The organism is Pseudomonas sp. 32_A, from assembly GCF_017490905.1.
Classification (GTDB): domain Bacteria; phylum Pseudomonadota; class Gammaproteobacteria; order Pseudomonadales; family Pseudomonadaceae; genus Aquipseudomonas; species Aquipseudomonas inefficax.
This window is the reverse complement of record NZ_JAFGYI010000005.1, coordinates 57,672-171,320: the sequence shown is the minus strand read 5'-3', so window position 1 is coordinate 171,320 and position 113,649 is coordinate 57,672. Positions and strand designations below refer to the sequence as shown.

Genomic DNA, 113,649 nt, shown 5'->3' with positions numbered 1-113,649 from the left:
TGTTCGACCTGACCCGTGCCAAGAGCGTGGAGCGTGCCTTCGACAGTACCCGTGAAGTGACCTCCGCCGCCCTCAACTTCGTCTTCGCCGAACCCGAGCACATCGGCTGGCAAGTCAGTGGCCGCTACCCCAACCGCCGCGAAGGCCAGGGCCTGCTGCCCTCGCCGGGCTGGGACGGGCGCTACGACTGGGACGGCTATGCCGACCCGATGCTGCACCCTTACGACCAGGACCCACCCGCCGGCTGGATCGGCCACGCCAACCAGCGCAGCCTGCCGCGTGGCTATGGCATGCAGCTGTCCAGCACCTGGTACTACCCCGAACGCGCCGAGCGCCTGGCCCAGCTCGCTGGCAATGGCCGCCACGACAGCCGCAGCCTGATGGCCCTGCAGAACGACCAGACCACCCTGCTGGCCGAAAAGCTCAAGCAGATGTTCGACGCCCCAGGCATGGCCCAGCCACTCAAGCAGGCGATCGATGCCCTGCCCGCCGCACAGCGCGACAAGGCCCGCGACGCGCTGGCCCGGCTCAAGGCCTTCGATGGCCGCCTGAGCCCGGTGTCGAGCGATGCCGCACTGTACGAACTGTTCCTCCAGGAAGTGGCCCGGCAAACCTTCCTCGACGACCTGGGCCCTGAATCCGGCGCGGCCTGGCAGGCTTTCGTCAGCAATGCGCGGTTGTCGTTCTCGGCGCAGGCCGACCACCTGCTGGGCCGCGACGACAGCCCGTTCTGGGATGACCGCAGCACCCCGCAGAAGGAAGACAAGCCGGCCATCCTGGCCCGCAGCCTGGCGGGCGCGGTGGATGCCGGCACTGCGCAACTGGGTGCCGACCGCCGCGCCTGGCAGTGGGGCAAGCTGCACCAGTACCGCTGGCCTGCACCGGCCTACCATGGCTTGGGCGATACCCTTGAACGCTCACCGCAGGCTGCCGGTGGTGACTTCACCACCCTGGCCCTGACGCCATACGCCTGGGGCAGCGACTTCAACACCCGCCTGCCGGCCTCGGCGCGGATGATCGTCGACTTCGGCCAGGCCGAGCCGTTGCAGGTGCTGACCAGCAGCGGGCAGTCCGGCAACCCGGCCAGCACGCATTACAGCGACGGGCTGGATGCCTGGTTCAAAGGGCGTTTCATGAGCCTGCCGCTGCAGCAGCAGAACTTCGGGCGGGCGTATGGCAACCAGCGTTTGACCCTGGTGCCCGGCAAGTAAACCTCTCAATCAAGCCGCCACCTGTGGCGGCTTGGGCTATGCACTACACAGCTACGACTGAAAGCTCGATCCGTTGTCCCAACACGTGCAGCGCATGCTCGACCTGCTCGATCTTGGAACGGTGCAGCAGATCGACCAGACGATCGATCTGGGGACGATTCACTCCAAGTCGGCGCGCCATCTCGGTCTTGCTGATTTTTTGTGCAACCATCGTATTCCACAACGCTGCCTTCGCGGCGGTCAGGGCTGGCAGACGTACGACGGGTTGACCTTCAGTTGGTGTTGCAGGCAGCGGAATAGCTTTTTTTTGATCCACATAGAACGAGAGCGCGGACTCCAAGGCATCCACGGCATCGAACAGAGCTTCCTCCGAAGTGTCACCCGCGCAGGCCATCTCAGGCACATCGGGACAACTCACCCAGACACTGCCGTCTTCCAGATGAACGACTACCGGATACTCGAATACCATCACGTGCTCCCCTAAACCGTTCATGATTTCAACCCTAGGTCCTTCAGGATCTTCCGTCTCAGGCCTTCGCTTATTTCCTTCGCCCCGTGATCTGGGAAAATCGTCTGGCGATTACCTAAATAGACCTTGAAATGACTACCCTTGGCAGCGACAAACGTAGCGCCTTGGCCGCGCAGCCATCGGCGAAATTCACTGTATTTCATATCAGCCTTTGTCGAACCAATGTGCATCACGCGCCGACAGACCGCAACATTTTTGTTGCAGCCCTTCGACCTGAGGACACAGTTAACCGCAAAAGGCGGTTCGGCATTTCTGAATGGCAAGTAGTCCACTTCGCTTGTTAAAACGTTCGAACTCTCGTGACAGTTCCGCGCTCCTAACAAGAACCTCGGCCACCAGCGCCCACGCCATGGACCTCGTCATCGCCCGCCCCGAAGGGCTCTATTGCCCCCCCGGTGATTTCTATATCGACCCGTGGCGGCCCGTAGACCGGGCCGTCATAACCCATGGCCATGGCGACCATGCTCGTATCGGCAACCGCCATTACCTCACCGCCGCCCCAGGCGCCGGCATCCTGCGCAGCCGTCTGGGCCAGGACATCGACCTGCAAACCCTGCCGTATGGCGAACGCCTGCTGCATCATGGCGTGACCCTGAGCCTGCACCCGGCCGGGCATGTTCTGGGCTCGGCGCAGGTACGCCTGGAGTACCAAGGCGAGGTGTGGGTCGCCTCCGGGGACTACAAAGTGGAGCCCGACGGCACCTGCACGCCGTTCGAACCGGTGCGCTGCCACACGTTCATCACCGAATCGACGTTCGGTCTGCCGATCTACCGATGGCCCAGCCAAAGCGAAATATTTGCCGGCATCAACGCCTGGTGGCGCGCCAATAGCGAACAGGGCAAAGCCAGCGTGCTGTTCTGCTATGCCTTCGGCAAGGCCCAGCGAATCCTCCACGGGTTGGACGCCAACCTTGGTCCTGTCCTCGTGCATGGCGCTGTAGAACCGCTCAACCGAGTGTACCGGGACGCTGGCGTCTACCTTCCGCAAACCCGTTATGTCGGCGATATCCCACGCAACGACCCGCTGCTGCGCCAGGCACTGGTCCTGGCACCGCCTTCGGCTGGTGGCAGCAGCTGGATGCGCCGTTTCGGCGACTACAGCGATGCCTTTGCCAGTGGCTGGATGCTATTGCGCGGCACCCGCCGCCGGCGTGGGGTAGACCGCGGTTTCGTGCTCTCGGACCATGCCGATTGGCCGGGGTTGCTCTGGGCCATCGGCCAGACAGGCGCAGAACGCGTGATGGTCACCCATGGCTCGGTCAATGTGCTGGTGCGCTACCTCATCGAACAAGGCCTCGACGCACGCGCCTTCGTGACCGAGTACGGCGAGGAAGATGACGTTGCAGCCACGGAGGCAGACGCATGAAAGCATTCGCCGAGCTGTACCTGAGGCTGGATGCGACCACCTCCAGCACTGCAAAGCTCGAGGCGCTACGCGACTACTTCAGCACCGCCCCGGCTGTGGATGCCGCCTGGGCGGTGTATTTCCTGGCGGGTGGCCGCCCTCGCCAACTGGTGCCTACACGCGTGCTGCGGGAGCTGGCCGGCAGCTTGGCCGGGCTGCCTGACTGGCTGTTCGAGGAATGCTACCAGGCCGTTGGCGACCTTGCCGAAACCATTTCACTGCTGGTACCGGAAAGCCGCAACCCTGGCGACGACGGCCTCGCCCGCTGGGTCGAAGCCCATCTGCTGCCATTGCGGAGCCTGCCGGTCGAGGAAATCCAGCAACGCCTGCCGCCTCTTTGGGCCCAGCTGGACCGCCCCAGCCTGATGCTCTGCCTGAAACTCATCACTGGCAGCTTTCGCGTGGGTGTATCGAAGCTGTTGGTCACTCGCGCCCTCGCACAAATGGCCGGGCTGGATGCCAAACGCGTGGCCCAGCGCCTGGTTGGCTACACCGACATCAGTCACCGCCCGACGGCAGCCAGCTTTCAACGGCTGATAGCCCCGGAATCAGACGATGAGCATAGCCAGCGTGGTGGCCAGCCCTATCCGTTCTTTCTGGCCCACCCTCTGCAGGTGCCAACCGAACAGCTCGACGCACTGCTCGGGCCGCCGAGCGAATGGCAAATCGAGTGGAAATGGGACGGCATTCGCGCCCAGGTGGTCAAGCGCGAAGGCCAGCTGTGGGTCTGGTCGCGCGGTGAGGAACTGGTCACCGAGCGCTTCCCCGAACTGCACAGCCTGGCGCAGACCCTACCCGACCGTATCGTGCTCGATGGCGAGATCCTGGTTTGGAAACCTGGTGGCTCAGCGGCTGAACTGGCTGTACAGCCGTTTGCCATGTTGCAGCAGCGCCTGGGTCGCAAGACCTTGGGCAAAAAGCTGCTGAGCGACGCGCCAGTGGTGCTGCAGGCCTACGACCTGCTGGAATGGCGAGGCGAGGACTGGCGCAGCCGGCCGCAGCATGCACGCCGCCAGCAGCTGGAACACGTGCTTGAGGAGCACCCATTGGCCCCGGTGTTGCTCTCGCCTCTACTGGTAGGCCAGAACTGGGCCGACCTTGCCCGCCAGCGCGAACAGTCCCGCAGCCTGGGGGTGGAAGGGCTGATGCTGAAACAGCGCGAGGCCTTGTATGGCGTGGGGCGTACCAAGGACATGGGCACCTGGTGGAAGTGGAAGATCGACCCGTTCAGCGTAGATGCCGTGCTGATCTATGCCCAGCGCGGCCACGGCCGGCGGGCCAGCTTGTACAGCGACTACACCTTCGCCGTGTGGGACGCGCCACCCGGTACGCCGGGGCGGGCACTGGTCCCCTTCGCCAAGGCCTATTCAGGCCTTAGTGACGAAGAGATGCGCAAGGTCGACGCCATCATCCGCAAGACCACTGTTGAAACATTCGGGCCGGTACGCAGCGTGACACCCACGCTGGTGTTCGAGCTTGGCTTCGAGGGCATCGCCCTGTCCAGGAGGCACAAGAGCGGCATTGCCGTGCGCTTTCCGCGGATGCTGCGCTGGCGGCTGGACAAGCCGGTGGAAGAAGCGGATGACCTGGCTACATTGCAGGCACTGCTGGTCTGAAACAATTTCTGGACCGCGCTGGCTTCTTCGCGGGTAAACCCGCTCCCACAGGTCATGCACGAAAGCTGGATTTTTTACGACCCCTGTGGGAGCGGGTTTACCCGCGAAGTAGCCAGCGCGGTGGTCAGGAGGGCACCGATGCAGGCGCAAGGCCAAAATTTGTGCTTCTATCTGTGTTCCGCCTCGTGTCGCAGACCGTTTTCGCCACGCACCCAGGACCACCATGCACCACTCGACTCATGACCTGCTCTCTCCCGTTCCGGGCATCACCCGCCAGTTGCACAGCTTCCACTTCGGACCTCGCGGTGGCGGCAAAGTCTATATCCAGGCCTCGCTGCATGCCGACGAGCTGCCCGGCATGCTGGTGGCCTGGCACCTCAAGCGCCGCCTGGGTGAACTGGAACAGCAAGGCCGCCTGCAGCGCGAGATAATTCTGGTACCGGTGGCCAACCCGGTCGGCCTGGAACAGGTGCTGCTGGACGCGCCGCTGGGGCGTTTCGAACTGCAAAGCGGCGAGAACTTCAACCGTAACTTCGTCGACCTCTCCGACAGCATCGGCGACCAGATCGAAGAACACCTGACCGAAGACCCGGCACACAATCTCGCGCTGATCCGCGAATACCTGCGCCGGGGGCTGGACGCACACCCAGCGCGCACACCGCTGCAGGCCCAACGCCTGATCCTGCAACGCCTGGCCTGCGATGCCGACATGGTGCTGGACCTGCACTGCGACTTCGAAGCGGTCGAGCACCTGTACACCACGCCAGACGCCTGGCCGCAGATCGAACCGCTGGCGCGCTACCTGGGCGCCCAGGCCAGCCTGCTGGCCACCGATTCGGGCGGGCAGTCATTCGATGAATGCTTCAGCCTGGTCTGGTGGCAGTTGCAGCAACGCTTCGGCAAACGTTTCCCGATTCCGCTGGGCTGCTGTTCGGTCACCGTCGAGCTGCGCGGCCAGGCAGATGTCAGCCACGACCTGGCCAGCAAGGACTGCCAGGCAATCCTTGACTTCCTGACCCATGCGGGGGTCATCGAAGGAGCCGCAGCCGCCCTGCCCGCCTTGCGCTGCCCGGCCACGCCGCTGGCCGCCGTCGAACCGGTGATAACGCCACTGGGCGGGCTGCTGGTGTACCACGCCCGGCCAGGCCAGCACCTGGAGGCGGGCCAGTTGATCGCTGAAGTCATCGACCCGCTCAGCGACCGGGTGACTGCCATCCACAACAGCCAGCCCGGCCTGCTGTATGCACGTAACGTACGGCGCATGGCTACCGCTGGCATGGTCATCGCCCACATCGCAGGCGAGCAGGTGTGCCGCAGCGGCTATCTGCTGGCCAACTGATCCGGTAAAACCATTGCACCTGGGTGGTGGTCTCTAGACACACAACCTCCAAAGGACCTCATGCCTCATGCCCGCTGCCCCCGACCTCGCCAAGGCCTGGTTCGCCAAGCGTGGCTGGAAGCCGTTCGCGTTCCAGCGCCGTGTCTGGGCCGCCGTGGCACGTGGCGAGTCCGGCCTGTTGCATGCCAGTACCGGCGCCGGCAAGACCTATGCGGTATGGCTCGCCGCACTGCGCGCGTTCAAGGCACAATGCCAGGAGCGCCAGGAGCGCCAGGGGCGCCAGGCTGCGCCGTTGCAGGTGCTGTGGGTCACGCCTATGCGGGCCTTGGCCACCGACACTGCCCGCGCCCTGCAGGCGCCACTGGACGAGCTTGGCCTGCCGTGGAACGTGGGCGTACGCAGCGGCGATACCGGCAGTGCCGAACGCGCCCGGCAGGCACGGCGCCTGCCCAGCGTACTGGTGACGACGCCGGAAAGCCTGACGCTGTTGCTGACCCGGGCACAGGCCAGCGAAGACTTCGCCACGCTGCGCCTGGTGGTGGTGGACGAATGGCACGAACTGTTGGGCAACAAGCGCGGGGTGCAACTGCAACTGGCCCTGGCGCGCCTGCGCCGCTGGCACCCGGGCCTGCCCACCTGGGGCCTGTCCGCCACCCTCGGCAACCTCGAGCATGCGCGGGATGTACTGCTGCCACAGGGCGGCTTGCTGGTGCAGGGCCGGCAAGACAAGCCGCTGCTGGTCGATACGCTGCTGCCAGCGGCCATCGAGCGCTTCCCCTGGGCCGGGCACATGGGCTTGAAGATGCTCGACCAGGTCAGCCGGGAGATCGATGCCAGCACCAGTTGCCTGGTATTCACCAACACTCGGGCGCAGGCCGAACTCTGGTACCAGGCCCTGCTCGAAGCACGCCCCGACTGGGCCGGGCTGATTGCCTTGCACCATGCCTCATTGGCCCGGGAGGCCCGCGACTGGGTCGAGCGCGCCCTCAAGCAGGGCAGCCTGAAAGCGGTGATCTGTACCTCCAGCCTGGACCTGGGCGTGGACTTTCTGCCCGTGGAGCGCGTGCTGCAGATCGGTTCTGCCAAAGGCATCGCCCGCCTCATGCAGCGCGCCGGGCGCTCGGGCCACGCGCCGGGGCGGCGCTCCCGGGTCACCCTGGTTCCCACCCACAGCCTGGAACTGGTGGAAGCCGCCGCTGCCAGGCAGGCCCTGGCCGCCGGGCACATCGAGGCCCGGCAGTCGCCACGCCTGTGCATGGATGTGCTGGTGCAGCACCTGGTCAGCATGGCCTTGGGCAGTGGCTTTTGCGCCGAATCGTTGCTCGAAGAAGTACGCAGCACCTGGGCCTTCCGTGAGTTGCGCGACAGCCAGTGGCAATGGGCGCTGGATTTCGTCTGCCATGGCGGCAGCTCGCTCAGCGCCTACCCGGACTACCAGCGGGTCGAGCGCCATGCCGACGGCGTTTACCGGGTTGCCAGCGAACGCCTGGCGCGCCGCCACCGCATGAGCATCGGCACCATCGTCAGCGACGCCAGCCTGCAACTCAAGTACTGGAGCAAGGGCGGTGGCGGCAAAGCGCTGGGCAGCGTCGAGGAGGCGTTCATCGCCCGCTTGCGCCCGGGCGATACCTTGGTCTTCGCCGGCCGAGTGCTGGAGCTGGTGCGCGTGGAAAACATGACCGCCTATGTGCGCCGCAGCACCGCACGCAAGGCAGCGGTGGCACGCTGGAACGGTGGCCGCATGCCGCTCTCCAGCGAACTGGCCGACGCCCTGATCGAGCAGCTTGGCGCAGCAGCTCAAGGGCGTTTCGACGGCCCGGAGATGCGCGCAGTACAACCTCTGCTGGCCTTGCAGGCGCAATGGTCGGCGCTGCCTGGCCCTGGCACGCTGCTGGCCGAAACGCTCAAATCGCGCCAGGGCTGGCACCTGTTCCTCTATCCGTTCGCCGGGCGCATGGCCAACCTTGGTCTGGCCAACCTGATTGCCTGGCGGGTGAGCCGGGTACAGCCGCTGTCGGTCTCGATTGCCGTAAACGACTATGGGTTCGAACTGCTCAGCCCCGGCAACGTCGACTGGGCGACGCACCTGCCACAGGCGCTCGCCACCGAACATCTGCTGGACGATGTGCTGGCCAGCCTTAACGCGGGGGAAATGGCGTTGCGGCGCTTTCGCGAGATCGCCCAGATTGCCGGCCTGGTGTTTGGCGGATATCCGGCGGCGCAAAAAAGCCTGCGGCAGATCCAGGCCTCCAGCGGGTTGTTCTACGAGGTATTCCGCAAGCATGACGCCGACAACCTGCTGCTGGGCCAGGCGCGGGACGAGGTGTTGAACGAGGAGCTGGAAATCGAGCGACTGCATCGGCAACTGCTGAAAATGGCGCAATTACGCCTGGATCTGCGACAGCTGAAGCGGACCGGGCCGTTGGCGTTCGCCCTGCTGGTGGAAGGCATGCGAGAAACCTTGAGCACCGAGAAACTGGCGGACCGGATTGCGCGAATGGTCGCGGAACTGGAAAGCGCGGCGGAGGGTTGCGCATGACCGCGTCTTTATCCATCGAGCACTGTGGCCAGGTGCTCTGGCTGCTTGCGGACAAGGCCCTCTATTGGCCCTCACGTCGGGCCCTGCTGGTCGCCGATGTGCACATCGGCAAGGCGGCAAGCTACCGTGCCCTGCACCAACCAGTACCACGCGGCACCACCGAAGCGACGCTCGCCCGGCTGGATGCCTTGTTGGCGGCGCATGATTGCGAGCAATTGATCGTTCTGGGCGACTTTCTGCATGCGCGCACAGCACGGGCGCCGGCAACGCTGGCCAGGCTGCAAGCGTGGCGGGAACGACACGAAAATCTGAGGATCGTGCTGATACGCGGCAATCACGATCGCAACGCCGGCGATCCGCCGGCATCGCTCGGCATTGAGGTAATGGACGAACCTTGGCTGCTGGAACCCTTCGCCCTACAGCACGAACCCGCCCCCCATCCAACTCATCCGGTGCTGGCGGGCCATGTACACCCGGTGTTCGTGCTGCGCGGCAAGGCGCGGCAACGCCTGCGACTGCCCTGCTTCCTGATCGATGTCCAGGTCAGCCTGCTGCCGGCGTTTGGTGAGTTTACCGGGGGTTGGGAAATCGCCCCCAACGGCAGCCGGGTGTACCTGGCCGGAGCAGACCGCGTCTGGCCTGTGTAGCGACGCTCAGGCGACAGGCGCAGGAGGCGGCTCGTCAGGCAGGGTTGGCTCGCCTGGTTCCATGGGGGGCGTTTCGCCCGGTTCCGGCGGTTGCGGGGTGTCCGGGTCAGGCTGGTGGGGCACGCCCCCCGCCTGCATCGGCAGCGGGTGCGCCAGCAGTGACCATGGTAGCAACCCGACGTGGTTAGGCTGCAGAACTGCCAGCTTGGCACTGATTGTGGGGTGGAGTTTCATTGGCTGCTCCTGGCAAGGCCGCCACGCATCATGCGTACCGGCGTTATCCAGTTGGAGTGCCAAAGGCGCGGGGAATTCCCCGCGCTTGTCGGCTCAGGTACGCGGCAGGGTGACGCCGCGCTGGCCCTGATACTTGCCGCCACGGTCCTTGTACGACACTTCGCATTCTTCGTCGGACTGCAGGAACAGCATTTGGGCCACGCCTTCGTTGGCGTAGATCTTTGCTGGCAGCGTGGTGGTGTTGGAGAACTCCAGCGTCACGTGGCCTTCCCACTCGGGCTCGAGCGGGGTGACGTTGACGATGATACCGCAACGGGCATAGGTGCTCTTGCCCAGGCAGATGGTCAGCACGTCACGCGGAATGCGGAAGTACTCGACGGTGCGCGCCAAGGCGAAGGAGTTCGGCGGGATGATGCACACGTCGCTCTTGATGTCGACAAAACTGCCGGCATCGAAGTTCTTCGGGTCGACGGTGGCCGAGTTGATGTTGGTGAACACCTTGAATTCGTCGGCGCAGCGCACGTCGTAGCCGTAGCTGGAAACGCCGAAGGAGATCACCCGGCTGTCCTGTTCGCCGCGCACCTGGCGCTCGACGAACGGTTCGATCATGCCGTGTTCCTGCGCCATGCGGCGAATCCACTTGTCCGATTTGATGCTCATGGCGGGTTGTCCTGAAGAGTTGCGAGGTGAAAATTCGAGACGCGCATCTTACCGGTCCCGGCGCCCAGGTTAAAGTTCCATGCCTCATCCCGCGCCGGGCGGGGGCTGCAGCCGCCGTCGATCCGAATTTGCATAAAGCGGCTTCTGACCATTGGCAGGTTGCGGAAAGTGGGGTAAGGTGTTGCCACTGTGCTGCACGTGACACCGAGAATATCTAGTTTGATGCACGATCCTGATCGGCCCATCGCTGAATTTTCTGCTCTCTTTGCGCTCAGTCCCGGCCAGGGTTTTTCCTGACCGTTATCAAATTGTCCAAGGAGACAGAAAAATGTCCAATCGTCAACAAGGCGTTGTTAAGTGGTTCAACGATGAGAAAGGCTACGGCTTCATCACCCCTCAGTCGGGCGACGACCTGTTCGTGCACTTCAAAGCCATCCAAGCTGACGGCTTCAAAACCCTGAAAGAAGGCCAGGCTGTTACTTTCGTCGCTACCCGCGGCCAGAAAGGCATGCAGGCTGAAGAAGTTCAGATCGCCTAAGTCGATCGAAGCTTCCTAGCTTTCAAAAAAACCCGCCTTCCGGCGGGTTTTTTTATGCCTGGTCGAAAGATCGAGTCAACCTCTTCGCGGGTAAACCCGCTCCCACAGGGTCCGCGCGGTATTTGAAGGCTGCGCGATACCTGTGGGAGCGGGTTCACCCGCGAAGCAGGCGACTCGGTCTGACAGATCAATCTTCGCTGATGGTGATGCTCGGCATCGCCGGCGCCGCCGCTTCCTGCAGCACGATGCGCGCCCCTACCTGACGGGCCAGTTCCTGATAGACCATGGCAATCTGGCTTTCCGGTTCGGCGATGGCGGTCGGCTTGCCATTGTCGGCCTGCTGGCGAATCACCATCGACAGCGGCAGCGACGCCAGCAGGTCGACGCCATACTGGCTCGCCAGCTTCTCGCCACCGCCTTCGCCGAACAAGTGTTCGGCATGGCCGCAGTTCGAGCAAATGTGCACGGCCATGTTCTCCACCACGCCCAGCACCGGGATGTTGACTTTGCGGAACATCTCCACGCCCTTCCTGGCATCCAGCAGGGCCAGGTCCTGTGGAGTGGTGACGATTACCGAACCGGCCACCGGCACCTTCTGCGCCAGGGTCAGCTGGATATCACCGGTGCCCGGCGGCATGTCGATCACCAGGTAATCCAGGTCGTCCCAGGCGGTCTGGGTCACCAACTGCAGCAGCGCGCCGGAAACCATCGGGCCACGCCAGACCATCGGGGTGTTGTCGTCGGTAAGGAACGCCATGGACATGACTTCCACGCCATGGGCCTTGATCGGCACGAACCACTTCTGCTCGCGAATCTGCGGGCGGGTGCCTTCGGCGATGCCGAACATCACGCCTTGGCTGGGGCCATAGATATCCGCATCGAGAATACCCACCCGCGCACCCTCGCGGGCCAGCGCCAGGGCCAGGTTGGCCGCCGTGGTCGACTTGCCCACACCACCCTTGCCCGAGGCCACGGCGACGATGTTCTTGACGTTGGCCATGGCCGGCACCTGGGCCTGAGCCTTGTGCGCGGCAACCACGCAGTCGATCGACACCTGGGCACTGCTGACGCCCTCGAGGTTGCCGATGGCGGTCTGCAGCACCTGGGCCCAGCCGTTCTTGAACAGCCCTGCGGCATAACCCAGCTGCAACTGCACGCTGACCTGCCCGCCCTGGATATCGATGGCACGCACGCAGCCGGCGCTGACCGGGTCCTGGTTCAGGTAGGGGTCGGTGTACTGGCGAAGCACGCCTTCGACGGCGGCACGGGTGACGGCACTCATGGAGACTCCCAATGGCAAACTGAATGTAAAACAGGCGCCTATCCTAACCCGTCAATCGTCAGCAGATGCGCATGCGGGGTGAAATATCTTCGCCAGCCCTTTATAGTGGCCGATCAACCTCATTTTTACCCCGTCGCCAGATAAGTAGCCAAGCCACCATGTCCGAGCCACGTCAGATTCTCGTCACCAGCGCCTTGCCCTATGCCAACGGATCGATCCACCTTGGCCATATGCTCGAGTACATCCAGACAGACATGTGGGTCCGCTTCCAGAAGCTGCGCGGCAACCAGTGCATCTACGTCTGCGCCGACGATGCCCACGGCTCGGCCATCATGCTGCGCGCCGAAAAGGAAGGCATCACCCCGGAACAGCTGATCGCCAACGTCCAGGCCGAACACAGCAGCGACTTCGCCGACTTCCTGGTGGACTTCGACAACTTCCATTCGACCCACAGCGAAGAGAACCGCGAGCTGTCGGGCCTGATCTACGCACGCCTGCGTGACGCCGGGCACATCGCCACCCGTTCGGTGACCCAGTACTTCGATCCGGAAAAGGGCATGTTCCTCGCCGACCGCTTCATCAAGGGCACCTGCCCCAAGTGCGCGGCCGAAGACCAGTACGGCGACAACTGCGAAAAATGCGGCGCCACCTATGCGCCTACCGAGCTGAAGAACCCCAAGTCGGCCATCTCTGGTGCCACCCCGGTACTGCGTGATTCCCAGCACTTCTTCTTCAAGTTGCCGGACTTCCAGGCCATGCTGCAGCAGTGGACCCGCAGCGGCACGCTGCAGGACGCGGTGGCCAACAAGCTGGCCGAATGGCTGGACTCGGGCCTGCAGGAATGGGACATTTCCCGCGACGCGCCGTACTTCGGCTTCGAGATCCCGGGCGAGCCAGGCAAGTACTTCTACGTGTGGCTGGATGCACCGATCGGCTACATGGCCAGCTTCAAGAACCTCTGCGCACGCCGCCCGGAGCTGGACTTTGACGCGTTCTGGAACGAAGGCTCCAAGGCCGAGCTGTACCACTTCATCGGCAAGGACATCGTCAACTTCCACGCCCTGTTCTGGCCAGCCATGCTCGAAGGCGCAGGCTTCCGCAAGCCAAGCGCGGTCAACGTCCACGGCTACCTGACCGTGAACGGCGCCAAGATGTCCAAGTCGCGCGGTACCTTCATCAAGGCCCGCACCTACCTCGACCACCTGCAGCCGGAATACCTGCGTTACTACTACGCGGCCAAGCTGGGTCGTGGCGTCGATGACCTGGACCTGAACCTTGAAGACTTCGTGCAGAAGGTGAACTCCGACCTGGTCGGCAAGGTGGTCAACATCGCCAGCCGCTGCGCCGGCTTCATCCACAAGGGCAACGAAGGCGTGATGGTGGCTGGCGATGCCGCACCGGAGCTGACCGAAGCCTTCCTGGCGGCAGCCCCGTCGATCGCCGACGCCTATGAAGGCCGCGACTTCGGCCGTGCCATGCGCGAAATCATGGCGCTGGCTGACCGCGCCAACGCTTGGATCGCCGACAAGGCCCCGTGGTCGCTGGCCAAACAGGAAGGCAAGCAGGATGAAGTGCAAGCCATCTGCGCCCAGGGCATCAACCTGTTCCGCCAGCTGGTGATCTTCCTCAAGCCGGTGCTGCCGGTGCTGGCCGCCGACGCCGAGGCTTTCCTCAACGTGGCACCGCTGACCTGGAACGACCACCTGTCGCGCCTGGAAAACCACCAGCTGAACCCGTTCAAGGCACTGATGAGCCGCATCGAACCGGCCAAGGTCGAAGCCATGGTCGCCGCCAGCAAGGAAGACCTGCTGGCCGCCGAAGCCAAGGCCCCGGCCGGCAACGGCGAGCTGGCCAAGGACCCGCTGTCAGCGGAAATCGAGTTCGACACCTTCGCTGCCGTCGACCTGCGCGTGGCGCTGATCGTCAAGGCCGAGGCCGTAGCGGGTGCCGACAAGCTGCTGCAACTGACCCTGGACATCGGTGACGAGCGCCGCAACGTGTTCTCCGGCATCAAGTCGGCCTACCCCGACCCGTCCCAGCTGGAAGGCCGCCTGACCATGATGGTGGCCAACCTCAAGCCACGGAAGATGCGTTTTGGCGTGTCCGAAGGCATGGTAATGGCGGCCGGGCCTGGCGGTGAAGAGATCTACCTGTTGAGCCCGGACAGCGGTGCCAAGCCGGGCCAGCGCATCAAGTAACTGACCTTGCCGGGGGCTGCTCTGCAGCCCTTTCGCGACACAAGGCCGCTCCTACAGGGGATCGCATTTCCCTATAGGAGCGGCCTTGTGTCGCGAAAGGGCCGCAAAGCGGCCCCAATGCCTCACACCAATCCCGGACAATCGCCCCGATTCCCGGCTATCGTCATCTCATGAGCGATTATCTTCTGGTGCTGATCAGCGCCGCGCTGGTCAATCACCTGTGCCTGCAACAACAGCCAATCCCCAGGCTGCACCTGCATGTGCACGGCCTTGCCTGCGCACTGTGCATTGCCTTGGGCGTGATTGGCGCACAACTTCTGGTGCGCGGGGTGCTTGCCCCGCTGCAGGCCCAGGACCTTGCCCTGTTCCTGTTGTTGCCCTGGCTGGCCATGCTTGCCTGGGGCGTGCCATGGCTGCTGACAAGGTGGCGCCCGACCTGGCCGACAACGCAATTGCCCACGCTGCTTTTGAGCAACGCGGTAGTACTGGGGTTGACCCTGCAACAGGCAAGTGATGACAGCACATGGCTCGCTACCCTGCTGCGAGGCCTGCTGTCCGGCAGCGGCTTCTGGCTGGCGCTAGTGTTGTTCGCCGACCTGCGCCAGCGCAGCGCTCATGCCGACGTCCCCGGGGCAATGCGCGGCCTGCCCATCGAACTGCTCGGTGCCGGGGTGATGGCCATGGCGTTTTCAGGCTTCAATGGGCTGTTCGCCCAATGACTGCCAAGCCCGACCCGCGGCTCCGTACCAGCATGGGCCTGGTGTTGCTGGCTTGTGTACCTGGCCTGCTGGCGCTGTTCTGGCTGCATGGCTGGAGTTTGCTGCTGAACCTGTTGCTTTGCGCCAGTGCCGCGCTGCTGTGCGAGGGGTTGGTACTCACATTGCGAGCACAACCGTGGAACACGGCGCTGAATGATGGCAGCGCGCTGGTCACTGCCGTGCTGCTGGCCGCCGCCCTCCCCCCCCTGACGCCATGGTGGTTGCCGGTGATCGCTACCAGCGTTGCCATCGGCATCGGCAAGCAGGCCTTTGGCGGAGTCGGGCGCAACCTGTTCAACCCGGCCATGGTCGGCTATGCCTTCGTGCTGCTGAGCTTCCCGTTGCAGATGAACCATTGGCCAGGGCCAGCACCTGGCATGCTCGACAGCCTGCAACAGGTATTCATCGGCAGCGATCAGATCGATGCCTGGGCCCGGCCGACACTGCTCGACGGCCTGCGTCACAACCGCAGCCTGACCATCGACGAGCTGTTCGCCAGCCACCCGGGCTTCGGTAGCATCGGGGGGCGAGGCAGCGAATGGGTCAACCTGGCATTCCTGTTGGGCGGCCTGTTCCTGCTGCAACGCAAGGTGATCAGCTGGCATGCGCCGGCAGGCCTGCTGGCAGGGTTGTTCCTGTTCAGCCTGCTGGGCTGGAATGGCTCGGGTTCGGACTCCAACGGCTCCCCCCTGCTGCACCTGTTCTCCGGCTCGACCATGATGGCGGCGTTCTTCATTGCCACCGAACCGGTGACCGCGCCCCGGCAGGAGTGGGCGAAGCTTGGGTTCGGCCTGGGGGCAGGCCTGCTGATCTACCTGATCCGCACTTGGGGTAGCTACCCGGACGGCACGGCGTTCGCCATCCTGCTGATGAACCTCACGGCGCCGAGCCTGGAACGCCTGGCCTTGCAGCGCCAGCGGGTTGCCCGATGAAGCGCCTGATACGTGATATGGGCGTGCTGCTACTGACTGGGGCACTGGCGCTGTCGGCCACCCTCGCTTGGCGGCACTGGACCAGCGCGGCCGTCGCCGACGCAGAGAAACAACTCAACAGCAGGCAGCGGCTGGCGGTACTGCCAGAGGGCAGTTACGACAACCAACCCCTGGACAGCCCCCTGCCCAGGCCCGCCGCACAGCGGCCAAACAGCCGGATCCTGGCCGCTTATCGGGCGACACTGGCGGGCAAACCGGTCGCCATCATCCTGGTCACCCAGGCACAAGGCTATGCTGGGCCGATCATGCTGAGCGTGGCCATCGCCGCGGACGGCCGGTTGATCGGCAGCCAGGTGGTAGAGCAACAGGAAAGCCCCGGGCTGGGTGCACGCCTGGGTGATCCGCAACTGAACTGGCTGAGGCAATTTGCCAACCGCCAGCTGGGCGATCGCTGGGCGCTGAAGCGCGACCAGGGCGACTTTGACCAGTTGGCCGGCGCAACCGTGACCTCACGGGCAGTGATCGGCGCGCTGCAGGAAGCGCTGAGTTACTTCGATGAACAGCGCAGCGTATTGCTCGAGGGCGCCACGCATGACTAGGTTCTACCTGCTCGGCGCAAGCCTGGTGCCGCTACTGGGTGCCACCCGAACATTGAGCGAAGGCGCCACCATAGGCGTGTGTGCGGTGCTGATGAGCAGCCTTCACCAGCTGTTGCTGGCACCCCTGCGCCAGCGGCTCGCTACATGGACCTATGTACTGGCCAGCCTGCTGGTATTGGCGGCCCTGGCCAGTTGCCTGCAACTGGCACTGCGTGCCTGGCTGCTGCCACTGGCACTCGCCCTCGGCCACTACCCCGCACTGCTGTGCCTGCAATGCCTGGCCATTGACCACCTGTTGCCCGGTCAAGGCCGCTGGCGCGTGCTCGCTGGCCACCATTGCGCGCTGCTCGCCACATGCCTGCTGCTCGGCGCCAGCCGCCAATGGCTGGCCGATGGTACCGGCCTGCACCTGGCTACCCTGGCCCCGGGTGGTTTGCTACTGCTTGGATTGTTGCTGGCCTTGTACAATCGCCTGCGTCCGGGTCCCGCCCAATCACACCGTCAAGGAAAGCTCTGATTTCATGAATGCCGCCAAACGCCTGGAGATCTTTCGCAGGCTGCACGAAGACAACCCCGACCCGAAGACCGAACTGGCCTACACCACCCCGTTCGAACTTCTGGTCGCCGTGACGCTGTCCGCGCAGTCCACCGATGTCGGCGTCAACAAGGCCACTGCACGCCTGTTCCCGGTCGCCAACACCCCCGAGACCATCTATGCGCTGGGCGTCGAAGGCCTGAGTGAGTACATCAAGACCATTGGCTTGTACAACAGCAAGGCCAAGAACGTCATCGAAGCCTGCCGGCTGCTGATCGAACGCCATGACAGCCAGGTACCACAAACCCGCGAAGCCCTGGAGGCGCTACCCGGCGTGGGTCGCAAGACCGCCAACGTAGTGCTCAACACAGCGTTCCGCCAGCCGACCATGGCCGTGGATACCCATATCTTCCGGGTCAGTAACCGCACAGGCATCGCGCCAGGCAAGACAGTGCTGGAGGTGGAGAAGAAGCTGATCAAGTTCGTACCAAAGGATTATCTGCTCGACGCTCACCACTGGCTGATCCTGCACGGGCGCTATGTATGCCAGGCGCGCAAGCCACGCTGTGGCAGCTGTCGGATCGAAGATTTGTGCGAGTACAAGCACAAGACCTCTGACGATTGAGCCGACAGCTGAAAACCACTTGCGGCGATTGAAAAAATCTTTTTTACCAGCGTCTGCTTTCTGGTTATAAGGACGGCCAATGGCCCCTTGGCTTGGAGCGACTCATGAGTAGCGATAAAGACGACCTGCCGATCGAAGATGATTTTGTTGCCGTGGATGACGAAGCGGAACCCCAGCTGGAAACCGCAAAGACCAACCTGAGCAAACGCCGCACCATCGACAATATGCTTGAAGAAAGGCGCCTGCAGAAGCAGCTGGCCGACTTCGACTACGATCTGTAACCCGGGCAAAGCCTCCTGGCTGGAGGCTTCACGGCCTTGGCGGTCAGTTCAACCCTTGCCGTTGCGCCAGCTCGATCAGGTCGACCAGCGACCGCGCATTGAGCTTGAGCAACAGGCGTGACTTGTAGGTACTGACCGTCTTGTTGCTGAGGAACATGCTGTCGGCAATCTCCTTGTTGGAACGCCCTCGCGCCAGCTGTTGCAGCACTGTCATCTCGCGCGCCGAAAGGCGGTTGACCATATCCGTCTCGCTTCCGCCCCTTCCTCGTGACACATGCAGGGCCTGGTTGGGGAAATAGCTGTACCCCGACAAAACGGCCTTGATGGCGCTCAGCAGTTCTGTGAGTTCCTGCTGCTTGCACACATACCCTGCCGCCCCCGCCTGCATGCAGCGCATCGAAAAGTTGCCGGGGGCCTGTGATGTCAGCACCAGCACCTTGCTGCCCGGGCTGAAGGCCGTCATGCGGCCGATCACCTCCAGGCCATCCAGCTTGGGGATACCGATATCGAGCACCACGATATCCGGCAGGTGTTGCCGTGTCAGTTGCAACGCAGCCACTCCGTTGTCCGTTTCCGCCACGACGTCATACCCATGCCGCTCCATCAGCATGCGTACGGCCAGGCGTATGACCGGATGATCATCCACGATAAGCACTTTATTCATGCGATATCCATTCATTGCTTTTGCTTTGGCACGCCAAGATAACCTACAGAGCGCTTGCTGGCGCGGCGATTTAGCGGCGAAACAAATGAACAGATGGAACCTACAACACTTACAGAAATTTCCTACACTCAATTGATGTACTTGTAACAATCAAATTCCTTGTTACCAAATGAACAGTATCACCGACCTGAAAGTGCACTCACTTGAAAACCGGCCAATACCTGATGAAATAACCACTCAAATACGCTGAATAGACATTTCGTCTGCAATTCGAGCGATTACTCTCACCCGGGAAACAATCCAGTCTTTAGTTGAGCATCGTCAAAAGGTAAAGATGTGCAAAATCGCTGGAGACGACCCATATGCACCAAGTACAACCTGTCGCCCCGCTGACGATCATTGCCATCTTCGCAGGGATTATCGAAGCCTCGGCCCTTGCCACATTGCCGTTTCTCAGCGAGTCCAGCCAAAAGCTCTACACCTGGTTCCTGGTAGGCTTCCCATTCTTCCTGACGGCACTGTTCTTCCTCACGCTCAACTTCAATTACAAGTCGTTCTACGACCCGTCGCCAAACACAAAGGCAAACGGCAAGGCGTCGACACAGAGCGATGTCGCCAAACATGCGATGCCCGGTGATACCAGCGAAGCGCTGCAGGGCGAGCCTGTCACATTCATGTTTTCCGGCCCTGATGCCTGTCGCTTGATGGAACAGCAACTACTATCCGCCCTTGCCCAACCGCCTCAACCAACGCGCACCTGGCGCTTTTGCAACCTGGACAGACGCCAGTGCGCGCAACTATCGATCAGCGCGCTTGATGGACAGGTGGCGAACGACGGCCATTGAATGCCCCAGGCTTTCCACAGGGCAAAAAAAACCCCGGCCTGCGCCGGGGTTCTTGCTGCACATGCCAGCGATCAGAGCAGCGAGCGGCCCTTGTTGGCAGCAATGCGCATACGCAGGGCGTTGAGCTTGATGAAGCCCGCAGCGTCCGCCTGGTTGTAGGCGCCGCCATCTTCTTCGAAGGTAGCGATGGTGGCGTCGAACAGCGAGTCGTCCGACTTGCGGCCGACAACGGTGACGTTACCCTTGTACAGCTTCAGGCGTACCACGCCGTTCACGTTGACCTGCGACGCGTCGATCATCTGCTGCAGCATCAGACGCTCCGGGCTCCACCAGTAGCCGGTGTAGATCAGGCTGGCGTACTTCGGCATCAGCTCATCCTTCAGGTGAGCGACTTCGCGGTCCAGGGTGATCGACTCGATGGCACGGTGGGCCTTGAGCATGATGGTGCCACCTGGGGTCTCGTAGCACCCACGCGACTTCATGCCGACGTAACGGTTCTCGACGATGTCCAGACGGCCGATGCCATTGGCACCACCGATACGGTTCAGGTCGGCCAGGACGGTGGCCGGGGTCTTCTCGACGCCGTCGATGGCTACGATGTCACCGTTGCGGTAGGTCAGCTCGATGTAGGTAGCCTGGTCCGGGGCGTTCTCGGGCGAGACGCTCCAGCGCCACATGTCTTCTTCGTGCTCGGTCCAGGTATCTTCCAGAACACCGCCTTCGTAGGAGATGTGCAGCAGGTTGGCGTCCATCGAGTACGGCGACTTCTTCTTGCCGTGGCGCTCGATCGGGATGCCGTGCTTCTCGGCGTAGTCCATCAGCTTCTCGCGGGACAGCAGGTCCCACTCACGCCATGGGGCGATGACCTTGACGCCTGGCTTCAGGGCGTACGCACCCAGTTCGAAACGCACCTGGTCGTTGCCTTTGCCGGTGGCGCCGTGGGAAATGGCGTCGGCGCCGGTTTCGTTGGCGATTTCGATCAGGCGCTTGGCGATCAGCGGACGGGCGATGGAAGTACCCAGCAGGTACTCGCCCTCGTAGACGGTGTTGGCGCGGAACATCGGGAACACAAAATCACGCACGAATTCTTCGCGCAGGTCGTCGATGTAAATCTCTTTAACGCCCATTGCCTGGGCCTTGGCACGAGCCGGCTCGACCTCTTCGCCCTGCCCCAGGTCAGCGGTGAAGGTCACCACTTCGCAGTTGTAGGTATCCTGCAGCCACTTGAGAATCACCGAAGTATCAAGGCCGCCGGAATACGCCAGTACGACCTTTTTTACGTCCGCCATGCCATCACTCCACGGGGTTGTACGGAAAGGGATCGATTCTAACGACGTTACGGATAAATTTACAGTGGGGCGACAGCTTCTGACGACAAAGCGACAGGAACTTTCGGAAGGGCGACTTACCGTCGGAAAGTATGAAGTGCCGTGTAGGAGCGGCCTTGTGTCGCGATGGGCTGCGCAGCAGCCCCGGCAATTTTCGCTGCTTGGCTGAGATCCGGGGGCTGCTGCGCAGCCCATCGCGACACAAGGCCGCTCCTACAGAAAGCCCTGCAGACTTCATGACTTGGCAGGCGTTGGCTCAGGAGCCTTTTCGACAGGTTTTTCACCCGGCTTCTCGATCACCGTCACCCGATCCAGTTCGATATTCACCCGCCGGTTACGCGCCCGGTTGGCTGCACTGTTGTTCTTGGCCAACGGGTAACGTTCGCCATGGAAACGCACGGTAATCTGCTCCTCCGGAACGCCATGGGCCTTGAGGTAGTCGGCCACCGCCAGTGCCCGGCGGCGCGACATGTCGCGATTGGTCAGGCGGTTGCCACTGTTGTCGGAGTGGCCGTTGAGCTCGACATGGTTCACCGTCGGGTCAGCCTTCATGTAGTCGAGAATCACATCCAGCCGCGCCTTGGCCGAGGCATCCAGCTCGAAGCCTCCCCCCGGGAAGCCCACCTGGGTCTGACGCACCTGATCGTAGTTCATCGGCAGCAGCTTGCCGGCACAGGCCTGATAGTCGTTGTAGGCCTTGGCAAAGCTGACCGGCAGTACCCGCACTTCCATCGGCCTGCCCGCCTCGCCGGCGTAATTGCGTATCACCGTGCTGCGCCCATCGAGCAAGCCATTGATCAGGCGACTGGCCTGGCCCTGGGAGGAACTGAACAACAGCCCGGTGCGGGCCATGCGCACGCTGCCCAGGTTGATGTCGCTGCGCCCGGGTTGCCACGGTGCAGCAGCTGCCAGCAATGTGGCCGTGCCCGCACCCAGTACGTTGCTGTCCGAGCGCAGCTGGAACACCGGCTGCTCGCCCGCGCGGCGCACGAACTCGCCACTGCCGAAACCGTCGATAGGCTGGATCAGCCGGCATTCGAACTGGTCACCCTCGACCTTCCAGGCAATGTTCTCCATGCGCGTCTGGAAGGTCAGTGCACCGGCCGGCAGGCTGGCGAACAGGGTCAACAGGGCTAGGTAACGCTGGCGCACGGGCGGCTCCACAAATTCTGACGGCTTACCTGCAGGCTATCGGACGCCTGGCTGAAAACTTGATAGCCGTGCTCCACCCAGGGTTTTCCGGTAGCATTGGCGCTTGAGTTCGACCCGCCTGGAATCCCCAATGTCCGATCGCCTGACCCTCCTGCGTCCCGACGACTGGCACATCCATCTGCGCGATGGTGCCGTCCTGCCCCACACCGTTGGCGACGTGGCGCGTACTTTCGCCCGTGCCATCATCATGCCCAACCTGGTTCCGCCGGTACGCAATGCCTCCGAGGCCGGCGCCTACCGTGAGCGCATCCTGGCCGCCCGCCCGGCTGGCAGCCGCTTCGAGCCGCTGATGGTGCTGTACCTCACCGACCGCACCAGCCCCGAGGACATCCGCGCGGCCAAGGCCAGCGGTTTCGTGTACGCCGCCAAGCTGTACCCGGCCGGCGCCACCACCAATTCCGACTCGGGCGTGACCAGCATCGACAACATCTTCCCGGCCATCGAAGCGTTGGCGGAAGTTGGCATGCCGCTACTGGTGCATGGCGAAGTGACCCGCAGCGAGATCGACGTGTTCGACCGCGAGAAGCGCTTCATCGACGAGCACATGCGCCGTGTGGTCGAGCGCTTCCCGACGCTGAAGGTGGTGTTCGAGCACATCACCACCAGCGATGCCGCGCAGTTCGTCACCGAGGCCCCGGCCAACGTCGGCGCGACCATCACCGCGCAGCACCTGCTGTACAACCGCAACCACATGCTGGTTGGCGGCATTCGCCCGCACTTCTATTGCCTGCCGATCCTCAAGCGCAACACCCATCAGGTGGCGCTGCTTGACGCAGCCACCAGCGGCAACCCGAAGTTCTTCCTGGGTACCGACTCTGCCCCGCACGCCCGTCACGCCAAGGAAGCCGCCTGCGGTTGCGCCGGTTGCTACACCGCCTACGCAGCCATCGAGATGTACGCCGAAGCATTCGAGCAGCGTAACGCGCTGGACAAACTGGAAGGCTTCGCCAGCCTGCACGGTCCGGCGTTCTACGGCCTGCCGGCCAACACCGACACCATTACCCTGGTTCGCGAAGAATGGACCGCCCCGGACAGCCTGCCTTTTGGCGAGCAGACCGTGGTCCCGCTGCGCGCCGGCGAAAAACTGCGCTGGCGCCTGCTGGAGGAAAACGCGTGAGCGAAGACCTCTACGAAGACGACCTGGACACCCAAGGCAGCAGCGGCTCGCGCCACCCGATGGCCGAGCGCTTCCGCGGCTATCTGCCGGTAGTGGTGGATGTTGAAACCGGCGGCTTCAACAGCGCTACCGATGCCCTGCTGGAAATTGCCGCAGTCACCATCGGCATGGACGAAAAGGGCTTCCTGTTCCCCGAGCACACCTACTTCCACCGGGTGGAGCCATTCGAGGGCGCCAACATCGAGGCGGCTGCGCTGGAGTTCACCGGGATCAAACTGGACCACCCGCTGCGCATGGCGGTCAGCGAGGAAAGCGCGCTGACCGACATCTTCCGTGGCGTACGCAAGGCGCTCAAGGCCAATGGCTGCAAGCGGGCAATCCTGGTCGGCCACAACAGCAGCTTCGACCTGGGCTTCCTCAATGCGGCGGTGACACGCAATGACCTGAAGCGCAACCCGTTCCACCCGTTCTCCAGCTTCGACACCGCTACGCTGGCCGGCCTGGCTTATGGCCAGACCGTACTGGCGCGGGCCTGCCAGAGCGCCGACATTGACTTCGACGGACGTGAGGCGCACTCGGCGCGTTATGACACCGAGAAGACGGCCGAGCTGTTCTGCGGCATCGTCAACCGCTGGAAAGAGATGGGCGGCTGGCGCGACTTCAACGACTGAGTTGGGATCGCATTCGCGGGTAAACCCGCTCCCACAAGGATCCACATTGGCTCAGACCTGTGGCTCTCCTGTGGGAGCGGGTTTACCCGCGAAGAGGCCGGCACAGGAAGGCACAAAAAAACCGGCCACCAGGGCCGGTTTTTTCATGCTCGCGGCAATTACAGCTTGCCAGCGTTCTCGCTCAGGTAGGCAGCAACGCCTTCCGGCGAAGCGTTCATGCCTTTGTCGCCTTTTTTCCAGTTGGCAGGGCAGACTTCGCCGTGCTCTTCGTGGAACTGCAGGGCGTCGACCAAGCGCAGCAGCTCGTCCATGTTGCGGCCCAGAGGCAGGTCGTTGACGATCTGCGAACGGACAACACCGTTGGTGTCGATCAGGAAGGCGCCACGGAAGGCCACGCCGCCTTCGGACTCGACGTCGTAGGCCTTGCAGATTTCGTGGGTCATGTCGGCAGCCAGGGTGTATTTGACCTGGCCGATACCGCCGTTGTTGACCGGGGTGTTACGCCAGGCGTTGTGGGTGAAGTGCGAGTCGATCGACACGCCGATCACTTCCACGTTGCGTGCCTGGAAGTCAGGGATGCGGTTGTCCAGGGCGATCAGCTCGGACGGGCAGACGAAGGTGAAGTCCAGCGGGTAGAAGAACACCAGGCCGTACTTGCCCTTGATGGCCGAAGCCAGGTTGAAGCTGTCGACGATCTCGCCATTGCCCAGCACGGCCGGCACGGTGAAATCGGGGGCTTTCTTACCAACGAGTACGCTCATTGTAATCTCCTGATGAGGGTGAAAAACCGTTTGCCGGGCCAGACGGGCTTGCCCGACATCCAACAAAGGCTGACCATCATACACGGCTTCTGGTGACAGGCCGACTCCAACGACGAAGCAACCGCCGGTCGCTCAAGCACGGCCATTTCAGAAACCACTTTGACAAGCATTCTCATTAACATTAAGCTCCACTCCATCGAGCCCACCAACGATGGTCAGCCTTTATGTATGTGTGTCTTTGTGTCGGCGTTACCGACGGACAGATCCGCGATGCGATCTATGAAGGATGCTGCAGCTACAAGGAAGTGCGAGCCGCGACCAACGTCGCCAGCCAGTGTGGCAAATGTGCCTGCGTGGCCAAGCAGGTGGTCCGCGAAACGTTGACCGAGCTTCAGGTCAGCCAGGCAGCCCTGCCCTACCCCGTGGAATTTACCGCGGCCTGAAAACCCAGAATTCGAAGAACCGGACCTTGCGTCCGGTTTTTTTATGTCTGCAATTCAATAAGTTAGCGCTTCAACGCGGTTCACAAACATTCTTATTTCCATTAATTTTCATTTATTATTCAAGAACTTAGGTTTGACACACCCAAGTATCGGGCTCAAACTTCCCTGTATTGGCACATCTCTACAGGGCAGGAACCCGACATGAAAGGCGACGTAAGCGTCATCCAGCATCTCAACAAGATCCTCGGAAACGAGCTGGTCGCGATCAACCAGTACTTCCTGCACGCACGCATGTACGAAGATTGGGGCCTGAACAAACTCGGCAAGCACGAGTACAAGGAATCCATCGACGAGATGAAGCACGCTGACAAACTGATCAAGCGTATTCTCTTCCTCGAAGGCATCCCCAACGTCCAGGACCTGGGCAAGCTGCTGATTGGCGAGCACACCAAGGAAATGCTCGAGTGCGACCTGAAGATCGAACAGAAAGGCCTGGTCGACCTCAAAGCAGCCATCGCCCATTGCGAAACCGCTGGCGACTTCGGCTCGCGTGACATGCTCGAAGACATCCTCGAATCCGAGGAAGAACACATCGACTGGCTGGAAACCCAGCTGGGGCTGATCGACAAGATCGGTATCGAGAACTACCTGCAGTCGCAGATGGGCGAAGAATAGAATTTCGCCCCATAAAAAAACCCGCCATGTGCGGGTTTTTTTATGTCTGCCGGAAATCAGGCCTCGGAAGCCTTGGCCTTGGCAGCCGCTTCCTTGATCAGGGTCTGCAGCTCACCCTTCTCGAACATTTCCAGCATGATGTCGCTGCCGCCGACCAGTTCACCAGCTACCCACAGCTGCGGGAAGGTCGGCCAGTTGGCGTATTTTGGCAAATTCGCACGGATTTCCGGGTTCTGCAGGATGTCGACGTAGGCGAACTTCTCGCCACAACCCATCACGGCCTGCGATGCACGCGCAGAGAAGCCACACTGCGGGGCATTCGGCGAGCCTTTCATGTAAAGCAGAATGGTGTTGTTGGCAATCTGCTCTTTGATCGTTTCGATGATATCCATGTAGCACCTCGGCTGAACTTTCCGACGCGGTCGTCGGCACGGTGACGCATTGTAACGGAAAGCCGAGCAGCATGCTCGGCCTTACCATTCCTTACGCGGCCTCTACCTGCACGGGTACGCCATTGAGGGCCGCATTGCCGGAAACCTGGTCACGCAGGCGCTCATCGGTGAGGTCGTTGGCGCTCACGCCAGGTTGCGCCTGGGCGATCTGCATGTGCACGCCCTGACGAGAGTGACCGAAGCCATGAGGCAGGCTGACCACACCCGGCATCATGTCCTCGCAGGCCTGCACCTCGACTTCAAGGTCCCCGGTACGCGAGCGGATACGAACCCGCTGGCCGTCCTGCAGCTGCCGCTGCTGCAGGTCCTGCGGGTGCATCAACAACTGATGTCGCGGTTTGCCTTTCACCAGCCGATGAAAATTGTGCATCCACGAATTGTTGCTGCGTACATGACGACGGCCGATCAGCAGCAGCTCGCCCGGCGCCGGAGGGGCTTGTTGCGCCAGCCGGCCGAGGTCGTCCAGCAGTACCTGGGGCGCCGCTTCGACTGCCTTGCTGGCAGTCGTCAGGCGTGCAGCGAGATTGGCACGCAATGGCCCAAGGTCGAGGCCATGCGGGTGCTTGTCCAGCGCTGCCAGCGACAACTGCCAGGGCGTCGCTTCACCATAGCGCCCCTTGCGCAAGGCCAGGTCGATCATCTGCGCTGGAGCCCAGGTCGGCTTCAATTCCAGCTCGGCGCGTTTGGCGAACGCTTGGGCCAGCCCGACGAAAATCTCCCAGTCATGCAATGCGCCTTCGGGCTTGGCCAGGATCGCCCGATTGAAGCGTGTCACGTTGCGCACGGCCAGCAAGTTGAACGTGCTGTCGTAATGGTCGTTTTCCAGCGCCGAGGTGGAGGGCAGGATCAGATCGGCATGGCGGGTGGTTTCGTTGATGTACAGGTCGATGCTGAGCATGAATTCCAACCCCTCCAGCGCCACATCCAGCTGGCGGCCGTTCGGCGTGGACAGCACCGGGTTGCCGGCCACCGTCACCAGCGCGCGCACCTGCCCTTCGCCGGGTGTGAGCATTTCCTCGGCCAAGGCCGCCACGGGCAGTTCGCCGCCGTACTCGGGCAAGCCCGACACCCGGCTCTGCCAAGCGTTGAAATGGCCACCCGAGGTGGTCGCCACCAGGTCGACGGCAGGCTCGGTGCACAACGCGCCGCCTTCACGGTCAAGGTTGCCGGTCACCAGGTTGATCAGTTGCACCAGCCAGTGGCAAAGGGTGCCGTAGGCTTGGGTCGAAACCCCCATGCGGCCGTAGCACACCGCCCTGTCGGCCGCGGCGAAGTCCCGTGCCAGCTGGCGGATGTCTGTCGCGGCAATGCCACAGTGCCCACTCATGGCCTCCGCGCTGAACGGCGCGATCGCTTCGCGCACCTGCTGCAGGCCGGCGACCGGCAAGTGCGAGCCGCGCGCCAGGCCTTCAGCGAACAGGGTATTGAGCAAGCCACACAACAAGGCCGCATCCCCTCCAGGGCGAATGAACAGGTGACTGTCGGCCATCGCCGCTGTTTCGCTGCGTCGCGGGTCCACCACCACCAGGCGCCCACCCCGGGCCTGCAGGGCTTTCAGTCGTTTTTCCACATCCGGCACGGTCATGATGCTGCCGTTGGATGCCAGCGGGTTGCCGCCAAGGATCAGCATGAAACCGGTCTGGTCGATGTCCGGGATCGGCAGCAGCAGGCCATGGCCGTACATCAGGTGGCTGACCAGGTGCTGCGGCAACTGGTCCACCGAGGTGGCAGAGAAGCGGTTGCGGGTTTTCAACAGGCCCAGGAAGTAGTTGCTGTGGGTCATCAGGCCGTAGTTGTGCACGCTCGGGTTGCCTTGGTACACCGCCACGGCATTGCGCCCACGGGCCCGCTGGATCGCCCACAGCCTGTCGGCGGCCAGGGCAAAGGCTTCGTCCCAGCCGATGGCCTGCCAATGCTCGCCCACCCGCTTGTGCGGTTGGCGCAGGCGGTCGGGGTCATTCTGGATGTCCTGCAAAGCCACGGCCTTTGGGCAGACATGGCCACGGCTGAACGGGTCCTGGGGGTCGCCCTTGATCGAACTGATCAGCGCCCGCCCGTCGACGTCATGGCTGACTTCGATGTTCAGCCCACAGATCGCTTCGCACAGGTGACAGGCACGGTGATGCAGGGTCTTGGTCATGGCCGCCTCTGCCTTGTTGTTATGGAGGATGTGTAGAGGGTTGTCGAACATCGACTATGCGCCCAGCACCGGCCACCGGCCAGCGCGCTTCGTGGCGTGAATCCACCGACATCAGGCACACGATTTGCGACAGCCATTTGCCAAATTGCCGGCAAGCCGTGTACAACCCTCTGTAGCAAATAAAAAACAGCACTGCCCGTCGGGTAAAGACACCCTTTGCAACACCCTTTGATACTGGGCAGCTGTTTCCCCTCTTGGCTTCAGGCGACATTTACTTATAGTATTGCGCCTTTCCCTATTTCGTCCGCCCCCGTGCGGCTTACGCCGCAGGTCACTCCCGTTGTCAAAAAAAACCATACGGTCGACCTGCATACAGTTGCAGATAAGGTAGTCAATCATGAGCGCTAGGCACTTTCTCTCCCTGCTGGACTTCACCACCGACGAATTGCTCGGTGTGATCCGCCGCGGCATCGAGCTGAAGGACCTGCGCAAGCGAGGCGTGCTGTTCGAGCCCCTGAAGAACCGCGTGCTGGGCATGATCTTCGAGAAGTCCTCGACCCGTACCCGCGTGTCGTTCGAGGCCGGCATGATCCAGCTCGGCGGCCAGGCCATCTTCCTGTCCCCGCGCGACACCCAGCTGGGCCGTGGCGAGCCGATCGGCGACAGCGCCATCGTGCTGTCGAGCATGCTCGATGTGGTGATGATCCGTACCCACGCCCACAGCACCCTGACCGAATTCGCCGCCAATTCGCGTGTGCCGGTGATCAACGCGCTGTCCGACGAGTCGCACCCATGCCAGCTGCTGGCCGACATGCAGACCTTCCTCGAACATCGCGGCTCGATCCAGGGCAAGACCGTCGCCTGGATCGGTGATGGCTTCAACATGTGCAACTCGTACATCGAGGCAGCCAGGCAGTTCGACTTCCAGCTGCGCATCGCCTGCCCGGAAGGCTACGAGCCGGACCCACGCTTCATGGCCATTGGTGGTGAGCACGTGCAGATCGTGCGTGACCCGAAGGAAGCCGTGCGCGGCGCCCATCTGGTGACCACGGATGTCTGGACTTCCATGGGCCAGGAGGAGGAAACTGCACGGCGCCTGGCGCATTTCGCGCCTTACCAGGTCACCCGCGAACTGCTCGACCTGGCGGCACCCGACGCCCTGTTCATGCACTGTCTGCCAGCCCACCGTGGTGAGGAAATCAGCCATGACCTGCTCGACGACCCACGTTCGGTCGCCTGGGACCAGGCTGAAAACCGCCTGCATGCACAGAAGGCCCTTCTCGAATTCCTTGTAGAACCGGCTTACCACCACGCATGAGTCAACCCCTACTGCTCAACCTGCGCAACCTCGCCTGCGGCTATGGCGACCAGCGCATCGTCCAGAACCTCAATCTGCACCTGAACGCAGGCGACATCGGTTGCCTGCTGGGTTCATCCGGTTGCGGCAAAACCACTACCCTGCGCGCCATCGCCGGTTTCGAACCCGTGCACGACGGCGAGATCCAGCTGGCCGGCGAGGTCATTTCCCGGGCCGGCTTCACCCTGGCCCCGGAAAAGCGCCGCATCGGCATGGTGTTCCAGGATTACGCGCTGTTCCCGCACCTGACCGTGGCGCAGAACATTGCCTTCGGCATCGCCAAGCACCCGCGCCAGGCCGAGGTCATCGAAGAGATGCTCGAGCTGGTCAAGCTGGGCGGCCTGGGCGGGCGCTACCCGCATGAACTGTCCGGCGGCCAACAGCAACGGGTCGCCCTGGCCCGTGCACTGGCACCGGAGCCGCAACTGCTGCTGCTCGACGAACCATTCTCCAACCTCGACGTGGAACTGCGCCGGCGCCTGAGCCATGAGGTTCGCGACATTCTCAAGAGCCGCGGCACCAGCGCCATCCTGGTGACCCATGACCAGGAAGAGGCCTTTGCCGTCAGCGACCAGGTCGGCGTTTTCAAGGAAGGCCGCCTGGAACAATGGGACACACCCTACAACCTTTACCACGAGCCGCAGACGCCGTTCGTGGCCAGCTTCATTGGCCAGGGGTATTTCATCCGTGGGCAGATGATCAGCCACGAGGCGGTCAATACCGAGCTGGGTGAATTGCGCGGCAACCGTGCCTACATCATGGCGCCGGGCAGCTCGGTGGATGTGCTGCTGCGCCCTGACGATATCGTCCATGCACCGGGCAGTGCGCTGCAGGCGAACATCGTCGGCAAGAGCTTCCTTGGAGCATCGACCCTGTACCGCCTGCAGTTGCCGACCGGCAGCCAGCTGGAGGCGATCTTCCCTAGCCATAACGACCATCAGGTCGGTGAGGATGTGGGAATTGCGGTCAAGGCCGATCACCTGGTGCTGTTCCCGGTCCCGGGCAGCGTGGCGGCGCAGTTGCCGCGGCAGGAGAACGGCGTGCGCCGGTACAGCTCGGCGACCTGATTCGAAATTTTGGGGCCGCTTTGCGGCCCTTTCGCCGGCAAGCCAGCTCCCACAGAATCACCACATGCCCTGAAGGCAACGCTGTACCTGTGGGAGCTGGCTTGCCGGCGATGGACTGCAAAGCAGCCCCAAGATTCTCAGCCTCTACCGATCCCGGCAAACTTGCCCTGGGTGTGCTCGGCCAGCACTACGGCCGCCAATTCCACTTCCAAGCCACGCCGCCCGGCGCTGACATGGATGGTTGCAAAGTTCTGCGCCGAGTCATCGATAAAGGTGCGCAGGCGCTTCTTCTGCCCCAGCGGGCTGATCCCCCCTACCAGGTACCCCGTGGCCCGCTGTGCCGCCGCCGGGTCGGCCATCTCGCACTTCTTCACGCCCGCGGCATGGGCCAGGGCCTTGAGGTCCAGCGTACCCACCACGGGCACCACCGCCACAAGCAATTCTCCCTTCTCGCTGCTCGCCAGCAAGGTCTTGAATACCTGCTGCGGGTCGAGACCGAGCTTTTCCGCCGCCTCAAGGCCATATGACGCCGATTTTGGGTCATGTTCGTAACTGTGCACACGGTGCTCGGCACGGTGTTTCTTCAACAGGTCTAGGGCGGGGGTCATGCAGGGGCTCCGGTCGGGACAGCTCGGCGGCTACTTTAGGACAATTCCCACACCGCAGCCAGCGCACCGCAATTGCGCGCCTCTAGTACGCGGATCCGCACCTGAAATCAGCATCCAGATCGTGACCGACCGTTCACTTTCGACCTTTGACATCAGCGTTTCTTGTCTATATTTTTTCGTTTCTGAATAAATGGTGCACTTTTAAGGTGCAATTCCTACATCTGCCTGGGGTCAACGGGGATAGACTCCGGGCTTTGCTGTCGAGCGCCACGCGCCTCACAACAAAAAAAACGAGGTCATACATGACGACTGCTCTACGCCAACCTGCGCTTTCCAGCCAATGCCTGGCCGAGTTCCTCGGCACTGCACTGCTCATCTTCTTCGGTACCGGCTGCGTCGCCGCGCTCAAGGTCGCGGGCGCCAGCTTCGGCCTGTGGGAAATCAGCATCATCTGGGGCGTGGGCGTCAGCATGGCGATCTACCTGACCGCCGGGATTTCCGGCGCGCACCTGAACCCGGCGGTGAGCATCGCCCTCACCCTGTTCGCCGGCTTCGACAAGCGCAAGCTGCCCTTCTACATGCTGGCCCAGGTGTGCGGCGCGTTCTGTGGCGCAGCATTGGTCTATACGCTGTACAGCAACCTGTTCTTCGATTTCGAACAGGCCCATGCCATGTTGCGCGGTAGCGAAGCCAGCCTGGAGCTGGCCTCGGTGTTCTCCACCTACCCGCACCCATCGTTATCCACCGGCCAGGCGTTCCTGGTCGAAGTGATCATCACCGCCATCCTGATGGCCGTGATCATGGCCTTGACCGACGACAACAACGGTCTGCCGCGCGGCGCCATGGCCCCACTGCTGATCGGCCTGCTGATCGCCGTGATCGGCAGCGCCATGGGCCCGTTGACCGGCTTTGCCATGAACCCGGCACGCGATTTCGGGCCAAAACTCATGACCTTCCTGGCCGGTTGGGGCGAAATCGCCTTCACTGGCGGTCGGGACATGCCTTATTTCCTGGTTCCAGTGTTCGCACCGATCCTTGGCGCCTGCCTGGGCGCCGCGACCTATCGCGGCTTGATCGCCCGCAACCTGCCAATGGCAGCCGCTGTGAACCCTGAGACAAATGACAATCGCCAGGGCGATACTCAAGTCAATTGACGCCGGCATCACGCCCAGCCCTGACCCCCCTATTTTCGCAAGGCCTACGACCATGACAGACACCCAGGATAAGAACTACATCATCGCCCTGGACCAGGGCACCACCAGTTCGCGGGCCATCATTTTCGACCGCGACGCCAATGTGGTGGGCACCTCCCAGCGCGAGTTCGCCCAGCATTACCCGCAGGCGGGCTGGGTCGAGCACGACCCGATGGAAATCTTCGCCACGCAGAGCGCGACCATGGTCGAGGCCCTGGCCCAGGCGGGCATCAGCCATGCCCAAGTCGCGGCACTGGGTATCACCAACCAGCGTGAAACTACCGTGGTGTGGGACAAGGAAACCGGCCGTCCGGTGTACAACGCCATCGTCTGGCAGTGCCGCCGCAGCACCGAAATCTGCGCGCAGCTCAAGCGCGACGGCCATGAAGACTACATTCGCGAAGCCACTGGCCTGGTCACCGACCCGTACTTCTCCGGCACCAAGCTGAAGTGGATCCTCGACAATGTCGAGGGTGCCCGCGAACGCGCCGAGCGCGGCGAACTGCTGTTCGGCACCATCGATACCTGGCTGATCTGGAAGTTCTCCGGTGGCAAGGTACATGTCACCGACTACACCAACGCCTCGCGCACGCTGATGTTCAACATCCACAGCCTGCAATGGGACGACAAGCTTCTGGAAATCCTCGGTATCCCACGGCAGATGCTGCCCGAGGTACGCCCTTCTTCCGAGGTATACGGCCACACCAAGAGCGGCATCGCCATTGCCGGTATCGCCGGTGACCAGCAGTCGGCACTCTTCGGCCAGATGTGCGTGGAGCCGGGCCAGGCCAAGAACACCTATGGCACCGGCTGCTTCCTGCTGATGAACACCGGCGATCAGGCGGTGAAATCGTCCCATGGCCTGCTCACCACCATTGCCTGCGGCCCCCGAGGCGAAGTGGCTTACGCGCTGGAGGGCGCGGTGTTCAACGGTGGTTCCACCGTGCAGTGGCTGCGTGACGAACTGAAGATCGTCAACGACGCACTGGATACCGAATACTTCGCCAGCAAGGTCAAGGACAGCAACGGCGTATACCTGGTGCCCGCCTTCACCGGCCTGGGTGCACCGTACTGGGACCCGTATGCCCGTGGCGCACTGTTCGGCCTGACCCGTGGCGTGAAGGTGGACCACATCATCCGCGCCGCACTGGAATCGATCGCCTACCAGACCCGCGATGTGCTCGACGCCATGCAGCAGGACTGCGGGCAACGCCTGTCCGAGCTGCGCGTGGACGGCGGTGCGGTGGCTAACAACTTCCTCATGCAGTTCCAGGCCGACATCCTGGGCACCTGCGTGGAGCGGCCGAAGATGCGCGAAACCACGGCGCTGGGTGCGGCCTACCTGGCAGGCCTGGCCTGTGGTTTCTGGAGCGGCCTGGACGAACTGCGCGACAAGGCGATCATCGAGCGCGAGTTCAGCCCGCAGCTGGATGAAACGCAGAAAGAGAAGCTGTATGCCGGCTGGAGGAAGGCAGTGGACCGTACCCGTGACTGGGAAGATCACGAGGCCTGATGCCCGGCGCGCAAGCTTGCCCAAATCCTGTGGGAGCGGGTTTACCCGCGAAGATGGCACCGGCTGCGCCGGTGTTCGCGGCTGAAGCCGCTCCCACAGGGACCAGTACAGCTTTTGGGTTTTGTGCATGACGAGCGCCGCAGCAAGGACCGCGTGAAGCAACGGGCCTGTTAGTCTACTGGTCGTAATCCCCGTCCTACGGCATCATTGCAGCATTTGTCCGGCAGCCCCAAAGGACCGCCCATGAATCTGCCCCCTCGCCAACAACAAATCCTCGAACTGGTGCGCGAACGCGGTTACGTCAGTATCGAAGAAATGGCGCAGCTGTTCGTCGTTACACCGCAAACCATCCGCCGTGATATCAACCAGTTGGCCGAGCTCAACCTGCTACGTCGCTACCACGGGGGCGCGGCCTACGACTCGAGCATCGAGAACACCGCATACGCCATGCGCGCCGACCAGATGCGTGACGAAAAGCAACGCATCGCCGAAGCCGTGGCCCGGCAGATTCCCGACCATGCCTCGCTGTTCATCAATATCGGCACCACCACCGAATCCATCGCCCGGGCGCTGCTCAACCACAACCACCTGAAGGTCATCACCAACAACCTGCACGTCGCCGCGATCCTTGCTGCCAAGGACGATTTCGAAGTGCTGGTGGCGGGTGGCACGGTGCGCCGTGATGGCGGCGTTGTCGGCCAGGCCAGTGTCGACTTCATCAACCAGTTCAAGGTCGACTTCGCCCTGGTGGGCATCAGCGGCATCGATGAAGATGGCAGCCTGCTCGATTTCGACTACCAGGAAGTGCGGGTGTCCCAGGCGATCATCGCCAATGCCCGACAAGTGATCCTTGCTGCCGACTCCAGCAAGTTCGGGCGCAACGCCATGGTGCGCATGGGCTCGATCAGCCTGGTCGACTGCCTGGTGACCGACCAGGCGCCAACACCAGCCCTCACCCAGCTGCTGAACCAATACAAGATACGCCTCGAAGTAGTTTGAGCCGCCAGCGGGCTGTAAGCGGCCCGCCATTTTCGTAAATGTTCACTTTATTGTCATCTGATCAGTTTTTTCTATAAAGACTGACTGGCGACCGGCTTTCTGTTGCGCTAGTATTTTCGAAAACGAACATCAATGTTCATATTCGATGTGAACAGCCCCAGGAGGCCTTGCCCGTGTCCCAGCCCGTTTCGTCCCAGCCCCCAGTCGCCGACTGCTATGACCTCGTCGTGATCGGCGGCGGCATCAATGGCGTGGGCATCGCTGCCGACGCCGCCGGGCGTGGCCTCAAGGTATTTCTCTGCGAAAAGGACGACCTGGCCCGGCACACCTCGTCGGCCAGCAGCAAACTGATCCACGGCGGCCTGCGCTACCTGGAGCACTACGAGTTCCGCCTGGTGCGTGAAGCGCTGGCCGAGCGCGAAGTGCTGCTGGCCAAGGCCCCGCATATCGTCAAACCAATGCGCTTCGTGCTGCCGCACCGCCCGCACCTGCGCCCGGCCTGGATGATCAGCGCCGGCCTGTTCCTGTATGACCACCTGGGCAAGCGCAAGCGCCTGGGCGCCTCGCGCAGCCTGCGCTTCGGCCCGGGCTACCCGCTCAAGCCGGCGATCACCCGCGGCTTCGAGTACGCCGACTGTGCCGTGGACGACGCTCGCCTGGTAGTGCTCAACGCCATGGCTGCCCGCGAACATGGCGCGCAGATTCGTACCCGTACCCGCTGCCTGCGCGCCGAGCGTTCAGATGGCCTGTGGCAGGTTGAACTGCAGCATGCCGACGGCAGCTTGCAGAGCATTCGCGCCCGCGCCCTGGTCAACGCCGCCGGCCCCTGGGTCGCCAGCTTCATCAAGGACGACCTCAAACTCGACGCGCCTTACGGCATCCGCCTGATCCAGGGCAGCCACATCATCGTGCCGCGCCTGTACGAAGGCGAACATGCCTACATCCTGCAGAACGAAGACCAGCGCATCGTTTTCTGCATCCCCTACCTCGACCGCTTCACCCTGATCGGCACCACCGACCGCGAATACAGCGGCGACCCGGCCAAGGTGGCGATCACCGAGCAGGAAACCGACTACCTGCTGAATGTAGTGAACCAGCACTTCAATCACCAGTTGAGCCGCAGCGATATCCTGCACACCTACTCAGGCGTTCGCCCGCTGTGCAACGATGAGTCGGACAACCCCTCCGCGGTCACTCGCGACTACACCTTGGCGTTGTCCGCAGGCGAAGGCCAGGCACCCTTGCTGTCGGTGTTCGGCGGCAAGCTGACCACCTACCGCAAGCTGGCCGAGTCGGCCATGGGCGAGCTGAAGCCGTTCTTTACCCAGATGCGAGGCAGCTGGACAGCTGAGGCCGCGCTTCCCGGAGGTGAAAACATGACCACCGTCCAGGCCCTTGTCGACGCCATCCTGGCGCGCTGTGGCTGGTTGCCGGTAGACATCGCCAAACGCTGGGCAGTTACCTACGGCAGCCGCGTCTGGCGCCTGCTGGATGGCGTGCATGGGCCTGAAGATCTCGGCCAGTCGATTGGCGGTGGCTTGTTCAGCCGCGAAGTGGACTACCTGTGCAACGAAGAATGGGCATGCGACGCCGAAGACATTCTCTGGCGCCGCACCAAGCTGGGGCTGTTCACCAGCGCCAGCGAACAGCAAGTACTCAGGGAGTATCTGCAACAACGCGGACAAGATCAGGCACGCATCCAAGCGGCCTGATCGGTGCCGCCTCGCAGCCTTCAGGCGCGGGGCGGTTTACACTAGGTCGCATAGCGCGAGCGCGCCCACACTTCGGTGGTCAGGTTGCGCATCAAGTTCGACTCTTCTGCAGCGTGCTGCTGCATCAGGGACCGTGCTCGCTCGTCATACTCGTGTTCCTGGCCAGCCCTGGCCTGTTCTTCGAGTACCTCCAGGCGATCATGGTACGGCGCGCCCAGCACCTCGAAACGCTCCGGGAAAGTTTCGCGCAGGTAGCTCTGCCAGAAGGGGCGTTCGACAAGTGCGTCCAACATGGCAACCGGGGTACTGGAACGCAGTACCTCAAGTTCCGCATGGCTCAGGTCGGCCATGGTCACATTGGCGAATGAGGCAAAGTGCATTTCATCGGGCGGTACCGGCAAGTCGAGTGCTCCCGCTAGCCGCGAGCGGTAGTACAACCGCACCTCGATGTCATCGACCCTGCGCAAGCCCTCCTGGCGCAACCGCTGTACATGCCTGTTGGCGATCTCGTCCAGCAAGTCCAGGCGGTGCAATTGCCGCCCCAGACGCAACAACCGATTCGCCCTCAGCTCAGTGGGTATCCCCTCGATACCCCGGTAGGCCAGGATGCCGACTTCCAGCTGGTTGAGCATCAGCAACAGGCGGTCCTCGCAACTGCGCGGCGCATCGGCTTCGCGGAACAATAACTCACGTAATGCTTCGTTGTTTTCGCAGGCATCAAGGATGCGCCATATGCGACGACGGAAATAGCGCGGGTGGGATTCGAAATCCTCACTTTCGGCAAAGTCGGCCAGGAACCTGAACAACCCACCCGAACCAGGCTCTTCAGTCAGGCGATCCCAGGTAGCTTCCCGCTGACTCCTGAGCAGATCGCTCCTGGACATGACCCAGTTAGCCCGGGTCTGCTCATCGACCACCTCATGGGTATAAGCTGCACTGCCTCTGGCAGCGCGTCGTTGAAACCACGTGCTTCGTCCAGATATTGCACACTGCTTTCCGTCAACGGGTTGTCATGAAGGTTCAGGCGCTGAAGACGCAAGCGCAGGCCGCGCATTTCCCGTTGCAACTCGCTGATCCTGTTGTCACGCAAATCGATATGGGCGCGCAACGTCACGTTTTCATGGACCTGGCGGATATCCACCTGCCCGGTAGAGCGTAACCGCACATCGCGAACATGCGGCAAGGCGGAGAGGTCCGGCATGCCATTGAGCGGGTTGTAGCTCAATATCAACGTATCAAGGCGGCGTAACTGGGCCAGGCGCTGGCTGCCCGTCTCGTCCATGACGATACGGTTGTTGCCCAGGTCCACCCTTCTGAGCTGGGTCAGGCGCTCGATTCCGTCCGGCACCTGGACAAGCTGATTACCGCTCAGGTCGAGATCGACAAGGTTCGGGAACAGGCTGAGGAACTGGGCGTCGATGGCCGGCAGCTGCATATTGCGCAAAGCCAGACGGCGCACATGCACAAAATCCACACCTGCCGGCAAGGTCGGCAACGCCCCTACCTGCTCGCCTTCGATGGTCAGTTCGTACTGATCGTTGCTATCGACCAACTTGCGTCGCCAACTGCGCCGCAGTGTGTCCGCAACACGGCGACGACGGATGGCATCGATCGGTGTCCGCCAGCCGGCCTGCCATTGTCGCAATGCCTCACGCAGCTCGGTGAGTTACTGGCGCGAAGTGTTTCCAGAAGGGAAGCACTGCTGTGATCCAGAATTTCCTGAGCCCCTCTGGGCGACAGGCCCTTGAATGCCTCCATCAATTGCTTCCCGTCATCCGAAGGCGTTTCACTCAGCGTTTGCAGTTCGTCCTCGAACGCAGTGCCGGTGAGGGCTGGATACCGTCGGCCCAGCTCGATGCGCTCATGGATGTCCAGCAACCGCGCCGGAGGGGCTGCATCTTCCAGGCTCAAGCGCCGCAACTGAGCAAGTTGAATGCCGGTAACTTCGAGCATTAAGCTGGCATCATCCGACAAGGTATCGGCAAAGTGCTCTCCTTGCAGTTGATCGAGCAACGCCAACACCTGCTCTTCAACAGGTGCATAACGAGGCGCTCGACCCAGCTTCACACCGCCCTCAGGCGTTACTTTTGGCGCCAACCCATCGACAAAAGGTAGCCGCCTCGCTATGTGGACCGCCCCTGCGGTCACACCTGCCAGTACCAGACCCTGCGCAACGGCAAACAGATGGTCCAGCGCCCCTTGACGATCACCCAACTGCCAGTCCTGATATCCCTCATACACCTCATCAAGCAGCTGCACCGCGCCAACGGCCAACATCAGCTCGCCCAGCCCGGGCACGAAGAAAGCTGCCATACCCAGCAGGTCCAGACCCGCGCTGGCCATTTCCTGCAAACGCTTGTGCCTGGTCATTCGATCTTCAACCCCCGTCGGGACAGCGAGGTAGCAAGCGTCATCGAATATTTTTGCCATCAGCAATGCTCGTACATGAGCGAACATTTCGCCGTCGACAGGCCGATTTCGTCCGTCCAGTTCCATTGGCTTGCCGGGCTCCGATGCGGCCAGCAAGCGCATCAGGTTCTTCTCGAACTGGCTTTTGTCCTGCGCCTTGATGAAACGGCCGAAGAACCGACGGAAAGACTGCTGCTGCAGGCGAATGGAAAAAGCGCTGTACACTTCATCCCATGAGTCGTAATAACGCAGGCTTTTTTCTGGGTCATCAGGAATCCAGACAATGATTTCGTCAATGTCTGCATCCGGCGCAGGCCGCCATTCGAAGGCGACAACCCCGACCATACATTTGCCCAGCAGATACAGTTGGCTGGGTGTCAGCGTACCTCCCCGGTATGTCGGTGAGGGCGACTTGAAGACCTTTTGCAGCCGCTGCAGATCCCGCTCGTCCAGTTCACCCTTTAACCGTCCCTGATACAGCGAAACCTGCATCTGGGTACGCACGCTGCTCTCGAACAGCTGCTCTATCTGCCTTCCGGCCTGATGCTCAGGTTGATTGCGACCGGCCTTGGGGTGCAGGAGCCGCTTCAGGAGCGACTGATACTGCCCGCCAATGTCCAGCGTGCGAGTCAGCCTGGCAAAATCCTCATACGTCATGGCCAGCCTTACCCCGTTCGGGTCGACAAGATGGGCCTTGCGCATCAGCCATGGCAGGGTTTCATGCTCTTCGAAATTATGCAGCGCGGCCGCAAGAAGGCTCTGCCGCGTTGAATACGTGATCCTTGGCTGATAAAGCTTTTCCGCAGCCGAAGGGAGAGGAAATTCTTCGGAAACGACCACGCACGCCCGTCGTGTGTCGATATCACCAAGCCCCTGCTCCAGCAAAGCCTGCTGCAGCAGCGGGGCGGCGAAGTCTTCAAGGCCAGGGATGCTGCCAAGCAAGTGCTTCAAGTCATTTGCACTTTGTTGCTGCGCCCGCAGCGCCTGGTGATAAGCGCTGATGTGATGCTTTTCGGCAGTTGTCAGCCAAGCAGGTAGTTGCCGCGCGATCAGATGATCGATAGAGGTCGTGGGGATGCTTTGCGCAGTTGCCATGTTGGTGTTCTCCGTACCTGAAAGGTTCAGGACACCACGCTGCTGGTGCGTACTGGCGGTATATAAAGCCCCTCGGCCTGCCAGGCACCCGGACACCTTCGTTCGGATTCCCGAACAGCAACTAGCAACTCATTCGGAAACCCGTTCGAAAAAAGCGGTAAAACCTAGGCCAAAAAAGATTAATCCCATGGATTTTCGCGGCGTTATGATCGTTATCAGAGCTTGGCACGACTCATGCTCTACACTTGGTAGCCGAATGCACTCGCTTCTAGCGGTATTCGTTGAACGAAAGAGTCCGCCAACGGCTCCATAAAAAAAACAAACACGTCGAGGAAAATTTGATGCGCATCGTTCGTCAATTGCTGGGCGCCGCCATCGCGGCCGCTGTGATCGCTTCGCCGGCCATGGCCGAAGAACTGACCGGCACCCTGAAGAAGATCAAGGATTCGGGCACCATCACCCTGGGCCACCGCGACTCCTCCATCCCGTTTTCCTACCTGGCCGGCAAGCCCGAGCCCGTGGGTTACTCGCATGACATCCAGCTGGCCGTCGTCGAGGCCCTGAAGAAGCAGCTGGGCACGGACATCAAGGTCCGTTACAACCTCGTCACCTCGCAGACCCGCATCCCGCTGGTGCAGAACGGCACCGTGGACCTGGAGTGCGGCTCCACCACCAACAACGTCGAGCGCCAGCAGCAGGTCGGCTTCTCGGTCGGTATCTTCGAAGTCGGTACCCGCCTGCTGACCAAGGTCAAGGACGGTCAGCCAGCATACAAGGACTTCCCGGACCTGGCCGGCAAGAACGTGGTGACCACCGCTGGTACCACCTCCGAACGCATCCTCAAGGCGATGAACGCCGACAAGCAGATGAAGATGAACGTGATTTCCGCCAAGGACCACGGTGAAGCCTTCAACATGCTCGAAAGCGGCCGAGCCGTGGCCTTCATGATGGACGACGCCCTGCTCGCCGGTGAAATGGCCAAGGCTCGCAAGCCGGCGGACTGGGTCATCACCGGTACCCCACAGTCGTACGAAATCTACGGCTGCATGGTGCGCAAGGATGACGCGGCCTTCAAGAAAGCGGTCGATGACGCCATCGTCGGCTACTTCAAGTCGGGTGAAGTCAACAAGAGCTACGACAAGTGGTTCCAGCAGCCAATCCCGCCAAAGGGCCTGAACCTGCAGTTCCCGATGAGCGACGAGCTGAAGAAACTGATCGCCGAGCCGACCGACAAGGCTGCGGACGAGAAGAAGTCCTGACTCTCAGATAGTGGCCTGGTGCTCAACAGCACCAATCAATACTGCAGGCCACTCATTAGTGTCTAACCTTTCATCCGAGGGCGCCAAGCGCTCTCGGATGCTCGAAGGTGCCCGTGAAACAATCGTCTGAGGGGAAATCCCGATGAATTACAACTGGGACTGGGGCGTGTTCTTCAAGTCCACCGGCGTGGGCAGCGAAACCTATCTGGACTGGTACGTCACCGGCCTGGGCTGGACCATCGCCATCGCCATTTCCGCCTGGATCATCGCCTTGCTGCTGGGCTCGGTCCTCGGTGTCATGCGTACCGTGCCGAACCGTCTGGTAGCAGGTATCGCCACTGCCTACGTGGAGCTGTTCCGCAACGTACCGCTGCTGGTGCAGCTGTTCATCTGGTACTTCCTGGTGCCGGACCTGCTGCCCGAAGGCCTGCAGGAATGGTTCAAGCAGGACCTCAACCCGACCACTTCGGCGCTGATCAGCGTGGTCATCTGCCTGGGCCTGTTCACCGCCGCCCGCGTGTGCGAACAGGTGCGTACCGGCATCCAGGCGCTGCCCCGCGGCCAGGAAGCCGCCGCCCGCGCCATGGGCTTCAGCCTGTCGCAGATCTACACCAACGTGCTGCTGCCGCAGGCCTACCGGATCATCATTCCGCCGCTCACCTCGGAATTCCTGAACGTGTTCAAGAACTCGTCGGTGGCGTCGCTGATCGGCCTGATGGAACTGCTGGCACAAACCAAGCAGACCGCCGAATTCTCGGCCAACCTGTTCGAGGCCTTCACCCTGGCCACGCTGATCTACTTCACCCTGAACATGGGCCTGATGCTGCTGATGCGCATGGTCGAGAAGAAAGTCTCGGTGCCCGGCCTGATTTCCGTAGGGGGCAAATAAATGGACATGGATTTCAGCGAAATCATCCCGGCCCTGCCCGCCCTGTGGGAAGGCATGGTCATGACCCTGCAACTGATGGTCATGGGCGTGGTCGGCGGCATTGTACTGGGGACCATCCTGGCCCTGATGCGCCTGTCGTCGAGCAAGCTGCTGTCGAACGTGGCCGGCGCCTACGTCAACTACTTCCGCTCGATCCCGCTGCTGCTGGTAATCACCTGGTTCTACCTGGCGGTACCATTCGTGCTGCGCTGGATCACTGGCGAGGACACCCCGGTGGGTGCCTTCACCTCCTGCGTGGTGGCCTTCATGATGTTCGAGGCCGCGTACTTCTGCGAAATCGTCCGCGCCGGCGTGCAGTCGATCTCCAAGGGCCAGATGGGCGCCGCCCAGGCCCTGGGCATGACCTACGGCCAGACCATGCGCCTGATCATCCTGCCCCAGGCCTTCCGCAAGATGACCCCGCTGCTGTTGCAGCAGAGCATCATTCTGTTCCAGGACACCTCGCTGGTATACACCGTGGGCCTGGTGGACTTTCTCAACTCGGCACGCTCCAACGGCGACATCATCGGGCGCTCCCATGAGTTCCTGATCTTCGCCGGTGTCGTGTACTTCCTCATCAGCTTCTCCGCTTCGTGGCTGGTCAAGCGCCTGCAAAAAAGGATCACCGTATGATTTCCATCAAGAACGTCAACAAGTGGTACGGGGACTTCCAGGTACTGACCGACTGCAGCACCGAGGTCAAGAAGGGTGAAGTGGTGGTGGTGTGCGGCCCGTCGGGCTCGGGCAAATCCACCCTGATCAAGTGCGTCAACGCCCTGGAGCCGTTCCAGAAAGGTGACATCGTGGTCGACGGCACCTCGATCGCCGACCCCAAGACCAACTTGCCCAAGCTGCGCTCGCGCGTTGGCATGGTGTTTCAGCACTTCGAGCTGTTCCCGCACCTGTCCATCACCGAGAACCTGACCATTGCCCAGCGCAAGGTGCTTGGACGCAGCGAAGCGGAAGCGACCAAGAAGGGCCTGGCCCTGCTCGACCGCGTCGGCCTCGGTGCCCACGCCAAGAAGCACCCCGGCCAGCTGTCCGGCGGCCAGCAGCAGCGCGTGGCCATTGCCCGCGCCCTGTCGATGGACCCGATCGTCATGCTGTTCGACGAACCGACCTCGGCGCTGGACCCGGAAATGGTCAACGAAGTACTGGACGTGATGGTCGAACTGGCCCACGAAGGCATGACCATGATGTGCGTGACCCACGAAATGGGCTTCGCCCGCAAGGTGGCCAACCGCGTGATCTTCATGGACAAGGGCAACATCATCGAGGATTGCCAGAAGGAAGACTTCTTCGGCAACCCGAGCGCCCGCCACGAGCGTACCCAGCACTTCCTCAGCAAGATCCTGCAACACTGATTTTGCTTCACTGAAGCGGTCGGCGCCGCTGCCCTTTCGGGCAGCAGGCGCTGGTCGTGACAAGGCCACTGTGATGAAATGCGATCCTTCGCTTCTTCTCCCTGCCAAGCCTGCCGTGAAATCCCGCCTGCTCCGCCAATTGCTGTTGCCGCCACTGATCATCCTGCTGATGGTCGGCCTGGGAACGGCCGGCTACCTGATCAGCGAGAGCAACGGTATCCGCGCCCTCAGCGAAAACGGCGAGCGCCAGCTGGAGCTGCACGCGCGCACGGTCGAGAGCGAAATCAGCAAGTACACCTACCTGCCGAGCCTGCTGGAGCTGGAAGACAGCGTCTCGCACCTGCTCACCGACCCTGACGGCGGCTCGCGGCAGGCCGTCAACGAATACCTCGAAGGCCTGAACCGGCGCAGCCGCAGCCGGGCCATCTTCGTGCTCGACACCAATGGCCGGGTCCAGGCCACCAGCAACTGGCGCGATGCCGACTCGTTCCTCGGCGAGGACCTGTCGTTCCGTGCCTACTTCCAGACCGCCGTGCGCGGCGAACCCGGGCGTTTCTACGGTATCGGCAGCACCACTGGCGAGGCCGGTTATTACCTGGCGCATGGCCTGGAGGAACACGGCAAGGTCATTGGCGTGGCGGTGATCAAAGTGCGGCTGGATACCCTGGAAGAGCGCTGGCAACGTGCGCGCCTGGAAGCGTTCGTCAGCGACGAGAACGGCATCATCATCCTCTCCAGCGACCCGGCCCGGCGCCTGAAGTCGGTACGCCCGCTGACCCCGCAAATCAAGGAGCGCCTGGCCCGTAGCCTGCAATACTACTGGTGGCCGCTGAACGAGCTGCAGCCCCTGGCCCGGGAAACACTGGCCGATGGTGTGGAAAAGCTGACCTTCCCGGCCAACAGCGAAACCGCACAGGGCAAGGCCCGCGAAATGGCCTACCTGGCCCAGACCCGGCGGCTGGTCGACACGCCCTGGCATTTTACCTTGCTGACCCCGCTGCAGGACCTGCGCCGCGAATCCATGGTACAGGGCGTCCTGGTGGGCGTGGCCTTCGCCTTGCTGGCAATCCTCGGTATCGCCTGGAACGAACGACGCAAGGTCATCGCCACCCGCCTGGCAGCCCGCGAGGCCCTGCAGGAAGCCAACAGCCAACTGGAGCGACGGATTACCGAACGCACGGCCGACCTGCGTGCCAGCAACGAGCGTCTTAAGGGCCAGATTCGCGAGCGCCGGCATGCCGAACAAACCCTGCGCCACGCCCAGGATGAACTGGTACAGGCCGGCAAGCTGGCCGCCATCGGGCAGATGTCCACCAGCATTGCCCACGAACTGAATCAGCCGCTGGCCGCGCTGCGCACGTTGTCCGGCAATACCATACGCTTCCTCGAACGCGGGGCGCTGGAAACCGCCAGCACCAACCTGCGCACCATGAACGACCTGATCGACCGCATGGGTCGCATCACCGCCAGCCTGCGTTCGTTCGCCCGGCGCGCTGACGACAGCGGCCAGGCCTCGCTTGCCAAGGCGGTTGACGCTACCCTGCAGGTGCTGGCCAACCGCATCAGCGCCTGCCACCTGCAGTTGCACAATCAGTTCGAGGACCAGCAGCTGGCGATCGACCAGACCCGGTTGGAGCAGATCCTGGTCAACCTGATCGGCAACGCCCTGGATGCCATGGCCGCCCAGCCGCTGCCGCAACTGTGGCTGGAAGGCGAGCTGCAGGGCGACAAGTACCGTTTGCAAGTGCGCGACAATGGCCATGGCATCGACGCCGAGGCGCGCAAGCACCTGTTCGAACCTTTCTTCACCACCAAACCGGGCGAACATGGCCTGGGCCTGGGCCTGACCCTGTCGGCGAGCCTTGCCGCCGCCGCCAAGGGCAGCCTCAACGTCGAGCACCCCGCCAGTGGCGGCACGGCGTTCGTCCTGGCCCTGCCCCTGGCCTCCCCCCCTAGCGAATCGGCAGAGCACCCATGACCCAAGCGCCTCTTACTGTCCTGATCGTCGAAGACGACCCGCATGTGCTGCTCGGCTGCCAACAGGCGCTGGCCCTGGAGGACATCGCCTGTGAAGGCGTGGGCAGCGCCGAGCAGGCGCTGGAACGCATCGGCGACGACTTCGCCGGCATCGTCGTCAGCGATATCCGCCTGCCGGGCATCGATGGCCTGGAGCTGCTCAACCGCCTCAAGGCCCGCGACCGCAGTCTGCCGGTGGTGCTGATCACCGGCCACGGCGATATCGACATGGCGGTGGGCGCCATGCGCAATGGCGCCTACGACTTCATGGAAAAACCCTTCTCCCCAGAGCGCCTGGTCGACGTGGTGCGCCGTGCCCTCGAACAGCGCGGGCTGTCGCGCGAAGTGGTGGCCCTGCGCCGCCAGCTGGCCGAGCAGAGCAGCCTGGAGGGGCGCATCATTGGCCGTTCGCCGGCCATGGAGCACCTGCGCGAACTGATCGCCAACGTCGCCGATACCTCGGCCAACGTGCTGATCGAAGGCGAAACCGGTACCGGCAAGGAACTGGTCGCCCGCTGCCTGCACGACTTCAGCCGCCGCCAGGGCCAACCGTTCGTGGCGCTGAACTGTGGCGGCCTGCCGGAAAACCTGTTCGAAAGCGAGATTTTCGGCCACGAGGCCAACGCCTTCACAGGTGCCGGCAAACGCCGCATCGGCAAGATCGAACATGCCAACGGCGGCACGCTGTTCCTCGACGAAGTGGAGAGCATGCCGATCAACCTGCAGATCAAGCTGTTGCGCGTGCTGCAGGAGCGCACTCTGGAGCGGCTGGGCTCGAACCAGAGCATTGCGGTGGACTGCCGGGTGATCGCCGCCACCAAGTCCGACCTGGATGCCATGGGCCAGAGCGGCCAGTTCCGCAGTGACCTGTATTACCGGCTGAACGTGGTAACCCTGGAGCTGCCGCCGCTGCGCGAGCGCCGCGAAGATATCCTGCAGCTGTTCGAGCACTTCCTGCAGCAGTCGGCCCTGCGCTTCGACCGTGAAACACCTGCGCTGGACAGCCAGACCCTGTCGCGCCTGATGGCCCACGACTGGCCGGGCAACGTGCGTGAACTGCGCAACGTCGCCGAACGCTATGCCCTCGGCCTGCCAGCATTCAAGAAAGGCCCCAGCGGTGGTGCCAGCCAAGGCCTGGGCTTTGCCGAGGCGGTGGAAGCATTCGAGCGCAACCTGCTCGGCGACGCCCTGCAACGTACCGGCGGCAACCTTAGCCAAGCCAGCCAGGAGCTGGGCATGGCCAAGACCACGCTGTTCGACAAAGTGAAAAAATACGGCCTCGGCTGACCTCAATCCCAACTGGAAAGACAACGTGGACCTGGTATTCAAAGCGGCCCTGGGCGCTGGTGTGGTATTGCTGCTGGCGGTGCTGTCGAAGACGCGCAATTACTACATCGCCGGGCTGGTGCCGCTGTTCCCGACCTTCGCCCTGATCGCCCACTACATAGTCGGCAAGGGGCGCAGCATTGCCGACCTGAAGACCACCATCCTGTTCGGCATGTGGGCGATCATTCCGTACTTCGTGTACTTGGCGACCTTGTATGTGCTGGTCGACCGCATGCGCCTGGAGGTATCGCTGGCGTTGGCCACCGTGGCCTGGCTGATGGCCGCGACGGTTCTAGTGACCTTGTGGGTGCGGATGCACTGAGACTGACCGGCTGACTCCGGCCTTTGTGGGAGCGGGTTCACCCGCGAAGAATCCAGCGCGGTGTATGGCACCGGCGTTGCCGGTGTTCGCGGCTAAAGCCGCTCCCACAGGTACCGCGTAAACCTTAAACCTGTACTGCACCTGTGGAAGCAGGCGCGCCGGTTCAAAGCCCTGCGATATGCGTGTCATCCTGCCGATGTGCCTGCAGATAGGGCAACACCGCCCCCAGCAACGGCGCCTTGAACGGCTCCTGGAAGCGGTGCGCCAACCCCGGTATCAAGCGCAGCTGGCTGCCCTGGATATGCGCCGCCAAATGCACGCCATGCATGACTGGCAACAAAGGGTCGGCCGTGCCGTGCACCACCAATGTCGGCACCCTCAGCTGGTTCAATAGCTCAACCCGGCTCGGCTCGGCCAGTATCGCCATGATCTGGCGCTTGGCCCCGTCAGGGTTGAACGCCCGGTCATAGGCCACCGCCGCCTGCTGCAGCAACGCCGCACGGTCGTCACGCACGTCGGGGCTACCCAGCGCAGCCAGCAGGTCGGCCTGTTGCTCGATGGCCACTTCGCGGTTCGGTGCGCTGCGCCGGGCCAGCAACTGCACCAGCGCCGGGGCCGGCGCTGGCAGCCCCGCCGCCCCTGAACTGGACATGACCAAGGTCAGGCTGCGCACCCGCTCGGGCGCCATTGCAGCCAGGTGCTGAGCAATCATGCCGCCCATGCTCACACCCAATACATGAAACTGGCGCACACCCAATGCATCCATCAGGTGCACGCCATCATCCGCCATGTCGGTCAGCGTGTACGGCGCCGCCATCGGCAGGCCCAGCTTGTAGCGCAGCAGTTCGACCGTCAGGTTGGCCGACGGCGGCACCTGGTTCCAGCGCGACAGCCCGACATCGCGGTTGTCATAGCGGATCACCCGAAAGCCCTGTCGGCACAACGCCTCGACCACATCGTCCGGCCAGTGAATCAACTGCCCGCCCAGGCCCATCACCAGTAGCAAGACCGGGTCGCGTGGCGCGCCGACGCTCTGGTACACCAGGCTGACCGCGCCCAGTTCGGCACGCTGCACCGGCACGTGGGCGTCACAACGCTGTTCAGCAAAACCCGCAGGAACGCCGAATACAAAGAAAAGAAAAAGCCAAAAAGCCCGCATGAAAGAAACACCAGAATGCAGATCCCCAGTAGAACGCGAGTCTGATGAATTCTGTTCGGGCGCGCTGCCACAGTTCGGTGACAGTTTGATGACTCCCGCCAGGCGGTGCGGCCGAACGCCCAGTCGACAGGCACGGCAACATGAGGGAAACTCAACTCATTCCCTGTTTCCTCAAGTCCACACACCGGAGTCAGCTGTGCTGGAGATCCGTCACCTGAAAACCCTTCATGCCCTGCGCGAGGCCGACAGCCTGGTAGAGGCCGCCGAGCGCCTGCACCTTACCCAGTCGGCGCTGTCACACCAGTTCAAGGAGCTGGAAGAACGCCTGGGCCTGCCGCTGTTCGTGCGCAAGACCAAGCCGATCCGCTTCACCAGTGCCGGTTTGCGCCTGCTGCAGCTGGCCGATGCCACCCTGCCGCTGCTGCGCGGCGCCGAACGTGACATCGCGCGCCTGGCCGGCGGCACCGCCGGGCGCCTGCACATGGCCATCGAATGCCACAGTTGTTTCCAATGGCTGATGCCGACCATCGACCAGTTCCGTGACGCCTGGCCGGAGGTGGAGCTGGACCTGGCCTCCGGCTTTGCCTTCGCCCCACTGCCGGCCTTGGCCCGCGGCGACCTCGACCTGGTAGTGACTTCCGACCCGCTGGACCTGGCGGGCATCACCTACGTGCCGCTGTTCACCTACGAGGCGATGCTGGCGGTGGCCAACCAGCATCCGTTGGCCAGCAAGCCCTACATCGTGCCGCAGGACCTGCTCGACCAGACCCTGATCACCTACCCGGTGGAGCGCGACCGCCTGGACATCTTCACCCGCTTCCTGGAACCGGCCGACATCGAGCCCGCTGCCGTGCGCACCTCGGAGCTGACGGTGATGATGATGCAACTGGTGGCCAGCGGCCGTGGCGTGTGCGGCATGCCGCACTGGGCGCTGCACGAGTACAGTTCGCGCGGGTATGTGAAGGGCAAGCGCCTGGGTGAGAAAGGCCTGTTCGCCACGCTTTATGCCGCCGTGCGCACCGACATGCTCGATGCGCCATACATGCGCGACTTCCTGCTGACGGCCAAGGACACCTCGTTCGCCACCCTCGATGGCGTCAGTGCGGTGCGCTGACGGCCTGGCGGTAAAGCGGCAGGATCAGGTCGCGGGTCAGGGGCGCCAGCTGCATGGCGGGTACCTGGTCAGCGGCCAGCCACACCACCTCCTCTATCTCCGCGGCCGGCAGCACGGCTGCGGCGCTGTCGACACGAAACAGTTCGGCCTGTACCTCGAAGCCTGGCTCGTTGGCGGCCGGGGCACTGAACTGGCCCAGGTGCACGGCCTGGGCCGGGTCAATGTGCAGGCCCAGTTCCTCATGCAGCTCGCGCACCAGCGCCTGCACCGGGGTTTCGCCAGCATCGATCTTGCCGCCGGGCTGCATGAAGGCCTGGGTGCCGCGTTTGCGTACCAGCAGGGTGCGGCCTTGGGGGTCGATCAACAGGGCGGCGGCGATGCGGATGGTGTTGGGCATGGGTGGGCTCACCTGAAACAATGGCCGGGGAGGATCCCATGGGGGTCATTGGCCTGACAAGGCCGGTGTTTCCTGTGCCGGCCTCTTCGCGGGCGCGCCCGCTCCCACAGGTGCACCCACAGGGCCAGAGAGCGGCGCTGTACCTGTGGGAGCGGGTTTACCCGCGAAGAGGCCAGCACAGGTCAAAGCTTATTTCACAGACGAACGGCCCCTTGCCAACCCGCCCCACACCCTCCATAACCAACACATGAACCTGCCCGCCAAACACCACCCGGTGCTCGAGCTGTTCCACCCCGCCGTGCGCACCTGGTTCCGTCGCCACTTCGCCACGGTGACCGATGCCCAGGCCCAGGCGTGGCCGTTGATCCATGCCGGCCAGTCGATGCTGCTGGCCGCGCCGACCGGTTCGGGCAAGACCCTCAGCGCGTTCCTTGCCGTGCTCGACGAACTGTTTCGCCAGGGCCTGGAGCATCAGGGCGAACTGCCCGCACGAACCCAGGTGGTCTATGTTTCGCCACTCAAGGCGTTGTCCAACGACATCCGTCTGAACCTGCAGGCGCCGCTGGAAGGCATCAGCCAGGCCCTGGCGGACCAGGGCCTGAACGCCCCGCGCATCACCACGGCCGTGCGCAGCGGCGACACCCCACAGAAGGAGCGTGCCGCCATGCGCAAGCTGGCGCCGCACATCCTGGTGACCACACCCGAATCGCTCTACGTGCTGATGGGCTCGGCTTCGGGCCGTGAAGGCCTGGCCAGCGTGCACACGGTGATCGTCGACGAAATCCATGCCTTGGCCGGCAACAAGCGCGGCGCCCACCTGGCACTGACCCTGGAGCGCCTGCAGGCCCTGTGCAACCGGCCATTGCGGCGTATCGGCCTGTCGGCCACGCAACGCCCGGTCGAGCGAGTGGCGCAATTCCTGGTCGGCAACGACCGTCCCTGCGCAATCGTCGATGTCGGCCATGCTCGGCAGCGCGACCTGGCCATCGAGGTGCCGCCAGTGCCGCTGGGTGCAGTGATGGCTACCGATGTCTGGGGCCTGGTCTATGACCGCCTGGCCACCCTGGCGCGCGAACACCGCACCACCCTGGTGTTCGTCAACACCCGGCGCCTGGCCGAGCGCATCACCCGCCACCTCAGCGACCGCCTGGGGAAAGAGGCGGTTGCCGCGCATCACGGCAGCCTGGCCAAGGAACTGCGCCTGGATGCCGAACAACGCCTGAAAAACGGCCAGTTGCAGGTGCTGGTGGCCACTGCGTCGCTGGAGCTGGGCATCGATATCGGCGACATCGAGCTGGTCTGCCAGATCGCTTCGCCAGGTTCGATCGCGGCCTTGCTGCAGCGGGTCGGCCGCGCTGGCCACCAGGTCGATGGCGTGCCCAAGGGGCGTCTGTTCCCGACTTCGCGCGATGACCTGATCGAATGCGTGGCCCTGCTCGACTGCATACGCCGGGGCGAGCTGGACGAACTGCACATTCCTCGGGCGCCGCTGGATGTGCTGGCCCAGCAGATCGTAGCCGAGGCCAGCAACCAGCCCTGGCACGAACAGGCCCTGTTCGACTGCCTGCGCCAGGCCACGCCCTACGCCGAACTCGACCAGCAACATTACCAGGCGCTGCTGCGCATGCTCGCCGAGGGCTACAACGGCCGCCAGGGCGTGCGCAGTGCCTACCTGCACCGCGATGCGGTGAGCGGCACCCTGCGTGGCCGTCGTGGCAGCCAACTGACCGCGCTGACCAGCGGCGGCACCATCCCCGACAACGCCGACTACGCCGTGCTGCTCGAACCGCAGGCGCTGAACATCGGCAGCGTCAACGAAGACTTTGCCGTGGAAAGCATCGCCGGCGATATCTTCCAGCTGGGCAATGCCTCCTATCGCATCCTGCGGGTCGAACCAGGCCGGGTGCGGGTGGAGGATGCCCATGGCCTGCCACCGACCATCCCGTTCTGGCTGGGCGAGGCGCCGGGGCGCAGCGACGAGCTGTCTGCCGCGGTGGCCCGGCTGCAGGCGCAGATCGACCAACAGCTGGCTGACAACGACCAGGCCGAGGTGCTGGCATGGTTGCAGGGTACCTTCGAACTGGGCGAAGACGCCGCCAGCCAGTTGCTCGACTACCTGGCCCGCACCCGCGAAGTGCTCGGCGCCCTGCCCTCGCAGGACACGCTGGTGATGGAGCGCTTCTTCGATGAGTCCGGCGGTACCCAGCTGATCATCCATTCACCCTACGGCAGCCGTATCAACCGCGCCTGGGGGCTGGCCCTGCGCAAGCGCTTCTGCCGCACCTTCAACTTCGAGTTGCAGGCGGCGGCCAGCGAGGACGCCATCGTGCTGTCGCTGTCCTCCAGCCACAGTTTCGAACTGGACGACGTGTGGCGTTACCTGAATAGCCGCAGCGCCGAGCCGATCCTGGTCCAGGCGCTGCTCGATGCGCCGCTGTTTGGCGTGCGCTGGCGCTGGAATGCCGGCGTGACCATGGCCCTGCCGCGCTTTGTCGGCGGACGCAAGGTGGCGCCACAGATCCAGCGGATGAAGAGCGAAGACCTGATTGCCGCCGTATTCCCCGAGCAGATCGCCTGCCTGGAGAACATCGTCGGCGAGCGGCAGATTCCCGATCATCCGCTGGTCGAGCAAACCCTCGACGACTGCCTGCACGAGGCCATGGACAGCGAAGGCTGGCTGGCGCTGTTGCGGCGTATGGAAAGCGGCGCAGTGCGCCTGCTGTGCCGCGACCTGCCCGCCCCTTCGCCGCTGGCGTCGGCCATCCTCAACGCACGGCCTTATGCCTTCCTGGATGACGCACCACTGGAAGAACGGCGCACTCAGGCAGTGCTCAACCGGCGCTGGAGCGAGGTGCAGAACGGCGACGACCTGGGCGCGCTGGACGCCGATGCCATTGCCGCCGTCGCGGCCGAGGCCTGGCCGCAGCCGGGCAACGCCGACGAAATGCATGAAGCGTTGATGGGCCTGGGTGCCATCAGCCAGGACGAAGTGCAGGGCAATGCCAGCTGGGAGCTGCTGCTCAGGCAGTTGGCCAAGGCCGGCCGGGCCCTGCGCCTGGTGGATGAAAAGCTGTGGCTGGCGCGTGAGCGGTTGAGCCTGCTGCAGGCACTGTACCCCGGCTCCCGGCTGGAACCTGCGTTGCAGGTACTGCCTGGCTTCGATCAGGTCATCGAGCCGGACGTTGCGCTGGTCGAACTGTTACGAGCCCGCCTGAGCGGCCATGGCCCGCTGACCCGCGCGCAGATTGCGGCAGCACTTGGCAAGCCGCCGCAGGCCATCGAACAGGCCTTGGCCCGCCTGGAGGCCGAAGGCTATGTGCTGCGTGGGCATTTCAGCCCTGGCGCAAGCGAACTGCAATGGTGCGAGCGCCATTTGCTGGCACGCATCCATCGCTACACGGTCAAACGCCTGCGCCGGGAGATCGAGCCGGTCAGCCTGCAGGACTTCATGCGCTTTCTGTTCGACTGGCAGCACCTGGCCAACGACACACACCTGCGTGGCCCGCAAGCGGTGGCTGAGGTCCTTGGCCAGTTGCAAGGGTTCCCGAGTGCCGCCGGAGCCTGGGAAGCCGAACTGCTGCCGGCACGTATCAAGGACTACAGCCCGCACTGGCTCGACGATGCGTGCCGTAGCGGGCAGTTCGCCTGGAGCCGGCTGGCGGCGACGGTGTCGAGCAACACCCTGTCGAGCACACCGCTGGTACTGCTGCCGCGCGAGCACCTTGGCCTGTGGCGCAGCCTGGCCCCCGTGCCTGCGGTGGATAGCCTCGGCGCACGGGCGCAACGCGTCCACCAGGTGCTGAACGCACATGGCGCGCTGTTCTTCGACGAGCTGGCACACGACGCCCACCTGCTGCCCAGCGAGTTGGAAACGGCCTTGCAGGAACTGGTAGGCGCAGGCCTGGTGGGAGCCGACAGCTTCACCGGCCTGCGCAGCCTGATCACCCCGGCGGCGAAACGCACATCGCGCAACAGCCGACGCGGCCACCCGCCGCTGTCCAGCAGCATGTCCCATGCCGGGCGCTGGGCCTTGCTGCGCAGGGGCACTGTAGACGACAGCCAGCGCCTGGAGCACATCGCCCGGGCCCTGCTTCGGCGCTATGGCGTGGTGTGCTGGCGCCTGCTGGAGCGTGAAAGCGATGTGCTGCCGCCCTGGCGTGAACTGCTGCGCTGCTATCACAGGCTGGAAGCGCGTGGCGAGATTCGTGGCGGGCGCTTCATTGCCGGGCTCGCCGGCGAACAATTCGCCTTGCCGGAGGCGGTGGGGCTGCTGCGGCAGGTGCGGCGGCGTGAATTGGACGGGGCATTGGTGGTGGTAAGTGCCAGTGACCCGCTGAACCTGGTCGGGTCGTTGCTGCCGGGGGCGAAAGTGCCAGCGGTGAGTGGCAACCGTTTGTTGTATCGCGACGGAGTGCCGGTGGCGGTGCGGGTGGCCGGGCACTATTCGTACCTGGTCGAAGCGCCGGCACAAGAGCAGGAAAGCTGGCGGCAGAAGCTACTGCGCGACACTTTCTGAATGCCTTCACGGCATGCACAGGCCCTGTAGGAGCAGCCTTGTGCTGCGAAGAGGCCATTATTGCCGAAGACAATCTGTATCCCTGCTGGCCTCTTCGCAGCACAAGGCTGCTCCTACAAAAGCCCGCGTTGGCCTGAAGACCGTTGCCAGGTCTCTGCGAGAATGATTTTCGCTACCCCGAATTTCATTTTCAGCACCGCCCAAACCGGGCTATGGTCGGGGTTTGCCCCAGGCCCTGAGCCTGACCGCGCCATCGCAAGGACCCTGTATGAGCCTGTCACTTCTCAGTCGCTATGCCTTCTTCGCCGCCTGTGTACTGTTCACCTTGGCAAGCCTGCCCTTCACCCACCACGAATGGTTGTGGCCGTTCACCCTGAGCACCGCCATCCTCAGCCTGATCGGCCTTTTCGACCTGTTGCAGCAGCGCCACGCGGTACGCCGTAATTACCCGATCCTGGGCAACATCCGCTACCTGGTCGAAGCCATTCGCCCGGAAATCCGCCAGTACCTGCTGGAGGCAGACAGCGACGCCCTGCCATTCTCCCGCGCCCAGCGCTCGCTGGTGTATGCCCGGGCGAAGAATGAAGCCTCGGACAAACCCTTCGGCACCCTGATCGATGTGTACGAGTCCGGCTTCGAATTCATCGGCCACTCCATGCGCCCGGCGTCTTTGGCCGACCCGGCAAGTTTCCGGGTCATCGTCGGTGGGCCGCAGTGCAGCCAGCCATACTCGGCGTCGATCTTCAACATATCGGCGATGAGCTTTGGCTCACTCAGCGCCAACGCCATCCGCGCCCTCAACCAAGGCGCCAAGCTGGGCAATTTCCACCATGACACCGGCGAGGGCAGCATCAGCCCCTACCATCGCGAGCATGGCGGCGACCTGGTCTGGGAACTGGGCAGCGGCTATTTCGGCTGCCGCACGCCGGACGGGCGCTTCGACCCCGAACGCTTCGCCGCCCAGGCACGCAGCCCGCAGGTGCGGATGATCGAAATCAAGATGAGCCAGGGCGCCAAGCCCGGCCATGGCGGCATCCTGCCCAAGCACAAGGTGACCCGGGAAATTGCCGAAACCCGTGGCGTGCTGATGGGCGAAGACTGTATCTCGCCGTCACGCCACAGCGCCTTCTCCACCCCCATCGAGATGATGCAGTTCATTGCCCAGCTGCGTGAACTGTCTGGTGGCAAACCGGTAGGCTTCAAGTTCTGCCTGGGCCACCCGTGGGAGTTCATGGGCATCGCCAAGGCCATGCTGGAAACCGGCATCCTGCCCGACTTCATCGTCGTCGACGGCAAGGAAGGTGGCACCGGCGCGGCACCGGTGGAGTTCACCGACCACATTGGCGTACCACTGCGCGAAGGGCTGCTGTTCGTGCACAACACCCTGGTCGGCCTGAACCTGCGTGACAAGATCAAGCTTGGCGCCAGCGGCAAGATCGTCAGCGCCTTCGACATTGCCAGCGTGCTGGCCATTGGCGCTGATTGGGCCAACTCGGCGCGCGGCTTCATGTTCGCCATCGGTTGCATCCAGTCGCAGAGCTGCCACACCAACAAGTGCCCGACCGGTGTAGCCACGCAAGATCCACTGCGCCAGCGTGCGCTGGTGGTGCCGGACAAAGCCCAGCGGGTGTTGAACTTCCACCACAATACCTTGCGAGCCTTGGCCGAAATGCTGGCTGCTGCGGGGCTGGAACACCCGGCGCAGCTGGAAGCCAAGCATCTGGTGCGACGCATCTCGGCCACCGAGATCAAGCTGTTCTCGCAGATGCATGTGTTCTTGAAGCCGGGTGAGCTGCTGACTGGCGAGGTTAATGGCCAGTTCTATTCGCGCATGTGGCAGCTGGCGCGGGCGGACAGCTTCGAACCGAACAGCGAAGTGGCAGCCTGATAGAACCCTGGGGGCTGCTACGCAGCCCTTTCGCGACACAAGGCCGCTCCTACAGGAAATCGCGACCCATGCTGCTGTCGCGGTCGCCTGTAGGAGCGGCCTTGTGTCGCGATAGGGCTGCGCAGCAGCCCCGGCAATTTCAGATCAGGAAGCAGTGCTCGCCACACCCTGCGCCTCTTTCGGCGCCAGGCGGAACGCGTAGTACAGCACCGTCAGCAACACCAGGAACGCCGGGCCGATGTACAGCGCCACGCGGGTATCCTCGAAGTACGCCATCAGGCCGACCACCAGCACCAGGAAGGCCAGCGCCAGGTACGAGCTCAGCGGCCACAGCCACATGCGGTACTTCAGTGCCTTGCGTTCGGCAGTGCAGAGGCCGGCGCGGAACTTCAGCTGCGCCAGCAGGATCATCACCCAGGTCCAGATCGCGCCGAAGGTGGCGATCGAAGTAACCCATACGAAGACCTTCTCCGGCACCAGGTAGTTGGCCAACACGCCCAGCAGCAGCGCGCCGATGGACAGCAGCAGCGCGTTGCGCGGCACGCCGTTCTTCGAAGTGCGGGCGAAGGCCGCCGGGGCCTGGCCGTTCTGCGCCAGGCTGTAGAGCATGCGCCCGGTGCTGAAGATGCCGCCGTTGCACGACGACAGCGCTGCAGTGATGACCACGAAGTTGATGATGCCGGCGGCGGTCTTGATGCCCAGGCGCTCGAAGGTCATGACGAACGGGCTGCCCTGGCTGCCGATTTCGTTCCACGGGTAGATCGACAGAATCACGAACAGCGCACCGACATAGAACAACAGGATGCGCCAGAACACCGAGCCGATGGCCTGCGGGATGGTCTTTTGCGGGTTGCGTGCTTCACCAGCGGTCAGGCCGATCATTTCCACGCCCAGGTAGGCGAACATCACCATCTGCAGCGACATCAGCACGCCGGTCACGCCATTGGGCATGAAGCCGCCGTTGCTCCACAGGTTGGAGATACCCATTGCCACACCGTCATTGCCGAAGCCAAAGGCAATGATGCCGATGCCGCCAAGGACCATGGCAATGATGGTAACGATCTTGATCAGGGCGAACCAGAACTCGAACTCACCAAAGGCCTTGACGGCCACCAGGTTGACCGCACCCATGCTGCCCAGCGCCGCCAGGGCCCAGATCCAGCGCGGTACGTCGGGGAACCAGATGCCCATGTAGATGGCCACCGCAGTGATTTCGGCAACGCAGGTCACCAGCCACAGGAACCAGTAGTTCCAGCCAGTAAGAAAGCCCGCCAGCGGGCCGAGATAGTCCTGGGCATAACGGCTGAACGAGCCGGCGACAGGGTTGTGCACGGCCATTTCGCCAAGGGCGCGCATGATCACCAGAATGGCCAGGCCGCCGATGATGTAGGACAGCATGATAGCGGGGCCGGCCATTTCGATGGCCTTGGCCGAACCGAGGAAAAGACCGACACCGATACAGGCGCCCAGCGCCATCAGGCGGATGTGCCGTTCGCCCAGTTCGCGCTTGAGCGGGCCGCCTTCAGTGGCCTGGCCGTGGGCAGGATGGTTGCCGACTGGCATAGCAATACAACCTCATTTTGTTATTGGATTTGACCTTCGTGCAGCACCGGCCACGCCGATAGGCGAAGCGTTGGCTTGCCGGGCTGGCCTCGTGGGCCGGCCCGTGTGCCGGAATAGAGCGCCCGGCAAGGCGAAGGGGGCGAGCAGTATAGGAAGACCGTTGTAGGGATTTTCGCTGTATAAACAGGAAAATTCAGCTAGATTTCTGGGGCGCGAAGCGGACCCAAAATCGCCCGGCCACCATAGCAACATCGCCGTATCAAGAAACCCACACCAAAGCCGCATAGCCCTACGCCACTTTTCGCCGTCTCTTACAAATTTTTCACCTGACCCGCTCAACGTCTAAGCTTCAGACAAGCAAGACGAAAATACCTGGCCGGATTGAAGACTATGGGCGCACTGTGGCAATCGGAACCAAGCAGAACGGAAGCACCCGAGATACCTCCGGCCGAGACGCCACAACCCAAATCCCCCCGTCAGCGTCGGCTATGGTGGCGGCTGATCATCCTTATCCTGCTGGTGGCGCTGGTGGCCATCGGCTTCGCTGCGTATGACGAATTCCGCACCTCCAACCTGCAGTCACGGGAATTCAGCAAGCTGGCCAGCACTCTCACCTATTCGCTGCAACCAGGCCCCAGCGATGCCATCGTCTACCCTGGCGAAGGGCCGTTCGACAAACGCCTGGGCTACAGCGCCCTGAGCGAATTCCTGCCGCGCCTGCTCAAGCGCGACTACCTGATCAGCGAACAAGTGAGGTTCTCGCCGGCGTTGATGAACTACGTCGATCATGGGCTGTTCGCCCCCTATATCGAGAAAATCCAGGCAGGCCTGTCGATCACCGACTGCCGCGGCGACGTACTGTACCAGTACAACTACCCACAACACCTGTACCCGGACTTCGCTGCGATCCCGCCGGTGATCGTCAACAGCCTGCTATTCATCGAGAACCGCGACCTGCTCGACACCAAGGACCCGCGAAACAACCCGGCCGTGGACTGGCCGCGCTTCGCCAAGGCCGCCTACAGCCAGGTGGCCAAATACCTGGCCCTGCCCGGCCAGTCCGCTGGCGGCAGCACCCTGGCCACGCAACTGGAAAAGTACCGCCATTCACCGGACGGCCTGACCGTTTCGGGCGCCGAGAAGATCCGCCAGATGATTTCCGCCAGCGTGCGCGCCTACCAGGGCGGCCCCGACACTACCGAGGCACGCCAGCGCATCGTGCGGGACTACCTGAACAGCGTGCCGCTGTCGGCAGTGCCCGGGCATGGCGAAGTGCATGGCATGGCCGAAGGCCTGCGGGTGTGGTACGGCGCCGATTTCGACCAGGTCAACCAGACCCTGAATTCCACCGCCAGCGACCCCGAAAGCATGGCCGCACGCGGCCTGGCCCTGCGGCAGGTGCTGTCGCTGATGATTGCCCAGCGCCGGCCCTCGCACTACCTGTCCAAGGGTCGGCTCGAACTGGCCGAACTGACCGATGCGCACATCCGTGTGCTGGCCGCCAACAAGGTCATCGAGCAGCCACTGGCCGACGCGGCACTGGCCAGCAAGGCGGTATATCGCGATTGGGTGGCGCAACCGACCATCGTGCCGATCGTCACCAACAAGGGCATCAGCCTGGCACGCAACCGCCTGGCGGCCATGCTCAATCGCCCGCTGTACGACCTCGACCGGCTCGACGTGTCCGCCACCAGTACCCTGCAGTCCGACCTGCAACTGCAGGTCAGCCAGTACCTGAAAAACCTTGCCGACCCTGAATTCGCGGCGCAGATCGGCCTGATCGGCGAACGCCTGCTCACCGCCAAGACCACCGACCAGGTGAGCTACAGCTTCACCTTGTTCGAGCGCACCGCCGACGGCTCACGGGTACGGGTGCAGACCGACAGCACCGACCAGCCCTTCGACATCAACGAAGGCAGCAAGCTGGAACTGGGTTCCACCGCCAAGTTGCGGGTGCTCACCACCTACCTGGAAATCATCGCCGAGCTGCACGACAAATACGCTGGCAAACCTGCCGCCGAGTTGAAGAAAGTCGAAGTCGCCGAACTCGACCGCATCAGCCAGTGGTCGCTGGAATGGCTGGCACAAAACAGCAAGAACCAGAGCCTGGACGCCATGCTCGATGCCGCGTTGGAGCGCAAGTATTCAGCCAACACCGGCGAAGCCTTCTTCACCGGCGGCGGCATGCATGTGTTCAACAACTTCCGCAAGGAAGACAACAGCCGCAACCCAACCCTCAAGGATGCATTGCGCGAATCGATCAACCTGCCGTTCATCCGCCTGATGCGCGACCTGGTGCGCTACGTGACCTACCAGCAGCCGTACAACCGCGTGCCGCTGCTCAAGGACGACTCCGACCCGCGCCGCCAGGAGTACCTGGCCCGTTTCGCCGACAAGGAAGGCACCAACTACCTGATGCGCTTCTGGAAGAAATACCAGCGCAAGACCTCGCAGCAGCGCCTGGACACCTTCCTCGACAGTATGCGCGTGACCCCGCAACGGTTGGCGGCCGTACACCGCTACCTGTTCCCCGAGGCAGGCCAGGAAACCTTCAACGCGTTTGTCCGTGCCCACCTCAAGGGTGACAAGATCGTGCTGGGCAAACTGACCGATGGCCGCCTGTCGGAGATGTACGACGCCTATGGCCCGGGCAAATACGACCTGCCCGATCAGGGTTATATCGCCAAGGTCCACCCGCTGGACTTGTGGCTGCTCGGTTACCTGCTGAAGAACCCAGGTTCGACCTTGACCGAAATGGTCAATGCCAGCCGCTTCGAGCGCCAGGAGGTATACGGCTGGCTGTTCAAGAGCCGCCATCAGGGCGCCCGTGACAGCCGCATTCGCACCATGGTGGAGATCGAAGCGTTCCTCGACATTCACCAGCGCTGGAAGCGCGTGGGCTATCCGTTCGACCACCTGGTACCCTCGCTGGCCACCGCCATCGGTAGCTCGGGGGATCGACCTGCCGCCCTTTCCGAGCTGGTCGGCATCATCCAGAACGACGGCGTGCGCCTGCCGACCTTGCGCATCGACACACTGCACTTCGCGGCCAACACGCCCTACGAGACCAAGCTGGTCACTGACCCGGACCGGGGTGTGCGGATACTGCCGGTCGAAGTGGCGCGCGCCCTCAAGGGCGCCATGTCGCAGGTGGTGGATGCGGGCACTGCGCGGCGTATTTCCGGCAGTTTCAAGCTGCAGGACGGTACACCATTGGTGATGGGCGGCAAGACCGGCACCGGTGACAACCGCATCGAAAGCTTTGGGGCTGGGGGCCGGCTGATCGGCTCGCGCTCGCTGAACCGTACCGCCACTTTCGTGTTCTTCCTGGGCGACAACCACTTCGGTACCTTGACCGCGTTCGTGCCGGGGCGCTCGGCAGAGGCCTTCAAGTTCACCTCGGCGCTGCCAGTGCAGGTACTCAAGGGCATGGCACCGATCCTCATGCCGTACCTGCAGCCGGGCAATCCGAATGAGTGCAAAGCGCCGCAGGTGGCCGTGCATACAACCACGCCGCAAGGGGATACATCGAACAACTAGATGATAATCATCTGCAATTAAAGGCTTGTCTTTAGATATATCTTGAGTAATATCTTACGATATATCGCAAACGACGGAGCCCTGCCCCCATGCGCGAACACACCCCTCATGACCCCTTCGAACGGCGCCCCGGCCGTGGCGAGCGCGGACCACGCGTCTTTGCCCCCGGCGACCTCAAGCTGCTGATGCTGGCCCTGCTCGCCGAACAGCCAGGCCACGGCTACGACCTGATCCGCCAGATCGAAAACCTGTTCGACGGCAGCTACAGCCCAAGCCCCGGGGTGATCTACCCCACCCTCAACTTCCTCGAAGAGGCCGAGCTGATCAGCGGCCAGGTGCAGGGCAGCAAACGCCTCTATGCCATCACCGAAGCCGGCCGCACCGCCCTTGCCGAACAGGCGGTTGCGCTGGACGGCGTGCGCATGCGCATCGAAGTCAGCAAGCGCGCCCTGCGCGGCCACGACCGCCCACCAGAAATTCATGAAGCGGTCGGCAACCTGCGCCACGCGCTGCACATGCATAGCGGCCGGTGGACACCGGAAGAAATCGAGCGGGTTCGCGACCTGCTCAACCATACCGCCAAGGCCATCGCCTCTGGGCCGGCCGAACCTGTCAGGGAGACACCCCATGAGTGACACCATTCACCGCGTGAACCACGAAATCCGCCAACGCCGCCTGCAGGTGCTGCGGGTCACCGAACTGACCCCGCGCATGCGCCGCATCACCCTCGGGGGCGCCGAGCTGCAAGGCTTCACCAGCGTGGGCAGCGACGACCATATCAAGCTGCTGTTCGCCGAAACACCGGAGCAACAGCAAGCCATCGAGGCTCGCAACCTGGGCCGAGAGGGTGGCGCACGGCCTACCATGCGCGAATACACGCCACGGCGCATCGACCTGGTGGCCAATGAGCTGGACATCGACTTCGTGCTGCACGGCGATGGCCCTGCCTCCACCTGGGCCGCGCAGGCGGCACCCGGGCAAACTCTGGACATCGCCGGGCCGCGGGCTTCGATGGTGGTGCCGGACATCTTCGACAGCTATCTGCTGATCGGCGACGAAACTGCCATTCCGGCCATTGGCCGCCGCCTGGAGGAGTTGCCTGCGGGGCGCCAGGTGCTGGCGGTTATCCAGATCGAAGACGAGCAGGAACGCCAGCCGCTGCCGAGCAAGGCGCAGGTGGAGGTGATCTGGGTACGTCGCCAACAGGAAGACTTGCTGGCGCTGGTGAAAAACCTGACCTTGCCGCAAGGCCGGTTATACGCCTGGGTGGCACTGGAAAAAGCCCTGTCCCGCCAGGCCAAGGCACTGTTGCTGGAGAAAGGGGTGCCTGAAGATGCGCTGAAGGCTGTAGCGTACTGGCGTGCCGACGGGACTGCGGACGACGAATGATTGTTTATTGCTGCCCCGGCCTCTTCGCGGGTAAACCCGCTCCCACAAGGGCGGCGCTGTTCCTGAGGGCAGCGCAGTACTTGTGGGAGCGGGTTTACCCGCGAATGGGGCGCCACCGATCCAGCCCCAGCAGCACCAGCCCGATTCCCCAGAACCCCGCCAACACCCCCAGGGCATTGAGCATCACCTGCCCATACCCCAGGCTCGCCACATCGATGAACGGGTAGGCATATACGCCAATCTCGCTCCCCCGCCACAACGCGTAGGCAAAATACGTTGCCGGATACACCGCCCAGACCGGCAACTGCCATAGGCGCAACCTGCCCTTGGGCACCTCGCACCACCAATACAAGGCATATAGCACGGGCATCACATCATGCATCAGCTCGTCGGCCAGCCATTGCCAGCCCTGCGGTTGCCACAAGTGACGCAACAGCACGCTGTAGGCCAATGCCACCAGCACGATGCTGGCGGCCACCGCGGAACTCACTGAAGGCGACAGGAAAAAACGCTTGGCACGGCCTTCCCGGCCGAATGCCGCATAACTGAGCACCGTTGCCACCAGGGTATTGGTCAACACGGTGAAATACCCGAACACATTGATCAGGCCACCCACCAGGCTGGCCTGCTCCTGCCAACGCGCCAACAGCACCAGGTACACCTGCACGGCCAGGCCGAACCAGCCCAGCACGGCCATGCCGGTCAGCCAGGGACGGCGCGGCATGTCAGGCCTGGCGCTGCAGCTTCACGTACAACTGCTCGACCTTTTCCCGTGCCCACGGCGTCTTGCGCAAGAAAGTCAGGCTCGACTTGATGGTCGGGTTGCTCTTGAAGCAGCGCACATCGATGCGCTCGGCCAGGCCCTGCCATTGGTAGTGCGCAACCAGCTCGGTGAGGATCTGTTCGAGGGTCTTGCCGTGCAGCGCGTTGTGTTGGGCCGTGCTCATGCCAGTGCTCCGTAGGAAAGATGCGCACCTTACACGAGTGTAGTGGTGGGTGGGATCAGATGAGTCGACAGAAAAACCGCTGGCCAGGCGCAAAACCTCTGTGCTGAAATAGAGATGTTATATTGTAACAATACAAAAGCATCTGCCAAGGAACGCCCCATCCCCATGCTGTACACACCGCTTCGCCTCTCTCCTCTCGCCGTCGCACTGTGGCTGGCCGCATCACCCAGCCACGCTGTGGAACTCGAACCCCAGGTCATCACCGCCAACCCTTTGGGCAACAGCCAGCTGGCCGCCCCCAGCACCGTGCTCGATGGCGACAACCTGCTGCAACAGCAGCACGGCAGCCTCGGTGAAACCCTGAACAAGCAGCCGGGGGTCGCTTCCACCTGGTTCGGCCCTGGCGCCAGTCGCCCGGTAATCCGTGGCCTGGATGGCGACCGCATTCGCATCCTGCGCAATGGCGTCGGCGCCCTGGATGCTTCATCGCTGTCCTACGACCACGCCGTGCCGCTGGACCCGGTGACCGTCGACCGCATCGAGATCGTCCGTGGCCCCGCTGCCCTGCTCTACGGCGGCAACGCCATCGGCGGCGTGGTCAACACCTTCGACAATCGCATCCCGGATACCCCCATCGAGGGCATCCAAGGTGCCGGTGAACTGCGCTACGGCGGCGCCGATACCACCCGCAGCAGTGCTGGCAAGCTGGAAGCCGGCAACGGTGCCTTTGCCCTGCACCTGGATGCCAACAGCCGCCAGTTCAACGACCTGCGCATCCCCGGTTACGCGCGCAGTTCCAAGGTGCGCGATGCCGACGAACCCGGCAGCGAGCACCGCCTGGAAAACAGCGACGGTCGCCAGGACGGTGGCGCCGTGGGTGGCGCCTACCATTGGGACCACGGTTACGCCGGCCTGTCGTACAGCCGCTACGACAGCAACTATGGCTCGGTAGCCGAGCCAGGTGTGCGCCTGGACATGAAGCAGGACCATTACGCCTTCGCCTCCGAACTGCACGATCTGCAAGGCCCGTTCACTTCGGTCAAGGTCGATGCCGGCTACACCGACTACGAGCACCGTGAAATCGAAGAAGGCGAGGTTCACACAACCTTCAGGAACAAGGGCTATGAAGCACGTATCGAAGCCCGCCACCAACCGCTCGGGCCGGTAGAAGGCGTGATCGGTGCGCAGGTCAGCCGCAACGAATTCTCCGCCTTGGGCGAGGAAGCCTTCGTCCCGCACACCGACACCGATAGCCTGGCGCTGTTCATGCTGGAACAGTGGCAAGCCACCGAGCGCCTGAACCTGAGCCTGGGCGCACGCATGGAGCACACCCGGGTCGACCCGGATGCCAAAGGCAACGAGAACTTCGCCGACGCCGACAGCGCCAGCAGTTTCAACGCCTTCAGCCTGTCTTCCGGGGCGGTGTACCAGCTCGACCCGATCTGGGCGCTGGCCGCCAACCTCGGCTACACCGAGCGCGCCCCGACCTTCTACGAGCTGTATGCCAATGGTGCCCACGTGGCCACCGGAGCCTTTGAAGTCGGCGATGCCAGCCTGAACAAGGAAAAAGCCATTTCTGCCGACCTGGCCCTGCGTTTCGACAACGGCACCCACAAGGGCAGTGTCGGGGTGTTCTACAGCCACTTCCGCAACTACATCGGCCTGATCGGCACCGGCAACATCCGCGAGGGGCATGACCACGACCATGGCGAGGATGACCACGACCACGATCACGACCATGACGGTTTCCCGGAGTACCAGTACCAAGGCGTGCGGGCGCGCTTCTATGGCATCGAGGCCCAGGACCGCTGGCAACTGGTCGAGAACCGTTATGGCAGCTTCGCCCTGGAGCTCTCTGGTGACTACACCCGGGCGAAGAACCTCGACAATGGCGAACCGCTGCCACGTATCGCCCCGCTGCGCCTGAACAGCGGCCTGGTCTGGGAGCTGGACCGTTGGCAGGCGCGGGTCGATGTGCAGCACGCTGCGTCGCAGCATCGCAAACCGGCCAACGAAACCAGCACCGATGGCTACACCACGCTGGGGGCCAGCGTTGGCTACCGCTTCGAAGTTGGCCAGAGCCAGTGGCTGGCGTTTGTGCGCGGCGAGAACCTGACTGACCAGACCGTGCGCTATGCCAGCTCGATCCTGCGCGATATCGCCCCGGCGCCGGGGCGCAGCGTGGAAGTGGGCCTGCGTACCACCTTCTAACCTGACGCGATGCCTGTGGGAGCGGGTTTACCCGCGAATGCGATGCCAGGGCCACCGCCGCATTCGCGGGTGAACCCGCTCCCACAAGGTCCCTCCTTTATCCTCCTATCATCTGTACTGTTACCAGACAAGCAACAATCCAGTGCGACAATTTGTCTTTTTTTCTTACAACTTCCTCTATATCCTCCCCGCCGCAAGCTGAATCGCTTCATCGAAACCATCTTGTTGCCATATCCATTGAAGGGCGCGCCCTTCGATGCGCTTGCCGTTTATTCAATAATCAGAAGATAGCGCTATCTCATGCTCCAACTGCCCAAAACCTGTTACATCGGCCTTGCCCTCAGTGCGCTGGCGACTCCCACCGGCGCCAGCGAGATGTTCGCCAGCGATTCCCCATGGATGCTCGGCGACTGGGGTGGTACCCGCAGCGAACTGCTGGAAAAAGGCTACGACTTCACCCTCGGCTACACCGGCGAGATGGGCAGCAACCTGCAGGGTGGCTACGACCACGACCGCACCGCGCGCTACAGCGACCAGTTCACCTTCGGTAGCCACCTCGACCTGGAAAAGATCCTCGGCTGGCACGACACCGAATTCCAGCTGACCATCACCGAGCGTCATGGCGACAACATCAGCAACGACCGCATCAACGACCCACGTGTCGGCGGTTTCACCTCGGCCCAGGAGGTCTGGGGCCGTGGCGAAACCTGGCGGCTGACGCAGCTGTGGGTCAAGCAGAAGTACTTCGACGGCGCGCTGGACGTGAAATTCGGCCGTTTCGGCGAAGGCGAAGACTTCAACAGCTTCCCCTGCGACTTTCAGAACCTGGCCTTCTGCGGCTCGCAGGTAGGCAACTGGGTGGGTGGCATCTGGTACAACTGGCCGGTCAGCCAGTGGGCCCTGCGCGTGCGCTACAACCTCAACGATGCGCTCTACGCCCAGGTCGGCGTGTACGAGCAGAACCCCTCCAACCTGGAATCGGGCAACGGCTTCAAGCTCAGCGGCAGTGGCACCCAGGGCGCGGTAATGCCGATAGAACTGGTATGGAGCCCACGGGTCAATGGTCTGAAAGGGGAATATCGCGCCGGCTACTACTACAGTAATGCCAAGGCACAGGATGTTCTCAAGGACAGCAACGGCCAGCCGGCAGCCCTCAGCGGCGCCGCCTACCGCAGCAGTTCGAGCAAGCACGGCTTGTGGCTCGGGGCCCAGCAGCAGGTGACTTCGCTGGCGTCCGACCAGTCGCGTGGCCTGAGCCTGTTCGCCAACGCCACGGTGCACGACAAGAAGACCAATGCCATCGACAACTATGTTCAGGCAGGACTGGTATACAAAGGGCCCTTCGACGCCCGCGCCAAGGACGACATCGGTTTCGCCCTCGCCCGCGTGCACGTCAACCCTGCCTACCGCAAGAACGCGCGCCTGGCCAACCAGGCCAGCGGTATCGACGACTACGACAACCCCGGTTTCCTGCCGGTGCAGGACACCGAGTACAGCGCCGAGCTGTATTACGGCATCCACCTGGCCGACTGGCTCACGGTACGCCCCAACCTGCAATACATCCGCCACCCGGGCGGGGTGTCGCAGGTCGATGGCGCCCTGATCGGCGGCCTGAAGATCCAGAGCAGTTTCTAACCCCTTTTTGACCTGACGGAGAACCTACGATGAGCACTGAAGGTGCCAACAATGGAAGCCGCTGGCTACCGCGCCTGATCGGCGCGCTGCTGTTGCTGATGGGCCTGGCCCTGCTGGCCGGTGGCATCAAGCTCAGCCAGCTGGGCGGATCGCTGTACTACCTGATCGCCGGTATCGGCTTTGCCCTGTCGGGCATCCTGCTGCTGGCCCAGCGCCGCATCGCCCTGGGCCTTTACGGCCTGGTACTGCTGGGCAGCACCGTGTGGGCCCTGCTCGAAGTGGGCCTGGACTGGTGGCAACTGGTACCGCGCCTGGCCATCTGGTTTGCCATCGGCGTGGTTCTGCTGCTGCCCTGGGCGCGTCGCCCGCTGATCGGCCCGGCCAGCAAGGCCAATACTGCGCTGCTCGGCGTTGCAGTGGTCGCTTCGGGCGCTTGCGCCCTGGGCAGCCAGTTCACCCACCCCGGTGAAGTGTTCGGCGAACTGGGCCGCGACAGCAGCGAGATGGCCAGCGCTGCCCCGGCCATGCCCGACGGTGAATGGCAGGCCTACGGGCGTACCGAGCACGGCGACCGCTATTCGCCACTGCGCCAGATCACCCCGCAGAACGCCTACCGCCTGGAAGAGGCATGGCGCATCCGCACCGGTGACCTGCCAACCGAAAACGACCCGGTGGAGCTGACCAACCAGAACACCCCGCTGAAGGTCAACGGCATGCTCTATGCCTGCACCGCGCACAGCCGCCTGCTGGCTCTGGACCCGGACACCGGAGCGGAAATCTGGCGCTACGACCCTCAGGTCAAGAGCCCGGTCGGCACCTTCAAGGGCTTTGCCCACATGACCTGCCGTGGCGTTTCGTACTATGACGAAAACCGCTACGTCAGCCGCGACGGCAGCCCGGCACCGAAAATTACCGAGGCCGGCCAGGCCGTGGCCCAGGCCTGCCCTCGCCGCCTCTACCTGCCGACTGCGGACGCCCGCCTGATCGCCATCAACGCCGACAACGGCAAGGTCTGCGAAGGCTTCGCCAACCAGGGCGTGATCGACCTTACCACCGGCATCGGCCCGTTCACCGCTGGCGGCTATTACTCCACCTCGCCAGCCGCGGTCACCCGTGACCTGGTGATCATCGGTGGCCATGTCACCGACAACGAGTCGACCAACGAGCCATCCGGCGTGATCCGCGCCTACGATGTGCATGACGGCCATCTGGTGTGGAACTGGGACAGCAACAACCCGGACGACACCCAGCCACTGGCGCCCGGCAAGATGTACAGCCGCAACTCGGCCAACATGTGGTCGATCGCCAGCGTCGACGAAGACCTCGGCATGATTTATCTGCCTCTGGGCAACCAGACCCCGGACCAGTGGGGCGCGAACCGCACCCCGGGTGCCGAGAAGTACAGCGCCGGCGTTGTCGCCCTGGACCTTGCCACCGGCAAGGCTCGCTGGAACTACCAGTTCACCCACCACGACCTGTGGGACATGGACGTCGGCAGCCAGCCGACCCTGGTCCACCTGAAGACCGACGATGGCGTGAAGCCGGCAATCATCGTGCCGACCAAGCAAGGCAGCCTGTACGTGCTCGACCGCCGCGACGGTACGCCGATCGTGCCGATCCGCGAAATCCCCACCCCGCAAGGTGCGGTGAAGGGCGATCACACCTCGCCGACCCAGGCCCGCTCCGACCTCAACCTGCTTGGCCCCGAGCTGACCGAACAGGCCATGTGGGGTGCCACGCCGTTCGACCAGATGCTGTGCCGCATCCAGTTCCGCGAGCTGCGTTACGAAGGCCAGTACACTCCACCGTCCGAGCAAGGCTCTCTGGTCTACCCGGGCAACGTCGGTGTGTTCAACTGGGGTAGCGTGTCGGTCGACCCGGTGCGCCAACTGCTGTTCACCTCGCCCAACTACATGGCTTTCGTGTCGAAGATGATCCCGCGTGAGCAAGTTGCCGAGGGCAGCAAGCGCGAAAGCGAGACCAGCGGCGTGCAGCCGAACACCGGCGCGCCGTACGCAGTGACCATGCACCCGTTCATGTCGCCACTGGGCGTACCGTGCCAGGCCCCGGCCTGGGGCTATGTCGCCGCCATCGACCTGTTCACCAACAAGGTGGTGTGGAAGCACAAGAACGGCACCACCCGCGACAGCACCCCGGTGCCGATCGGCCTGCCGGTTGGCGTGCCGAGCATGGGCGGCTCGATCGTCACCGCTGGTGGCGTCGGCTTCCTCAGCGGCACCCTGGACCAGTACCTGCGCGCCTATGACGTGAACAACGGCAAGGAACTGTGGAAAGCCCGCCTGCCAGCGGGTGGCCAGGCCACGCCAATGACCTACAGCGGCAAGGATGGCAAGCAGTACGTGCTGGTGACTGCTGGCGGACATGGCTCGCTGGGCACCAGGATGGGCGATTACATCATCGCCTACAAACTGGCTGAGTAATCCAGAGATGCGGCAGTGAACCTGCTGCCGCATTCGCGGGTAAACCCGCTCCCACAGATACGGCGCTGCCCCCAAGGTCGGCGCCGTATCTGTGGGAGCGGGTTTACCCGCGAAAAGGCCGGTACAGGTATCACTTCTCTCTGCGCCCTTCGTCTACCATTGAAACCCATCCCCCCGCGCCCCATCTAAGCACCATAGTCATTCACGCAGGTGCCCCATGAGCGACCAGCAGGATTTCCCGGAACATCCCGACGAACACAGCGAAGTCGAACACACCACTCCCCAGGCCGAAACCGGCCACGCCCTCGCCCTGCCCGGCCAGCAGTTGCCGGACAAGGTCTACGTGATCCCGATCCACAACCGTCCGTTCTTCCCGGCCCAGGTGCTGCCGGTCATCGTCAATGAAGACCCTTGGGCAGAAACCCTCGACCTGGTAGCCAAGACGCCAGATCACAGCCTGGCCCTGTTCTTCATGGATACTCCGCCAGAAGATCACCGCCATTTCGACACCTCGGCGCTGCCCCAGTACGGCACGCTGGTGAAGGTGCACCACGCCAGCCGCGAAAACGGCAAGCTGCAGTTCGTCGCCCAGGGCCTGACCCGGGTACGCATCCGTACCTGGCTCAAGCACCACCGCCCGCCGTACCTGGTAGAGGTCGAATACCCGCGCCAGCCCGCCGAGCCGACCGACGAGGTCAAGGCCTACGGCATGGCGCTGATCAACGCGATCAAGGAGCTGCTGCCGCTCAACCCGCTGTACAGCGAAGAGCTGAAGAACTACCTCAACCGCTTCAGCCCCAACGACCCGTCGCCACTCACCGACTTCGCCGCCGCCCTCACCTCGGCTACCGGCAGCCAGTTGCAGGAAGTGCTCGACTGCGTGCCCATGCTCAAGCGCATGGAAAAGGTCCTGCCGATGCTGCGCAAGGAAGTCGAGGTCGCGCGCCTGCAGAACGAGATCTCGGCCGAGGTCAACCGGCAGATCGGCGAGCACCAGCGCGAGTTCTTCCTCAAGGAACAGCTCAAGGTCATCCAGCAGGAACTGGGCCTGACCAAGGACGACCGCAGCGCCGACCTCGAGCAGTTCGAGCAACGCCTCGAAGGCAAGACCCTGCCGGACCAAGCGCGCAAGCGCATCGACGAAGAGATGGGCAAGCTGGCCATCCTCGAAACCGGCTCGCCCGAATACGCCGTCACCCGCAACTACCTGGACTGGGCAACCGCCCTGCCCTGGGGCGTGTACGGCAAGGACAAGCTCGACCTCAACCACGCGCGCAAGGTCCTCGACCAGCACCACGCCGGCCTCGATGACATCAAGGAGCGCATTCTCGAATTCCTCGCCGTGGGCGCCTGGAAAGGCGAGATCAGCGGCTCGATCGTGCTGCTGGTTGGTCCGCCCGGGGTCGGCAAGACCAGCATCGGCAAGTCCATCGCCGAATCGCTCGGCCGGCCGTTCTACCGCTTCAGTGTCGGCGGCATGCGTGACGAGGCCGAGATCAAGGGCCACCGCCGCACCTACATCGGCGCCCAGCCCGGCAAGCTGGTGCAGGCCCTGAAGGACGTCGAAGTGATGAACCCGGTGATCATGCTCGACGAGATCGACAAGATGGGCCAGAGCTACCAGGGCGACCCGGCTTCAGCACTGCTAGAAACCCTCGACCCGGAGCAGAACGTCGACTTCCTCGACCACTACCTCGACCTGCGCCTGGATCTGTCCAAGGTACTGTTCGTGTGCACCGCCAACACCCTGGACTCGATCCCCGGGCCATTGCTCGACCGCATGGAAGTGATCCGCCTGTCCGGCTACATCACCGAAGAGAAGCTGGCCATCGCCAAGCGCCACCTGTGGCCCAAGCAGCTGGAAAAGGCCGGCGTGGCCAAGACCAGCCTCGGCATCAGCGACAGTGCGCTGCGCGCAGTGATCGAAGGCTATGCCCGAGAAGCCGGGGTGCGCCAGCTGGAGAAACAACTGGGCAAGCTGGTGCGCAAGGCAGTGGTCAAGCTGCTGGATAACCCCGAGGCCAAGCTGAAGATAGGCACCAAGGACCTGGAAGCCGCGCTTGGCATGCCCGTGTTCCGCAGCGAGCAAGTGCTTGCCGGCAAAGGCGTGATCACCGGCCTGGCCTGGACCAGCATGGGCGGCGCCACCCTGCCGATCGAAGCCACCCGGATCCACACTCTCAACCGGGGCTTCAAGCTGACCGGCAAGCTGGGTGATGTGATGAAAGAGTCAGCCGAAATCGCCTACAGCTACGTCAGCTCCAACCTCAAACAGTTCGGTGGTGACCCGGGTTTCTTCAACGAAGCGTTCATTCACCTGCACGTGCCCGAAGGCGCCACGCCAAAGGACGGCCCGAGTGCCGGCATCACCATGGCCAGCGCCCTGTTGTCGCTGGCCCGTGACCAGGCGCCCAAGAAAGGCGTGGCCATGACTGGCGAGCTGACGCTGACCGGGCAGGTGCTGCCGATTGGCGGTGTGCGCGAGAAGGTGATTGCGGCGCGGCGGCAGAAGATCTTCGAACTGATCTTGCCGGAGCCTAACCGTGGGGACTATGAAGAACTGCCGGATTATCTGCGCGAAGGCCTGACCGTGCATTTTGCCAAGCGCTTTGCCGACGTGGCGAAAGTGCTGTTCTAGCCAGCACCGGCCTCTTCGCGGGTAAACCCGCTCCCACAGGGATAGCGCAGGGCTTGAGCCCAGTGAGATCACTGTGGGAGCGGGTTTACCCGCGAAAGGGCCGGCACAGACAACACAAATCTACTCGATCATCGGTTATCCTCAGGCCATCGTCAGCCTCCGGAGCCAACATGACCGCCCCTCGTCTGCTCGTTCCCCTGAGCTTCGCCCTGCTTTCTGCCTGCGCCAATCAGCCCACCCGGCCGGTTGCACTCGATGCCGAAAGCGAATGCCCGACGCGCCTGCAGGTTGGCCAGACGCTGACCCTGACGCTGCCAAGCAACCCGTCCACCGGTTACCGCTGGCGGGTCGAAAACCCAGCCGCGAACGTGCTGCAAAGCCTCGGCCCGGAGATGTACAGCGCCCCGGAAGAAGACGATGTGGTCGGCAGCGCCGGTGTCTCGACCTGGCGCTACCAGGCCAGCGGCACCGGCGATGGCCAGTTGGTGCTGATCTACCAGCAGCCGTGGGCTGCAGATGTTGCCCCGGTACAGACTTTCGATTGCAGGATCGTCGTCCGCTGACCGCAGCGGCTGCTCCATGAACACCCTGAGGCTGAAGCGCTGCCATGGCAAGAATCGCGGCCTTTGGCTAAAATGCGCCTCCGTTTCACCCTGTATCGAGCCCTCCGTGAGCAAACAACCCGACCGCCTTTTCGCCCAGCCCCTGGAGCAGGTGCCCGACTTCGTCTTCAACGAGGATGTGGTGCGTGTGTTCCCGGACATGATCAAGCGCTCGGTGCCGGGCTACCCGACCATCGTCGAGAACCTCGGCGTGCTGGCCGCGCGCTTCGCCCAGCCGCACACCACGCTGTACGACCTGGGTGCGTCGCTGGGCGCCGTTACCCAGTCGCTGCGCCGCCATGTGCGCAGTGACGGCTGCCGGGTTGTTGCCGTGGACAACTCAGCGGCCATGGTCGAACGTTGCCGTCAGTACCTCACCGCCCAGGACTCGATGTTCCAGGAACTGCTGCCGGTGCAAGTGCTGGAAGCCGACATCCTGGCCCTGCCCTTCGAGCCCGCCTCGGTGGTGGCGATGAATTTCACCCTGCAGTTCATCGCCCCCGACCAGCGCCTGGAACTGCTCGGCCGTATCCGCCAGGCGCTGTTGCCCGGTGGTGCGCTGATCCTCTCGGAAAAACTGCGCTTCGCCGATGATGAACAGCAGGACTTGCTCAATGAACTGCACCTGGACTTCAAGCGTGCCAATGGCTACAGCGAACTGGAGATTGCCCAGAAGCGCAGCGCCATCGAGAACGTGATGAGGCCCGATACCCTCGAAGCCCACCAGGCGCGCCTGCGCGCAGCCGGTTTCTCGAAGGTGGTGCCCTGGTTCCAATGCCTTAATTTCGCCTCTTTGATTGCCCTGCCATGATCGATCTGTCCCCCCTCGTCCGCCGCCTGGCGGGCACGCCCCTGGCTTCCTGGTCGCAAGGCCTGCAAGCGCAACTGGAAGCCAAGCTGGAGAAGGGCCACGGCGACCTCGACCGCTGGCGTGGTGCGCTGGAAGCCCTTCCCGCCCTGCAGCCGAGCGAAATCGACCTGGCCAACGGGCTGCGCCTGGACTGCGATTGCGACGACGCGACCCGCGCGCAGATGCGTCAGGCATTGATGGGCCTGTCGCCTTGGCGCAAAGGGCCGTTCGACCTGTTCGGGGTGCATGTGGACACCGAGTGGCGTTCGGACTGGAAATGGTCCCGGGTTGGCCCGCACCTGGACCTCAAGGGCAAGCGTGTGCTCGACGTGGGCTGCGGCAACGGCTACTACCAGTGGCGCATGCTCGGTGCCGGTGCCGACATGGTTGTTGGCGTCGACCCGAACTGGCTGTTCTTCTGCCAGTTCCAGGCCGTCCAGCAATACCTGCCAGAGTTGCCCGCATGGCACCTGCCGTTCGCCCTCGAAGACCTGCCGGCCAACCTCGAAGGTTTCGATACGGTGTTTTCCATGGGGGTGTTCTATCACCGCCGCTCGCCTATCGAGCACCTGCTGGCGCTCAAGGACTGCCTGGTCAAAGGTGGCGAACTGGTGCTGGAAACCCTGGTGATCGAAGGTGACGAAAACCAGGTACTGGTACCTGAGGACCGCTATGCACAGATGCGCAACGTCTGGTATCTGCCGTCGGTACCAGCCCTGGAGCGCTGGTTGCGCCGGGCCGGTTTCAGCGATGTGCGGTGCGTCGACGTAAGCGTGACCAGCGTCGAAGAACAGCGCAGCACCGAGTGGATGCGCTACCAGTCACTGGTCGACTTCCTTGACCCGAACGACCACAGCAAGACCATCGAAGGCCTGCCGGCTCCACGTCGCGCCACCCTGCTGGCACGCAAATAAAAAAAGACGCCCGGATGGGCGTCTGAATACATCTGCGCCGAGGAACTGACGCGGCGCAGGTGCTGTAACTTCAATCCTTGGCCAACTCGCGGGCCCTCTCCTGCGCCTTGCGCTCACGTTCGGCAACGGCCTGTTGCTTGTCGCCGTGCAGGCGCTGCTGGTCTTCGCGGAACGCTTGCCAGAATTGTTTCGAACGTTCCGCACCGCCCTCGGCATAAACACTGGCGCTGCCCAGGGCAAGGGTGGCCAACAGCAGGTATTTGGTCAGGTTCATCGTGGTTGCCTCGTGATAACCGATCAGACACGGCCATCCTAGCGAGGGCTAGCTAACAGCAAGGTGAGGCGCGGATTACAGTCTTGCAATGTGGCCCTGTGTTGTCAGTGCTGGCCGCTTCGCGGGTAAACCCGCTCCCACAGGAACTGCGGGGATTTTCAGCGTCTGTGAAGACCCTGTGGGAGCGGGTTTACCCGCGAAAGGACCGCAACAGACAGCCAGATAACACCAGCATTACAAATCCGTTATCTGCGCCGCACGCCCTTACTCATGCCGTAACATCCTGCCCCTTGACCCTGATGTCACTACAGGGTCGAGAATCGCCCCCCTTTCATCACACCGAGCCTCCCATGCGTCTACTGCTCATAGAGGACGAACTGCGCACTGCCGACTACCTGCAGCAGGGCCTGCGCGAGAACGGCTACGTGGTCGACTGCGCCCACACCGGCACCGATGGCCTGCACCTCGCCCGCCAGCAGCCCTACGGCCTGGTCATTCTCGACGTCAATCTGCCCGAACTCGATGGCTGGACCGTGCTGCAGCGGCTACGTGCCGAATCGACCACACGTATCATGATGCTCACCGCCCACGGCCGCCTGGCCGACCGGGTCAAGGGCCTGGACCTGGGAGCCGACGACTACCTGCTCAAACCCTTCGAGTTTCCTGAACTGCTGGCCCGCATCCGCAGCCTGCTGCGCCGCAACGATCAGCAACTGCAGCCCAGCACCCTGCGCGTCGCCGATCTGGAGCTGGACCCCGCCCGCCACCGCGCTTACCGTGCCGGGCAGCGTATCGACCTGACCGCCAAGGAATTCGCCTTGCTGCACCTGCTGATGCGCCAGACCGGCGAGGTGCTGTCGCGCACCCAGATCATCTCGCTGGTGTGGGACATGAACTTCGACTGCGACACCAATGTGGTCGAGGTTTCGATCCGGCGCCTGCGGGCAAAGATCGACGACCCGTTCGACGACAAGCTGATCCATACCCTGCGTGGCGTCGGCTACGTGCTCGAGGCACGCTTTTGAACAACGCCAGCCTGTCACTGCGCCTGGGCCTGAGCGTGACGCTGATGGGCGCCGCACTGGTGCTGCTGCTGGCTTGCCTGGCCGTGTTCGCCCTTGATCACGAACTGGACAACCGCGCACGCAAGGACCTGGCGCGCAAGATGCTGCAGGTCGAGCACAACCTGCGCGTCGACCTGCGTAGCGAAGACCTGGGCAGCCGCGCCCATCCCTTGCTCGACCTGGTGATGGGGCACGACAACCTCAGCCTCAGCGTGCTGGCCCTGGAAGGCCGCCACCCGCACCTGCTCAGCCTGGGACCAGCGCTTGAATCGCAGGTAGGCGAGCTGCGCACCGATGCCCACCTGGCCTTTCATGCCTGGCGCGACAGCAAAGGTAACCAGATCCTTACCGCGACCCGGCTGATGCGCCTGCGCGACGACACCCCAGTCAGGGTGATGATGTCGCTCAACCGCGCCGACGACAACGCCCTGCTACAGGCTTACCTGCATTCCACCTTGCTGGCGTTGCCGCTGCTGTTGCTGTTGATCGGCGCTGGCGCCAGGTGGCTGACGCGGCGCGGCCTGAAGCCCTTGCGCCACTTCCGCCGCATTGCCGGGCAGGTGTCGGCGCAAGATTTGCAACATCGCCTGCCAGCAAGCGGCCTGCCGCTGGAACTGGCAGAGCTGGCCAGCAGCATCAATGTGATGCTCGATCGGCTCGATCAGGGGGTCAGCCAGCTGTCGCAGTTTTCCGACGACCTCGCCCACGAGCTGCGTACCCCCTTGAGCAACCTGATGGGCAAGGCCCAGGTGACCCTGGCCCGTGAACGGGACAACGCCAATTACCGCGAAGTGCTGGAAGACAGTATCGAAGAGCTGACCCGGCTCAACCGCATCATCAACGACATGCTGTTTCTTGCCCAGGTCAGCCAGCCTCAAGCCCAGGTGGTGCTGAAACCCATGGCATTGGCCGACGAAACTGCTCGGGTTGTCGAACTTTTCGCGTTCAGTGCCGAACTGAAAGACGTTGAGCTGCGTGTTCAGGGCTGGGGGACGGCACTGGGGGATCGGCTGATGTTTCAACGGGCATTGTCGAATCTGCTGAGCAATGCGATTCGGCACTGCCCCGATGGCAAGCCCGTAGAGTTGCGCATCGAGCGCCTGAGTAGTGAAATTCGGCTTTCGGTGGAAAACCAGGGGCCTGGTATTGCTGCAGAGCACCAGTCGCGCTTGTTCGAGCGGTTTTACCGGGTTGGCTCGGGGCGCTCGCGGCTGGAAGGCGGGACCGGGTTGGGGCTGGCGATCGTCAAGTCGATCATGCAGCTGCATGGCGGGCGGGTCGAGGTCAGCAGCAGCCCATTGGGGCCTACCCGGTTTACCCTGGTGTTTCCTGCCGATTGATCTTTCGCCTGTGCCGGCCTCTTCGCGGGTGAACCCGCTCCCACAGGTACCCTACAGGGCTGGGGCTTGTGCGCCCCCTCTGGGAGCGGGTTTACCCGCGAAGGGACCGGTACAGGCGACCAACGATCAGCGCGAAGCCGCCACGATCAGCGCCTTCATCTCGGCCACGGCCGCCTTGAAGCCGACAAACAGCGCATGCGCCACCAGCGCATGGCCGATGTTCAGTTCATTGATGCCCTTGATCGCGGCAACCGCCTCGACGTTGTGGTAATGCAGGCCATGCCCGGCATTGACGATCAGCCCCTGCCCCACCCCGAACGCCACACCATCGACGATACGCTTGAGCTCCTCAGCCACATCAGTCGGGGTTTCGGCGTCGGCGTAACGCCCGGTGTGCAGTTCGATGGCTGGCGCTCCAACACGACGCGATGCCTCGATCTGCCGCTCGTCGGCATCGATGAACAGCGACACTTCGGCACCGGTACGCGACAGGCGCTCAACCGCAGCCTTGATCCGTGCCTCCTGGCCCGCCACATCCAGGCCGCCTTCGGTGGTCAGTTCCTGACGGGTTTCGGGTACCAGGCAGATGTGCGCCGGGCGAATCTTCTCGGCAAAGGCCATCATCTCTTCGGTGACGCCCATCTCGAAGTTCATGCGGGTCTGCAGCACGTCCTTGAGCAGCACCACGTCACGCTCCTGGATGTGCCGGCGGTCTTCACGCAGATGCACGGTGATGCCATCGGCGCCAGCTTCCTCGGCATCCAGGGCAGCCTTGACCGGATCAGGGTAACGCGTGCCCCGGGCCTGACGCAGGGTCGCCACGTGGTCGATGTTTACGCCGAGAAGCATGCGGTTGCTGTGAGTCACGAAAGGCTCTCCTGAAGATTGAGCCCCACAGCATACGTCCTGATCAGCGCTTGCGAAACAGTTCCCGGCTGACCAGCGGTTTTCCCCCCAGGTGAACCGCCAGGGCCTGGCGCATCAGGCGCTTGGCGGCGAGCAAGGCGCCTGGCGCATTCCAGTCGGCTTCAGCCAGGGCCACCAGTTCGGTGCCGCGGAACAGGCCGGGTTGCGCCAACTCCACCCGCTCCAGGCCGGCGTCCACACGCAAGCGGTACAGGCCGTCGACCGCGATCGGCTGGTCATTGACGTCGTGATGCAACGAAAACGCGTAACCGAGCTCGTCCAGCATCCGCCATTCGAATGAGCGCAGCAGCGGCTCTAGCGGGCGACCGGCGGCCAAGGCCTGCAAGGTCAGGGTGTAGTGCTCGAACAGCGCCGGGAAAGGCGCTTCGGCGGGCAGCAGGCGCATGAGCAGTTCGTTGAGGTACAACCCGCTGAACAGGGCATCGCCGTGCAGCCAGGCGGCGATGCCGGCGCTGTCCATGCGGCCGACATTCTTCAGCTCGCCACGCCCGCGCAGCTCCAGCTCCAGCGGCACGAACGGCCGCACCAGGCTGCCACCCTTGCCACGCGCACGGCGCAGCACGGCGCGCATGCGGCCCTGCGGGGTGAAAAAGTCCACCAGCGCGCTGGTTTCCTTGTAGGCACGGCTGTGCAGCACGTAAGCTGGCTGGCCAACAGGTTGTTCCATAAACGCTCTCTAAAAGCCCCAGACAACTGTGGGAGCGGGTTTACCCGCGAATGCGATGGTGAACCCACTGACGCATTCGCGGGTAAACCCGCTCCCACAGAGTAACCTGAGCCGTCAGGCGAATTTACAGGTCGCCGTAGCCCAGCGAACGCAGGGCACGCTCGTCGTCGGACCAGCCGCCTTTCACCTTGACCCACAGGTTGAGCATGACCTTGGAGTCGAACAGCACCTCCATGTCCTTGCGCGCCTCGGAGCCAATGCGCTTGATACGCTCGCCCTTGTCGCCAATGATGATTTTCTTCTGGCCGTCGCGCTCGACCAGGATCAGCGCGTGAATGTGCAGCACATGGCCCTGCTGCTTGAATTCTTCGATCTCCACGGTGATCTGGTACGGCAATTCCGCACCCAGCTGGCGCATGATCTTCTCGCGCACCAGTTCGGCGGCCAGGAAGCGGCTGCTGCGGTCAGTGATCTGGTCTTCGGGGAAGAAGTGCTCGTTCTCGGGCAGGTGCTTGGCGATCTGTGCTTCCAGCGCCTGGAGGTTGTGCCCCTGCTGCGCGGAAATCGGCATGACCTCGGCGTTCGGCAATTGCTCCTGCAGCCACTGCAAGTGCGGGATCAGCTCGGCCTTCTCTTCCATGCGATCGGTCTTGTTGACCGCGATGATCAGTGGGCCCGTCACGTACTGCACGCGCTCCAGCACCAGTTGGTCCTCGTCGGTCCATTTGGTGCGGTCGACTACGAAGATCACCACGTCGACGTCTTTCAGGGCCGCCGAGGCATTGCGGTTCATGTAGCGGTTCAAGGCCTTGTCGTTGGCCTTGTGCATACCTGGGGTATCGACGTAGATCGCCTGCACGTCACCCTCGGTCTTGATGCCGAGCATGTTGTGACGGGTGGTTTGTGGCTTGCGCGAGGTAATCGCCAGTTTCTGGCCGAGGATGTGGTTGAGCAGGGTCGACTTGCCCACGTTGGGGCGGCCGACGATGGCCACGTAGCCGCAGCGGGTCGGGTTGCTATCAGTCATTGCCATTCTCCACGCCCAGGGCGATCAATGCAGACGCGGCGGCGACTTGCTCGGCAATACGCCGGCTGACGCCCTGACCACGGCTCTTGTTGTTCAGCAGCACTACCTCGCATTCGACGAAGAAGGTACGGCAATGAGGTTCGCCCTGGATATCCACCACTTCGTAACGTGGCAGCTCACAGCTGCGCGACTGCAGAAACTCCTGCAGGCGGGTTTTCGGGTCCTTGTTGGTATCGACCAGGGTCAGCCCCTCGAACTCGTCGGCCAGCCAGGCCAGCACGCGCTCACGGGCAGTTTCCATGTCGGCGTCCAGGTAGATGGCGCCAATCAGCGCCTCCAGGGCATCGGCCAGGATCGACTCGCGGCGGAAGCCACCGCTCTTGAGTTCCCCCGAGCCCAGGCGCAGATAGTCACCCAGGTCGAAACCACGGGCCAGACGAGCCAGGGTCTCACCCTTGACCAGGCGCGCACGCAGGCGCGACAGCTGGCCTTCGCGGGCCTGCGGAAAGCGCTCGAACAGCGCCTCGCCGGCGACGAAGTTGAGAATGGCGTCACCGAGAAACTCCAGGCGCTCGTTGTTGCGCCCGGCGTAGCTGCGATGGGTCAGGGCCAGAAGCATCTGGTCCTGGTTCTTGAAGGTATAGCCGAGCTTTCGCTCCAGACGGGCAAGGGAAGCAGTCATGCGGCCACCCGTTCGTTGTTCAACGCGTTGTTCAAATCAACATCCTGAAAGACTGTTTGGCTGTGGCCCGCCGCGATGTGCGGCGAATCTCCCGATCCCTGAGAACACAGCCTATGTCAGAAATGCATTCGGCGCTGCCTGCTGGCCAGCGCCGATGGGTATCAATGGATCAGACCGACCCGCGACAGGTTGGGCAGGTGGCTGAGTTTGGGCTCTGGCCAGCTCATCCACACCGCGAAGGCCTTGCCGACGATGTTCCGGTCCGGAACCATGCCGTGCAGCTCCTTCGGGATGTTCGGGTCATCCCAGTAACGGCTGTCGTTGGAGTTGTCGCGGTTGTCGCCCATCATGAAGTAATGGCCTGCCGGCACGGTCCATTGCTGGTCCGGCGGCATGCGGTAACGGCTCATTTCCTTGCGGATCAGGTGTTCGGCCTCGCCGAGCTTTTCCTTGTACAGCTCGGCGCTGCCCAGGGTGCCCGGTTCGGTGCCCACCAGTTGTTCGGCAATTGGCTGGCCGTTGACGAACAACCGCTTGTCGCTGGTGTAGCGCACCTGGTCGCCCGGCAAGCCAACCACTCGTTTGATGTAGTTGACGTTCGGGTCGCTCGGGTAGCGGAACACCATCACATCACCGCGTTGCGGGTCACCCACTTCGATGACCTTCTTGTCGATCACCGGCAGGCGAATGCCATACGAGAACTTGTTCACCAGGATGAAGTCGCCCACTTCCAGGGTCGGTTTCATCGACCCCGACGGAATCTGGAACGGCTCGACCAGGAACGAACGCAGCACCAGCACGATGAACAGCACCGGGAAGAACGACTTGCCGTATTCAACCAGCAATGGCTCCTTGCCCAGGCGCTCGACCACCGCCATCTCGGGCTGGCTGACGCTGCCCTGGTAGTTGGCGATTGCCGCACGCCGGCGCGGGGCCAGGAACAGCAGGTCGATCAAGCCCAGCAGGCCGCAGACGAAGACGGCGATGACTAGCAACAGCGGGAAATTTAGCGACATAGGACCTAGCTATCCAACCTGAGCACGGCGAGGAAGGCTTCCTGTGGAATCTCCACGTTACCCACCTGTTTCATGCGTTTCTTACCGGCCTTCTGCTTCTCCAGCAGCTTCTTCTTACGGCTGACGTCACCACCGTAGCACTTGGCCAGTACGTTCTTTCTGAGCGCCTTGACGGTTGTCCGCGCGATGATCTGGCCGCCGATAGCTGCCTGGATCGCCACATCGAACATCTGCCGAGGGATCAGTTCCTTCATCTTTTCGGTCAACGCACGGCCCTTGTAGGCCGCGTTGTCACGGTGCACGATCAATGCCAGGGCATCGACCTTGTCGCCGTTGATCAGTACATCCAGCTTGACCAGGTTGGCCGACTGGTAGCGATCGAAATGATAGTCCAGCGAAGCATAGCCGCGGCTGGTGGACTTGAGCCGGTCGAAGAAGTCCAGCACCACTTCGTTCATCGGCAGGTCGTAGCGCACCTGCACCTGGCTGCCGAGGAACTGCATGTCGCGCTGCACGCCACGCTTCTCGATGCACAGGGTGATGACGTTGCCCAGGTGCTCTTGCGGCACCAGAATGGTGGCGGTGACGATCGGCTCGCGGAAATCGGCGACAGCTGAAACGTCTGGCAGCTTCGACGGGTTGTCGACGGTGATGGTTTCACCGGTTTTCAGTTCCAGCTCGTAGATCACGCTTGGCGCGGTGGTAATCAGGTCCAGGTCGTATTCGCGCTCCAGGCGCTCCTGGATGATTTCCATGTGCAGCATGCCGAGGAAACCGCAACGGAAGCCGAAGCCCAGGGCGTCGGAGCTTTCCGGCATGTACTGCAGCGACGAGTCGTTCAGGGTCAGCTTCTGCAGCGCATCGCGGAAGTCCTCGAAGTCGTCGGAGCTTACCGGGAACAGGCCGGCATAGACCTGCGGCTGGATCTTCTTGAAGCCTGGCAGCACCTCGACCTCAGGGGTCGTGGACAGGGTCAGGGTGTCACCGACCGGGGCACCGTGGATGTCCTTGATGCTGGCGATAATGAAGCCCACTTCGCCGGCCTTCAGGTCGGCGGTCTGGGTGTGCTTCGGGGTGAACACGCCCACGCTGTCGACCAGGTGCACCTTGCCGGTGGACTTGACCAGGATCTTGTCGCCTTTCTTGACGCGGCCCTGGCGCACGCGCACCAGCGAGACCACGCCCAGGTAGTTGTCGAACCAGGAATCGATGATCAGCGCCTGCAGAGGGGCGTCGATCTCGCCTTCAGGCGCCGGAATGGTATGCACCAGGCGCTCGAGCACCTCGTCCACGCCCATGCCGCTCTTGGCGCTGCAGGCCACGGCGTCGGTGGCGTCGATGCCGATGATCTTCTCGATCTCGTCCTTGACGCGATCCGGGTCGGCCTGGGGCAGGTCCATCTTGTTCAGAACCGGCATGACTTCCAGGCCCTGCTCGATGGCGGTATAGCAGTTGGCCACGGACTGGGCCTCGACACCCTGGCCGGCGTCCACGACCAGCAACGCGCCTTCACAGGCTGCCAGGGAGCGTGAGACTTCGTAGGTGAAGTCGACATGGCCGGGGGTGTCGATGAAGTTCAGCTGGTAGGTCTTGCCGTCCTGCGCCTTGTAGTGAAGCGTGACGCTGTGGGCCTTGATGGTGATACCGCGCTCACGCTCCAGGTCCATGGAATCGAGCACCTGGGCTTCCATTTCGCGTGCCGACAGGCCACCGCACATCTGGATGAAACGGTCGGCCAGCGTCGACTTGCCATGGTCGATGTGGGCGATGATGGAGAAATTGCGGATATGACTCAAATCACTCACGGGTCAACACTCGAAAAGGCTGCGAGCCGGACGCCCGCCGAAAAATAGCCGGGAATTGTACCTTAAGCTGCCGGGATATGGGAGATTCCTCTATCGGGCTGTGCACAGCATTCGCCCCGGCAATTGTGAATTTTCATGAAAAAGGGCAGCCGAAGCTGCCCTTTTCTCCTTGCGAACCCGCTTACTCAGCCAGCTTGAAGGTAATGAAGCTGGCACGGCCCTGACGCAGCACGCGCATCGACACCGAACGGTTCTTTGGCAGTTCCTTGGCGATTTCGGTGAATTCCTTCGCCGAACCGATGGCCTGGTTGTTCAGGTGGCTGATGACATCACCTGGGCGCAGGCCGATCATCGCGGCCGGGCCATCCTGGACTTCCTTGATGACCACGCCGCCCTTGAGTTCCAGGGCTTTCTTCTGCTCGGCGGTCAGGTCGGCCACCGAGACGCCCAGGCGGTTGCTGCTGCGCTCTGCGCTGCCTTCGGCACCGGTACCGATGTCGGCGTCTTCGTCGGGCAGTGCGCCAACGCTGATGTCGAGGTTCTGGCGCTTGCCGTTGCGGATGATCTCCAGCTTGGCCTTTTCGCCATCCTTGAGGCTGCCGACCAGATGCGGCAGGTCGGCCGACATGATGATCGGCTGACCGTTCATGCTCAGGATCACGTCACCCACCTGCAGGCCGCCCTTGGCTGCCGGGCCGTTTTCCAGCACCTGTGCCACCAGGGCACCGGCCGGCTTGTCCAGGCCGAACGATTCAGCCAGGTCCTTGTTGACTTCCTGGATCACCACGCCCAGCCAGCCGCGGCTGACCTTGCCGTCTTTCTTCAGCTGATTGGAGACATCAATCGCCACATCGATCGGAATCGCGAACGAAAGGCCCATGAAACCGCCGGAACGGGTGAAGATCTGCGAGTTGATACCCACTACTTCGCCATTCATGTTGAACAGCGGGCCGCCGGAGTTGCCCGGGTTGATGGCCACATCGGTCTGGATGAACGGTACGTAGGTGTCGTTGGGCAGGGTACGGCCCTTGGCACTGACGATACCTTTGGTCACCGAATGGTCGAAGCCGAACGGCGAACCGATGGCCAGTACCCACTCGCCCACCTTGAGCTTCTCGGAGTCACCCAGCTTGACGGTCGGCAGGTTCTTGCCCTCGACCTTGAGCAGGGCCACATCGGTGCGCGGGTCGGTGCCGACCAGCTTGGCTTGCAGCTCGCTGCGGTCCGACAGGCGGACGATGATCTCGTCGGCATCGGCTACCACGTGGTTGTTGGTCAGCACGTAGCCATCGCTGGAAATGATGAAGCCCGAACCCAGCGACTGGGCTTCGCGCTGGCGGTCGCCACGCGGCGAGCGTGGCTGCTGCGGCATATTGCGCTCGAAGAATTCGCGGAACATCGGCGGCAGGCCTTCCAGGTCGGGCATCTGCCCGGCGGCCATGCGGCGGTCCGGCAGTTTCTGCTTGGTACTGATGTTGACCACGGCCGGCGAGGCCTGCTCGACCAGGGTAGTGAAGTCCGGCAGGGCTTCCTCGGCCTGGGCGCTGAGCACCTGGCCGAGCATCAGCACGGCGGCGAACATCGATAGGTAGGATTTCAAGCGTGGTATTGACATACGGCTCCCGTCACAACGAGCGGTAGTTTAGAAAGGCCCCTGCACAAAGCAGGAAAGGCCAGGCTCCTAGAAGCCTGACCTATAGAAAATTTGCCGATGGATTGCAAATGACAATGCTTTAATTTCATTTCAGCGGCATGCCCGCGTGCCTTGCGTCAGGCCCGCAAAAGCGCGCCATCACTGGCGCGCCTGGCCATCCTGTGGGCGCATGGACAGCGCCACACGCTCTGCGGTACCCAGCGGAATTTCGCCGACCACGGTAACCATGACCTTACCCTTGGGGGTGTTGAGGCGACGGGAAACCGCCGAAGTCGGGCCTAGCTGAGTGCGCATGTCGGTCCCGCCCTCATCCTTTACCGGCTCGAGGAACACCGAGAAACGTGCCAGGCCATCGTCATACATCAGGCTGCTGACCGTGCTGTCCTGCTTCGGATCGCGGCGTACCGAACTGTTGACCAGTTCGAAACCAGGCGGCAGCCAGTCCGAGCGCCAGCCGGCGACCGTGTCATGGGCGCTAGCGGCCACATGCTGCACCGGCTTGCACGCAGTGCTGGCGCGCAGCTGGTCATCGCTGGGCGCTGCAGTATCGAGACGGGTCATCTGGAAGCGCTCCAGCAATTGCCCCTTGTCGTTGACCATCAACGAGCGCAGCGGCAGACCGGTAGCACGGTCCAGGTGCAATTCGAAGGCATAGCGGTGCTGGTCGCGCGGGGTGAGCGTCACGATCACGGCATCGCGCCCGGCGACCCGTGACTTGCCCGCCACGCTCAAGTCATACCAGCCCATCAGTTTCAGTGGATCAAGCACACGCTGCGCGGTGTCCGGGGGCGCCGTCACACCACTGGCCAAGGCCCCGCTGACGCACTCTACCTTGCCATCCAGGCGCACGATCTCCTGGGCAGTACCATCGAGCTGCAACAGCCGCTCACTGACCTTGCCGTCGTCGACCCTGTGCCAGATCTCGTGGGAAGAGAAACTGCCGTTGCGTTCGTAGACAAAAGAGCCTTGGTAGCTCTGCTTTTGCTCGGCCTGTGCCAGCTTGCTCAGCCACTCGCTCGCCTCGGGCGAGGAGTTGGCGGCCAACGCTGGCACCGTCATGCAGCTGCCAATCAGCAGCGACAGGAGAGGTAGCGCGCGCATGATCCTCCTTACTTAACGGTTTTCCAGGCTGGCGGCGCGGGCATACGGCAATGCGGTTTCAGTGCCCTTGAGCGCAGATTCCTGGGCATGCTGGCGCAGGTAGCCTGGCAGACGCTGATCCCAGCCGGCCTGGTTCTGCAGCACGCCGTTGGCCATCGGCCCGGTCGGTTGCTCACTGCTCTCACTATAGCCTGCCAAAACGGCGGGGCCTTGTGCTTGTGGCACACTCAGGCCTTGCTGGGCAGGTTGCTGGGCAGCAAGCTCGGCGCCAGTGATCTCGTCCTGGTTGTACATGCGCACACCGGCCAGCACCGCTACGGTGACCGAGGCAGCCACCGCCAGGCGGCCAATGCTGCGCCATGGCCCTTTCTTGGCCTTGGCCGGCACGGCTTCGTCAGCCAGCGCTGCAGACACCGCCGAGGCGATATCCAGGTCAGGCAGCAGCAGCTCCTTGTGCATGGCTGCGCGGGCAACCTGGTAACGCGACCAGGTGGCTCGGGTTTCAGCATCGTCTACGGCGTTCAACACACGACGCAGTTCAAGCTCGTCCGCTTCGTTATCCATCACCGCGGACAGCGATTCCTGCAAAGCTTCACGACTCATGGCGGTTCCTCTCTTGGCTGTCGCCGCTGTCTCAGGTTTCCTGCAGCAAAGGTTGCAGGGCTTTGTCTATTGCCTCCCGAGCGCGGAAGATTCGAGAGCGCACGGTACCCACCGGACATTGCATGACACTCGCAATGTCTTCGTAACTCAGCCCGTCGAACTCGCGCAGGGTCAGCGCCGTACGCAGGTCTTCGGGCAGTTGCTGGATGGTGCGATGGACAGTGCCTTCGATTTCATCCCGCAACAACGAGCGTTCTGGGGACTCGAGATCCTTGAGACCATGATCGCCGTCGTAAAACTCCGCATCCTCGGAGCTCACATCACTATCTGGTGGCCGTCTTCCACGGGACACCAGGTAATTCTTCGCCGTGTTGATGGCGATGCGGTACAGCCACGTATAGAACGCACTGTCGCCGCGGAAGTTGCCAAGCGCACGGTAGGCCTTGATGAAGGCTTCCTGTGCTACATCCTGGGCCTCGTGGGTATCGTGAACGAACCGCACGATCAACCCGAGAATCTTGTGCTGATACTTCAGCACCAACAGATCGAACGCTCGCCTGTCGCCGCGCTGAACGCGCTCGACAAGCTGCTGATCCTCTTCCTGGGTTAGCATGAACACTCCTCAGTGAACTCGAAGGAGCGTTGCATCAGCCATCGTTCAGGCTTGCAACCATAGACTCGGGCTTTGCGCAAAAGTTCTCCCCTCCAAGCAAGTTTCCTGCAGCCCTTGGTCGGCTTGCACGAAAGACGCGGCACGGTCACGGCCGGCTACGTCGATAATCAGGTTTCGAGTACGCAGGGACAGCCCGGACAGGCCTGCCGCCCTGCGTCGCCGCGGCAAGTTGTGGCGCGTGGGCAGCCTTCATAGGATTTGCGGCCATGCCGGAAAGTTCCCACAAAGGTTGTCGCGACCAGGCAAGTGGCATGGAAATTGGCCACCGGGGGCTGCTATAAAGGCAACCCGGCCAGCTTTAACGATAGTTTCACAATGCCATCGGCGCGTGACTATTGTGCCGCGCCCCCTCCAAAGAATACTAGTGTCCCGACATGAGCCAACAATTCCAACATGATGTCCTGGTGATCGGCAGCGGTGCCGCCGGTCTCAGCCTGGCACTGAACCTCCCCAGCCACCTGCGAGTCGCCGTACTCAGCAAGGGCGACCTGGCCAACGGCTCGACCTTCTGGGCCCAGGGCGGTGTCGCGGCAGTGCTGGACAATACCGATACCGTCCAGTCGCATGTCGAGGACACCCTCAATGCCGGCGGCGGCCTTTGCCATGAAGAGGCAGTACGCTTTACCGTCGAACACAGCCGCGAAGCCATCGAGTGGCTGATCGAGCAAGGTGTGCCCTTTACCCGTGACGAGCACTACAGCGTCGACGACGGCGGCTTCGAGTTCCACCTGACCCGCGAAGGCGGTCATAGCCACCGGCGCATCATCCACGCTGCCGATGCCACCGGCGCCGCTATCTTCACCACGCTGCTGGGGCAGGCCCGCCTGCGTCCGAACATCCAGTTGCTGGAGCAGCGCGTGGCGGTCGACCTGATCACCGAGCGTCGCCTCGGCCTGCCTGGCGAACGCTGCCTGGGTGCCTATGTGCTCGACCGCAACACCGGCGAAGTGGACACCTTCGGCGCGCGTTTCACCGTGCTCGCCACTGGCGGTGCGGCCAAGGTCTACCTGTATACCAGCAACCCCGATGGTGCCTGCGGCGACGGCATCGCCATGGCCTGGCGGGCCGGTTGCCGGGTGGCGAACCTGGAGTTCAACCAGTTCCACCCGACTTGCCTGTATCACCCACAGGCCAAGAGTTTCCTGGTCACCGAAGCCCTGCGCGGCGAAGGCGCCCTGCTGCGCCTGCCCAATGGCGAGCGTTTCATGCCACGCTTCGACCCCCGCGAAGAACTGGCCCCGCGCGACATCGTGGCCCGCGCCATCGACCACGAAATGAAGCGCCTGGGCGTGGACTGCGTGTACCTGGACATCACCCACAAGCCGGCCGACTTCATAAAGAGCCACTTCCCCACCGTGTACGAGCGCTGCCTGGGCTTCGGCATCGACATCACCCGCCAGCCGATCCCGGTGGTACCGGCAGCGCACTATACCTGCGGCGGGGTGATGGTCGACGATCGCGGCCACACCGATGTGCCGGGCCTTTATGCTATCGGCGAAACCAGCTTCACCGGCCTGCATGGCGCCAACCGCATGGCCAGCAACTCGCTGCTGGAATGCTTCGTCTATGGCCGTGCCGCTGCGGCCGACATCCAGGCGCACCTGGATGAAGTAACCATGCCCAAGGCCCTGCCCGGCTGGGACGCCAGCCAGGTCACCGACTCGGACGAGGACGTGATCATTGCGCACAACTGGGACGAACTGCGGCGTTTCATGTGGGACTACGTCGGCATCGTGCGCACCAGCAAGCGCCTGCAACGGGCGCAGCACCGTATTCGCCTGCTACTGGACGAAATCGACGAGTTCTACAGCAACTACAAGGTCAGCCGCGACCTGATCGAATTGCGCAACCTGGCGCAGGTGGCCGAATTGATGATCCTGTCCGCCATGCAGCGCAAGGAAAGCCGCGGGCTGCATTACACCCTGGATTACCCGGGAATGCTGGATGAGGCCAAGGACACTATTCTTAGTCCGCTCTGAAAGTTGTAGCGCCTGCGAGATCGAGCGCCGCCCGCGCGGCGCTCGATCTCGCAGGCGCTGTAGCTGCCACGACGAACACCTGTCAGCCCTGACTCGCCCCCACCTCGCCCCACCTGCGCCGACTGAATTTCAGCCGCACCCGCAAACGCCGATGCTCATCAGCGCCCATTGCATCCCCCGGTACGCACTGGCTCTGCCCCATCCATCGCTCCGCCCGTACAAAGCGCAACACCACCAGCCCCGGCAACGCCACGCTGTCCCGGCACAAGCGCACCGGCTGCCAGCCACGGGCACGGCTGAACACCTGCCAGCCGCGCACATCACGGCGCAGGCCGACAACGGCATGCTCATGCGTCAGCAGAATACGTCGGGGAATGGCCCAGCCAGCGTGGGCAATACAGGCGATGACAACAGCAAGGGCCGGCCACCTGGGCAGCGGGCTCGCCCATACGGCGAGCCAAGCCAGTACCTGGCAACCCAGGTAGGCCGCCAGCAGCAGGCGCGAGCCTTGCCAGCGGCACTCGAAGCACTCACTTGGGCTGGACACGGTCCAGGATGATGCGGACCATGCGCTGCAGCTCCGGGTCTTCGGACTCGGTGCGTTCCATGAACCAGCCGAACATGTCCTGATCCTCGCAGCTCAACAGGCGCACGTAGAGTTCACGGTCGGTCTCGTTGAGAGTGGGGTAGACTTCCTGGGTGAAAGGCACCAGCAGTACGTCCAGTTCCAGCATGCCGCGGCGGCTGTGCCAGAAAAGCCGGTTGAGTTCAGTTTGTTCGACCATGGGGCCCTCCTCGAATGGCCCGCCAGTATACAGCCAGGCGAGCGAAGCGGCACCGGGCGTTGGTCTAGTCAACTACCTATTTTGTTACCGGCGTTCTATGATGGCCGCCAGTCTTTAGCCACCGCGATGACCCATGGCCGATTCCGCTTTCTTCTGCCCCCTGTCCCACGAGGGCATCCTCGCCGTCCGCGGCTCCGATGCAGGCAAGTTCCTGCAAGGCCAGCTGACCTGCAACATCAACTACCTCAGCCCGGAATACGCCAGCCTTGGCGCCCGCTGCATGGTCAAGGGCCGCATGCAATCGAGTTTCCGCATCCTGCCCGAAGGCAACGGCTATCTGCTGGCCATGGCCAGCGAGCTGCTCGACGCCCAGCTGGCCGACCTCAAGAAGTACGCCGTGTTCTCCAAGGCCACACTGACCGATGAAAGCGCTGCCTGGGTACGCTTCGGCCTGCAAGGCGGCGATGCAGCGCTGCAGGCCCTGGGGCTCGATGTGCCTGCGGCAGCCGGCAGCACCGTGCGCCACGACGGCTTGATCGCCATTGCCGTGTCCGCTGGCCGCGTGGAACTGTGGGTACCTGCGCAGAACGCCGACAGCGTTCGCCAGGTGCTGGCCGCCACGCTGCCCGAAGGCAGCCTCAACGACTGGCTACTGGGGCAGATTCGCGCCGGTATCGGCCAGGTCATGGGGCCGACCCGCGAGCTGTTCATCCCGCAGATGATCAACCTGCAGGCCGTCGACGGCGTCAGCTTCAAGAAAGGCTGCTACACCGGCCAGGAAATCGTTGCCCGCATGCAATACCTGGGCAAGCTCAAGCGCCGCCAATACCGCCTGGCCCTGGACCAGCAGGCCATTCCGGCCCCGGGCGCCGAGATCTTCTCGCCCACCCATGGTTCGTCGGTCGGTGAAGTGGTCATTGCTGCCAGCAACGGCACAGGCTGCGAACTGCTGGCGGTGCTCAGCGCCGAAGCGGTGGAAGACGACAACCTGCATCTGGGCAGCCTGGAAGGCCCGCGCCTGCAGGTGCTGACCCTGCCCTACGAACTGGACCGCGACCGGGAAATCCAGCGCTGACCAGCCTGCCCCGCCTACGTGGCGGGGCCGCACCACCACTGCGGTAGACACGCCCATGAACAAGCTGGCCGAGATGGTTCAAGCACAATTGCTCGATGCCATCGAAAAGGATGACCTGGTCCTGCCCACCCTGCCCGAGGTTGCCTTGAGCATCCGCGAGGCAGCTGAAGACAGCGAGATCAGCGTAGCGGCCCTGAGCAAGGTGATCGGTCGCGACGCGGCCCTTTCAGCGCGCCTGATCAAGGTCGTCAACAGCCCGCTGCTGCGCGCGGCGGTCGAGGTCACCGACCTGCACACCGCCATCACGCGGCTGGGCATCAACTACAGCTGCAACCTGGCCATTGGCCTGGTGATCGAGCAGATTTTCCACGCCCGGGCGCCGGCGGTGGAGCAGAAGTTACGTGATATATGGGCCAACAGCCTTGATGTGGCTGGCATCAGCTACGAAATATGCCGCCGCTTCACCCAGCTCAAGCCCGACCAGGCTACCCTCGGCGGGCTGGTCAACCAGATTGGCGCGCTGCCAGTGCTGATCTATGCCGAAGAGCACAACGAACTGCTGTCGGACCCTGTGTGCCTGCATTATGTGATCGAGCAGATCCAGCCGGTGCTGGGCGACAAGATCCTCAAGGCCTGGGAGTTTCCGGAGCAACTGGTCAGCCTGCCGAGCCAGGTGCAGGACCTGGACCGGCAGACCGACAAGATCGACTACATCGACATCGTGCAGATCGCCCGCTGCATCAGCCAGCGCGGGCGCCACCGGCCGCTGGCCGCACTACCGGCATACCGCCATCTGGGCCTGCCGTACGGCACCGAGCTGGAAGTGGGTGAACTGATCGAGGCACGGAGCATGTTGCGCTGACCGGTGTCAGCCTGTGCCGGCCTTTTCGCGGGTAAACCCGCTCCCACAGGACCGCCTCGCTGCTGAAGGCTGCGCTGTACCTGTGGGAGCGGGTTCACCCGCGAAAGGGCCGGTACAGGCAACACATCAATCCGCGATAAAGCTCACCCGCACCCGCAACCCGCCATTCGCACCGTCATGCAGACTCACCTGCGCCAGGTGCGCCCGGCAGATCTCGCCGACAATCGCCAAGCCAAGCCCGCTTCCCTGCGCACTGCGCCGGTAGAAGCGCTCGAACACCCGTTCACGCTCGGCCTCGGGAATCCCCGGCCCGTCATCCTCTACCTCCAGCACCGCCGGCGCCATCACCCGCAAGATCACGTTGCCACCCGCTGGCGTATGGGCCAGTGCATTGTCCACCAGGTTGCTCAACAGCTCGTTGAGCAGCGTCGGCTCCCCCTTCAGCCACACCGGCGCCTCGGCCTCCAGAGCCAGTGCCACCCCGCGCTTGTGCGCCAGCGGTGCCATGGCCATGCCCAACTCACGAGCCAACTGGCTCAAGTCCAGGCGTTGCGCCCCGCCTTCGGCAATCGCCCGCGCACCGTTCTCGACCCGCGCCAGCGATAGCAGCTGGTTGGCCAGGTGGGTCAGCCGATCAGTGCCCTGGGCCGCAGACTCAAGCGTCTGCCGCCACTCCTGCGGCTCGGCTGAACGCAAGCCCAGCTCGACACGCGCCTTCAGCGCGGCCAGTGGCGTGCGCAACTCGTGGGCGGCATCGGCGATGAACTGCGCCTGGCGCTCGAACTGGCCACGCAAACGCTCGGTGAAATGGTTCAAGGCCCGCACCAGTGGGCTCAGCTCACGCTGCACCTGTACCACCGGCAACGCCCGCAGGTCGTCCGGCTGGCGCTCTTCTACCGCCGTGCGCAGGCGCTCCAGCGGCCGCAATGCGGCACTCACGGCAAACCACACCATCACCAGCGCGCCCAGCGCCAGCATGCCCAGGCGCAGCAGCGTGTCGGTCATCAGGTCACGGGCCATGCGCACCCGCGCTTCCTCGGTCTCGGCCACACGGATTTCCGCCATGCCGTTCATGTTCGGTTCGCTGACCGCCTTCAACAGGCTGACCACACGTACATCCTGGCCCTGGTAGGTGCCGTTGTAGAAGCGGGCCAGCGCCGGGTAATCGTCGGTACGCGGCGTGCCTGGCGGCGGCGGCGGAAGGTTTTCATAACCGGAAATCAGCCGCTGCTGGATATCCAGTACCTGGTAGTAGATGCGCCCGGCACTGTCGTAGGCGAAGGTGTCCAGGGCCACATAGGGCACATCCGCACTCAGCGAACCATCGCGCTGGGACAGGCCTGCGGCAATGGTCCGCGCCGAGGCCAGCAAGGTCCGGTCGTAGGCGGTATCGGCGGCCTCGCGACCGTTCCAGTAGGCGCTCAGGCCGCTGGCCAGCATCAACACCACCAGCAACAAGGCCAGGTTGCCGAGCAAGCGCCCACGCAGGCTGCCATTGTCACGCATCGCGGTGCTCGAGCAGGTAGCCCAGGCCACGGAAGGTGACAATGGCCACCGGGTGGCCGTCGAGCTTCTTGCGCAGGCGGTGGATGTAGATTTCGATGGCGTCAGGGCTGGCTTCTTCGGCCAGGCCGAACACCTGGGCGGCCAGTTGTTCTTTGCTCATCACCCGGCCCGGACGGGCGATCAGCGCTTCCAGTACGCTTTGTTCGCGCGAGGTCAGGGTCAGGTTGTCGCCACCCAGGGTGAAACGCCGAGTGTCCAGGTCGTACACCAGCGGCCCGCAGCGTTGCTGGCGCTCGCCACCAAGCACGCTACGCCGCAGCAGGGCCTTGACCCGTGCTTCCAGTTCGGTAAGCTCGAACGGCTTGGCCAGGTAGTCGTCGGCCCCCAGGTTCAGGCCGTGGACCCGGTCCTTGACGTCGCTGCGCGCGGTCAACATCAGCACCGGCAGGGTCTTGCCACGGCCGCGCAGGCGCGCCAGCACCTCGAAGCCGTCCATGCGCGGCAAGCCGACATCCAGCACCGCCACGGCGTATTCCTCGCTGGCCAGAGCCAGGTCGGCGGCCACGCCGTCATGCAGCACATCCACGGTAAGGCCATGGCTTTTCAAGGCCTGGGCCACGCTTTCGGCCAGTTGCAGGTGGTCTTCGACCAGCAGCACACGCATCGGATTCTCCCTGCTCGGGTGGGACGGTGGCGCGGAGTGTACCGCTGTCGGCAGGCCTGTGAAGCCCTGTCGACAAACCTTTCACGCTGAAAGGTTAGCGAAAGGTTGGTTACCTAGCATCGCACTACGGCTGCCCTTCGCGCCGAAAAAAGCACCAGCAAGGTGCAACGAATAAGAACAATAAACGGAGCCATCAGTGATGCTGTCATCGCAACCGCAGGCGTTCGCGCCTACCCGTTCCTTTGCCGCACGCCCCTCCGCCATCGCCAGCGCCCTTGCGCTTGCCGGTGTCGCCCCGATGAGCCAGGCCGCCTTCTTCGAAGACAGCACGGCCACCTTCGAAACCCGCAACATGTACTTCAACCGCGATTTCCGCGACGGCACCAGTGCGCAGCAATCCAAGCGCGACGAGTGGGCGCAGGGCTTCATCCTCAATTTCGAGTCTGGCTACACCGATGGCACCGTAGGCTTCGGCCTGGATGCGCTGGGCATGCTCGGCATCAAGCTCGATTCCAGCCCCGACCGTACAGACACCGGCCTGCTGCCGACCCACGATGACGGCAAGGCTGCCGATGAGTATTCCAAGCTTGGCCTGACCGGCAAGGTGAAGATTTCGCAAACCGAACTGAAAATCGGCACGCTGATCCCGGAATTGCCGACCCTGCAGCCAAACGACGGGCGCATCCTGCCGCAAACCTTCGAGGGCGGCCTGCTTACCTCGAAGGAAATCAAAGGCCTGACCTTCACCGGCGGGCGTCTGGACAAGGCCAAGGACCGCAACGACACCAACTGGGAAGACCTGGCCCTGAACAACAAGAACGGCCGCTTCGGTGGCTCGTTCAGCGCTGATAACCTGACTCTGGGCGGCCTTGATTACCAGTTCACCGATCGCATCACCGGCAGCTACCACTTTGCCCAACTAGACGACATCTACCGCCAGCACTTCATCGGCATGGTCGCCACCCAGCCATGGGGCCCAGGCACCTTCGGCGCAGACCTGCGCCTGGCCGTGAGTGACGACGCCGGTGCCGCCAAGGCCGGCAACATCGACAACACCACCGTCAACGGCATGCTCAGCTACGCCCTGGGCGGGCACAAGGTCAGCGCCGCCTGGCAGCAGCTGTCTGGCGAAAGCGCCTTCCCGTACGTCGATGGTGCCGACCCGTATCTGGTCAACTTCGTCCAGATCAACGACTTCGCCGGTGCCGACGAACGCTCCTGGCAGGCGCGCTACGACTACAACTTCGCCGCGCTCGGCGTGCCCGGCCTGACCTTCATGACGCGCTACATCAGCGGCGACAACGTCAGCCGCGCCGCCGGTGGCGAGGGCAAGGAGTGGGAACGCGATACCGAGATGAAGTACGTGGTACAAAGCGGCCCGTTGAAGAACGTCGCCGTGCGTTTGCGCAACGCCACCTTCCGCTCCAACTTCGCCCGCGATGCCGACGAAGTGCGGCTGCTGGTGAGCTACAGCGTGGCCCTTTGGTAAGCCAACAGCAGTAACCCGATAACAACAATACTCACGGAGATTGACGATGACCCTTTCACTGCGCCGCCTCGTCCTCGCTACCAGCTGCCTGCTGTTGGCCGGCAATGCCCTCGCTGCCGAACCGAAACGCCCCGAATGCATTGCCCCCGCCTCGCCAGGCGGCGGCTTCGACCTGACCTGCAAACTGGTGCAGAGCGCCCTGGTGCAGGAAAAGATCCTCACCAAGCCGATGCGCGTCACCTACATGCCCGGCGGTGTCGGCGCGGTGGCCTACAACGCCGTGGTCGCCCAGCGCCCGGCCGATGCCGGCACCCTGGTGGCCTGGTCCAGCGGTTCGCTGCTGAACCTGGCCCAGGGCAAGTTCGGCCGCTTCGACGAGAACGCGGTGAAATGGCTGGCCGCCGTCGGCACCAGCTACGGCGCCATCGCGGTGAAAAGCGACTCGCCCTACAAGACCCTCGACGACCTGGTCGCGGCGTTGAAGAAAGACCCGAGCAAGGTGGTGATCGGCTCCGGCGGTACGGTCGGCAGCCAGGACTGGATGCAAACCGCCCTGATCGCCAAGGCCGCCGGTATCAACCCGCGTGACCTGCGCTATGTGGCCCTGGAAGGCGGCGGCGAAATCGCCACGGCGTTGCTGGGCGGGCATATCCAGGTAGGCTCGACCGACATCTCCGACTCCATGCCGCACATTCAGAGCGGCAACATGCGCATCCTCGCGGTGTTCTCGGAAAACCGCCTGGACGAGCCCGAGATGAAAGACATTCCCACCGCCAAGGAACAGGGCTACGACATTGTCTGGCCAGTGGTACGCGGCTTCTACCTGGGGCCAAAGGTAAGCGACGAGGACTACGCCTGGTGGAAACAGTCGTTCGACAAGATGCTGGCCTCGGAAGACTTCGCCCAGCTGCGTGACCAGCGCGAGCTGTTCCCGTTCGCCATGACCGGCGCCGAGCTGGACGTCTATGTGAAGAAGCAAGTGGCTGACTACAAGGCATTGGCCAAGGAATTTGGCCTGATCCAGTAAGCCTCCACGACCTGTCACAGCCCCCTGTGGGAGCGGGTTTACCCGCGAATGCCTCAGCTCGGACAGCACCGTTGTGGCGCCTGACGCTTTCGCGGGTAAACCCGCTCCCATAAACGAGGACTCCTTCATGATCCTGCAACGCATCTTCGCCTTGGCCCTGCTGGCGGTGTGCGCCGCCCTGGCCGTCATGGCCTGGCCTTACCAGGCGGCGTTTTCCTATGAACCGGTGGGCCCGCGCGCCTACCCGCTGTTGATGCTCGGCCTGCTGGGCCTGGGCCTGCTGTACCTGGTGTTCCGCCCCACGCCCATCGTGCGCAAGGACGACGAACCGGAACTGGACCGCGAAACCCTGACCAAGATCGCCGCCTGCGTCGGCCTGCTGATCGTTTTCGCCAGCACCTTCGAAGCCCTGGGCTTCATCCTCAGCGCCATCCTGATCGGCGTGCCCATGGCCCGCCTGTACGGCGGCCGCTGGCTGCACAGCGCCATCGTGGTGATTGGCATGAGCCTGTTCCTCTACTGGCTGTTCGACCGCGTGATGGACGTGCCCCTGCCCCTTGGCCTGCTGAGCGTACTGGAGAACTGACACATGGATACCTTGAGCTACCTGGGCCAGGGCTTCGGCGTCGCCCTTTCCCCCTACAACCTGGTCACCGCCCTTTCCGGCACGCTGATCGGTACCGTGGTCGGCCTGCTGCCGGGCCTGGGCCCGATCAACGGCGTGGCCTTGCTGATTCCCATTGCCTTCGCCCTAGGCCTGCCGCCGGAATCGGCGCTGATCCTGCTGGCGGCGGTGTATCTGGGCTGCGAATACGGTGGGCGCATCAGTTCGATCCTGCTGAACATTCCCGGCGAAGCCTCGACCGTAATGACCACCCTCGATGGCTACCCGATGGCCCGCAACGGCCTGGCTGGCGTAGCGCTGTCGCTGTCGGCCTGGAGTTCGTTCATCGGTGCGCTGATCGCCACCTGCGGCATGGTGCTGTTCGCCCCGCTGCTGGCGAAATGGGCAATCGCCTTCGGCCCGGCGGAGTACTTCGTGCTGATGGTGTTCGCCATCGTCGCTCTCGGTGGCATGGCCGGCGACAAGCCGCTGAAAACCTTCATTGCCGCACTGATCGGCCTGTTCCTGTCGGCAGTCGGCATCGATGCCAACAGTGGCGTGTACCGGTTCACCGGCGACAGCGTGCATCTGGCCGATGGCATCCAGTTCGTGGTGCTGGTGCTGGGCCTGTTCTCCATCAGCGAAATCCTCCTGCTGCTGGAAAAGACCCACCATGGCCACCAGGCGGTCAAGGCCACCGGGCGCATGCTGTTCAACTTCAAGGAAGCGGCCTCGGTGTTCGTGGTCAACATCCGCTGCGGCCTGCTGGGCTTCATCATGGGTGTGCTGCCCGGCGCCGGTGCAACACTGGCTAGCGCCGTGGCCTACATGACCGAAAAACGCCTGGCTGGTGAAAAGGGCAAGTTCGGCAAGGGCGACGCCCGCGGCCTGGCCGCCCCGGAAACCGCCATCGGTGCATCCTGCTGTGGCGCCCTGGTGCCGATGCTGACTCTGGGGGTACCCGGCTCGGGCACCACTGCGGTGATGATCGGCGCCCTGACCTTGTACAACATCACCCCGGGCCCACTGTTGTTCGAACAGCAGCCAGACATCGTCTGGGGCCTGATCGCCTCGTTGTTCGTCGCCAACATCATGCTGGTGATCCTCAACATCCCGATGATCCGCATCTTCACCCGCATTCTCGCCGTGCCGAACTGGGCGCTGGTACCGGTGATCGCCATCATCACGGCGATCGGCGTGTACGCCGTGCATGCCACCACCTTCGACCTGTTCCTGATGGTCGGCATCGGCATCATGGGCTATATCCTGCGCAAGCTGGACTTCCCGCTGTCGCCGATCCTGCTCGGCTTCATCCTCGGTGGGTTGATGGAGCAGAACCTGCGCCGGGCGCTGTCGATCTCCAACGGCGAACTGGGCATCCTCTGGTCGAGCCCGATCAGCATGTCGGTATGGGTACTGACCATTTGCATGCTGACCCTGCCGCTGCTGCGCATCTGGCGCAAACGCAGCCAGCAGCGCCGGGCGATGGCCGATGCCTGATCGCTCGTTGCCGTTGTTTGTCGCGACCGGGCTGGTCGGCCTCGCTGGCGGTTTTGCCGCCAGCAAGGTCGGCTGGCCTTTGCCGTGGATGGTCGGCTCATTGCTGGCGATCATCCTGGTGCGCTGCCTTACACCCTGGCAGCTGCCGGAAATCCCCAATGGCCGCAAATGCGGGCAGTGGATCATCGGCATCGGCATCGGCTTGCACTTCACCCCGGCTGTTATCGAACAAGTGGCCAGCCATTTTGCGCTGATCTTCTTCGGCGCCCTGTTCACTACCCTGTCCAGCGTGATCAGCGTATGGCTGCTGCGGCGCACCGGGGAAGACCGTGCCACGGCATTCTTCGCCAGCATGCCAGGCGGTTCGGGAGAGATGGTCAACCTTGGCGCGCGCAATGGCGCAGTGCTCAGCCAGGTGGCAGCGGCGCAGAGCCTGCGCGTACTGGCGGTGGTACTGTGCGTGCCGGCGCTGTTCAAGTTCCTGCTGGGTGACGGGGTACCGCTGAATCATACCGGCAGTGTGAGCTGGGGCTGGCTGGCGCTGATTGCCCCGCTGGGCGTTGCCGTCGCCCTGCTCTGGCAGCGCTTGCGCCAGCCCAACCCGTGGTTGTTCGGGCCATTGTTGGTGGCAGCCACCGTGAGCCTGGCGGGCAACCTGCAGATAACCCTGCCCAATGGCGCCAGCCAGATCGGCCAGTGGTTGATCGGCAGTGGCCTGGCCTGCCACTTCAACCGCGCGTTCTTCCGCCGCGCACCGTCGTTTCTGGGGCGTACCCTGGTGGCCACAGCGTTGTGCATGGCGATTGCCGGCAGCGCGGCGTGGGCATTGAGCGTGATGACTGCGCTGGATCTGCGCTCGCTGACATTGGGGATGATGCCGGGCGGCATTGCCGAGATGAGCGTGACGGCAGAGACCTTGCAGTTGTCAGTGCCGCTGGTGACGGCGCTGCAGGTGATGCGCTTGTTGTTCGTGCTGTTTCTGGCAGAGCCTTTGTTCCGGGTGTGGAATGCAACCCCGGAATGACTGTGACGGCCTCTTCGCGGGTAAACCCGCTCCCACAGAGACCACACAAGCCCTGAAGGTGGTGCAGTACTTGTGGGAGCGGGTTCACCCGCGAAGCAGGCGACGCGGTATGTCAGGCCATTACAATGGTGGCAACGCCCAGTTGATCGGCGCCAGCCCACGCTGCTCGAGGAAACTGTTGGCCCGGCTGAAATGCCCGCACCCCAGGAACCCACGGTAAGCCGACAACGGCGACGGATGCACCGATTTCAGCACCAGGTGCTTGGTCCCGTCGATCAGCTTCTGCTTGCTTTGCGCATGCGAGCCCCACAGCAGGAACACCACGTTCGGGCACTGCTCGCTGACCACCTGGATGATCCGGTCGGTAAAGAACTCCCAGCCCTTCTTGGCATGCGACGCGGCATTGGCGCGCTCCACGGTCATGGTCGTGTTGAGCAACAGCACGCCCTGCTCGGCCCAGCTCTGCAAGTAGCCGTGACTGGCAATCGGAATGTTCAGGTCGCGCTGCAGTTCCTTGTAGATGTTGACCAGCGACGGTGGCGTGGCCACGCCCGGCTGCACCGAGAAGCACAGGCCATGCGCCTGGCCCGGCCCGTGGTAAGGGTCCTGGCCAAGGATGACCACCTTCACCTGGTCCAGCGGCGTCGAGTTGAGCGCATTGAAGATCAACGGCCCTGGCGGGTAGATCTCTTTGCCGGCGGCGTACTCGCTGCGCAGGAACTCGCGCAACTGATGCATGTAGGGCTGGTCGAATTCGGCGCGCAAGGCGGCCTTCCAGCTGGGTTCGAGTTTGATGCGATCGTCGTCAGTCATGGGGCCTTCCATAAACAATGGCGCGACACTAGGTAAGCCCTTCCCGCTTGTCAAACGATCCGACCGACGACCGGCATGTTCGGCCAGGCAAGCCATACTTGTGCGATGACTTGCGCGAGGTAGTCCATGGCCATTCATTGCGAGGTACTCACCGGCGCCGATGGCGCCCGCATCGGCATCGCCACCCTGGATGCGCCCAAGGCGCTCAATGCCCTTAGCCTGCCGATGATCGAGGTATTGGGCGAACAGTTGCACGCCTGGGGTCGCGACCCGGGAATCGTCTGCGTACTGCTGCGCGGCAACGGTGCCAAGGCCTTCTGCGCCGGCGGCGATGTACGTGCGCTGGTGCAAGCCTGCCGCGACCACCCCGGCAGCGTCCCCCCGCTGGCCGCCACCTTTTTCGCCGCCGAATACCGCCTGGACTTTGCCCTGCATACCTATCCCAAGCCGCTGCTGTGCTGGGGCCACGGGCATGTGCTGGGCGGTGGCATGGGCCTGCTGCAGGGCGCCAATGTGCGTATCGTCACACCTAGCAGTCGGCTGGCCATGCCGGAAATCAGCATCGGCCTGTATCCGGACGTGGGCGCCAGCTGGTTTCTTGCCCGGCTACCGGGCAAGCTGGGGTTGTTCCTCGGCCTGACAGGCGCCCCGATCAATGCCCGCGACGCCCTTGACCTGGGCCTGGCCGACCGCTTTCTGGGTGAGTACCAACAAGAGGCGCTGATCGAGGAACTGCTGCAACTGAACTGGCAGGAACAGACCGCTCTGCAACTGAACAGCCTGCTCAAGGCCGAACAGCACCGCGCCTGCGCCGAGTTGCCCGAGGCCCAGTGGCTGCCACGGCGACAGGTGATCGACCAGTTGCTCGACGTGGCCGACGCAGCCGCCGCCTGGCGTGCGCTGGAGGGGCTCAAGCACCACGGCGACCCGCTACTGGCCGCTGCTGGTCAACGGTTGCATGAGGGTTGCCCGCTGACCGCACACCTGGTGTGGGAGCAGATCCGCCGGGCACGGCACCTGTCGTTGGCGCAGGTGTTCCAGATGGAATACAGCATGAGCCTGAACTGCTGCCGCCACCCGGAGTTCAGCGAAGGCGTGCGTGCGCGCTTGCTGGACAAGGACAACCAGCCGCACTGGCACTGGCCCGATGTGGCGCAAGTGCCGGCGGCAGTGGTCGAGGCGCATTTTGCCAAGGTGTGGGAGGGGCGGCATCCGCTGGCGGATCTCGGGTAGCTTCGAGAAGCTGGGGCTGCTTTGCAGCCCATCGCGACACAAGGCCGCTCCCACAGGTACAGCGATGGTTTCCAATGCTGCGCCGTACCTGTGGGAGCGGCCTTGCGTCGCGAAAGGGGCACAAAGCGCCCCCGGTTTTCAGTTCACCTACCGCTGCCAACTCCTCCCTTGCCCGTGCCCGCGCCGCCCGTCTCCACGACGGTCACCATCTCCCCGCCCATTGGAATGCCAACGGTCATTCTGGTAACGCTGGCTACCACCGCGATAATCATGTCGATCCCGATCACGCCCATAGTCATACCGCTGACGGTTGCCATAGTCATTGCGTGGGTTGCCATACCACTGCCTCATCCCCGGCTGCGGATGAGACCGGTAGTGAGGCGCAGGCGCCGAGCGGTAGTAGTAGCGCGGCGCTGGCTGGTAGTAATAGCGCGGTTGCGGTGTTACGTAATAGCGGTCATAGCGGTAATAATCCGGTGACACATAACGGTCGGAGTAGTAGTGGTCCGATCGGTAGTAGCCCCCGCTCTCGTAGTACGGAACGCAGGCGGAAGTCATCAGCCCCAGCAGGGCGATCAACAGGATTCGATAGGACATGGCGGCCTCCTGGACCGCTGGAGTGCCCGAACAGCGGCGCTGGCGAGCGTCGACGTGAAATGCGATCATCGACATTGAATAAGACAGTGCCGCCAAGGTGCAGTGCCATTTCCGCAATAATTTGATACAGGTGAGCGGCAGCCATGCCCGACAACCAGCACTGCCCTGCTTGTGGCGCCCTCAACCAGTGCAGCTTGGCCGACCCGCGCCGGGCTACCCAGGAATGCTGGTGTTACAGCGTGACCATCGACCCTGCCGTGCTCAAGGCCCTGCCCGCCGAACTGCGCGACAAAGCCTGCCTGTGCCCGCGCTGCGCCGCCGTCGAACAACAACTTGGCTCCCCCGCTTCCCACTGACCGTCTGTCATGCGCCTCGACCGTTTCCTCGCCAACCTGCCCAGCCACAACCGCCAGCAAGTCCGGCTCATGCTCGCGCAACGCCGTGTGCGGGTGGATGGCCAGGTTGTCAGCGACCCACTGGCCGAAGTGCGCGAATTCAGCCGCGTGGAGCTGGACGACCAGCTGCTGCAGGCAGGCCGCCCGGCCCGCTACCTGATGTTGCACAAGCCCGCAGGCTGCGTCAGCGCCACCCAGGACCCGCAACACCGCACCGTGCTCGACCTGCTGCCAGCCCCGTTGCGTGAGGACCTGCACATTGCCGGGCGGCTGGACTTCAACACCACCGGCCTGATGATCCTGACCAACGATGGCCAATGGTCACGGCGGCTTACCCAGCCCGCTACCAAGCTGCCCAAGCACTATCTGGTGGAAACCGAGGACGAGATTGGCGAGCACTATGTGGCCAGGTTCCTCGAGGGCTTCTACTTCGCCTTCGAAGACCTCACCACCCTGCCCGCCCAGCTGGACATCCTCGGGCCGCGCCAGGCGCGGCTGGCGATCGTCGAAGGGCGCTATCACCAGGTGAAGCGCATGTTCGGCCATTTCGACAACAAAGTGGTGGGGTTGCATCGGGAGAGCATGGGGGCGATCCGGCTGGACCCGGGGTTGCCACCGGGGGCGTTCCGTGAGCTGACGGCGGATGAAATAGCGACAGTCTAGATTGGCTGTTCCGACGCCTTCGCGGGTGAACCCGCTCCCACAGGTGCTCCATTGCCCTTGCAAGCGGCACGGTGCCTGTGGGAGCGGGTTTACCCGCGAAGAGTCCGGAACAGACATTTCGGGGTTGTCATACGACCGCTCAGCGACAAAAGTCACATTTTCCCCCGAACGGCACTTGCGGGATAACCGACCCACTGCTTGAATCCAAATCGTCAGTCCGCATGTGACTAACAAGTCACACTTGCGGTCGAAGACACTTTTTGCCGGCCACCCGGGGCCTCGATGCCTTGGGGCACGGCAAATTGCCTGCCAAAAACAATACCGTCGACGCAAGTGCCAAGGATCGACACAGGGCCCCCGGTTTCTCTTCAGGCAAATGCCTACCTGTCATAAAGAACGTGCACCCTAGGTGACGCGAATACCCTTTTTGCGCCAGGAGTCGATGACATGAGGCCAGAAATCGCTGTACTTGATATCCAAGGTCAGTATCGGGTTTACACGGAGTTCTATCGCGCGGATGCGGCCGAGAATACGATCATCCTGATCAACGGCTCGCTGGCCACCACGGCCTCGTTCGCCCAGACGGTACGTAACCTGCACCCGCAATTCAACGTGGTGCTGTTCGACCAGCCATACGCCGGCAAATCCAAGCCGCACAATCGCCAGGAACGCTTTATCAGCAAGGAGACCGAAGCGCATATTCTCCTGGAGCTGATCGAGCACTTCCAGGCAGACCACGTGATGTCGTTCTCGTGGGGTGGCGCAAGTACGCTGCTGGCGCTGGCGCACCAGCCTCGTGGCTTGAAGAAGGCAGTGGTGAGTTCTTTCTCGCCGGTAATCAACGAACCGATGCGCGACTACCTGGACCGCGGTTGCCAGTACCTGGCCGCCTGCGACCGCTATCAGGTCGGCAACCTGGTCAACGACACCATCGGCAAGCACCTGCCGTCACTGTTCAAGCGTTTCAACTACCGCCACATCAGCAGCCTGGACAGCCACGAGTACGCGCAGATGCACTTCCACATCAACGAGGTGCTGCAACATGACTTGGAGCGGGCGCTGAATGGCGCACGCAATATCGACATCCCGGTGCTGTTCATCAACGGCGACCGCGACGAGTACACCACGGCCGAGGATGCGCGGCAGTTCAGCAAGCATGTGGGCCGCAGCCACTTCAGCGTGATCCGCGATGCAGGCCACTTCCTTGACATGGAGAACAAGACCGCTTGCGAGGACACCCGCAGCGTCATGCTGGGGTTCCTGAAGCCAACCGTGCGTGAGCCTCGTCAACGTTACCAGCACGTACAACAGGGGCAGCATGCATTGGCCATCTGAGCAGCTCGGCGTCCTGTGGCTGAACCCCGCAAGTCATTGGGCGCCGACAAGCTTTTTTATAACTTGGGCTTCTAATTCGTTGAAGGTTCTGGTAAAAAGTGCTGCGCAAACGCGGGTATAGTTTAGTGGCAAAACGAAAGCTTCCCAAGCTTTAGTTGAGGGTTCGATTCCCTCTACCCGCTCCACATCGCATTCCCGCATGGCGTTCCCGCAACGTCATCGCTGTCAAAAGGAGCCCAGGCTCCTTTTTTCGTTTCCCCCCTTCCCTTTGACCTGCCCCATGGCCATTTGCCTGCCGATCCGCTTCAATGCCTGCATGGATTCGTGAAGCATTTCGAAAGGACGACGCATGTTTCTCTCCCGCTGGCTACCGGGCCTTGCCAACCTGCTGCATTACCGCCGCGAGTGGTTCCACGCCGACTTGCAGGCCGGCCTTTCGGTGGCGGCGATCCAGATCCCCATTGCCATCGCCTACGCGCAGATCGTCGGCCTGCCGCCGCAGTACGGCCTGTACGCCTGTGTGCTGCCAATGATGATCTACGCCCTGATCGGCAGCTCGCGCCAGCTGATGGTCGGCCCAGACGCCGCCACCTGCGCGATGATCGCCGGCGCCGTGGCGCCGTTGGCCCTGGGCGAGCCGCACCGGATTGCCGAACTGTCGGTGATCGTCACCTTGCTGGTCGGGGTGATGCTGATCGCGGCCGGTGTGGCCCGGGCCGGGTTCATCGCCAGCTTCTTCTCGCGGCCGATCCTGATCGGCTATCTCAACGGTATCGGCCTGAGCCTGATCGCCGGGCAGTTGTCCAAGGTAGTGGGGTTCAAGATCGAGGGTGACGGCTTCATCCTCAGCCTGATCAACTTCTTCCAGCGCCTGGGCGAAATCCACTGGGTGACGCTGCTCATCGGCCTCGCCGCACTGGGCCTGCTGATCTGGCTGCCACGGCGCTACCCGCGTCTGCCTGCGGCACTAATGGTAGTGGTGCTGTTCATGCTGCTGGTCGGTCTGTTCGGCCTCGACCGCTTCGGCGTCGCCATTCTCGGTCCGGTACCTGCCGGTATCCCGCAGCTGGCCTGGCCACACAGTAACCTGGCAGAAATGAAAAGCCTGCTGCGCGACGCCCTGGGTATCGCCACCGTCAGCTTCTGCAGCGCCATGCTTACCGCACGCAGCTTTGCCGCCCGACACGGCTACGCGATCAACGCCAACCACGAGTTCGTCGCCCTGGGCGTAAGCAACCTGGCTGCCGGCGTTTCCCAGGGCTTTGCCATCAGCGGCGCAGATTCGCGCACTGCGGTCAACGACATGGTCGGTGGCAAGAGCCAGCTGGTAGGCATCATCGCCGCGCTGGTCATCGCTCTGATCCTGCTGTTCTTCACCGCACCGATGGCGTGGATCCCGCAGGCCGCGCTGGGCGCCGTGCTGTTGATGGCCGGCTGGGGGCTGATCGACATCAAGTCGCTGGGGCACATTCGCCGCCTGAGCCGCTTCGAGTTCTGGCTGTGCCTGCTGACCACGGTCGGCGTGCTGAGCCTGGGCGTGCTGCCCGGCATCGTGTTTGCCGTGACCCTGGCGATCCTGCGCCTGCTGTACAGTATCTATCAGCCCACCGACGCGGTGCTGGGCTGGCTACCGGGCACCGAAGGCCAGGTGGACATCCGCAAACACAAGGATGCCCGCACCGTGCCAGGCCTGGTGGTGTACCGCTTCGACGACGCGATCCTGTTCTTCAACGCCGACTACTTCAAGATGCGCCTGCTCGAAGCAGTGCAGAGCCAGGATCAACCCAAGGCGGTGCTGTTCGATGCCGAAGCGGTAACCAGCATCGACGTCAGCGGCATCGCCGCCCTGCGCGAAGTGCGCGACACCCTGGCGGCCCAGGGTATCTACTTCGCCATCTCCCGCGCCCGCGGCACCTTTCTGCGTATGCTGGTGCGCTCGGGGATGGCCCGGGAGATGGAAGACAGACTGCTGTTCGGCTCGGTACGGGCGGGCATCCGTGCGTATCGGGTGTGGCGTAACAGGAGTCGCAGCGCGCAGGTGGCTGGAGAAGGTTGAAGAGGTGCATTGTTGCCGCTGGCCCTATCGCCGGCAAGCCAGCTCCCACAGATATTGCACTGCTATAAGACCTGCGGTGAACCTGTGGGAGCTGGCTTGCCGGCGATAGGGCCAGTACAGGCTTCACAAGGCAGGCGCCTGGATACAACCCTCGCACACCTTGCATGACATGCTAAAGTCGCCCCGTTCCCGCTCCACCCAATGGACCCCAGCATGCCCGCACTAGACGCCACCCTCACCCCTTGGCCAGAACTCGCCGCCTGCCACCCTTGCGACGCACTGCTGCTGGGCAACGGTGCCAGCCGCGCGCTGTGGAAGCCGTTCGGCTACTTCTCGCTGTTCGAGCAAGCGCAACGTGCCGGCCGCAAGAAAGGCCTGGCCGTCAGCGACCAGGCACTGTTCAAGTCGCTGGGTACGGAGCTGTTCGAGCCGGTGCTCAGCGCCCTCAACACCACCGTGCGCACCAACGCCGCGCTGGCCATCAACTCCACCGCGCCTCTGAACCGCTACTACTCGATCAAGGAAGCGTTGATCCACGCCATACGCACGGTGCACCTGCCGTGGCCTCTCATGCCGGCCGCCACCCTGGCAACCCTCAACCAGGCCCTGCGCGGCTACCGCAGCGTCTACACCAGCAACTACGACCTGCTGCTACCGTGGGCCGTGCAACACGCCCCGCACGGCTTCGCCGAACTGTTCGATGAGCAAGGTTTCTTCGACGTGCGCCGCACCAGTGCCGAAGGCACCCGGGTGCTGCACCTGCATGGCGGCCTGCACCTGCTCAAACTGCCCGACGGCACCACCCGCCAACGCAGCGCCGACAGCGCCGAACTGCTCGATGGTTTTGCCGTGAACATCCCGGGCGAAGTGCCGCTGTTCGTCAACGAGGACCGCAGCGACGAGAAACTGCGCGCCATCCGCAACTCGGATTACCTGAGCTGGTGCCTGGGGCAGCTGGCGCGGGAAAGCCAGGGGCTATGCCTGTTCGGGCAGCACCTGGACAGCAGTGATCAGCACCTGCTCGAAGCCATCCGACAGGCCCGGCCGAAGCATCTGTCGATTGCCATCAGGCCGTTGAGCGAGGCATCGGTGATCAACCAGAAGCAGCATTTTGTCGACAGGTTCGGGGATATGCCGGGGACGGTACTGCACTTCTTTGATGCCAGTACGCATCCGTTGGGGCAAGCAGCGTTGGCTATTGAAGCACCGCTTACCCGCAGGTGAAGTGGACCAGCTGGGGGCCGCAAAGCAGCCCCCGTTAATGCTATCTCACAGGCATCAGGGTTTGCCCGCTGAAGCTCTCGGCCCCGTCAAGGCGCCGATGCCGTTGTCACCTGCACGGCCGGGCCAACTGCAACCGGCTCGGGCATCGCTACATCGCCACCCAGCTGGCGGATTTGCCGAATCTGCTGGACCCTGTTCAGGTTTTCCCAGGCGACGGGATAGTGCCCCGGCGACAACTCGATCGCGCTGCGGAAGAACTGCTCAGCCACATCCAGCTTGCCCTCTACCAGGCAGACATAGCCAACATCATTGCTGGCCTCGGCACGCTTTTCGACCTGTTCGAAGGCAGACACCGCCTCCTCATAGCGCCCCATGCGAGCCAGCAGCAACCCATAGTTGCGCCAAAGCGGTTTGTAGGTGCCGTCGTAGCTCACACCACGTTTGTACCGGAGCTCGGCATCGGCCCATTGCCCGGCCATGTAGTAGGAATACCCAAGGCTGTTCTGCACCAACGCCGAACGTGGATCGATGAGCTCGGCCAGGCGGTAGTAGGTCTGCGCCTCGGCGAAGTTGTCGGCCAGGTCTGCAAGCACACCCAGCCCGTTGTAAGCCTTGAGCGGGGACTTGCTGTCGACCCTGAGCCCAGCCGCCCCTGTCTGGGTGTTGGCCGGCTCCTTGACGAAGCGCTTCTGATCCACGGCAACTGCCTTCAACAGCATCACCTTGGCCTGCTCATGTTTGCGCATGGACAGGTTCAGCAGGCCCATTTCAGTCAGAGCATCGGGGTTTTCAGGCGCCTTGCTCAGTACCTCGGTGAAGGCCATCTCGGCAAGTTGGTTGTTGCCGCGTTCGCGGTGGATACGGCCAACCCAGACCAGGGCCTCATAACGTTCGGGCGCCAGTTCAAGGACGCGCAAGTACTGGTACAGCGCCTGGTCCAGATCACCGGCCTGGTAGGCCATTGCCGCCATCTGCATCGCCTGGTCGGGCGAGCTGCTCTGCGACTGCACCTGGTAGAGCACCGAATTGCCAGCGGAGTAGACAGAACGCACCCCATTCAGGTCTGGCCCCGTGCTCTGGCAACCCGAGAGCACGGCTATCATGGTCAACAGCAAGCTGATCCTGTTCATGTCATAGCTTCCCGAACATTCTAAGTATCCCGATGATCACCGGGCCGATGGCAACCAGAAAAAAGCTTGGCCACAGACAGAAAATTAGCGGGAAAACCAGCTTTGTTCCGATTTTCGCGCCCATTTCCTCGGCGGCCTGCATACGTCGGTCACGAAACTCCTCGGCATAGATGCGCAAGGTGGCCGCTACGCTGGTGCCGAAGCGGATGCTCTGGGCCAAGAGGCTGACCAAGCCTTGAATGTCCTCCAGACCGGTGCGATCCGCCAGTTGCCTGAGCGCCTCGGTACTGGAAATGCCGGCTCGGATCTGCGCATTGACCAAGGCCAGTTCCTCGGCCAGCTCGGCCTGGCTGACCGCCATTTCTTCGGCCACCCGCTCGATCGCCTGGGGCAACGCCAGGCCCGACTCCACGCAAACCACCATCAGATCCAGAGCATCAGGAAAGGCCGCACGCAACCGCTCCTGCCGAGCCTTTTTGCGCTTTTCGACATACACTGCCGGCAGCAGCCATCCAACGGCAGCCCCCATGAACACCACAGCGAGGATCTTGGTCGAAGAAAGGTTGGGAACCAGTGGCAGAGTCAACAGCGAAGCACCAACCAACATCAACGGTAATAGCAAACGCACCGCCCAGTACACCTGTACCGCTGATGTCGAGCCGTAACCCGCGTGGGTCAACAGGGTTCGGGTGGTTGAGACCTCCCCCTCCGCAGTCGGGCCAAGGCGCCGACCGACACGCTCCAGTAAAAGCTGCAGATTGCCTGGTGCCTCTCGACCAACTCCAACACTGGCGTGGCCACGTTTGATCAATGCAAGACGGCGTTGCAGAGGGCTCTGCAGCCCCAGCACCAGTAACGTCACAGTGACCACCGCAATGACCGTGCTCATCCCGATCGCACCAACGACCAGCAGGCGAGTCAGTGCTTCATTGTCCGTGACCTGACTCAACAAACCGAGCAAATAGTCCATGACCGACGCCCCCATGCGAGAACTGCCTAAACCTGGATACGAATGATTTTACGAATCCAGAAAATCCCCACCAACATGGAGCCAAAAGCCCCCACGATCAGCTTTTGCCCAACGGGGTCCTTGACCAATAACGTCAAGTACGCAGGGTTCATGACAACAATCGCAGCCGCCAATACGAAGGGTATGGCTATCAGCACCCAGGCTGACATTCGCCCCTCGGCCGACATTGTCTTGACTTTGCGCTGAAAGCGGAAACGCCCACGGATCAGGTTGCTCAGACGCTCCAGCACTTCGGTCAGGTTGCCGCCGGTCTCGCGGTGAATGAGGATCGAGGTCACTAGCATCATCACCGTCATGCTTGGCATCCGCTCCAGAAGGCCAAGCATGGCCCTGCGCACATCATTACCGTAGTTGATATCGGCGAAAGTCAGACCGAATTCATGCGCCACCGGTCCCTTGTGTTCATCTGCCACCAGACGCAGGGTTTCATTGAAGGGGTGCCCGGCGCGCAGCGCCCGACACATGGCTTCCAGCGCATCCGGCAAACCCTCCTCGAACTTGGCGAAACGCCTGCCACGGTCATGGGAGATTTTCAGCAGCGGTAGCCAGAGCGCCACGAATGCTGCCGCCAGCGCCAACCACCAGTAAGGAAAGAACATCCAGGCCAGCATTCCGGCAGCCGCTGCCAGAGCCAACCCCAGCAGCAGCACCCGATAGGCCCGGTACTCATGGCCGGCCTGCTCGATCAGTTGCGTCAGCGTTGCCATGAAGGGCAATTGCTCTAGCCGCGCCTCCAGCGGCGACAGGCGTGTCAGGTACTTCTGCCGCAGCACGGTCTGCATGTTCGGCAGATGGCTTGCCCGCTCCAGGATCACCAGTCGGCTGCGGATACGTTTGCGTACTTTGCCAGCCTCACCGAATACCGGCACCACCAACCCTTGGCTGAGGAGAAACACGGCAACGAACACCATGCCAAGAAACGCCAGGATATATTCAGCAGGTATCTGGCTCATGATTGACGAGCCTCCATCCATTCCGGCCTGAACATCGTCAGCGGCAACTCGATCCCGCGCTTGGCCAAGGCATCGCGAAAGGCCGGGACCATGCCACTAGGCCGGAAGTCTCCAAGCACCTGGCCTTGCTCGCCCACACCATTGCGGACAAAGGAGAATATCTCGGTCATGGTGATGATTTCACCCTCCATGCCATTGATCTCCTGCACGCTTACCAACCGCCGCTTGCCGTCTTCCTGCCGCTCCAGCTGGATCACAACATCGATGGCGGAGGCGATCTGCTGACGCATGGCCTTGATCGGGAACGTGGCGCCAGACATCAAGACCATGTTCTCGACCCGGCCCAACGCATCGCGCGCGGTATTGGCGTGGATCGTGGTCAGTGAGCCATCGTGGCCGGTGTTCATCGCCGTCAGCATGTCCAGCGCCTCGGCGCCGCGCACCTCACCGATCACGATACGGTCCGGGCGCATCCGCAGGCTGTTGCGCACCAGCTCACGCTGGCCCACCTCGCCGCGCCCCTCGATATTCGCCGGCCGTGTTTCCAGGCGCACCACATGTGGCTGCTGCAGTTGCAACTCGGCCGAGTCCTCGATGGTAACGATGCGCTCGTTGTGGGGAATGAAACTGGACAGCACATTGAGCATGGTGGTCTTGCCGCAGCCAGTGCCGCCGGAGATCAGCACGTTCAGCCGCCCCCGCACGATCGCTTTGAGCAGCAGCGCGATGGCCGGCGTCAGGGCGCCCGCCTGAATCAGGCTGTCAGTGTTGAGCAGGTCCACCGCAAAGCGGCGGATCGAAATACTCGGCCCATCGATTGCCAGCGGCGGGATGATCGCATTGACCCGCGAACCATCCTTGAGCCGGGCATCAACCAACGGCGAAGACTCGTCGATACGCCGACCGAGGCTGGAGACGATTCGGTCGATGATGTTCAGCAGGTGCTGATCATCGCGAAAACGCACATCGGTGCGCTGCAGCTTGCCGAACCGCTCGACGTACACCGAGTCATGGCCGTTGACCAGGATGTCGGACACCGTGTGATCGGCCAACAGCGGCTCCAGCGGGCCAAGGCCAAGCACTTCGTCGGTGATCTGCTTGATGATCAACTGGCGGCTGGCAGAGCTCACCGGAGCTGAATGCTCGTCGAGCAGACGCTGGCAGATATCGCGGATCTGCCGCACGGCCTCGGCCTGTTCGAGCGAGTCGAGCAAGGACAGGTCCATGACCTTGAGCAGTTGCTGATAGGTTTTTTCCCGCCACTCGGCTTCCACCGAGGTGACCTGGCTTTTCGTTTCAAACAGAATATCGGGCGCTGAATGCTCCCACGCCATCAACGCCTCTGCCGGGTCCTTCGCGCCTGCACCCTGCTTCGACGGCGTCGATGCCTCGGCGGTGACTGCCTGTTTGCGCAAACGGTTACGAAAATCGCTAAGCATGGTTCACCCCCGAAAAACACGCTTGAAGGCGCGTTTGAACAGTCCACTGTCAGTGTCCACCTGCTTGCCAACCAACTCCTCGGCCAGCCCACGCAGCGCCTGGGTGATCGCGGAGCGAGGTGCTTGCAGGCCTAATGGCACGCCCGTGTTCTGGCTCTGGTTGATGACGCTGAAGTCATTCGGCAGTTTCACGATATTGGTGCAGCGCAATGCCTCGCCGATGTC

Annotated in this window: 104 protein-coding genes and 1 tRNA gene (2 of these 105 running past the window's edge); 62 read left to right on the top strand and 43 right to left on the bottom strand. The window is 63.0% G+C overall.

Annotation, left to right across the window (positions count from 1 at the left end; all coding sequences use genetic code 11):
- Positions 1-1,211: the 3' end of a penicillin acylase family protein gene (locus J5M58_RS05310; protein WP_207877377.1), read on the top strand. The gene continues 1,231 nt to the left of window position 1, outside the view; only the last 1,211 of its 2,442 coding nucleotides appear in the window; its start codon lies beyond the left edge, outside the window; its stop codon occupies positions 1,209-1,211.
- 43 nt (positions 1,212-1,254) lie between these two features.
- Here J5M58_RS05310 and J5M58_RS05305 read toward each other — a convergent pair whose 3' ends face one another.
- Both J5M58_RS05305 and J5M58_RS05300 read right to left on the bottom strand, forming a co-directional pair.
- Positions 1,255-1,704: a type II toxin-antitoxin system HicB family antitoxin gene (locus tag J5M58_RS05305; protein ID WP_243432203.1), complete on the bottom strand. Its 450-nt coding sequence runs from the start codon at positions 1,702-1,704 to the stop codon at positions 1,255-1,257.
- A complete protein-coding gene (locus tag J5M58_RS05300) occupies positions 1,701-1,883 on the bottom strand; it encodes a type II toxin-antitoxin system HicA family toxin (RefSeq protein ID WP_025340378.1) in 183 nt (60 codons plus the stop codon). The genes J5M58_RS05305 and J5M58_RS05300 overlap by 4 nt, the downstream gene beginning before the upstream one ends.
- 206 nt (positions 1,884-2,089) lie before the next feature.
- Between J5M58_RS05300 and J5M58_RS05295 the strand changes: the two genes are divergently transcribed.
- From J5M58_RS05295 to pdeM, 5 genes are all read left to right on the top strand, one after another.
- A complete protein-coding gene (locus J5M58_RS05295; protein ID WP_207877375.1) occupies positions 2,090-3,106 on the top strand; it encodes a ligase-associated DNA damage response exonuclease in 1,017 nt (338 codons plus the stop codon).
- Positions 3,103-4,761 (top strand): ATP-dependent DNA ligase, encoded by a 1,659-nt coding sequence (locus tag J5M58_RS05290; protein ID WP_207877373.1) that lies wholly within the window; start codon positions 3,103-3,105, stop codon positions 4,759-4,761. Before J5M58_RS05295 ends, J5M58_RS05290 begins: the two co-directional genes overlap by 4 nt.
- Before the next feature lie 223 nt (positions 4,762-4,984).
- Positions 4,985-6,100, top strand: a complete 1,116-nt coding sequence (locus tag J5M58_RS05285) for a succinylglutamate desuccinylase/aspartoacylase family protein (RefSeq protein WP_112250623.1) — start codon at positions 4,985-4,987, stop codon at positions 6,098-6,100.
- A 67-nt stretch (positions 6,101-6,167) separates the two neighbouring features.
- Complete coding sequence (locus J5M58_RS05280) at positions 6,168-8,639, top strand: ligase-associated DNA damage response DEXH box helicase (protein WP_207877371.1); 2,472 nt, start codon at positions 6,168-6,170, stop codon at positions 8,637-8,639.
- Positions 8,636-9,286: a ligase-associated DNA damage response endonuclease PdeM gene (gene pdeM / locus J5M58_RS05275; RefSeq protein WP_112250619.1), complete on the top strand. Its 651-nt coding sequence runs from the start codon at positions 8,636-8,638 to the stop codon at positions 9,284-9,286. Before J5M58_RS05280 ends, pdeM begins: the two co-directional genes overlap by 4 nt.
- Before the next feature lie 6 nt (positions 9,287-9,292).
- Here the strand turns inward: pdeM and J5M58_RS05270 are convergent, their stop codons facing one another.
- A complete protein-coding gene (locus J5M58_RS05270; protein WP_085625918.1) occupies positions 9,293-9,520 on the bottom strand; it encodes a hypothetical protein in 228 nt (75 codons plus the stop codon).
- 93 nt (positions 9,521-9,613) lie between these two features.
- Positions 9,614-10,180 (bottom strand): dCTP deaminase, encoded by a 567-nt coding sequence (dcd, locus tag J5M58_RS05265; protein ID WP_003258001.1) that lies wholly within the window; start codon positions 10,178-10,180, stop codon positions 9,614-9,616.
- 328 nt (positions 10,181-10,508) lie between these two features.
- On the opposite strand from dcd, the gene J5M58_RS05260 reads away from it, so the two are divergent.
- Complete coding sequence (locus J5M58_RS05260; RefSeq protein ID WP_056802159.1) at positions 10,509-10,718, top strand: cold-shock protein; 210 nt, start codon at positions 10,509-10,511, stop codon at positions 10,716-10,718.
- A 187-nt stretch (positions 10,719-10,905) separates the two neighbouring features.
- On the opposite strand, the gene apbC is transcribed toward J5M58_RS05260, so the two are convergent.
- Positions 10,906-12,000 (bottom strand): iron-sulfur cluster carrier protein ApbC, encoded by a 1,095-nt coding sequence (apbC, locus tag J5M58_RS05255; protein WP_112250617.1) that lies wholly within the window; start codon positions 11,998-12,000, stop codon positions 10,906-10,908.
- Between the two features lie 158 nt (positions 12,001-12,158).
- Here apbC and metG point away from each other — a divergent pair, with 158 nt between their 5' ends.
- The 7 genes from metG (at position 12,159) to J5M58_RS05220 (ending at position 17,928) form a co-directional block, all read left to right on the top strand.
- A complete protein-coding gene (metG, locus tag J5M58_RS05250) occupies positions 12,159-14,198 on the top strand; it encodes a methionine--tRNA ligase (protein WP_112250615.1) in 2,040 nt (679 codons plus the stop codon).
- A 170-nt stretch (positions 14,199-14,368) separates the two neighbouring features.
- Complete coding sequence (locus J5M58_RS05245; protein WP_112250613.1) at positions 14,369-14,917, top strand: Rnf-Nqr domain containing protein; 549 nt, start codon at positions 14,369-14,371, stop codon at positions 14,915-14,917.
- Positions 14,914-15,888: an RnfABCDGE type electron transport complex subunit D gene (locus tag J5M58_RS05240; RefSeq protein ID WP_207877369.1), complete on the top strand. Its 975-nt coding sequence runs from the start codon at positions 14,914-14,916 to the stop codon at positions 15,886-15,888. Before J5M58_RS05245 ends, J5M58_RS05240 begins: the two co-directional genes overlap by 4 nt.
- Positions 15,885-16,487, top strand: a complete 603-nt coding sequence (locus J5M58_RS05235) for an RnfABCDGE type electron transport complex subunit G (RefSeq protein WP_112250609.1) — start codon at positions 15,885-15,887, stop codon at positions 16,485-16,487. The genes J5M58_RS05240 and J5M58_RS05235 overlap by 4 nt, the downstream gene beginning before the upstream one ends.
- Entirely contained in the window at positions 16,480-17,004 is a 525-nt protein-coding gene (locus tag J5M58_RS05230; RefSeq protein ID WP_112250607.1) for an Rnf-Nqr domain containing protein, read from the top strand. The genes J5M58_RS05235 and J5M58_RS05230 overlap by 8 nt, the downstream gene beginning before the upstream one ends.
- A gap of 4 nt (positions 17,005-17,008) precedes the next feature.
- Entirely contained in the window at positions 17,009-17,647 is a 639-nt protein-coding gene (gene nth / locus J5M58_RS05225) for an endonuclease III (protein WP_112250605.1), read from the top strand.
- A gap of 104 nt (positions 17,648-17,751) precedes the next feature.
- Positions 17,752-17,928 carry a PA3496 family putative envelope integrity protein gene (locus J5M58_RS05220; RefSeq protein WP_207877365.1) on the top strand — a complete coding sequence of 59 codons (177 nt, stop codon included), beginning with the start codon at positions 17,752-17,754 and terminating at the stop codon, positions 17,926-17,928.
- A 43-nt stretch (positions 17,929-17,971) separates the two neighbouring features.
- Here the strand turns inward: J5M58_RS05220 and J5M58_RS05215 are convergent, their stop codons facing one another.
- A complete protein-coding gene (locus J5M58_RS05215; protein ID WP_112250603.1) occupies positions 17,972-18,592 on the bottom strand; it encodes a response regulator transcription factor in 621 nt (206 codons plus the stop codon).
- 362 nt (positions 18,593-18,954) lie between these two features.
- On the opposite strand from J5M58_RS05215, the gene J5M58_RS05210 reads away from it, so the two are divergent.
- Positions 18,955-19,437, top strand: a complete 483-nt coding sequence (locus J5M58_RS05210) for a hypothetical protein (protein WP_112250601.1) — start codon at positions 18,955-18,957, stop codon at positions 19,435-19,437.
- A gap of 71 nt (positions 19,438-19,508) precedes the next feature.
- Here the strand turns inward: J5M58_RS05210 and J5M58_RS05205 are convergent, their stop codons facing one another.
- Complete coding sequence (locus J5M58_RS05205) at positions 19,509-20,726, bottom strand: argininosuccinate synthase (RefSeq protein WP_112250600.1); 1,218 nt, start codon at positions 20,724-20,726, stop codon at positions 19,509-19,511.
- Positions 20,727-20,999: 273 nt separating this feature from the next.
- Positions 21,000-21,917 carry an OmpA family protein gene (locus J5M58_RS05200; protein WP_112250599.1) on the bottom strand — a complete coding sequence of 306 codons (918 nt, stop codon included), beginning with the start codon at positions 21,915-21,917 and terminating at the stop codon, positions 21,000-21,002.
- Between the two features lie 130 nt (positions 21,918-22,047).
- Between J5M58_RS05200 and pyrC the strand changes: the two genes are divergently transcribed.
- Both pyrC and rnt read left to right on the top strand, forming a co-directional pair.
- Positions 22,048-23,094 (top strand): dihydroorotase, encoded by a 1,047-nt coding sequence (gene pyrC / locus J5M58_RS05195; protein WP_112250598.1) that lies wholly within the window; start codon positions 22,048-22,050, stop codon positions 23,092-23,094.
- Complete coding sequence (gene rnt, locus J5M58_RS05190; protein WP_003258010.1) at positions 23,091-23,765, top strand: ribonuclease T; 675 nt, start codon at positions 23,091-23,093, stop codon at positions 23,763-23,765. The genes pyrC and rnt overlap by 4 nt, the downstream gene beginning before the upstream one ends.
- A gap of 158 nt (positions 23,766-23,923) precedes the next feature.
- Here the strand turns inward: rnt and J5M58_RS05185 are convergent, their stop codons facing one another.
- Positions 23,924-24,526: a peroxiredoxin gene (locus tag J5M58_RS05185; protein WP_003254945.1), complete on the bottom strand. Its 603-nt coding sequence runs from the start codon at positions 24,524-24,526 to the stop codon at positions 23,924-23,926.
- A 224-nt stretch (positions 24,527-24,750) separates the two neighbouring features.
- On the opposite strand from J5M58_RS05185, the gene J5M58_RS05180 reads away from it, so the two are divergent.
- Both J5M58_RS05180 and bfr read left to right on the top strand, forming a co-directional pair.
- Positions 24,751-24,969 (top strand): bacterioferritin-associated ferredoxin, encoded by a 219-nt coding sequence (locus tag J5M58_RS05180; RefSeq protein ID WP_003254947.1) that lies wholly within the window; start codon positions 24,751-24,753, stop codon positions 24,967-24,969.
- A 201-nt stretch (positions 24,970-25,170) separates the two neighbouring features.
- Positions 25,171-25,644, top strand: a complete 474-nt coding sequence (bfr, locus tag J5M58_RS05175; RefSeq protein ID WP_003258014.1) for a bacterioferritin — start codon at positions 25,171-25,173, stop codon at positions 25,642-25,644.
- A gap of 56 nt (positions 25,645-25,700) precedes the next feature.
- Here the strand turns inward: bfr and grxD are convergent, their stop codons facing one another.
- Both grxD and J5M58_RS05165 read right to left on the bottom strand, forming a co-directional pair.
- Positions 25,701-26,036 (bottom strand): Grx4 family monothiol glutaredoxin, encoded by a 336-nt coding sequence (gene grxD / locus J5M58_RS05170; protein WP_003254949.1) that lies wholly within the window; start codon positions 26,034-26,036, stop codon positions 25,701-25,703.
- A 91-nt stretch (positions 26,037-26,127) separates the two neighbouring features.
- Complete coding sequence (locus J5M58_RS05165; RefSeq protein WP_112250597.1) at positions 26,128-28,236, bottom strand: molybdopterin-dependent oxidoreductase; 2,109 nt, start codon at positions 28,234-28,236, stop codon at positions 26,128-26,130.
- A 397-nt stretch (positions 28,237-28,633) separates the two neighbouring features.
- Here J5M58_RS05165 and argF point away from each other — a divergent pair, with 397 nt between their 5' ends.
- Together argF and J5M58_RS05155 are read left to right on the top strand one after the other, a co-directional pair.
- A complete protein-coding gene (gene argF / locus J5M58_RS05160) occupies positions 28,634-29,554 on the top strand; it encodes an ornithine carbamoyltransferase (protein ID WP_112250596.1) in 921 nt (306 codons plus the stop codon).
- The gene (locus tag J5M58_RS05155) at positions 29,551-30,660 is read left to right on the top strand and encodes an ABC transporter ATP-binding protein (protein ID WP_025340392.1); all 1,110 of its coding nucleotides are present in this window, start codon (positions 29,551-29,553) and stop codon (positions 30,658-30,660) included. The genes argF and J5M58_RS05155 overlap by 4 nt, the downstream gene beginning before the upstream one ends.
- Before the next feature lie 137 nt (positions 30,661-30,797).
- On the opposite strand, the gene ybaK is transcribed toward J5M58_RS05155, so the two are convergent.
- The gene (gene ybaK / locus J5M58_RS05150) at positions 30,798-31,268 is read right to left on the bottom strand and encodes a Cys-tRNA(Pro) deacylase (protein WP_105945838.1); all 471 of its coding nucleotides are present in this window, start codon (positions 31,266-31,268) and stop codon (positions 30,798-30,800) included.
- A gap of 302 nt (positions 31,269-31,570) precedes the next feature.
- On the opposite strand from ybaK, the gene J5M58_RS05145 reads away from it, so the two are divergent.
- The 4 genes from J5M58_RS05145 to glpD all read left to right on the top strand — a co-directional run bounded on the left by J5M58_RS05145 (position 31,571) and on the right by glpD (position 36,685).
- Positions 31,571-32,422, top strand: coding sequence for an MIP/aquaporin family protein (locus J5M58_RS05145; protein WP_112250595.1), 852 nt, complete (start codon positions 31,571-31,573; stop codon positions 32,420-32,422).
- Between the two features lie 52 nt (positions 32,423-32,474).
- Positions 32,475-33,974 (top strand): glycerol kinase GlpK, encoded by a 1,500-nt coding sequence (glpK, locus tag J5M58_RS05140; RefSeq protein ID WP_112250594.1) that lies wholly within the window; start codon positions 32,475-32,477, stop codon positions 33,972-33,974.
- A 243-nt stretch (positions 33,975-34,217) separates the two neighbouring features.
- Entirely contained in the window at positions 34,218-34,973 is a 756-nt protein-coding gene (gene glpR / locus J5M58_RS05135) for a DNA-binding transcriptional repressor GlpR (protein WP_046614760.1), read from the top strand.
- A 173-nt stretch (positions 34,974-35,146) separates the two neighbouring features.
- Positions 35,147-36,685 carry a glycerol-3-phosphate dehydrogenase gene (gene glpD / locus J5M58_RS05130; RefSeq protein ID WP_207877363.1) on the top strand — a complete coding sequence of 513 codons (1,539 nt, stop codon included), beginning with the start codon at positions 35,147-35,149 and terminating at the stop codon, positions 36,683-36,685.
- A gap of 41 nt (positions 36,686-36,726) precedes the next feature.
- On the opposite strand, the gene J5M58_RS27830 is transcribed toward glpD, so the two are convergent.
- Genes J5M58_RS27830 through J5M58_RS27820 form a run of 3 tightly spaced genes read right to left on the bottom strand, consistent with a single transcriptional unit; the run spans position 36,727 to position 40,189 of the window.
- Positions 36,727-37,569: an NEL domain-containing protein gene (locus J5M58_RS27830; RefSeq protein ID WP_243432201.1), complete on the bottom strand. Its 843-nt coding sequence runs from the start codon at positions 37,567-37,569 to the stop codon at positions 36,727-36,729.
- Positions 37,515-38,237 (bottom strand): leucine-rich repeat domain-containing protein, encoded by a 723-nt coding sequence (locus J5M58_RS27825; protein WP_243432200.1) that lies wholly within the window; start codon positions 38,235-38,237, stop codon positions 37,515-37,517. Before J5M58_RS27825 ends, J5M58_RS27830 begins: the two co-directional genes overlap by 55 nt.
- Complete coding sequence (locus J5M58_RS27820; RefSeq protein ID WP_243432199.1) at positions 38,207-40,189, bottom strand: DUF6543 domain-containing protein; 1,983 nt, start codon at positions 40,187-40,189, stop codon at positions 38,207-38,209. The genes J5M58_RS27825 and J5M58_RS27820 overlap by 31 nt, the downstream gene beginning before the upstream one ends.
- 341 nt (positions 40,190-40,530) lie before the next feature.
- Here J5M58_RS27820 and J5M58_RS05120 point away from each other — a divergent pair, with 341 nt between their 5' ends.
- The 7 genes from J5M58_RS05120 to J5M58_RS05090 all read left to right on the top strand — a co-directional run bounded on the left by J5M58_RS05120 (position 40,531) and on the right by J5M58_RS05090 (position 47,404).
- Entirely contained in the window at positions 40,531-41,448 is a 918-nt protein-coding gene (locus tag J5M58_RS05120; protein WP_112250592.1) for a glutamate/aspartate ABC transporter substrate-binding protein, read from the top strand.
- Between the two features lie 142 nt (positions 41,449-41,590).
- Positions 41,591-42,337 carry an amino acid ABC transporter permease gene (locus J5M58_RS05115; protein WP_112250591.1) on the top strand — a complete coding sequence of 249 codons (747 nt, stop codon included), beginning with the start codon at positions 41,591-41,593 and terminating at the stop codon, positions 42,335-42,337.
- On the top strand, positions 42,338-43,009 hold the full coding sequence (locus tag J5M58_RS05110) for an amino acid ABC transporter permease (RefSeq protein WP_075046155.1): 672 nt from the start codon (positions 42,338-42,340) through the stop codon (positions 43,007-43,009).
- On the top strand, positions 43,006-43,740 hold the full coding sequence (locus tag J5M58_RS05105; RefSeq protein WP_003258023.1) for an amino acid ABC transporter ATP-binding protein: 735 nt from the start codon (positions 43,006-43,008) through the stop codon (positions 43,738-43,740). Before J5M58_RS05110 ends, J5M58_RS05105 begins: the two co-directional genes overlap by 4 nt.
- A gap of 73 nt (positions 43,741-43,813) precedes the next feature.
- Positions 43,814-45,718, top strand: coding sequence for an ATP-binding protein (locus tag J5M58_RS05100; RefSeq protein WP_207877361.1), 1,905 nt, complete (start codon positions 43,814-43,816; stop codon positions 45,716-45,718).
- Positions 45,715-47,043: a sigma-54 dependent transcriptional regulator gene (locus tag J5M58_RS05095; RefSeq protein ID WP_112250589.1), complete on the top strand. Its 1,329-nt coding sequence runs from the start codon at positions 45,715-45,717 to the stop codon at positions 47,041-47,043. Before J5M58_RS05100 ends, J5M58_RS05095 begins: the two co-directional genes overlap by 4 nt.
- A gap of 25 nt (positions 47,044-47,068) precedes the next feature.
- A complete protein-coding gene (locus J5M58_RS05090) occupies positions 47,069-47,404 on the top strand; it encodes a GlpM family protein (RefSeq protein ID WP_112250588.1) in 336 nt (111 codons plus the stop codon).
- Between the two features lie 163 nt (positions 47,405-47,567).
- Here J5M58_RS05090 and J5M58_RS05085 read toward each other — a convergent pair whose 3' ends face one another.
- Positions 47,568-48,563 (bottom strand): alpha/beta fold hydrolase, encoded by a 996-nt coding sequence (locus J5M58_RS05085; RefSeq protein WP_112250586.1) that lies wholly within the window; start codon positions 48,561-48,563, stop codon positions 47,568-47,570.
- A gap of 196 nt (positions 48,564-48,759) precedes the next feature.
- Between J5M58_RS05085 and metR the strand changes: the two genes are divergently transcribed.
- Positions 48,760-49,677: a transcriptional regulator MetR gene (metR, locus tag J5M58_RS05080; RefSeq protein WP_003258025.1), complete on the top strand. Its 918-nt coding sequence runs from the start codon at positions 48,760-48,762 to the stop codon at positions 49,675-49,677.
- Here metR and J5M58_RS05075 read toward each other — a convergent pair.
- Entirely contained in the window at positions 49,661-50,074 is a 414-nt protein-coding gene (locus tag J5M58_RS05075) for an NUDIX domain-containing protein (RefSeq protein WP_112250584.1), read from the bottom strand. The genes metR and J5M58_RS05075 overlap by 17 nt on opposite strands.
- A gap of 247 nt (positions 50,075-50,321) precedes the next feature.
- On the opposite strand from J5M58_RS05075, the gene J5M58_RS05070 reads away from it, so the two are divergent.
- On the top strand, positions 50,322-54,590 hold the full coding sequence (locus J5M58_RS05070) for a DEAD/DEAH box helicase (RefSeq protein ID WP_207877359.1): 4,269 nt from the start codon (positions 50,322-50,324) through the stop codon (positions 54,588-54,590).
- Between the two features lie 268 nt (positions 54,591-54,858).
- Positions 54,859-56,478 (top strand): FMN-binding glutamate synthase family protein, encoded by a 1,620-nt coding sequence (locus J5M58_RS05065; protein WP_207877357.1) that lies wholly within the window; start codon positions 54,859-54,861, stop codon positions 56,476-56,478.
- Between the two features lie 144 nt (positions 56,479-56,622).
- On the opposite strand, the gene J5M58_RS05060 is transcribed toward J5M58_RS05065, so the two are convergent.
- Positions 56,623-58,041: an amino acid permease gene (locus tag J5M58_RS05060; RefSeq protein ID WP_112250579.1), complete on the bottom strand. Its 1,419-nt coding sequence runs from the start codon at positions 58,039-58,041 to the stop codon at positions 56,623-56,625.
- Between the two features lie 390 nt (positions 58,042-58,431).
- Between J5M58_RS05060 and J5M58_RS05055 the strand changes: the two genes are divergently transcribed.
- From J5M58_RS05055 to J5M58_RS05045, 3 genes are all read left to right on the top strand, one after another.
- A complete protein-coding gene (locus J5M58_RS05055; RefSeq protein ID WP_112250577.1) occupies positions 58,432-61,581 on the top strand; it encodes a transglycosylase domain-containing protein in 3,150 nt (1,049 codons plus the stop codon).
- Positions 61,582-61,670: 89 nt separating this feature from the next.
- Positions 61,671-62,216: a PadR family transcriptional regulator gene (locus tag J5M58_RS05050; protein ID WP_046614772.1), complete on the top strand. Its 546-nt coding sequence runs from the start codon at positions 61,671-61,673 to the stop codon at positions 62,214-62,216.
- On the top strand, positions 62,209-62,970 hold the full coding sequence (locus J5M58_RS05045; RefSeq protein WP_112250575.1) for a siderophore-interacting protein: 762 nt from the start codon (positions 62,209-62,211) through the stop codon (positions 62,968-62,970). Before J5M58_RS05050 ends, J5M58_RS05045 begins: the two co-directional genes overlap by 8 nt.
- A 94-nt stretch (positions 62,971-63,064) precedes the next feature.
- Here the strand turns inward: J5M58_RS05045 and J5M58_RS05040 are convergent, their stop codons facing one another.
- Both J5M58_RS05040 and J5M58_RS05035 read right to left on the bottom strand, forming a co-directional pair.
- Entirely contained in the window at positions 63,065-63,694 is a 630-nt protein-coding gene (locus J5M58_RS05040) for a Pr6Pr family membrane protein (protein ID WP_112250573.1), read from the bottom strand.
- Between the two features lies 1 nt (position 63,695).
- On the bottom strand, positions 63,696-63,917 hold the full coding sequence (locus J5M58_RS05035) for a VF530 family DNA-binding protein (RefSeq protein WP_003252112.1): 222 nt from the start codon (positions 63,915-63,917) through the stop codon (positions 63,696-63,698).
- A 165-nt stretch (positions 63,918-64,082) separates the two neighbouring features.
- Between J5M58_RS05035 and J5M58_RS05030 the strand changes: the two genes are divergently transcribed.
- From J5M58_RS05030 to cmoB, 7 genes are all read left to right on the top strand, one after another.
- The gene (locus tag J5M58_RS05030) at positions 64,083-66,128 is read left to right on the top strand and encodes a TonB-dependent receptor (RefSeq protein WP_207877355.1); all 2,046 of its coding nucleotides are present in this window, start codon (positions 64,083-64,085) and stop codon (positions 66,126-66,128) included.
- Positions 66,129-66,428: 300 nt separating this feature from the next.
- Positions 66,429-67,763, top strand: a complete 1,335-nt coding sequence (locus J5M58_RS05025; protein ID WP_112250567.1) for a carbohydrate porin — start codon at positions 66,429-66,431, stop codon at positions 67,761-67,763.
- A gap of 29 nt (positions 67,764-67,792) precedes the next feature.
- Positions 67,793-70,204 carry a glucose/quinate/shikimate family membrane-bound PQQ-dependent dehydrogenase gene (locus J5M58_RS05020; RefSeq protein ID WP_207877353.1) on the top strand — a complete coding sequence of 804 codons (2,412 nt, stop codon included), beginning with the start codon at positions 67,793-67,795 and terminating at the stop codon, positions 70,202-70,204.
- A gap of 217 nt (positions 70,205-70,421) precedes the next feature.
- Positions 70,422-72,842 carry an endopeptidase La gene (lon, locus tag J5M58_RS05015; protein WP_112250563.1) on the top strand — a complete coding sequence of 807 codons (2,421 nt, stop codon included), beginning with the start codon at positions 70,422-70,424 and terminating at the stop codon, positions 72,840-72,842.
- A 170-nt stretch (positions 72,843-73,012) separates the two neighbouring features.
- Positions 73,013-73,405: a protease inhibitor I42 family protein gene (locus J5M58_RS05010; protein ID WP_207877351.1), complete on the top strand. Its 393-nt coding sequence runs from the start codon at positions 73,013-73,015 to the stop codon at positions 73,403-73,405.
- A gap of 106 nt (positions 73,406-73,511) precedes the next feature.
- Positions 73,512-74,255, top strand: a complete 744-nt coding sequence (cmoA, locus tag J5M58_RS05005) for a carboxy-S-adenosyl-L-methionine synthase CmoA (RefSeq protein ID WP_112250559.1) — start codon at positions 73,512-73,514, stop codon at positions 74,253-74,255.
- Positions 74,252-75,208, top strand: a complete 957-nt coding sequence (gene cmoB, locus J5M58_RS05000; RefSeq protein ID WP_207877349.1) for a tRNA 5-methoxyuridine(34)/uridine 5-oxyacetic acid(34) synthase CmoB — start codon at positions 74,252-74,254, stop codon at positions 75,206-75,208. Before cmoA ends, cmoB begins: the two co-directional genes overlap by 4 nt.
- A gap of 70 nt (positions 75,209-75,278) precedes the next feature.
- On the opposite strand, the gene J5M58_RS04995 is transcribed toward cmoB, so the two are convergent.
- Complete coding sequence (locus tag J5M58_RS04995) at positions 75,279-75,482, bottom strand: hypothetical protein (protein WP_112250555.1); 204 nt, start codon at positions 75,480-75,482, stop codon at positions 75,279-75,281.
- A gap of 350 nt (positions 75,483-75,832) precedes the next feature.
- Here J5M58_RS04995 and J5M58_RS04990 point away from each other — a divergent pair, with 350 nt between their 5' ends.
- Together J5M58_RS04990 and J5M58_RS04985 are read left to right on the top strand one after the other, a co-directional pair.
- Entirely contained in the window at positions 75,833-76,507 is a 675-nt protein-coding gene (locus tag J5M58_RS04990) for a heavy metal response regulator transcription factor (protein WP_207877347.1), read from the top strand.
- On the top strand, positions 76,504-77,886 hold the full coding sequence (locus J5M58_RS04985; RefSeq protein ID WP_112250551.1) for a heavy metal sensor histidine kinase: 1,383 nt from the start codon (positions 76,504-76,506) through the stop codon (positions 77,884-77,886). Before J5M58_RS04990 ends, J5M58_RS04985 begins: the two co-directional genes overlap by 4 nt.
- Before the next feature lie 126 nt (positions 77,887-78,012).
- On the opposite strand, the gene pdxJ is transcribed toward J5M58_RS04985, so the two are convergent.
- The 10 genes from pdxJ to rpoE all read right to left on the bottom strand — a co-directional run bounded on the left by pdxJ (position 78,013) and on the right by rpoE (position 87,981).
- The gene (gene pdxJ / locus J5M58_RS04980) at positions 78,013-78,753 is read right to left on the bottom strand and encodes a pyridoxine 5'-phosphate synthase (RefSeq protein ID WP_112250547.1); all 741 of its coding nucleotides are present in this window, start codon (positions 78,751-78,753) and stop codon (positions 78,013-78,015) included.
- 43 nt (positions 78,754-78,796) lie between these two features.
- Positions 78,797-79,480, bottom strand: a complete 684-nt coding sequence (recO, locus tag J5M58_RS04975) for a DNA repair protein RecO (protein WP_207877345.1) — start codon at positions 79,478-79,480, stop codon at positions 78,797-78,799.
- A 124-nt stretch (positions 79,481-79,604) separates the two neighbouring features.
- Complete coding sequence (gene era, locus J5M58_RS04970; protein ID WP_015271595.1) at positions 79,605-80,507, bottom strand: GTPase Era; 903 nt, start codon at positions 80,505-80,507, stop codon at positions 79,605-79,607.
- Positions 80,500-81,189 carry a ribonuclease III gene (gene rnc / locus J5M58_RS04965; RefSeq protein ID WP_112250542.1) on the bottom strand — a complete coding sequence of 230 codons (690 nt, stop codon included), beginning with the start codon at positions 81,187-81,189 and terminating at the stop codon, positions 80,500-80,502. Before rnc ends, era begins: the two co-directional genes overlap by 8 nt.
- Positions 81,190-81,350: 161 nt before the next feature.
- Complete coding sequence (lepB, locus tag J5M58_RS04960) at positions 81,351-82,205, bottom strand: signal peptidase I (protein ID WP_003258486.1); 855 nt, start codon at positions 82,203-82,205, stop codon at positions 81,351-81,353.
- A 5-nt stretch (positions 82,206-82,210) separates the two neighbouring features.
- Positions 82,211-84,010, bottom strand: coding sequence for a translation elongation factor 4 (gene lepA / locus J5M58_RS04955; RefSeq protein ID WP_112250540.1), 1,800 nt, complete (start codon positions 84,008-84,010; stop codon positions 82,211-82,213).
- Positions 84,011-84,191: 181 nt separating this feature from the next.
- Entirely contained in the window at positions 84,192-85,625 is a 1,434-nt protein-coding gene (locus tag J5M58_RS04950; protein ID WP_015271598.1) for a DegQ family serine endoprotease, read from the bottom strand.
- Between the two features lie 177 nt (positions 85,626-85,802).
- Positions 85,803-86,765: a MucB/RseB C-terminal domain-containing protein gene (locus tag J5M58_RS04945; protein WP_112250538.1), complete on the bottom strand. Its 963-nt coding sequence runs from the start codon at positions 86,763-86,765 to the stop codon at positions 85,803-85,805.
- 12 nt (positions 86,766-86,777) lie between these two features.
- Positions 86,778-87,368 (bottom strand): sigma-E factor negative regulatory protein, encoded by a 591-nt coding sequence (locus J5M58_RS04940; RefSeq protein WP_112250536.1) that lies wholly within the window; start codon positions 87,366-87,368, stop codon positions 86,778-86,780.
- Positions 87,369-87,399: 31 nt separating this feature from the next.
- The gene (gene rpoE, locus J5M58_RS04935) at positions 87,400-87,981 is read right to left on the bottom strand and encodes an RNA polymerase sigma factor RpoE (protein ID WP_003252049.1); all 582 of its coding nucleotides are present in this window, start codon (positions 87,979-87,981) and stop codon (positions 87,400-87,402) included.
- A gap of 434 nt (positions 87,982-88,415) precedes the next feature.
- Between rpoE and nadB the strand changes: the two genes are divergently transcribed.
- Positions 88,416-90,020 (top strand): L-aspartate oxidase, encoded by a 1,605-nt coding sequence (gene nadB / locus J5M58_RS04930; RefSeq protein WP_112250534.1) that lies wholly within the window; start codon positions 88,416-88,418, stop codon positions 90,018-90,020.
- A gap of 82 nt (positions 90,021-90,102) precedes the next feature.
- Here nadB and J5M58_RS04925 read toward each other — a convergent pair whose 3' ends face one another.
- Complete coding sequence (locus J5M58_RS04925; RefSeq protein ID WP_112250532.1) at positions 90,103-90,567, bottom strand: protein YgfX; 465 nt, start codon at positions 90,565-90,567, stop codon at positions 90,103-90,105.
- Positions 90,551-90,805 (bottom strand): succinate dehydrogenase assembly factor 2, encoded by a 255-nt coding sequence (locus J5M58_RS04920; RefSeq protein WP_003252043.1) that lies wholly within the window; start codon positions 90,803-90,805, stop codon positions 90,551-90,553. The genes J5M58_RS04925 and J5M58_RS04920 overlap by 17 nt, the downstream gene beginning before the upstream one ends.
- A gap of 133 nt (positions 90,806-90,938) precedes the next feature.
- Between J5M58_RS04920 and J5M58_RS04915 the strand changes: the two genes are divergently transcribed.
- Positions 90,939-91,880: a folate-binding protein YgfZ gene (locus tag J5M58_RS04915; protein ID WP_112250530.1), complete on the top strand. Its 942-nt coding sequence runs from the start codon at positions 90,939-90,941 to the stop codon at positions 91,878-91,880.
- A gap of 55 nt (positions 91,881-91,935) precedes the next feature.
- Positions 91,936-92,742, top strand: a complete 807-nt coding sequence (locus J5M58_RS04910; RefSeq protein WP_112250528.1) for an HDOD domain-containing protein — start codon at positions 91,936-91,938, stop codon at positions 92,740-92,742.
- Positions 92,743-92,868: 126 nt separating this feature from the next.
- On the opposite strand, the gene J5M58_RS04905 is transcribed toward J5M58_RS04910, so the two are convergent.
- Positions 92,869-94,248, bottom strand: a complete 1,380-nt coding sequence (locus tag J5M58_RS04905; protein WP_112250526.1) for a sensor histidine kinase — start codon at positions 94,246-94,248, stop codon at positions 92,869-92,871.
- Positions 94,241-94,912 (bottom strand): response regulator, encoded by a 672-nt coding sequence (locus J5M58_RS04900; protein ID WP_112250524.1) that lies wholly within the window; start codon positions 94,910-94,912, stop codon positions 94,241-94,243. The genes J5M58_RS04905 and J5M58_RS04900 overlap by 8 nt, the downstream gene beginning before the upstream one ends.
- Before the next feature lie 199 nt (positions 94,913-95,111).
- Here J5M58_RS04900 and J5M58_RS04895 point away from each other — a divergent pair, with 199 nt between their 5' ends.
- The 5 genes from J5M58_RS04895 to J5M58_RS04875 all read left to right on the top strand — a co-directional run bounded on the left by J5M58_RS04895 (position 95,112) and on the right by J5M58_RS04875 (position 100,556).
- Positions 95,112-96,401: an OprD family porin gene (locus tag J5M58_RS04895; protein ID WP_112250522.1), complete on the top strand. Its 1,290-nt coding sequence runs from the start codon at positions 95,112-95,114 to the stop codon at positions 96,399-96,401.
- 46 nt (positions 96,402-96,447) lie between these two features.
- A complete protein-coding gene (locus J5M58_RS04890) occupies positions 96,448-97,428 on the top strand; it encodes a tripartite tricarboxylate transporter substrate binding protein (RefSeq protein WP_112250520.1) in 981 nt (326 codons plus the stop codon).
- Positions 97,429-97,555: 127 nt separating this feature from the next.
- The gene (locus J5M58_RS04885; RefSeq protein ID WP_112250518.1) at positions 97,556-98,014 is read left to right on the top strand and encodes a tripartite tricarboxylate transporter TctB family protein; all 459 of its coding nucleotides are present in this window, start codon (positions 97,556-97,558) and stop codon (positions 98,012-98,014) included.
- 3 nt (positions 98,015-98,017) lie between these two features.
- Positions 98,018-99,532, top strand: coding sequence for a tripartite tricarboxylate transporter permease (locus J5M58_RS04880; RefSeq protein ID WP_112250516.1), 1,515 nt, complete (start codon positions 98,018-98,020; stop codon positions 99,530-99,532).
- Complete coding sequence (locus J5M58_RS04875; RefSeq protein ID WP_207877344.1) at positions 99,525-100,556, top strand: AbrB family transcriptional regulator; 1,032 nt, start codon at positions 99,525-99,527, stop codon at positions 100,554-100,556. The genes J5M58_RS04880 and J5M58_RS04875 overlap by 8 nt, the downstream gene beginning before the upstream one ends.
- Before the next feature lie 120 nt (positions 100,557-100,676).
- On the opposite strand, the gene ung is transcribed toward J5M58_RS04875, so the two are convergent.
- Positions 100,677-101,369, bottom strand: coding sequence for a uracil-DNA glycosylase (gene ung / locus J5M58_RS04870; protein ID WP_044047153.1), 693 nt, complete (start codon positions 101,367-101,369; stop codon positions 100,677-100,679).
- Between the two features lie 126 nt (positions 101,370-101,495).
- On the opposite strand from ung, the gene J5M58_RS04865 reads away from it, so the two are divergent.
- Positions 101,496-102,602, top strand: coding sequence for an enoyl-CoA hydratase/isomerase family protein (locus J5M58_RS04865; RefSeq protein WP_112250510.1), 1,107 nt, complete (start codon positions 101,496-101,498; stop codon positions 102,600-102,602).
- Positions 102,603-102,749: 147 nt separating this feature from the next.
- Here J5M58_RS04865 and J5M58_RS04860 read toward each other — a convergent pair whose 3' ends face one another.
- Complete coding sequence (locus J5M58_RS04860) at positions 102,750-103,199, bottom strand: hypothetical protein (protein ID WP_112250508.1); 450 nt, start codon at positions 103,197-103,199, stop codon at positions 102,750-102,752.
- Between the two features lie 143 nt (positions 103,200-103,342).
- Here J5M58_RS04860 and J5M58_RS04855 point away from each other — a divergent pair, with 143 nt between their 5' ends.
- The 4 genes from J5M58_RS04855 to J5M58_RS04840 all read left to right on the top strand — a co-directional run bounded on the left by J5M58_RS04855 (position 103,343) and on the right by J5M58_RS04840 (position 105,777).
- Entirely contained in the window at positions 103,343-103,555 is a 213-nt protein-coding gene (locus J5M58_RS04855) for a cysteine-rich CWC family protein (protein ID WP_133975080.1), read from the top strand.
- Positions 103,556-103,564: 9 nt separating this feature from the next.
- Complete coding sequence (locus J5M58_RS04850) at positions 103,565-104,257, top strand: pseudouridine synthase (protein WP_207877342.1); 693 nt, start codon at positions 103,565-103,567, stop codon at positions 104,255-104,257.
- A gap of 447 nt (positions 104,258-104,704) precedes the next feature.
- On the top strand, positions 104,705-105,592 hold the full coding sequence (gene phaG, locus J5M58_RS04845; protein ID WP_207877340.1) for a (R)-3-hydroxydecanoyl-ACP:CoA transacylase: 888 nt from the start codon (positions 104,705-104,707) through the stop codon (positions 105,590-105,592).
- Between the two features lie 111 nt (positions 105,593-105,703).
- A tRNA-Gly gene (locus tag J5M58_RS04840) sits at positions 105,704-105,777 on the top strand.
- Between the two features lie 40 nt (positions 105,778-105,817).
- Here the strand turns inward: J5M58_RS04840 and J5M58_RS28285 are convergent.
- On the bottom strand, positions 105,818-105,943 hold the full coding sequence (locus tag J5M58_RS28285) for a hypothetical protein (RefSeq protein WP_256474633.1): 126 nt from the start codon (positions 105,941-105,943) through the stop codon (positions 105,818-105,820).
- On the opposite strand from J5M58_RS28285, the gene J5M58_RS04835 reads away from it, so the two are divergent.
- Together J5M58_RS04835 and J5M58_RS04830 are read left to right on the top strand one after the other, a co-directional pair.
- On the top strand, positions 105,942-107,648 hold the full coding sequence (locus J5M58_RS04835; RefSeq protein WP_207877338.1) for a SulP family inorganic anion transporter: 1,707 nt from the start codon (positions 105,942-105,944) through the stop codon (positions 107,646-107,648). The two genes, J5M58_RS28285 and J5M58_RS04835, sit on opposite strands and share 2 nt — an antisense overlap.
- A gap of 213 nt (positions 107,649-107,861) precedes the next feature.
- Complete coding sequence (locus J5M58_RS04830; protein WP_207877336.1) at positions 107,862-108,872, top strand: DUF4917 family protein; 1,011 nt, start codon at positions 107,862-107,864, stop codon at positions 108,870-108,872.
- A gap of 86 nt (positions 108,873-108,958) precedes the next feature.
- On the opposite strand, the gene J5M58_RS04825 is transcribed toward J5M58_RS04830, so the two are convergent.
- The 5 genes in view from J5M58_RS04825 to J5M58_RS04805 are tightly spaced (at most 26 nt apart) and all read right to left on the bottom strand, a layout consistent with a single transcriptional unit that may run on beyond the window.
- A complete protein-coding gene (locus J5M58_RS04825) occupies positions 108,959-110,002 on the bottom strand; it encodes a lipopolysaccharide assembly protein LapB (protein ID WP_112250497.1) in 1,044 nt (347 codons plus the stop codon).
- A gap of 1 nt (position 110,003) precedes the next feature.
- Positions 110,004-110,972: a type II secretion system F family protein gene (locus J5M58_RS04820; RefSeq protein WP_112250688.1), complete on the bottom strand. Its 969-nt coding sequence runs from the start codon at positions 110,970-110,972 to the stop codon at positions 110,004-110,006.
- Between the two features lie 26 nt (positions 110,973-110,998).
- Positions 110,999-111,985 (bottom strand): type II secretion system F family protein, encoded by a 987-nt coding sequence (locus J5M58_RS04815; protein ID WP_112250495.1) that lies wholly within the window; start codon positions 111,983-111,985, stop codon positions 110,999-111,001.
- Positions 111,982-113,424: a CpaF family protein gene (locus tag J5M58_RS04810; protein WP_112250493.1), complete on the bottom strand. Its 1,443-nt coding sequence runs from the start codon at positions 113,422-113,424 to the stop codon at positions 111,982-111,984. The genes J5M58_RS04815 and J5M58_RS04810 overlap by 4 nt, the downstream gene beginning before the upstream one ends.
- Before the next feature lie 3 nt (positions 113,425-113,427).
- Positions 113,428-113,649, bottom strand: the final stretch of a protein-coding gene (locus J5M58_RS04805; protein ID WP_112250491.1) for an AAA family ATPase. 996 nt of this gene lie beyond the right edge of the window; the window shows 222 of its 1,218 coding nt (coding positions 997-1,218); its start codon lies off the right edge, out of view; its stop codon occupies positions 113,428-113,430.

Excerpts from the sequence above, each read along its gene's own strand:
- J5M58_RS05305 (WP_243432203.1), bottom strand. The coding sequence starts at position 1,704 with ATGAACGGTTTAGGGGAGCACGTGATGGTATTCGAGTATCCGGTAGTC.
- J5M58_RS05300 (WP_025340378.1), bottom strand. The coding sequence starts at position 1,883 with ATGAAATACAGTGAATTTCGCCGATGGCTGCGCGGCCAAGGCGCTACG.
- J5M58_RS05295 (WP_207877375.1), top strand. The coding sequence starts at position 2,090 with ATGGACCTCGTCATCGCCCGCCCCGAAGGGCTCTATTGCCCCCCCGGT.
- J5M58_RS05290 (WP_207877373.1), top strand. The coding sequence starts at position 3,103 with ATGAAAGCATTCGCCGAGCTGTACCTGAGGCTGGATGCGACCACCTCC.
- J5M58_RS05285 (WP_112250623.1), top strand. The coding sequence starts at position 4,985 with ATGCACCACTCGACTCATGACCTGCTCTCTCCCGTTCCGGGCATCACC.
- J5M58_RS05280 (WP_207877371.1), top strand. The coding sequence starts at position 6,168 with ATGCCCGCTGCCCCCGACCTCGCCAAGGCCTGGTTCGCCAAGCGTGGC.
- pdeM (WP_112250619.1), top strand. The coding sequence starts at position 8,636 with ATGACCGCGTCTTTATCCATCGAGCACTGTGGCCAGGTGCTCTGGCTG.
- J5M58_RS05270 (WP_085625918.1), bottom strand. The coding sequence starts at position 9,520 with ATGAAACTCCACCCCACAATCAGTGCCAAGCTGGCAGTTCTGCAGCCT.
- dcd (WP_003258001.1), bottom strand. The coding sequence starts at position 10,180 with ATGAGCATCAAATCGGACAAGTGGATTCGCCGCATGGCGCAGGAACAC.
- J5M58_RS05260 (WP_056802159.1), top strand. The coding sequence starts at position 10,509 with ATGTCCAATCGTCAACAAGGCGTTGTTAAGTGGTTCAACGATGAGAAA.
- apbC (WP_112250617.1), bottom strand. The coding sequence starts at position 12,000 with ATGAGTGCCGTCACCCGTGCCGCCGTCGAAGGCGTGCTTCGCCAGTAC.
- metG (WP_112250615.1), top strand. The coding sequence starts at position 12,159 with ATGTCCGAGCCACGTCAGATTCTCGTCACCAGCGCCTTGCCCTATGCC.
- J5M58_RS05245 (WP_112250613.1), top strand. The coding sequence starts at position 14,369 with ATGAGCGATTATCTTCTGGTGCTGATCAGCGCCGCGCTGGTCAATCAC.
- J5M58_RS05240 (WP_207877369.1), top strand. The coding sequence starts at position 14,914 with ATGACTGCCAAGCCCGACCCGCGGCTCCGTACCAGCATGGGCCTGGTG.
- J5M58_RS05235 (WP_112250609.1), top strand. The coding sequence starts at position 15,885 with ATGAAGCGCCTGATACGTGATATGGGCGTGCTGCTACTGACTGGGGCA.
- J5M58_RS05230 (WP_112250607.1), top strand. The coding sequence starts at position 16,480 with ATGACTAGGTTCTACCTGCTCGGCGCAAGCCTGGTGCCGCTACTGGGT.
- nth (WP_112250605.1), top strand. The coding sequence starts at position 17,009 with ATGAATGCCGCCAAACGCCTGGAGATCTTTCGCAGGCTGCACGAAGAC.
- J5M58_RS05220 (WP_207877365.1), top strand. The coding sequence starts at position 17,752 with ATGAGTAGCGATAAAGACGACCTGCCGATCGAAGATGATTTTGTTGCC.
- J5M58_RS05215 (WP_112250603.1), bottom strand. The coding sequence starts at position 18,592 with ATGAATAAAGTGCTTATCGTGGATGATCATCCGGTCATACGCCTGGCC.
- J5M58_RS05210 (WP_112250601.1), top strand. The coding sequence starts at position 18,955 with ATGCACCAAGTACAACCTGTCGCCCCGCTGACGATCATTGCCATCTTC.
- J5M58_RS05205 (WP_112250600.1), bottom strand. The coding sequence starts at position 20,726 with ATGGCGGACGTAAAAAAGGTCGTACTGGCGTATTCCGGCGGCCTTGAT.
- pyrC (WP_112250598.1), top strand. The coding sequence starts at position 22,048 with ATGTCCGATCGCCTGACCCTCCTGCGTCCCGACGACTGGCACATCCAT.
- J5M58_RS05185 (WP_003254945.1), bottom strand. The coding sequence starts at position 24,526 with ATGAGCGTACTCGTTGGTAAGAAAGCCCCCGATTTCACCGTGCCGGCC.
- J5M58_RS05180 (WP_003254947.1), top strand. The coding sequence starts at position 24,751 with ATGTATGTGTGTCTTTGTGTCGGCGTTACCGACGGACAGATCCGCGAT.
- bfr (WP_003258014.1), top strand. The coding sequence starts at position 25,171 with ATGAAAGGCGACGTAAGCGTCATCCAGCATCTCAACAAGATCCTCGGA.
- grxD (WP_003254949.1), bottom strand. The coding sequence starts at position 26,036 with ATGGATATCATCGAAACGATCAAAGAGCAGATTGCCAACAACACCATT.
- J5M58_RS05165 (WP_112250597.1), bottom strand. The coding sequence starts at position 28,236 with ATGACCAAGACCCTGCATCACCGTGCCTGTCACCTGTGCGAAGCGATC.
- argF (WP_112250596.1), top strand. The coding sequence starts at position 28,634 with ATGAGCGCTAGGCACTTTCTCTCCCTGCTGGACTTCACCACCGACGAA.
- J5M58_RS05155 (WP_025340392.1), top strand. The coding sequence starts at position 29,551 with ATGAGTCAACCCCTACTGCTCAACCTGCGCAACCTCGCCTGCGGCTAT.
- ybaK (WP_105945838.1), bottom strand. The coding sequence starts at position 31,268 with ATGACCCCCGCCCTAGACCTGTTGAAGAAACACCGTGCCGAGCACCGT.
- J5M58_RS05145 (WP_112250595.1), top strand. The coding sequence starts at position 31,571 with ATGACGACTGCTCTACGCCAACCTGCGCTTTCCAGCCAATGCCTGGCC.
- glpK (WP_112250594.1), top strand. The coding sequence starts at position 32,475 with ATGACAGACACCCAGGATAAGAACTACATCATCGCCCTGGACCAGGGC.
- glpR (WP_046614760.1), top strand. The coding sequence starts at position 34,218 with ATGAATCTGCCCCCTCGCCAACAACAAATCCTCGAACTGGTGCGCGAA.
- J5M58_RS27830 (WP_243432201.1), bottom strand. The coding sequence starts at position 37,569 with ATGTCCAGGAGCGATCTGCTCAGGAGTCAGCGGGAAGCTACCTGGGAT.
- J5M58_RS27820 (WP_243432199.1), bottom strand. The coding sequence starts at position 40,189 with ATGGCAACTGCGCAAAGCATCCCCACGACCTCTATCGATCATCTGATC.
- J5M58_RS05120 (WP_112250592.1), top strand. The coding sequence starts at position 40,531 with ATGCGCATCGTTCGTCAATTGCTGGGCGCCGCCATCGCGGCCGCTGTG.
- J5M58_RS05115 (WP_112250591.1), top strand. The coding sequence starts at position 41,591 with ATGAATTACAACTGGGACTGGGGCGTGTTCTTCAAGTCCACCGGCGTG.
- J5M58_RS05110 (WP_075046155.1), top strand. The coding sequence starts at position 42,338 with ATGGACATGGATTTCAGCGAAATCATCCCGGCCCTGCCCGCCCTGTGG.
- J5M58_RS05105 (WP_003258023.1), top strand. The coding sequence starts at position 43,006 with ATGATTTCCATCAAGAACGTCAACAAGTGGTACGGGGACTTCCAGGTA.
- J5M58_RS05100 (WP_207877361.1), top strand. The coding sequence starts at position 43,814 with ATGAAATGCGATCCTTCGCTTCTTCTCCCTGCCAAGCCTGCCGTGAAA.
- J5M58_RS05095 (WP_112250589.1), top strand. The coding sequence starts at position 45,715 with ATGACCCAAGCGCCTCTTACTGTCCTGATCGTCGAAGACGACCCGCAT.
- J5M58_RS05085 (WP_112250586.1), bottom strand. The coding sequence starts at position 48,563 with ATGCGGGCTTTTTGGCTTTTTCTTTTCTTTGTATTCGGCGTTCCTGCG.
- J5M58_RS05075 (WP_112250584.1), bottom strand. The coding sequence starts at position 50,074 with ATGCCCAACACCATCCGCATCGCCGCCGCCCTGTTGATCGACCCCCAA.
- J5M58_RS05070 (WP_207877359.1), top strand. The coding sequence starts at position 50,322 with ATGAACCTGCCCGCCAAACACCACCCGGTGCTCGAGCTGTTCCACCCC.
- J5M58_RS05065 (WP_207877357.1), top strand. The coding sequence starts at position 54,859 with ATGAGCCTGTCACTTCTCAGTCGCTATGCCTTCTTCGCCGCCTGTGTA.
- J5M58_RS05060 (WP_112250579.1), bottom strand. The coding sequence starts at position 58,041 with ATGCCAGTCGGCAACCATCCTGCCCACGGCCAGGCCACTGAAGGCGGC.
- J5M58_RS05055 (WP_112250577.1), top strand. The coding sequence starts at position 58,432 with ATGGGCGCACTGTGGCAATCGGAACCAAGCAGAACGGAAGCACCCGAG.
- J5M58_RS05050 (WP_046614772.1), top strand. The coding sequence starts at position 61,671 with ATGCGCGAACACACCCCTCATGACCCCTTCGAACGGCGCCCCGGCCGT.
- J5M58_RS05045 (WP_112250575.1), top strand. The coding sequence starts at position 62,209 with ATGAGTGACACCATTCACCGCGTGAACCACGAAATCCGCCAACGCCGC.
- J5M58_RS05040 (WP_112250573.1), bottom strand. The coding sequence starts at position 63,694 with ATGCCGCGCCGTCCCTGGCTGACCGGCATGGCCGTGCTGGGCTGGTTC.
- J5M58_RS05035 (WP_003252112.1), bottom strand. The coding sequence starts at position 63,917 with ATGAGCACGGCCCAACACAACGCGCTGCACGGCAAGACCCTCGAACAG.
- J5M58_RS05030 (WP_207877355.1), top strand. The coding sequence starts at position 64,083 with ATGCTGTACACACCGCTTCGCCTCTCTCCTCTCGCCGTCGCACTGTGG.
- J5M58_RS05025 (WP_112250567.1), top strand. The coding sequence starts at position 66,429 with ATGCTCCAACTGCCCAAAACCTGTTACATCGGCCTTGCCCTCAGTGCG.
- J5M58_RS05020 (WP_207877353.1), top strand. The coding sequence starts at position 67,793 with ATGAGCACTGAAGGTGCCAACAATGGAAGCCGCTGGCTACCGCGCCTG.
- lon (WP_112250563.1), top strand. The coding sequence starts at position 70,422 with ATGAGCGACCAGCAGGATTTCCCGGAACATCCCGACGAACACAGCGAA.
- J5M58_RS05010 (WP_207877351.1), top strand. The coding sequence starts at position 73,013 with ATGACCGCCCCTCGTCTGCTCGTTCCCCTGAGCTTCGCCCTGCTTTCT.
- cmoB (WP_207877349.1), top strand. The coding sequence starts at position 74,252 with ATGATCGATCTGTCCCCCCTCGTCCGCCGCCTGGCGGGCACGCCCCTG.
- J5M58_RS04995 (WP_112250555.1), bottom strand. The coding sequence starts at position 75,482 with ATGAACCTGACCAAATACCTGCTGTTGGCCACCCTTGCCCTGGGCAGC.
- J5M58_RS04990 (WP_207877347.1), top strand. The coding sequence starts at position 75,833 with ATGCGTCTACTGCTCATAGAGGACGAACTGCGCACTGCCGACTACCTG.
- recO (WP_207877345.1), bottom strand. The coding sequence starts at position 79,480 with ATGGAACAACCTGTTGGCCAGCCAGCTTACGTGCTGCACAGCCGTGCC.
- era (WP_015271595.1), bottom strand. The coding sequence starts at position 80,507 with ATGACTGATAGCAACCCGACCCGCTGCGGCTACGTGGCCATCGTCGGC.
- rnc (WP_112250542.1), bottom strand. The coding sequence starts at position 81,189 with ATGACTGCTTCCCTTGCCCGTCTGGAGCGAAAGCTCGGCTATACCTTC.
- lepB (WP_003258486.1), bottom strand. The coding sequence starts at position 82,205 with ATGTCGCTAAATTTCCCGCTGTTGCTAGTCATCGCCGTCTTCGTCTGC.
- J5M58_RS04950 (WP_015271598.1), bottom strand. The coding sequence starts at position 85,625 with ATGTCAATACCACGCTTGAAATCCTACCTATCGATGTTCGCCGCCGTG.
- J5M58_RS04945 (WP_112250538.1), bottom strand. The coding sequence starts at position 86,765 with ATGCGCGCGCTACCTCTCCTGTCGCTGCTGATTGGCAGCTGCATGACG.
- J5M58_RS04940 (WP_112250536.1), bottom strand. The coding sequence starts at position 87,368 with ATGAGTCGTGAAGCTTTGCAGGAATCGCTGTCCGCGGTGATGGATAAC.
- rpoE (WP_003252049.1), bottom strand. The coding sequence starts at position 87,981 with ATGCTAACCCAGGAAGAGGATCAGCAGCTTGTCGAGCGCGTTCAGCGC.
- nadB (WP_112250534.1), top strand. The coding sequence starts at position 88,416 with ATGAGCCAACAATTCCAACATGATGTCCTGGTGATCGGCAGCGGTGCC.
- J5M58_RS04920 (WP_003252043.1), bottom strand. The coding sequence starts at position 90,805 with ATGGTCGAACAAACTGAACTCAACCGGCTTTTCTGGCACAGCCGCCGC.
- J5M58_RS04915 (WP_112250530.1), top strand. The coding sequence starts at position 90,939 with ATGGCCGATTCCGCTTTCTTCTGCCCCCTGTCCCACGAGGGCATCCTC.
- J5M58_RS04910 (WP_112250528.1), top strand. The coding sequence starts at position 91,936 with ATGAACAAGCTGGCCGAGATGGTTCAAGCACAATTGCTCGATGCCATC.
- J5M58_RS04905 (WP_112250526.1), bottom strand. The coding sequence starts at position 94,248 with ATGCGTGACAATGGCAGCCTGCGTGGGCGCTTGCTCGGCAACCTGGCC.
- J5M58_RS04900 (WP_112250524.1), bottom strand. The coding sequence starts at position 94,912 with ATGCGTGTGCTGCTGGTCGAAGACCACCTGCAACTGGCCGAAAGCGTG.
- J5M58_RS04895 (WP_112250522.1), top strand. The coding sequence starts at position 95,112 with ATGCTGTCATCGCAACCGCAGGCGTTCGCGCCTACCCGTTCCTTTGCC.
- J5M58_RS04890 (WP_112250520.1), top strand. The coding sequence starts at position 96,448 with ATGACCCTTTCACTGCGCCGCCTCGTCCTCGCTACCAGCTGCCTGCTG.
- J5M58_RS04885 (WP_112250518.1), top strand. The coding sequence starts at position 97,556 with ATGATCCTGCAACGCATCTTCGCCTTGGCCCTGCTGGCGGTGTGCGCC.
- J5M58_RS04880 (WP_112250516.1), top strand. The coding sequence starts at position 98,018 with ATGGATACCTTGAGCTACCTGGGCCAGGGCTTCGGCGTCGCCCTTTCC.
- J5M58_RS04875 (WP_207877344.1), top strand. The coding sequence starts at position 99,525 with ATGCCTGATCGCTCGTTGCCGTTGTTTGTCGCGACCGGGCTGGTCGGC.
- ung (WP_044047153.1), bottom strand. The coding sequence starts at position 101,369 with ATGACTGACGACGATCGCATCAAACTCGAACCCAGCTGGAAGGCCGCC.
- J5M58_RS04865 (WP_112250510.1), top strand. The coding sequence starts at position 101,496 with ATGGCCATTCATTGCGAGGTACTCACCGGCGCCGATGGCGCCCGCATC.
- J5M58_RS04860 (WP_112250508.1), bottom strand. The coding sequence starts at position 103,199 with ATGTCCTATCGAATCCTGTTGATCGCCCTGCTGGGGCTGATGACTTCC.
- J5M58_RS04855 (WP_133975080.1), top strand. The coding sequence starts at position 103,343 with ATGCCCGACAACCAGCACTGCCCTGCTTGTGGCGCCCTCAACCAGTGC.
- J5M58_RS04850 (WP_207877342.1), top strand. The coding sequence starts at position 103,565 with ATGCGCCTCGACCGTTTCCTCGCCAACCTGCCCAGCCACAACCGCCAG.
- phaG (WP_207877340.1), top strand. The coding sequence starts at position 104,705 with ATGAGGCCAGAAATCGCTGTACTTGATATCCAAGGTCAGTATCGGGTT.
- J5M58_RS04835 (WP_207877338.1), top strand. The coding sequence starts at position 105,942 with ATGTTTCTCTCCCGCTGGCTACCGGGCCTTGCCAACCTGCTGCATTAC.
- J5M58_RS28285 (WP_256474633.1), bottom strand. The coding sequence starts at position 105,943 with ATGCGTCGTCCTTTCGAAATGCTTCACGAATCCATGCAGGCATTGAAG.
- J5M58_RS04830 (WP_207877336.1), top strand. The coding sequence starts at position 107,862 with ATGCCCGCACTAGACGCCACCCTCACCCCTTGGCCAGAACTCGCCGCC.
- J5M58_RS04825 (WP_112250497.1), bottom strand. The coding sequence starts at position 110,002 with ATGAACAGGATCAGCTTGCTGTTGACCATGATAGCCGTGCTCTCGGGT.
- J5M58_RS04820 (WP_112250688.1), bottom strand. The coding sequence starts at position 110,972 with ATGGACTATTTGCTCGGTTTGTTGAGTCAGGTCACGGACAATGAAGCA.
- J5M58_RS04815 (WP_112250495.1), bottom strand. The coding sequence starts at position 111,985 with ATGAGCCAGATACCTGCTGAATATATCCTGGCGTTTCTTGGCATGGTG.
- J5M58_RS04810 (WP_112250493.1), bottom strand. The coding sequence starts at position 113,424 with ATGCTTAGCGATTTTCGTAACCGTTTGCGCAAACAGGCAGTCACCGCC.